This window comes from Rhizobium leguminosarum (genome assembly GCF_001679785.1).
In the GTDB taxonomy this organism is placed as follows: domain Bacteria; phylum Pseudomonadota; class Alphaproteobacteria; order Rhizobiales; family Rhizobiaceae; genus Rhizobium; species Rhizobium leguminosarum_R.
Genome location: NZ_CP016288.1, coordinates 1 through 113,861 on the forward strand (window position 1 = coordinate 1; position 113,861 = coordinate 113,861).

The 113,861-nt window shown below is 59.4% G+C and carries 102 protein-coding genes and 12 pseudogenes (1 of these 114 running past the window's edge); 66 read left to right on the forward strand and 48 right to left on the reverse strand.

The genetic code is table 11. The features are described 5' to 3' along the window. The first annotated feature begins 233 nt into the window (after window positions 1-233). The 6 genes from BA011_RS30390 (at window position 234) to BA011_RS30415 (ending at window position 5,085) form a co-directional block, all read left to right on the forward strand. Window positions 234-983 (forward strand): ABC transporter ATP-binding protein, encoded by a 750-nt coding sequence (locus BA011_RS30390; RefSeq protein ID WP_065283581.1) that lies wholly within the window; start codon window positions 234-236, stop codon window positions 981-983. Further along, the gene (locus BA011_RS30395) at window positions 976-1,680 is read left to right on the forward strand and encodes an ABC transporter ATP-binding protein (RefSeq protein ID WP_065283582.1); all 705 of its coding nucleotides are present in this window, start codon (window positions 976-978) and stop codon (window positions 1,678-1,680) included. The genes BA011_RS30390 and BA011_RS30395 overlap by 8 nt, the downstream gene beginning before the upstream one ends. Window positions 1,681-1,796: 116 nt before the next feature. Further along, window positions 1,797-2,681: a formyltetrahydrofolate deformylase gene (gene purU, locus BA011_RS30400; protein WP_065283583.1), complete on the forward strand. Its 885-nt coding sequence runs from the start codon at window positions 1,797-1,799 to the stop codon at window positions 2,679-2,681. 48 nt (window positions 2,682-2,729) lie between these two features. Next, on the forward strand, window positions 2,730-3,797 hold the full coding sequence (locus BA011_RS30405) for a maleylacetate reductase (RefSeq protein ID WP_065283584.1): 1,068 nt from the start codon (window positions 2,730-2,732) through the stop codon (window positions 3,795-3,797). A gap of 105 nt (window positions 3,798-3,902) precedes the next feature. Continuing rightward, window positions 3,903-4,742 (forward strand): dioxygenase, encoded by an 840-nt coding sequence (locus tag BA011_RS30410; protein WP_018516640.1) that lies wholly within the window; start codon window positions 3,903-3,905, stop codon window positions 4,740-4,742. A 10-nt stretch (window positions 4,743-4,752) separates the two neighbouring features. Further along, entirely contained in the window at window positions 4,753-5,085 is a 333-nt protein-coding gene (locus BA011_RS30415; RefSeq protein WP_237352769.1) for a hypothetical protein, read from the forward strand. Window positions 5,086-5,506: 421 nt separating this feature from the next. Here the strand turns inward: BA011_RS30415 and BA011_RS30420 are convergent, their stop codons facing one another. The 3 genes and pseudogenes from BA011_RS30420 to BA011_RS45420 form a co-directional block, all read right to left on the reverse strand. Further along, window positions 5,507-5,734, reverse strand: a complete 228-nt coding sequence (locus BA011_RS30420) for a hypothetical protein (protein ID WP_018481363.1) — start codon at window positions 5,732-5,734, stop codon at window positions 5,507-5,509. Between the two features lie 95 nt (window positions 5,735-5,829). Further along, window positions 5,830-6,051: a DUF982 domain-containing protein gene (locus tag BA011_RS46630; RefSeq protein WP_420493450.1), complete on the reverse strand. Its 222-nt coding sequence runs from the start codon at window positions 6,049-6,051 to the stop codon at window positions 5,830-5,832. Then, a pseudogene (locus BA011_RS45420) lies at window positions 6,009-6,113 on the reverse strand (Ku protein); the annotation flags it as partial. The pseudogene BA011_RS45420 and the gene BA011_RS46630, both read right to left, overlap by 43 nt. 179 nt (window positions 6,114-6,292) lie before the next feature. On the opposite strand from BA011_RS45420, the gene BA011_RS30425 reads away from it, so the two are divergent. The 3 genes and pseudogenes from BA011_RS30425 (at window position 6,293) to BA011_RS30435 (ending at window position 9,033) form a co-directional block, all read left to right on the forward strand. Beyond that, window positions 6,293-7,018: a hypothetical protein gene (locus tag BA011_RS30425; RefSeq protein ID WP_020572893.1), complete on the forward strand. Its 726-nt coding sequence runs from the start codon at window positions 6,293-6,295 to the stop codon at window positions 7,016-7,018. 44 nt (window positions 7,019-7,062) lie between these two features. Further along, entirely contained in the window at window positions 7,063-8,223 is a 1,161-nt protein-coding gene (locus BA011_RS30430; protein WP_186806604.1) for an XRE family transcriptional regulator, read from the forward strand. Window positions 8,224-8,284: 61 nt separating this feature from the next. After that, window positions 8,285-9,033, forward strand: a pseudogene (locus BA011_RS30435) (IS6 family transposase). 134 nt (window positions 9,034-9,167) lie between these two features. Here the strand turns inward: BA011_RS30435 and BA011_RS30440 are convergent. Further along, window positions 9,168-10,004 carry an enoyl-CoA hydratase/isomerase family protein gene (locus BA011_RS30440; RefSeq protein WP_065283586.1) on the reverse strand — a complete coding sequence of 279 codons (837 nt, stop codon included), beginning with the start codon at window positions 10,002-10,004 and terminating at the stop codon, window positions 9,168-9,170. A gap of 72 nt (window positions 10,005-10,076) precedes the next feature. Here BA011_RS30440 and BA011_RS42760 point away from each other — a divergent pair, with 72 nt between their 5' ends. From BA011_RS42760 to BA011_RS30455, 4 genes are all read left to right on the forward strand, one after another. Further along, window positions 10,077-10,694, forward strand: coding sequence for a hypothetical protein (locus BA011_RS42760; protein WP_151343662.1), 618 nt, complete (start codon window positions 10,077-10,079; stop codon window positions 10,692-10,694). Window positions 10,695-10,864: 170 nt separating this feature from the next. Continuing rightward, window positions 10,865-11,461, forward strand: a complete 597-nt coding sequence (locus BA011_RS30445; protein ID WP_065283587.1) for a TetR/AcrR family transcriptional regulator — start codon at window positions 10,865-10,867, stop codon at window positions 11,459-11,461. A gap of 980 nt (window positions 11,462-12,441) precedes the next feature. Continuing rightward, window positions 12,442-12,717, forward strand: a complete 276-nt coding sequence (locus tag BA011_RS30450; protein WP_065283588.1) for a hypothetical protein — start codon at window positions 12,442-12,444, stop codon at window positions 12,715-12,717. 10 nt (window positions 12,718-12,727) lie between these two features. Continuing rightward, complete coding sequence (locus BA011_RS30455; RefSeq protein WP_065283589.1) at window positions 12,728-13,426, forward strand: SDR family NAD(P)-dependent oxidoreductase; 699 nt, start codon at window positions 12,728-12,730, stop codon at window positions 13,424-13,426. 516 nt (window positions 13,427-13,942) lie between these two features. Here BA011_RS30455 and BA011_RS30465 read toward each other — a convergent pair. Then, window positions 13,943-15,160: an aminotransferase class V-fold PLP-dependent enzyme gene (locus tag BA011_RS30465; RefSeq protein ID WP_065283591.1), complete on the reverse strand. Its 1,218-nt coding sequence runs from the start codon at window positions 15,158-15,160 to the stop codon at window positions 13,943-13,945. Window positions 15,161-15,312: 152 nt separating this feature from the next. Continuing rightward, window positions 15,313-16,233, reverse strand: a complete 921-nt coding sequence (locus BA011_RS30470) for a LysR family transcriptional regulator (protein WP_065283592.1) — start codon at window positions 16,231-16,233, stop codon at window positions 15,313-15,315. A 182-nt stretch (window positions 16,234-16,415) separates the two neighbouring features. Here BA011_RS30470 and BA011_RS42765 point away from each other — a divergent pair, with 182 nt between their 5' ends. The 4 genes and pseudogenes from BA011_RS42765 to BA011_RS30490 all read left to right on the forward strand — a co-directional run. Beyond that, a complete protein-coding gene (locus BA011_RS42765; protein WP_151343663.1) occupies window positions 16,416-16,796 on the forward strand; it encodes a RidA family protein in 381 nt (126 codons plus the stop codon). Between the two features lie 62 nt (window positions 16,797-16,858). Then, window positions 16,859-17,878 carry a carbon-nitrogen hydrolase family protein gene (locus tag BA011_RS30480; RefSeq protein ID WP_065283594.1) on the forward strand — a complete coding sequence of 340 codons (1,020 nt, stop codon included), beginning with the start codon at window positions 16,859-16,861 and terminating at the stop codon, window positions 17,876-17,878. Window positions 17,879-17,882: 4 nt separating this feature from the next. After that, window positions 17,883-18,869: a molybdopterin-dependent oxidoreductase gene (locus BA011_RS30485; protein WP_065283595.1), complete on the forward strand. Its 987-nt coding sequence runs from the start codon at window positions 17,883-17,885 to the stop codon at window positions 18,867-18,869. A gap of 228 nt (window positions 18,870-19,097) precedes the next feature. Continuing rightward, window positions 19,098-19,854, forward strand: a pseudogene (locus BA011_RS30490) (transposase); the annotation flags it as partial. Window positions 19,855-20,109: 255 nt separating this feature from the next. On the opposite strand, the pseudogene BA011_RS30495 reads toward BA011_RS30490, so the two are convergent. Beyond that, window positions 20,110-20,492, reverse strand: a pseudogene (locus tag BA011_RS30495) (Glu/Leu/Phe/Val dehydrogenase dimerization domain-containing protein); the annotation flags it as partial. Between the two features lie 121 nt (window positions 20,493-20,613). Between BA011_RS30495 and BA011_RS30500 the strand changes: the two are divergent. Together BA011_RS30500 and tnpB (BA011_RS30505) are read left to right on the forward strand one after the other, a co-directional pair. After that, window positions 20,614-20,964, forward strand: a complete 351-nt coding sequence (locus tag BA011_RS30500) for a transposase (protein WP_186806605.1) — start codon at window positions 20,614-20,616, stop codon at window positions 20,962-20,964. Beyond that, window positions 20,961-21,197 carry an IS66 family insertion sequence element accessory protein TnpB gene (gene tnpB, locus BA011_RS30505; RefSeq protein WP_072642640.1) on the forward strand — a complete coding sequence of 79 codons (237 nt, stop codon included), beginning with the start codon at window positions 20,961-20,963 and terminating at the stop codon, window positions 21,195-21,197. Before BA011_RS30500 ends, tnpB (BA011_RS30505) begins: the two co-directional genes overlap by 4 nt. Here tnpB (BA011_RS30505) and BA011_RS30510 read toward each other — a convergent pair. From BA011_RS30510 to BA011_RS46635, 3 genes are all read right to left on the reverse strand, one after another. Beyond that, window positions 21,168-23,285: a recombinase family protein gene (locus BA011_RS30510; protein WP_065283598.1), complete on the reverse strand. Its 2,118-nt coding sequence runs from the start codon at window positions 23,283-23,285 to the stop codon at window positions 21,168-21,170. The genes tnpB (BA011_RS30505) and BA011_RS30510 overlap by 30 nt on opposite strands. A gap of 292 nt (window positions 23,286-23,577) precedes the next feature. Next, the gene (locus tag BA011_RS30515) at window positions 23,578-23,958 is read right to left on the reverse strand and encodes a helix-turn-helix domain-containing protein (RefSeq protein ID WP_237352770.1); all 381 of its coding nucleotides are present in this window, start codon (window positions 23,956-23,958) and stop codon (window positions 23,578-23,580) included. Window positions 23,959-24,217: 259 nt separating this feature from the next. Then, on the reverse strand, window positions 24,218-24,451 hold the full coding sequence (locus BA011_RS46635) for a DUF5372 family protein (RefSeq protein ID WP_167378988.1): 234 nt from the start codon (window positions 24,449-24,451) through the stop codon (window positions 24,218-24,220). Between the two features lie 80 nt (window positions 24,452-24,531). Between BA011_RS46635 and tnpB (BA011_RS46640) the strand changes: the two genes are divergently transcribed. The 5 genes and pseudogenes from tnpB (BA011_RS46640) to BA011_RS44550 form a co-directional block, all read left to right on the forward strand. Then, the gene (gene tnpB / locus BA011_RS46640; protein ID WP_159458871.1) at window positions 24,532-24,690 is read left to right on the forward strand and encodes an IS66 family insertion sequence element accessory protein TnpB; all 159 of its coding nucleotides are present in this window, start codon (window positions 24,532-24,534) and stop codon (window positions 24,688-24,690) included. A 73-nt stretch (window positions 24,691-24,763) separates the two neighbouring features. Beyond that, window positions 24,764-25,903 (forward strand): annotated as a pseudogene (gene tnpC / locus BA011_RS30520) (IS66 family transposase); the annotation flags it as partial. A 172-nt stretch (window positions 25,904-26,075) separates the two neighbouring features. Beyond that, on the forward strand, window positions 26,076-27,629 hold the full coding sequence (istA, locus tag BA011_RS30525) for an IS21 family transposase (RefSeq protein ID WP_065279982.1): 1,554 nt from the start codon (window positions 26,076-26,078) through the stop codon (window positions 27,627-27,629). Window positions 27,630-27,645: 16 nt separating this feature from the next. Continuing rightward, window positions 27,646-28,422: an IS21-like element helper ATPase IstB gene (istB, locus tag BA011_RS30530; protein ID WP_065279981.1), complete on the forward strand. Its 777-nt coding sequence runs from the start codon at window positions 27,646-27,648 to the stop codon at window positions 28,420-28,422. A gap of 106 nt (window positions 28,423-28,528) precedes the next feature. After that, a pseudogene (locus tag BA011_RS44550) lies at window positions 28,529-28,876 on the forward strand (IS66 family transposase); the annotation flags it as partial. Window positions 28,877-29,015: 139 nt separating this feature from the next. Here the strand turns inward: BA011_RS44550 and BA011_RS30535 are convergent. The 5 genes from BA011_RS30535 to BA011_RS30555 all read right to left on the reverse strand — a co-directional run bounded on the left by BA011_RS30535 (window position 29,016) and on the right by BA011_RS30555 (window position 33,522). Continuing rightward, entirely contained in the window at window positions 29,016-30,017 is a 1,002-nt protein-coding gene (locus BA011_RS30535; RefSeq protein WP_027664909.1) for a tyrosine-type recombinase/integrase, read from the reverse strand. Continuing rightward, window positions 30,014-30,937: a tyrosine-type recombinase/integrase gene (locus tag BA011_RS30540; protein WP_027664908.1), complete on the reverse strand. Its 924-nt coding sequence runs from the start codon at window positions 30,935-30,937 to the stop codon at window positions 30,014-30,016. Before BA011_RS30540 ends, BA011_RS30535 begins: the two co-directional genes overlap by 4 nt. Beyond that, on the reverse strand, window positions 30,934-31,194 hold the full coding sequence (locus BA011_RS42780) for a tyrosine-type recombinase/integrase (RefSeq protein WP_237352771.1): 261 nt from the start codon (window positions 31,192-31,194) through the stop codon (window positions 30,934-30,936). The genes BA011_RS30540 and BA011_RS42780 overlap by 4 nt, the downstream gene beginning before the upstream one ends. Before the next feature lie 142 nt (window positions 31,195-31,336). Then, complete coding sequence (locus BA011_RS30550; protein ID WP_065279141.1) at window positions 31,337-32,533, reverse strand: IS256 family transposase; 1,197 nt, start codon at window positions 32,531-32,533, stop codon at window positions 31,337-31,339. Window positions 32,534-32,625: 92 nt separating this feature from the next. Continuing rightward, entirely contained in the window at window positions 32,626-33,522 is an 897-nt protein-coding gene (locus BA011_RS30555) for a tyrosine-type recombinase/integrase (RefSeq protein ID WP_237352772.1), read from the reverse strand. A gap of 124 nt (window positions 33,523-33,646) precedes the next feature. Here BA011_RS30555 and BA011_RS42785 point away from each other — a divergent pair. Further along, a pseudogene (locus tag BA011_RS42785) lies at window positions 33,647-33,766 on the forward strand (transposase domain-containing protein); the annotation flags it as partial. Here the strand turns inward: BA011_RS42785 and BA011_RS44865 are convergent. Both BA011_RS44865 and BA011_RS30565 read right to left on the reverse strand, forming a co-directional pair. Continuing rightward, entirely contained in the window at window positions 33,754-33,972 is a 219-nt protein-coding gene (locus BA011_RS44865; protein WP_065283599.1) for a hypothetical protein, read from the reverse strand. The pseudogene BA011_RS42785 and the gene BA011_RS44865 sit on opposite strands and share 13 nt — an antisense overlap. Window positions 33,973-34,115: 143 nt before the next feature. Then, window positions 34,116-35,219, reverse strand: a complete 1,104-nt coding sequence (locus BA011_RS30565; RefSeq protein WP_065283600.1) for a saccharopine dehydrogenase family protein — start codon at window positions 35,217-35,219, stop codon at window positions 34,116-34,118. A 138-nt stretch (window positions 35,220-35,357) separates the two neighbouring features. Between BA011_RS30565 and BA011_RS30570 the strand changes: the two genes are divergently transcribed. Beyond that, window positions 35,358-35,789 carry an Lrp/AsnC family transcriptional regulator gene (locus tag BA011_RS30570; RefSeq protein WP_065283601.1) on the forward strand — a complete coding sequence of 144 codons (432 nt, stop codon included), beginning with the start codon at window positions 35,358-35,360 and terminating at the stop codon, window positions 35,787-35,789. Window positions 35,790-35,835: 46 nt separating this feature from the next. Here the strand turns inward: BA011_RS30570 and BA011_RS30575 are convergent, their stop codons facing one another. From BA011_RS30575 to BA011_RS30590, 4 genes are read right to left on the reverse strand one after another with little or no spacing between them, the layout of a single operon-like run. Beyond that, a complete protein-coding gene (locus tag BA011_RS30575) occupies window positions 35,836-38,877 on the reverse strand; it encodes an FAD-binding and (Fe-S)-binding domain-containing protein (RefSeq protein ID WP_065283602.1) in 3,042 nt (1,013 codons plus the stop codon). Continuing rightward, window positions 38,874-40,124, reverse strand: coding sequence for a pyridoxal phosphate-dependent aminotransferase (locus tag BA011_RS30580; RefSeq protein ID WP_065283603.1), 1,251 nt, complete (start codon window positions 40,122-40,124; stop codon window positions 38,874-38,876). The genes BA011_RS30575 and BA011_RS30580 overlap by 4 nt, the downstream gene beginning before the upstream one ends. A gap of 11 nt (window positions 40,125-40,135) precedes the next feature. Then, window positions 40,136-41,668: an aldehyde dehydrogenase family protein gene (locus BA011_RS30585; RefSeq protein WP_065283604.1), complete on the reverse strand. Its 1,533-nt coding sequence runs from the start codon at window positions 41,666-41,668 to the stop codon at window positions 40,136-40,138. Window positions 41,669-41,703: 35 nt separating this feature from the next. Then, the gene (locus BA011_RS30590; RefSeq protein ID WP_065283605.1) at window positions 41,704-43,095 is read right to left on the reverse strand and encodes a VOC family protein; all 1,392 of its coding nucleotides are present in this window, start codon (window positions 43,093-43,095) and stop codon (window positions 41,704-41,706) included. A gap of 105 nt (window positions 43,096-43,200) precedes the next feature. Here BA011_RS30590 and BA011_RS30595 point away from each other — a divergent pair, with 105 nt between their 5' ends. Continuing rightward, window positions 43,201-44,136 carry a LysR substrate-binding domain-containing protein gene (locus tag BA011_RS30595; RefSeq protein ID WP_065283606.1) on the forward strand — a complete coding sequence of 312 codons (936 nt, stop codon included), beginning with the start codon at window positions 43,201-43,203 and terminating at the stop codon, window positions 44,134-44,136. Window positions 44,137-44,381: 245 nt separating this feature from the next. On the opposite strand, the gene BA011_RS30600 is transcribed toward BA011_RS30595, so the two are convergent. The 4 genes and pseudogenes from BA011_RS30600 to BA011_RS30615 all read right to left on the reverse strand — a co-directional run. Beyond that, window positions 44,382-45,529, reverse strand: a protein-coding gene (locus BA011_RS30600) for an IS3 family transposase (RefSeq protein WP_130718853.1) whose coding sequence is annotated in 2 segments (ribosomal slippage) — window positions 44,382-45,280 and window positions 45,280-45,529 — 1,149 coding nt in all. Because the reading frame shifts where the segments join, the coding sequence is not laid out codon by codon here. Between the two features lie 169 nt (window positions 45,530-45,698). Then, the gene (locus tag BA011_RS44555) at window positions 45,699-45,884 is read right to left on the reverse strand and encodes a hypothetical protein (protein WP_155739812.1); all 186 of its coding nucleotides are present in this window, start codon (window positions 45,882-45,884) and stop codon (window positions 45,699-45,701) included. Next, entirely contained in the window at window positions 45,881-46,006 is a 126-nt protein-coding gene (locus tag BA011_RS46150; protein ID WP_257785322.1) for a hypothetical protein, read from the reverse strand. The genes BA011_RS44555 and BA011_RS46150 overlap by 4 nt, the downstream gene beginning before the upstream one ends. After that, a pseudogene (locus BA011_RS30615) lies at window positions 46,006-46,149 on the reverse strand (transposase domain-containing protein); the annotation flags it as partial. The pseudogene BA011_RS30615 and the gene BA011_RS46150, both read right to left, overlap by 1 nt. A gap of 124 nt (window positions 46,150-46,273) precedes the next feature. Between BA011_RS30615 and BA011_RS30620 the strand changes: the two are divergent. Both BA011_RS30620 and BA011_RS30625 read left to right on the forward strand, forming a co-directional pair. Further along, entirely contained in the window at window positions 46,274-47,284 is a 1,011-nt protein-coding gene (locus tag BA011_RS30620) for a tyrosine-type recombinase/integrase (protein ID WP_237352774.1), read from the forward strand. Further along, complete coding sequence (locus tag BA011_RS30625) at window positions 47,221-48,498, forward strand: zinc ribbon domain-containing protein (RefSeq protein WP_237352775.1); 1,278 nt, start codon at window positions 47,221-47,223, stop codon at window positions 48,496-48,498. The genes BA011_RS30620 and BA011_RS30625 overlap by 64 nt, the downstream gene beginning before the upstream one ends. Here the strand turns inward: BA011_RS30625 and tnpB (BA011_RS30630) are convergent. From tnpB (BA011_RS30630) to BA011_RS30655, 6 genes and pseudogenes are all read right to left on the reverse strand, one after another. Beyond that, window positions 48,469-48,714 (reverse strand): IS66 family insertion sequence element accessory protein TnpB, encoded by a 246-nt coding sequence (tnpB, locus tag BA011_RS30630; protein WP_151343664.1) that lies wholly within the window; start codon window positions 48,712-48,714, stop codon window positions 48,469-48,471. The two genes, BA011_RS30625 and tnpB (BA011_RS30630), sit on opposite strands and share 30 nt — an antisense overlap. Next, window positions 48,711-49,118, reverse strand: coding sequence for an IS66-like element accessory protein TnpA (tnpA, locus tag BA011_RS46645; RefSeq protein ID WP_065283608.1), 408 nt, complete (start codon window positions 49,116-49,118; stop codon window positions 48,711-48,713). Before tnpA ends, tnpB (BA011_RS30630) begins: the two co-directional genes overlap by 4 nt. Beyond that, window positions 49,087-49,826 (reverse strand): annotated as a pseudogene (locus BA011_RS45440) (extracellular solute-binding protein). The gene tnpA and the pseudogene BA011_RS45440 overlap by 32 nt, the downstream one beginning before the upstream one ends. Continuing rightward, window positions 49,811-50,191 carry a hypothetical protein gene (locus tag BA011_RS45450; RefSeq protein WP_065283610.1) on the reverse strand — a complete coding sequence of 127 codons (381 nt, stop codon included), beginning with the start codon at window positions 50,189-50,191 and terminating at the stop codon, window positions 49,811-49,813. The pseudogene BA011_RS45440 and the gene BA011_RS45450 overlap by 16 nt, the downstream one beginning before the upstream one ends. Before the next feature lie 216 nt (window positions 50,192-50,407). Next, window positions 50,408-50,950: a cupin domain-containing protein gene (locus tag BA011_RS30650; RefSeq protein ID WP_065283611.1), complete on the reverse strand. Its 543-nt coding sequence runs from the start codon at window positions 50,948-50,950 to the stop codon at window positions 50,408-50,410. Beyond that, a pseudogene (locus tag BA011_RS30655) lies at window positions 50,947-52,014 on the reverse strand (ISL3 family transposase); the annotation flags it as partial. The gene BA011_RS30650 and the pseudogene BA011_RS30655, both read right to left, overlap by 4 nt. A gap of 144 nt (window positions 52,015-52,158) precedes the next feature. On the opposite strand from BA011_RS30655, the gene BA011_RS30660 reads away from it, so the two are divergent. After that, a complete protein-coding gene (locus BA011_RS30660) occupies window positions 52,159-53,586 on the forward strand; it encodes an ISNCY family transposase (protein WP_065279332.1) in 1,428 nt (475 codons plus the stop codon). 376 nt (window positions 53,587-53,962) lie between these two features. Here BA011_RS30660 and BA011_RS30665 read toward each other — a convergent pair. The 6 genes and pseudogenes from BA011_RS30665 to BA011_RS30700 all read right to left on the reverse strand — a co-directional run bounded on the left by BA011_RS30665 (window position 53,963) and on the right by BA011_RS30700 (window position 62,920). Beyond that, a pseudogene (locus tag BA011_RS30665) lies at window positions 53,963-54,721 on the reverse strand (autotransporter domain-containing protein). 26 nt (window positions 54,722-54,747) lie between these two features. Next, window positions 54,748-55,937 (reverse strand): IS3 family transposase gene (locus BA011_RS30675; RefSeq protein ID WP_151343665.1). Its coding sequence is split into 2 segments (ribosomal slippage): window positions 54,748-55,688 and window positions 55,688-55,937, totalling 1,191 coding nucleotides; the frame shifts between segments, so codons are not numbered across the junction. A 42-nt stretch (window positions 55,938-55,979) separates the two neighbouring features. Next, the gene (locus tag BA011_RS30685; protein WP_151343666.1) at window positions 55,980-59,090 is read right to left on the reverse strand and encodes a hypothetical protein; all 3,111 of its coding nucleotides are present in this window, start codon (window positions 59,088-59,090) and stop codon (window positions 55,980-55,982) included. Window positions 59,091-59,218: 128 nt separating this feature from the next. Then, window positions 59,219-60,673, reverse strand: coding sequence for a DUF1254 domain-containing protein (locus BA011_RS30690; protein ID WP_151343667.1), 1,455 nt, complete (start codon window positions 60,671-60,673; stop codon window positions 59,219-59,221). Window positions 60,674-60,692: 19 nt separating this feature from the next. Continuing rightward, window positions 60,693-62,093, reverse strand: coding sequence for a DUF1254 domain-containing protein (locus BA011_RS30695; protein WP_065283616.1), 1,401 nt, complete (start codon window positions 62,091-62,093; stop codon window positions 60,693-60,695). Window positions 62,094-62,119: 26 nt separating this feature from the next. Next, window positions 62,120-62,920, reverse strand: coding sequence for a hypothetical protein (locus BA011_RS30700; protein ID WP_065283617.1), 801 nt, complete (start codon window positions 62,918-62,920; stop codon window positions 62,120-62,122). 202 nt (window positions 62,921-63,122) lie between these two features. On the opposite strand from BA011_RS30700, the gene BA011_RS30705 reads away from it, so the two are divergent. From BA011_RS30705 to BA011_RS30780, 16 genes are all read left to right on the forward strand, one after another. Continuing rightward, window positions 63,123-63,398, forward strand: coding sequence for a hypothetical protein (locus BA011_RS30705; protein ID WP_065283618.1), 276 nt, complete (start codon window positions 63,123-63,125; stop codon window positions 63,396-63,398). A gap of 107 nt (window positions 63,399-63,505) precedes the next feature. Further along, window positions 63,506-65,251 carry a hypothetical protein gene (locus tag BA011_RS30710; RefSeq protein ID WP_065283619.1) on the forward strand — a complete coding sequence of 582 codons (1,746 nt, stop codon included), beginning with the start codon at window positions 63,506-63,508 and terminating at the stop codon, window positions 65,249-65,251. Window positions 65,252-65,334: 83 nt separating this feature from the next. Further along, window positions 65,335-67,944 carry an SH3 domain-containing protein gene (locus BA011_RS30715; protein WP_065283620.1) on the forward strand — a complete coding sequence of 870 codons (2,610 nt, stop codon included), beginning with the start codon at window positions 65,335-65,337 and terminating at the stop codon, window positions 67,942-67,944. 32 nt (window positions 67,945-67,976) lie between these two features. Beyond that, the gene (locus BA011_RS30720) at window positions 67,977-68,957 is read left to right on the forward strand and encodes a SphA family protein (protein WP_065283621.1); all 981 of its coding nucleotides are present in this window, start codon (window positions 67,977-67,979) and stop codon (window positions 68,955-68,957) included. Next, window positions 68,958-70,190, forward strand: a complete 1,233-nt coding sequence (locus BA011_RS30725) for an alpha/beta hydrolase (RefSeq protein WP_065283622.1) — start codon at window positions 68,958-68,960, stop codon at window positions 70,188-70,190. A gap of 167 nt (window positions 70,191-70,357) precedes the next feature. Beyond that, complete coding sequence (locus BA011_RS30730; RefSeq protein WP_065283623.1) at window positions 70,358-72,001, forward strand: arylsulfatase; 1,644 nt, start codon at window positions 70,358-70,360, stop codon at window positions 71,999-72,001. A 58-nt stretch (window positions 72,002-72,059) separates the two neighbouring features. Further along, complete coding sequence (locus BA011_RS30735; protein ID WP_065283624.1) at window positions 72,060-73,037, forward strand: AAA family ATPase; 978 nt, start codon at window positions 72,060-72,062, stop codon at window positions 73,035-73,037. Then, complete coding sequence (locus BA011_RS30740) at window positions 73,034-73,969, forward strand: DUF58 domain-containing protein (protein ID WP_065283625.1); 936 nt, start codon at window positions 73,034-73,036, stop codon at window positions 73,967-73,969. Before BA011_RS30735 ends, BA011_RS30740 begins: the two co-directional genes overlap by 4 nt. After that, window positions 73,969-74,490, forward strand: a complete 522-nt coding sequence (locus tag BA011_RS30745; RefSeq protein ID WP_065283626.1) for a DUF4381 domain-containing protein — start codon at window positions 73,969-73,971, stop codon at window positions 74,488-74,490. Before BA011_RS30740 ends, BA011_RS30745 begins: the two co-directional genes overlap by 1 nt. Next, window positions 74,477-75,466 carry a vWA domain-containing protein gene (locus tag BA011_RS30750; protein WP_065283627.1) on the forward strand — a complete coding sequence of 330 codons (990 nt, stop codon included), beginning with the start codon at window positions 74,477-74,479 and terminating at the stop codon, window positions 75,464-75,466. The genes BA011_RS30745 and BA011_RS30750 overlap by 14 nt, the downstream gene beginning before the upstream one ends. Beyond that, window positions 75,463-77,016, forward strand: a complete 1,554-nt coding sequence (locus BA011_RS30755) for a VWA domain-containing protein (protein ID WP_065283628.1) — start codon at window positions 75,463-75,465, stop codon at window positions 77,014-77,016. The genes BA011_RS30750 and BA011_RS30755 overlap by 4 nt, the downstream gene beginning before the upstream one ends. Then, complete coding sequence (locus BA011_RS30760) at window positions 77,013-78,326, forward strand: BatD family protein (protein WP_065283629.1); 1,314 nt, start codon at window positions 77,013-77,015, stop codon at window positions 78,324-78,326. The genes BA011_RS30755 and BA011_RS30760 overlap by 4 nt, the downstream gene beginning before the upstream one ends. Before the next feature lie 64 nt (window positions 78,327-78,390). Further along, a complete protein-coding gene (locus BA011_RS30765; protein WP_065283630.1) occupies window positions 78,391-79,359 on the forward strand; it encodes a formylglycine-generating enzyme family protein in 969 nt (322 codons plus the stop codon). Continuing rightward, entirely contained in the window at window positions 79,356-80,369 is a 1,014-nt protein-coding gene (locus tag BA011_RS30770; RefSeq protein WP_065283631.1) for an HAD family hydrolase, read from the forward strand. Before BA011_RS30765 ends, BA011_RS30770 begins: the two co-directional genes overlap by 4 nt. 12 nt (window positions 80,370-80,381) lie before the next feature. After that, a complete protein-coding gene (locus BA011_RS30775) occupies window positions 80,382-82,298 on the forward strand; it encodes a mechanosensitive ion channel family protein (protein ID WP_065283742.1) in 1,917 nt (638 codons plus the stop codon). A gap of 1 nt (window position 82,299) precedes the next feature. Next, window positions 82,300-82,701 (forward strand): hypothetical protein, encoded by a 402-nt coding sequence (locus BA011_RS30780; protein ID WP_065283632.1) that lies wholly within the window; start codon window positions 82,300-82,302, stop codon window positions 82,699-82,701. Between the two features lie 81 nt (window positions 82,702-82,782). On the opposite strand, the gene BA011_RS30785 is transcribed toward BA011_RS30780, so the two are convergent. Beyond that, window positions 82,783-83,694 (reverse strand): LysR family transcriptional regulator, encoded by a 912-nt coding sequence (locus BA011_RS30785; RefSeq protein WP_065283633.1) that lies wholly within the window; start codon window positions 83,692-83,694, stop codon window positions 82,783-82,785. A gap of 242 nt (window positions 83,695-83,936) precedes the next feature. Between BA011_RS30785 and BA011_RS30790 the strand changes: the two genes are divergently transcribed. The 4 genes from BA011_RS30790 to BA011_RS30805 all read left to right on the forward strand — a co-directional run bounded on the left by BA011_RS30790 (window position 83,937) and on the right by BA011_RS30805 (window position 87,574). After that, the gene (locus BA011_RS30790; RefSeq protein ID WP_065283634.1) at window positions 83,937-84,602 is read left to right on the forward strand and encodes an ABC transporter permease; all 666 of its coding nucleotides are present in this window, start codon (window positions 83,937-83,939) and stop codon (window positions 84,600-84,602) included. Between the two features lie 4 nt (window positions 84,603-84,606). Next, window positions 84,607-85,398, forward strand: a complete 792-nt coding sequence (locus BA011_RS30795; RefSeq protein WP_065283635.1) for an ABC transporter permease — start codon at window positions 84,607-84,609, stop codon at window positions 85,396-85,398. Window positions 85,399-85,411: 13 nt separating this feature from the next. After that, window positions 85,412-86,257, forward strand: coding sequence for a transporter substrate-binding domain-containing protein (locus BA011_RS30800; protein WP_065283636.1), 846 nt, complete (start codon window positions 85,412-85,414; stop codon window positions 86,255-86,257). Window positions 86,258-86,338: 81 nt separating this feature from the next. Further along, window positions 86,339-87,574, forward strand: a complete 1,236-nt coding sequence (locus tag BA011_RS30805; protein ID WP_065283637.1) for a CapA family protein — start codon at window positions 86,339-86,341, stop codon at window positions 87,572-87,574. 85 nt (window positions 87,575-87,659) lie between these two features. Here the strand turns inward: BA011_RS30805 and BA011_RS30810 are convergent, their stop codons facing one another. From BA011_RS30810 to BA011_RS30825, 4 genes are all read right to left on the reverse strand, one after another. Next, window positions 87,660-88,148, reverse strand: a complete 489-nt coding sequence (locus BA011_RS30810) for a helix-turn-helix domain-containing protein (RefSeq protein WP_065283638.1) — start codon at window positions 88,146-88,148, stop codon at window positions 87,660-87,662. Between the two features lie 377 nt (window positions 88,149-88,525). After that, entirely contained in the window at window positions 88,526-89,932 is a 1,407-nt protein-coding gene (locus BA011_RS30815) for a hypothetical protein (RefSeq protein WP_065283639.1), read from the reverse strand. Between the two features lie 2 nt (window positions 89,933-89,934). Then, on the reverse strand, window positions 89,935-91,155 hold the full coding sequence (locus BA011_RS30820) for an MFS transporter (protein WP_065283640.1): 1,221 nt from the start codon (window positions 91,153-91,155) through the stop codon (window positions 89,935-89,937). Window positions 91,156-91,262: 107 nt separating this feature from the next. After that, complete coding sequence (locus BA011_RS30825) at window positions 91,263-92,114, reverse strand: helix-turn-helix domain-containing protein (RefSeq protein ID WP_237352780.1); 852 nt, start codon at window positions 92,112-92,114, stop codon at window positions 91,263-91,265. A 293-nt stretch (window positions 92,115-92,407) separates the two neighbouring features. Between BA011_RS30825 and BA011_RS30830 the strand changes: the two genes are divergently transcribed. Beyond that, complete coding sequence (locus BA011_RS30830) at window positions 92,408-93,421, forward strand: class I SAM-dependent methyltransferase (protein WP_065283641.1); 1,014 nt, start codon at window positions 92,408-92,410, stop codon at window positions 93,419-93,421. A 194-nt stretch (window positions 93,422-93,615) separates the two neighbouring features. Continuing rightward, window positions 93,616-94,149 carry a hypothetical protein gene (locus BA011_RS30835; RefSeq protein WP_151343669.1) on the forward strand — a complete coding sequence of 178 codons (534 nt, stop codon included), beginning with the start codon at window positions 93,616-93,618 and terminating at the stop codon, window positions 94,147-94,149. Between the two features lie 29 nt (window positions 94,150-94,178). On the opposite strand, the gene BA011_RS30840 is transcribed toward BA011_RS30835, so the two are convergent. The 5 genes from BA011_RS30840 to BA011_RS30860 form a co-directional block, all read right to left on the reverse strand. Next, window positions 94,179-96,053, reverse strand: coding sequence for a relaxase/mobilization nuclease domain-containing protein (locus tag BA011_RS30840; protein ID WP_237352781.1), 1,875 nt, complete (start codon window positions 96,051-96,053; stop codon window positions 94,179-94,181). 112 nt (window positions 96,054-96,165) lie between these two features. After that, the gene (locus BA011_RS30845) at window positions 96,166-96,558 is read right to left on the reverse strand and encodes a hypothetical protein (RefSeq protein WP_065283644.1); all 393 of its coding nucleotides are present in this window, start codon (window positions 96,556-96,558) and stop codon (window positions 96,166-96,168) included. 3 nt (window positions 96,559-96,561) lie between these two features. Beyond that, on the reverse strand, window positions 96,562-96,963 hold the full coding sequence (locus BA011_RS30850) for a hypothetical protein (protein ID WP_065283744.1): 402 nt from the start codon (window positions 96,961-96,963) through the stop codon (window positions 96,562-96,564). Between the two features lie 5 nt (window positions 96,964-96,968). Then, the gene (locus BA011_RS30855; RefSeq protein ID WP_065283645.1) at window positions 96,969-97,718 is read right to left on the reverse strand and encodes a ParA family protein; all 750 of its coding nucleotides are present in this window, start codon (window positions 97,716-97,718) and stop codon (window positions 96,969-96,971) included. A gap of 112 nt (window positions 97,719-97,830) precedes the next feature. Further along, window positions 97,831-98,229, reverse strand: coding sequence for a hypothetical protein (locus BA011_RS30860; RefSeq protein WP_065283646.1), 399 nt, complete (start codon window positions 98,227-98,229; stop codon window positions 97,831-97,833). A gap of 128 nt (window positions 98,230-98,357) precedes the next feature. On the opposite strand from BA011_RS30860, the gene BA011_RS30865 reads away from it, so the two are divergent. From BA011_RS30865 to BA011_RS30890, 6 genes are read left to right on the forward strand one after another with little or no spacing between them, the layout of a single operon-like run. Next, on the forward strand, window positions 98,358-99,038 hold the full coding sequence (locus tag BA011_RS30865; RefSeq protein WP_065283647.1) for a nuclease: 681 nt from the start codon (window positions 98,358-98,360) through the stop codon (window positions 99,036-99,038). Between the two features lie 17 nt (window positions 99,039-99,055). Next, the gene (locus tag BA011_RS30870) at window positions 99,056-99,688 is read left to right on the forward strand and encodes a thermonuclease family protein (RefSeq protein WP_065283745.1); all 633 of its coding nucleotides are present in this window, start codon (window positions 99,056-99,058) and stop codon (window positions 99,686-99,688) included. Further along, window positions 99,685-100,281, forward strand: a complete 597-nt coding sequence (locus BA011_RS30875; protein WP_065283648.1) for a thermonuclease family protein — start codon at window positions 99,685-99,687, stop codon at window positions 100,279-100,281. The genes BA011_RS30870 and BA011_RS30875 overlap by 4 nt, the downstream gene beginning before the upstream one ends. A gap of 25 nt (window positions 100,282-100,306) precedes the next feature. Further along, window positions 100,307-100,615, forward strand: a complete 309-nt coding sequence (locus BA011_RS30880; protein WP_065283649.1) for a hypothetical protein — start codon at window positions 100,307-100,309, stop codon at window positions 100,613-100,615. A gap of 7 nt (window positions 100,616-100,622) precedes the next feature. Next, window positions 100,623-100,994, forward strand: a complete 372-nt coding sequence (locus BA011_RS30885; RefSeq protein ID WP_065283650.1) for a hypothetical protein — start codon at window positions 100,623-100,625, stop codon at window positions 100,992-100,994. A gap of 19 nt (window positions 100,995-101,013) precedes the next feature. Then, window positions 101,014-101,559, forward strand: a complete 546-nt coding sequence (locus tag BA011_RS30890; RefSeq protein WP_065283651.1) for a hypothetical protein — start codon at window positions 101,014-101,016, stop codon at window positions 101,557-101,559. A 31-nt stretch (window positions 101,560-101,590) separates the two neighbouring features. On the opposite strand, the gene BA011_RS30895 is transcribed toward BA011_RS30890, so the two are convergent. After that, complete coding sequence (locus BA011_RS30895) at window positions 101,591-101,932, reverse strand: helix-turn-helix domain-containing protein (RefSeq protein WP_065283652.1); 342 nt, start codon at window positions 101,930-101,932, stop codon at window positions 101,591-101,593. 389 nt (window positions 101,933-102,321) lie between these two features. Here BA011_RS30895 and BA011_RS30900 point away from each other — a divergent pair, with 389 nt between their 5' ends. The 8 genes and pseudogenes from BA011_RS30900 to BA011_RS30935 all read left to right on the forward strand — a co-directional run. Beyond that, window positions 102,322-102,615 (forward strand): hypothetical protein, encoded by a 294-nt coding sequence (locus BA011_RS30900; protein ID WP_065283653.1) that lies wholly within the window; start codon window positions 102,322-102,324, stop codon window positions 102,613-102,615. Window positions 102,616-102,626: 11 nt separating this feature from the next. After that, window positions 102,627-104,015 carry a hypothetical protein gene (locus tag BA011_RS30905; RefSeq protein WP_065283654.1) on the forward strand — a complete coding sequence of 463 codons (1,389 nt, stop codon included), beginning with the start codon at window positions 102,627-102,629 and terminating at the stop codon, window positions 104,013-104,015. A 429-nt stretch (window positions 104,016-104,444) separates the two neighbouring features. Continuing rightward, window positions 104,445-105,643: pseudogene (locus BA011_RS30910) on the forward strand (MHYT domain-containing protein). 292 nt (window positions 105,644-105,935) lie between these two features. Next, window positions 105,936-106,502: an EAL domain-containing protein gene (locus BA011_RS30915; protein ID WP_065283655.1), complete on the forward strand. Its 567-nt coding sequence runs from the start codon at window positions 105,936-105,938 to the stop codon at window positions 106,500-106,502. Window positions 106,503-107,212: 710 nt separating this feature from the next. Next, on the forward strand, window positions 107,213-108,127 hold the full coding sequence (locus BA011_RS30920) for a helix-turn-helix domain-containing protein (protein WP_237352782.1): 915 nt from the start codon (window positions 107,213-107,215) through the stop codon (window positions 108,125-108,127). A 406-nt stretch (window positions 108,128-108,533) separates the two neighbouring features. Then, window positions 108,534-108,848 (forward strand): hypothetical protein, encoded by a 315-nt coding sequence (locus tag BA011_RS30925; protein ID WP_237352783.1) that lies wholly within the window; start codon window positions 108,534-108,536, stop codon window positions 108,846-108,848. Between the two features lie 175 nt (window positions 108,849-109,023). Continuing rightward, window positions 109,024-113,841, forward strand: a complete 4,818-nt coding sequence (locus tag BA011_RS30930; RefSeq protein ID WP_237352784.1) for a YadA-like family protein — start codon at window positions 109,024-109,026, stop codon at window positions 113,839-113,841. A gap of 7 nt (window positions 113,842-113,848) precedes the next feature. Further along, window positions 113,849-113,861, forward strand: the beginning of a protein-coding gene (locus BA011_RS30935; protein WP_065283657.1) for an invasion associated locus B family protein. Its footprint extends 563 nt past the window's final position; 13 of the gene's 576 nt are visible here — the first part of the coding sequence; its start codon is at window positions 113,849-113,851; its stop codon lies beyond the right edge, outside the window.

Sequence of the window (113,861 nt, forward strand, 5' to 3'; positions counted from 1 at the left end):
TTCTCCTTGTCTGCCGACGTTATGGTGATGCTGATCCTGGGAGGAGCCGGGCGGCTGTATGGCGCGCTGATCGGGACATTGCTCTTCATGGTGGTCCATCATGTCGCGGCAAGCATCGATCCCTTGAACTGGCTCTTCGTGATCGGCTTCATGCTTCTCATCGTGGTCTTCGTGCTCCCAAAGGGTCTTGTTGCTCTTCCAGGTCGCTTGGCGCGAGTGCTCAGGAGGACGTCATGAACGACGGGCTTTCCATTGTTGGACTTTCGAAAAATTTCGGAGGCCTGCAGGTCGCCCGGGACCTGACCCTCACGTTGCCGCGAGGCTCGCGCACCGCACTGATCGGGCCAAATGGTGCCGGCAAGACGACTTTCGCAAATCTCCTGACCGGTGTCCTGAAGCCGACATCGGGCAAGATCGTGCTGAACGGCCAGGATATAGGATCCCTGAGCGAATCGGCTCGGGTGAGGGCAGGCGTCGCGAAAACCTTCCAGATAACCAATCTGTTTCGCGACCTGACCGTTCGCGAAAATCTGCGGCTGCCCATACTGGAGCGGGAAGGCCGCACGCATCAGTTCTTTCGTCGGGCGGACGGGTGGAGCGATATCGAGGCTGAGATCACCCGGTTGATGCAGGATCTCAATATCCTGTCGCTGGCAGACAAGCCGGTGCGTGGACTGGCTTATGGGCAGCAGCGGCTGGTGGAATTGGCGCTGACGCTGGCGGTGAAGCCGAAGGTTCTCATTCTCGATGAGCCGGCGGCAGGGGTACCCTCTACCGAAAGCCACTTCATCGTGGAAGCTATCAAGCGGCTTCCGCAGGATCTGTCGGTTCTCATCATCGAGCATGACATGCAACTGGTGTTCGAGGTCGCAGACCGTATCATCGTGCTGGTGAATGGCGCGATCCTGATGGAGGGCACGCCCGACGAGGTTGTCGCCAACAAGCAGGTTCGCGAACTCTACCTGGGAGCGGGCCATGTCTGACATTCTCCTCGAACTGGATGGTGTCGTCGCCGGCTATGGCGATACCCATATAATCCGCAATGTTTCGATCCGCATTCCAAAGGGCGAGCGGCTGGCGATCGTTGGGAGAAACGGCGTCGGTAAAACCACCTTGCTCTCCACGATCATGGGCCAGACACGTCAACACGCCGGAAGCATCAAACTCAGGGGGGCGGCGATCGATACGCTCGCCTCGCATCGGAGGGCGAGACTGGGGATTGGCATCGTGCCGCAGACCCGCGACATTTTCGGATCGTTGACGGTCGAGGAGAACCTGGTTGCGGGACTTCGGAATGGATCGACTCTGGAAGAGGCTTACGATCTGTTTCCTCGGCTGAAGGAGCGTCGTTCCAACGGCGGGCGCCAGCTTTCCGGAGGCGAACAGCAAATGCTGTCGATTGCCCGTGCTCTTCTGGGAAAGCCGGAAATCATTTTGCTGGATGAGCCGCTGGAGGGGCTGGCACCGGTTATCTGCGAAATGCTGATGGACGTTTTCCACAAGCTGGCCGATCAGGGCCAGACGATCGTGCTGGTGGAGCAACATGTGGGTTTGGCGCTCAAGTTTGCAGAGCGCGTCATTGCGCTCGACCAAGGCAAGATCGTCTTTGAGGAAGAGGCGGCAAAACTGGCCGCCAATCGTACCGAACTCGACCGTTTCATCGGTCTTTCCGCCCAATAACCGGCGCGGACGGCAGACCAGGCACGATGGCCTTCCATGAGCTCAGCGGGCTGCAGCATTTGTCGGGAAAGCCGGATGAGCATCTATTGAAGAGCCCTAACAGATACGGGGATAGAATGAAGAACTATGTCTTGACGGTTTCCTGCCAAACCACACGTGGCGTTGTCGCGGCGATTTCCGGCTTCCTCGCGGCCAAGGGTTGCAACATCGTCGACAGCTCGCAGTTCGATGACCGGGACACTGGCAAGTTCTTCATGCGTGTCAGCTTCATCTCCGAAGAAGGCGTGTTGCGGCCCGATCTGTCGGAAGGTTTCATGCCGGTAGCGGACAAATTCGGCATGGAATGGGATATTTTCGATGCGCAGGAGCGCATGAAAGTGCTTCTTATGGTGTCGCGTTTCGGCCATTGTCTCAACGACCTGCTGAATCGCTGGGAGATCGGTGCTCTGCCGATCGACATCGTCGGCGTGGTGTCGAACCATTTCGATTACCAGAAGCTGGTGGTCAATCACGACATCCCCTTCCACCACATTCCGGTGACCAAGGCCAACAAGCCGGAGGCGGAGGCACGCATCATGGCGCTGGCCGAGAGCTCCGGCACCGAGTTGATCGTGCTCGCCCGTTACATGCAGATACTCTCCGACGAGATGTGCCAGAAAATGTCCGGGCGGATCATCAATATCCATCATTCCTTTCTGCCGAGCTTCAAGGGCGCCAATCCCTACAAGCAGGCCTATACGCGCGGCGTCAAGCTCATCGGCGCGACGGCCCATTACGTCACTGCCGATCTAGACGAAGGCCCGATCATCGAGCAGGACATCGTGCGCATCACGCATGCGCAGTCGGCGGAAGACTATGTCTCCCTGGGTCGTGACGTGGAGGCACAGGTGCTCGCCCGCGCTATCCATGCTCACATCCACCATCGGACCTTTATCAATGGAAATCGCACCGTCGTCTTCCCGCCGAGCCCGGGAAGCTATGCCTCCGAGCGCATGGGCTGACCCGGCAGCGACGACATTTGCACCGTTTGCATCCAGGAGGAGAAGACCATGCGCGAGCCGTTTATCTTCAAAGGCACTGTTCCTCGCATCGTGTTCGGTGTGGGGACGATCTCTCAGGTGGCCGAAGAATTGCGTGGCCTTGGCCGGCATAAGGCCCTTGTCCTGTCGACACCGTTCCAGGAAAGGGAGGCGCAGCGCCTTGCCGAACAGTTGGGATCCGCCTGTGCGGGGCTCTTCAGCGGTGCCATGATGCACACGCCCGTCGACGTGACGATCGAAGCGCTTCGCGTCTTCTCTGACAAGGGCGCGGACTGTGTCATTTCCTTGGGCGGTGGTTCGACGATCGGGTTGGGAAAGGCGATCGCCTACCGAACCGATGCGCCCCAGTTGGTCATCGCCACAACCTATGCCGGATCGGAAGTGACCCCGATCCTCGGGCAGACAGAAAACGGCATCAAGACCACTGTGCGTGATGCATCAATTCTACCGGAAACGGTGATTTACGACCCTGAGCTAACGTACGACCTTCCTATCAACATGACGGTGACGAGCGGCCTCAACGCCATGGCCCATGCCGTGGAAGGACTTTATGCGCAGGATCGCAACCCGGTTTCCTCAATGATGGCGATGGAGGGCATAGCCGCCTTGCACGAGGCACTGCCTGCCATCGTGGGTGATCCCCGAAATCCCGCGGCCCGCAACGATGCCCTCTACGGCTCCTGGCTCTGTGGCGTTGTTTTGGGTGCGGTCGGAATGGCACTGCATCACAAGATCTGCCACACGCTGGGCGGCAGCTTCGACCTGCCGCATTCGGAAACGCACGCTATCCTTCTTCCTCATACAGTGGCGTATACGGAGGCGGCGGTACCTCACCTGCTGGAAGCTGTTGCCGCTTTATTGGGGACGGATCGCGCGGCGCCTGGGCTTTACGATTTCGCGCTCGGCATAGGCGCCCCGACCAGGCTCCAAGATTTCGGACTGGCCGCCGAGGATCTGGACAAAGCCACAGATATTGCCATGCGAAACCCTTACTGGAACCCCAGGCCTCTGGAAGCTACGGCAATCCGAGAGATGCTTCAGATGGCATGGGAAGGGGCGAGGCCGGCTTCGTCGTGAACCCGGGGGCCAGAGTGATCCACATCAGGAACCAAGGTCCGCGCCTTTTTAGCAGGTAGGCTTCGGGATTAAGGCAAGCCAATTCTCACTCGCGAAGGAACAGGTATGACAAACTATTTCACCGAAGAAGCTTCCGTCGAGGCGGTAAACGGGCGCATGGCCTCCGACATCGATCCTCGCGTGAGGGAGGTCATGACCTTGCTTGTGAAGCATCTGCATGCCTTCATCAAGGAAGCGAAGGTTCCGCAACAGGAATGGGAAACCGCAATTCGGTTTCTCACGGAGACCGGCAAGATTTGTTCGCAAGAACGGCAGGAATTTATCCTGCTATCCGACACGCTAGGCGTATCCATGTTGGTGGATGCGATCAATAACCGCAGGCAACCGGGCGCAACGGAAAACACCGTGCTTGGACCGTTCCATGTCGCCGGGGCTCCCCGTGTTGCGATGGGCGATCGCATCACGCTTGACGGGAAGGGCGAGAGCTGTGTCTTCGAAGGCACTGTGGTCGATCTGGACGGACATCCGATCGAGGGTGCAATCATCGATGTTTGGTCAGACAATGCCGAAGGCTTTTACGATGTGCAGCAACCTGACATCCAGCCTAAATGGAACAACCGCGGAACCTTCGTGACCGGCTCCGACGGACGCTACAGCTTCGTCGGAATCAAGCCCGTCTCATACCCCATTCCCGCAGATGGGCCTGTGGGCCAGATGCTGAAGCATCTTGGCCGGCATCCCTATCGGCCTGCGCATATGCACTACATCGTCACGGCCGCCGGCTTCCAGAAACTGGTAACCCATACGTTCGTCGGCGACGATAACTATCTTTCATCCGACGCCGTCTTCGGTGTCAAAGCCAGTTTGATCGCGCCGTATGAGCGTGTGCTCAGCGGTGAAACCGTCTGGCGTTCGCCATTCGATTTTGTCCTTAACCCACAGTGAGGCGGCCGAGATGCCAAATATGAAGATTTACGTGGATCGATCACTGCCAGAGCAGTCTCATCTGAAAATTGAGGCCGCTCTGGTGCCGCTGAGCAAATTGTTATGCGAAAGGCTGGACGTCAACATCAACGCCTGCCAGTTTGCTGTCATTCCAGTCTACGCGATGGCAAACCTTCCGGCGGTGAACCTCGAGCTTTTCCTCCTGCCGAAAGCAGAACGGACGCGTCAGAAACTCATGGATCTTGCCAGGGAAATCCAGCAATTGGTCGGGGACGCTGCGATCACACAAGTTGCCGTTCGGATTTCCCAGCTCGATCCTGCGACGTTCATAGCCTTGAAGTGACTCGCCGGTCGGGGACCGTGCTTCGCAGGTTCGATTCCTGTCAAGGCGTGGGGTTCGAAGACGGTCGAGCAAGTTGGATGAGCGCTACTAGCCATGTGATAACCGGCCTCCGCGACCCTTCTGCGAGAAACTGGCGCCAAGGCGCTACGTGAATGCGGTCGTGAGCGCGTGTTGTTCCCGCGCAGATCAGGGTCTCAGGTCATTTAGTTGATCGCACCCTTCTGCGATGCGGACCGTGGAGGAGCGCCATAGGTGAGGTCGAAATCGCCTGGAGGGAGCAGGGCGGCCCCGTCGTCGAATGCCCCGCAAGTTCCGATGGGTTATGGTACCAAAATTCTCCATCGGGCAGTCTGTCGGTGTGAACGCCCGACAAAATGCGTGCCCCTGTCGAGAGCCTTCGTTCGCTTGCCCGATGAACGGTTCACTCGGCGGCTTGTCGGACAGGGTATTCTTCTGGGAGTTCCGCCGGAGCGATGATCTCGAAGTCCGCGGGCATGGCGTGCTGATCGGTTCCCAGGAGCGCCAGCGTCCAATAGTCAGAATCCTCCCCGAAGATAGTGGAGACCCGAACGATCGTTGGTCGTCCGTCGAAATACTTCGAGGACTTCGCCCAGTAAAATGCATGCGGAACCAAACTCGCTGCAACCATGACGCCTACTCCCGTGACCTGTGGACGGTAGCAGAAATCTCGGAAATGAGAATGCCTCAGCTTGTCCAGGTAGTGGATAATGATCACCGATCGACCTACCCGGCTTCCAGTTCGCGTCTTTGCACGGCGACCTTCCGCCGCGAAGACGCGGCACGGCTCCGACGCCGCCGTTCGTCGTCGGGCAGAACCTTCAAATGGGCGGCTCGAGCTGCAGACACGAAAGCTTGTCTCGCCCTAGTGGGCCTCAGTTCGCCTTGAAGCGACCGCAGACATGTGAGACGACACGATTTCCTGTTTTCTTGTTGAGCGTGTGGCATCGAACTTTTTCGCTCTCGCTTGTCGCCGGACTCATTGCCACGGGACATGTAACCAGCGACAGCTTGAGATAGCCCTTCCAGTAGGGGGCGCGGCATGGCTGGTCTCCTCAGCTCGCTTTACGCTGCACGGCCAGGATGCAGGTGGCATCCCTGTTGTCACCTTCAGTTTGAATTGCTAAGTGCAAAACAATATGTCAAAAATCCCCTTAATGCAAAACTCGATGATTCCCATGAGGGCCCAATGATCAGTGATGAGCGACGTTTCGAGTTTGAATCCGCGATCCGTCGGGACGTACCCCGCGACCTACTCGTCGAAATTGAACATCAATTTGGGATGGCCGCCCAACAGGCAGAGGCCGCGGTAAGCGGGTCACAGGCCGCAGTCACCCATGGGGTGGCGCTCTCAAGACGGCGCGCAAGCCGAGCAACCGGTCTCGTCCGGTTTCAAATTATCGATGAGATGTTCGAGCAGATGCTCAACCGCCATGGCGCAGAATTCGTCAAATCGGTTCCGATCGAACAAGGCCCTGATGAAATCAAAGACGCGCCAGTTTATCTGACCACCGGCCGTTTTGGTCATACAATGATCGGTTTTGCATCCCATCGTGAAGTGGATGATCTGCCGATCAAGAATGCGACCCGATCTGCTTTGTGCAATCAAAACCGCGGACTGTCATACGACCTGTTTCATCCGCCAGAGATGTTTACCGACCGAGAACGTTTTGTCGTCATTATGGTCCGTCGTGATGCCCACGCTCTTGGAAAGATAGCGTCAATTACAGTCTGCGTTGCAGACGCACGATCGCAATCGTTCTTGTTTCAGGCTGATATCAAGGACTTCCTGGCTGGTTACGGATCGCAAGCGCAACCGGCGGCCAAGGCCTTCTCCCTTAAACAGGTGAAGAAGTCATTCAAGGCCTCCAAAAAGGACGGCCCCGCGGATGAGAAGAAAGGCAATGAAAATTAGGAACGACCGTGCGTAGTGGAGTGCAAAGTTTTGTTGGCGCGAGATTGGCTGAAGCGAGGCAAGCGAGAGGAATAACTTCCCGCAAGGCGCTGGCCGATCTGATGCAGCGCGCTGCGAGCACAGTCATCCGTTGGGAAGAGGGTGAAACCGCGCCGGAACCCGCTGCCTTGACCGAATTGGCTTCGGTCCTTCGATTGCCAGAGGACTTCTTTTTGACTGCCCGCCGCGAAGGTAGTGGCCTGTCGTTTTTTCGCTCGTTTGCCGGTGCTTTGCGCGGCGATCGCTTGTCACAGCAAGTCAGGTTGGCATGGCTCGAGGATGTTACGGCGGTGGCTGAACATTACGCCCACCTTCCCGAGATAAATGTTCCCGATCTCCTGCAGGGGCGTAACTTTCGCAATCTCCGCGATGAGGACATCGAGGCGTACGCTCAAGCAGCAAGAGAGCATTGGGGCCTGGGCCTTCGCCCTATTCTCAACATGGTCGAGCTGCTGGAGCGAATTGGCGTCGTAGTCGCCAGCGAACCGATGGAAACCGATCAATTGGATGGGCTGAGCCGTTGGGGATCGGATGGTCGCCCATACGTACTGCTTGCCAGCGACAAGCAGTCTTTTTCCCGACGCCAATTCGATGCCGCTCATGAACTAGCCCACCTGGTGCTGCACCGAGCAGTGACCGAAGAGGAATTCGTCGAGAACTTCAAAGCCATTGAAGACCAGGCTCATCGTTTTGCGTCCGCGTTCTTGCTCCCGGCAAGCCAATTCAGTGTTGAAATCGACACCGCTGCTATCTGGGAACTGGAGCGCCTGAAGGCGCGTTGGAAAGTTTCGATCAAGGCACAAATTATGCGTCTGCAGCGGCTTCAGATTCTGGACAAAAGCTCTGCAACTCGTCTCTACAAAATCTACAGTGCGAAAGGCTACTCCAGGCGGGAGCCGTTTGACGATGTTTGGCCGATGCAGGAACCGACATTGCTCGCGGATGTGTTCAAGGCATTGGTCGATGCGGGGCAAGTCACCAAAGAGGATTTGCGCGAAGATCTACCGCTGTTTCCGCACGACGTTGAAAGTCTGACAGGTCTACCATCCGGATGGCTGAGCTTGCAGGCTGCGAGAATCGTGGAGCTTAAGCCCGTCGTGACGCCGCGTGACAACCTCGGTGGGGTTCGCGGAGAAGTAGTGCCGATCAAACGGAACGGTGACTGATAACCACATTTCGGTCCAGTTTGCATTTTCAGCCGCTTGTTAAATATAGGAAATCATGGCGATGTCACGTTGTCTGCGGCTTAACGATTGTGGGATAACGGGTTGGGGTGAACAGTCCGACCGTAAGCTACAAGAACCACCGCTTTCCACCGCAGATCATCGCCCGTGCGGTCTGGCTGTATTTTCGGTTCCCTTTGAGCCTAAGGATGGTCGAGGAGATGCTGCTGGAGCGCGGTATCGTCGTCTCCCATGAGACGATCCGGAGATGGGGTCGCAAATTCGGAACGGCTTATGCCAGGCAGTTGTGCAGAAAGAGGTCTTCGCGAAAGGATATCTGGCATCTGGACGAGTGGTGATTTCCATCGGCGGCCGCAAACATTGGCTCTGGCGTGCCGTTGACCAAGACGGTTACGTTCTCGACGAGATCGTTCAAGCCCGCCGCGATACCCAAGCCGCCAGGCGATTGCTGGTCAGGCTGCTGAAGAAGCAAAGCCTGACGCCGAAGCGGATCGTCACCGACAAATTGCGCTCATATGGTGCTGCAAGACGGGAGGTGATGCCCGCCGTCGAACATCGATCGCACAAGGGCCTGAACAATCGGGCCGAGAATTCTCACGTGCCGCTTCGAAAACGGGAGCGGATGATGCAGGGATTTCGATCCGTCGGCGGCTTGCAACGGTTCATATCGATCTTTTCGGCACTCCGAAATCTCTTCGTCCCCCGCACCAGAAAAACTCAGCCCTCGCCATCCACATCCATCGGATCCGCGCAATGGCGCAGTGGAAAGCCGTGACCGGCGCAACCGCCTGACGTCTCAGACAAGCGCCCTGTTCCGACCTTGATCAAACAACGTGACATCGCCGCTGAAACTCGTGCCTGACGCGATCTGAGTTCAGGCGAACGGCACCAGGGCGGCGGCCCCACCTAGGGGGCCGCTGCTGACGTCATCGGGCGCCGGTGCCGAGATTGCCGAGGTGATAACCCATGCGTGCCTCGAAGTCAGCACCCACTTCGTCGCGCTTTTGCGCTATGCGGGCTCCCCGCTCAGGGATCGTCGGCCAAGAGAACGCGTTGAGGAAAGCGCCCTGCGTCTCCACCAGGTCCTCAGCGGACGGCAGGGTTCTACGGTTGATCAGCCGCTTGGCCTCGGCGAGCGAAAGCTTGTCGAACGAGGCGATGCGCCGGGCGAAGTTGTCGACGAAGGCGTCGAGCTCATCATCGGGCAGTGCGCGGTTCACCCACCCGTAGTTCGCTGCCGTTGCTGCATCGAAATCGTCGCTGCCGAGGACGATTTCAAGCGCTCTGGCCCGTCCGACGAGGAGTGGCAGGCGCTCGGTTGCGCCGCCGCCCGGGAAGACGCCCGCTCCGACTTCGATCTGAGCGAAGATTGCTCGCTCCAGGCTGGCAAAGCGCATATCACATGCCAGAGCAATCTCAGAACCGCCGCCGCGCGTGCGACCCCGAATCGACGCGATCGTCACGACCGGGGAACTGGTCAACCGTGTCGTGGCATCGATGAACGTCGGCAGACCAGTCGGCCCCGGCGTCAGGGGGAAATCGGCGAAGCGGGAGACGTCGTAGTGATTGACGAAGAAGTCCGGGTCAGCACTATCGAACACGACCACCCGCAACGTGTCATCGGACTCGATGAGACCGACGATCTGCTGCAGCTCGATGAGGGTCTCCGGATCGCAAAAGTTCAGCGGCGGGTTGCTGAAGGTCACCCGCCAGTATCCCGGCGCCGCCTCGGTGATTGTGAATTGGGTCAGTGGAGCACTCATTCGAAAAATTCCTTCGTTCTAGGGGCACTGCGAGTGCCGGGTGCGCAGACCATCGGGTCGACAACAAAGAGGATGACAGGCATCATCTTGAATGTCAACGACGCAAGCAGTCGTGCCAAAGGGGAGCAGGATATGACGGCGCGAAACTGGACGATTGCGGCAACGACCGCGGTTTTGAGTTCACCAGTTTGCAAGCTGGTCCCTGGTCACGCGCCACTGCCACGCTTCGCGACCCCGATGTGCGATGCAAGGAAGCAGGCTTCGGTAGCGCGAGGATCCAGAAATGTTGTTAAGAAGCATTATTCATTCTTCGGTGTCGCCGATGCTGAGGCCACCGGGCACCCGCCACGGCTGGCCGGGGAAGCGGAGCCGGGTGGGGATGGCATGGGCAGATTTTCGAACGTCGCATCCTCCAATCCAGCCTCCCACAGAACCGGCAGTTTCGTTCATTGCGGGTTCGGTAGCGATCCGCTCCTGGCGACAACATGTCGTCGCAATCAAGGAGCGGGCCGAACGGTGCTCGGCCCGCCCGGCATCAGCCGTTTTGCCAGAGTGGATGAGCAGGTGCAGACGCTCTTCTCAAGCGAACTGTGGATGGTACTGGCCGCCCCGGAAGCACGAGGGACCGAAGCACCGTCACGATGGCCGCCCGCTTGGCTCCCGGACAATGCGGCCGGCTTCATCATTTGATTGCCGACGGCATCCGGGATGCGGGGCCAGTAGCATGGAGCTCTGGTTCCGCCCGCGTTATTGCTTATCTCATGGCGGAGGCTTGTGATGCAAAGCGAAGGCATCGTTGCTATACGCATACTCTACTACTATCTTGACCATGGATCGTCAGATTGAAAGGAGGGATTGTCTTGGGGCATTCACAGGCCGAAAAAGTACAAAATCGGGAGCGGATCCTGACCGAGGCCGCTGACCAGATCCGAGACGGCGGGCTTGAGTCGGTGAGCGTGGGAACGCTCATGAAAAGCGTGAATCTAACTCATGGCGGCTTTTATCGCCATTTCGCGTCACGTGCGGACCTGCTGGCCGAGGCTCTCAAGCGCGCTCTGTTTGACGGCGCGCGTCGGTCACCAAAGGGATCGGCGGGGATGCGCTCCTTCGCCAACGGCGTAAAAGACTATTTAAGTCGAAATCATCGCGACTCGCGCAGCAATGGGTGCGCAATTTCGGCGCTGGTTTCCGATGTAGGGCGTGCCGATGCCCAAGCCAAAGCGGTTATGGCCACGTATGTTGAGGACTATATTGCCAGCACCCGGCAGCAACTTGGCGATGACGACGATTCCAGGGCGATGTTGGCCGTAAGCGCGATGGTTGGGGCTCTGGCGCTGTCGAGGGTAATGACCGATCCGAGCCGTTCGGACATCCTGCTCCAAACTGTCCGTGATCATCTCGTGGCATTCAGCGACGCCAAGGAACTGGCGGGCGCAGGTCATCGGGACGAAGCGTGAGTATGGCACGGACCGGGAAGTTCAGGGCGGTCTTGCGCTCTCTTCCGCTACTTCGCAATCTGGCGGCCTTTTTACGTCCCATATCCATCAAATAATTGTTGTTTGCGTGAAAGCAGTTCGTTGCCTCGTTGAGGTTGGGGTGGTGCGATTTGATTTGACGGATTTCCGGTGTTTGGTCATCCAGCTGCTCCTTCCAACGAAAGTTTATGGCAAGGCGGGCGTTGACGATTGGCGAGTGCTGAACGCACCGGTTCCAGTGATCCTGTCGCACAGATGATCGGCATCATAGCCCTGTCGGCAATCGTAGCCTCAGCCTGTATGTCATCGGCGAGATCGTGAGCAAAGGCGATGTCGTTGCGCTGTCCGGGATATGGCTGCGTTCCATGGGTCGGTCCCGCAGTGCGACCGTGAGCACTCTGCCACAGGTTTTTGGCGACCATTTATGATGGCTCGAATCAAAGCGAATGAGCGAGTTGAAAGGCGCTTTATCAGTACGCCTGCCCGCGAACCGCTCGACGAATGACGATCTACGACGAGTTTGGGCTAGACAGGATGATGATCATCATGCAGATATGAATATCTGAACAGTTGTGACGTTGGCAGCTCTCGGTTTCATAGCCCGCTGCGCGGGCAACTTCGCCGCTCTTCATCGGTGCACCTGGGAGACACTCTATTGGCCTGGGGTTCGTATCTTTTCCATTTGCTCAATCATCCGGCTTTAGGCGGGACGTCGGGTCATTGTTGCGAAGCTCAGGTAGGAGCAGTCTCGGGCTGGAAACATGTTGCACCCTGGCGGATCGGTTCAAGGAGCCATAAATGAAAACGCTCGAGTTCTATTACGACTATCGCAGTCCCTTCCTGGCATTCTCTCAGGTCCGTATCGGATGTGCAGATCGCTTTTCATCCATTCGAGAGGACCGAATGAAACAGCAGGAAAGCGTGTCAATGAGCACGCCTGCGCACCCAAGGGCGCGCTCCGGATGACTGATCTTCAGCGATGGGCAGACCATGCCATCAGGCAGGCGCGCGTCACGCTCGTGGCGGGAAAAATGAATGCAATGACCGCGGCGGTAGAGGTAGCCGCCGAACTGGGTGCCGCAGGCCCCGATGCCGATGAACTCAAAAGGCGGATGGACGAGCCGACCGGCCTGCCCCTGCCGCAGGAGGCAACCGCGAAAGCGGCGTCGGGCGGCGTGTTTGTGGAGGACGAAATGTACTTCGGCAATGATCGTCTGCACTTAGTGCAGATCATCTGATGCGCGACGCATGAGTCCGCTAGTCGTCATCACCGGCGTTGGGCCAGGTACCGGCTCGGCAATGGCCCGGCGGTTCCACGACGGCGGCTATCAGGTCGCCATGCTCGCACGCACGGCCGAGCGCTTGAGGGTTCTTGAGAACGAGCTACCGAACGCTTTTGCAGTCCCCTGCGATGTGGCCGACCCTGCGGCGCTCGCAACCGCACTTGACACCATCGAGCAACGCGCAGGCGTACCCAGGGTGGTGATCCACAACGCCGTGGGCGGGGCCTTCGGCAACTTCCTCGACATCGAGCCGGAAATCCTTCAGCAAAACTTTCAGATCAATGTCATGGCGCTGCTTCACCTGGCCAGGTGGGTTGCACCGCGGATGGAGGCGGCAGGTGGCGGCTCTTTGCTCGTGACAGGCAACACCGCAGCCTATCGCGGCAAGGCCGGCTTTGCCGGCTTTGCGCCCAGCAAGGCGGCGCAACGCGTTCTGACAGAGTCGATCGCCCGCGAGATGGGGCCACGGGGCGTACACGTGTCCTTCATGATGATCGACGCCGTCATCGACGTACCGTCGGCACGCGCGCGCTTCGCGGATGAACCGGATGACTTTTTCATCCAGCCGTCTGACATCGCTGAAGAGGTCTGGCACGTCACCCACCAGCCGCGTTCTGCCTGGTCGTTCCTGACTGAGTTGCGGCCTTTCCGCGAGCCCTGGTGATTCGAGCGCTTTTGCTTCACGTATTTGAGCGACAGGGTGCCTGCAAGTGGGGAGATAACAAGTTTGCCGATGAACGGCGGCATTCCCCCCCGCCGTGCTGAGTTGAATCCAGGCAGAAATACGCCGCTTTTCTTTTGAACAGATTCGATGTTTCAGATACTGCAGAGGTCCGGCTTCGCGTCGGCGATCAGCGATGCCACAGTTCGAGGCGGACATCGATGCGATCGACATCTATCCGGCTGTCAGCACACCATCGCGACATCGAGAAACAAGCTCGAAGTCGCCGGATGAAGAGCCTTTGCTGCACCGGCACCTCAGGCGGCCCCGGCTTCATCGTGAACGTCTGTCGGTTTATCGAAAGACGTTCACGATGAAGCCTATAGCGCATGTGAACGGGGCAGAGCGTCTCTTCAAGCTACGAATATCGGTGCTGATGACTGTCTGGCGGCGGCTTGTGTTCTCGCCAAGCAGCCTCACAGGGTGCAGATCAGAATGCTGGCTTTGTATCTACATCAGCTATGGCGAACGGTAAACTGCAATGCCAGCAATTGCCTCGAGAAAAGCATCGATCTCTTCCTCGGTATTATAATAATGTGGCGACGCTCGCACTACGGGCGGAAGTTGTCGCGCGCAGGCGTCAACGGGCGTACTAGAGGGAGGTGAAACCGAGACGTTGATTCCTTTGCTGGTGAGATCGGCCATGACGGCTGACGAGTCCCGGCCCTCAACCGTGAATGAGATGATGGACGCAAGCCGCTCCCCGAGATCATGTACGGATACTCCACGCATCTCCCTCAGGCCTTCGCGAAGCTTTGTCGAAAGGTGTTTGCAACGCTCTTCGATGTTCTCGAGTCCAATATTGAGCGCGTAGTCCACTGCAGCTCGCAAACCGAGGCGAACCGAATAGTTCTTCTCCCAGGTTTCGAAGCGTCTCGCATCAGGTCGCAAGTCGTATCGATCAGGCGCCGTCCAGGGCGCGCCGTACAGATCGATCATCGCCGGCTCGATCCTTTCCAGGACTGATTTACGCATATACATGAAACCAGTTCCCCGCGGCGCACGGAGAAACTTCCTGCCAGTAGCAGTGAGGATGTCGCAGCCGAGCGCGTTGACATTGATCGGGATTTGACCGGCAGCCTGGCATGCGTCGAGTAGATAGAGAATGCCATTGTCCCGCGCAATTCGACCGATTGCTGCTGCTGGATTTATAAGCCCACCGTTCGTCGGGATCCACGTAACTGCAATCAACCGAACGCGATCATCAATCATTTTCGCAAGTGCGTCCGGATCGAGGACGCCAGAAGAGTCATTCGGAATGACTTCGATTGATACGCCGGTGCGCTTGGCAACCTGCAGAAAGGCGATGTAGTTGGCCGCAAATTCGGCACTTGCCGTCAGGATTCTGTCTCCAGGTCCAAAAGAAAGGGAATAAAAGGCGCGCTGCCAGGCGATGGTGGCATTTTCAGCGATCGCTATCTCCTCGCGAGTGCAGCTTACGAAACTGGCCAAGCTGTCATAGGTTCCCTCCAACAGCGAGTGGGCCTCCGCTGCAGCCTCGTAACCTCCGATTTCGCCCTCACGGCTGAAGTACCCGGTCACCGCATCAATCACCGGGCTCGGCATCAGCGCAGCCCCGGCATTATTCAGATGGTTTCTGTTTTTTGTGCCGGGGGTATCCGCACGCAGACGAGGAAGGTCCAAAATCTTGCGAGCACTGCGGGTGACTTCCAACATGGGGTTTCTTCCTTGATCGGACCGAGAATCACGTTGATGCAATTGGCATTGTCACGGAAGCCGATATTTTCGCAACACGCTGTGCAGAAATGCGCACCGTTGCACGCCTGCCAGGTCGGCTGTAGCGTTGCGAGCATCCGATTTGCAAAACCTCACGATGACCAGGGTGCGTTTCTGAGAAGTTGTTGTTCGTCGCGACGAACCAGCTCTTTCAGGAACTGCTTTACCGCTCTCACTCGCGGAAGATAAGCAAGGTCCTGATGTGCCGACATCCAGATCTCACGTTCGCCGCTCAACCCGTCGAGCACTGGAACGAGACCAAGGTTCAGACTGCGTGCGAATTCGGGAAGGGCCACTATTCCTGCGCCCGCAGACGCCGCAAACATCTGCGCCATCATGCTGTTTGAGCTGAACGCGATTTTTGGGGCGGGTATCAGTTCCTCCAGCCATAGAACGCTCTCGAGCTGGACCAGCTCCTCAATATAGCCGACGAATCTGTGGTGGCCAAGATCCGCCGGGCCAGAGGGAACGCCATTGCGCTCAAGATAGGCCTGCGAAGCGAACAAGCCAGTCTTGAAACGCCCAATCAGTTGACTGTCGAGAGAAGTTCCGTGGGGCTTGAAGAAGCTTAGGAACAAATCCGCTTCCCGGCGAGCGACCCGAACCGTTTGCGGCGATGTTACCAGCTCAAGGTCAAGATCAGGGTACCGGTTGCTGAGTTCAACAAGGCGCTTGGAGAGATAAAGCGTTGCGATACCTTCCATGGTGGCTAATCTGACTGTGCCGCGTATCTCGTCTCGATTGCTCACGTCGCTGCGAAGCGCATTCACACCATTCTCGATTTCCTCTGCTCGCCGCATTGTAACCAACCCGGCCGGTGTCAGCAAAAGTCCGTCGCTGGTCCGTTCGACGAGTGCACCGCCAACCGTATATTCCAGACGAGCAAGCCGACGTGATACGGTGGAGTGGCTCACATTCAGTTCCCGGGCCGCTCCGGTCACGCTCTTGCACCGGACGACGATGAGGAAGAGTTTGAGATCGTCCCAATCAAGATGATCAATTGCAGTCGCCATAGTATCCCCGTCTATTTTTGCACAGCGTAGTCCATCCATTTCGAATTGGCGCGCAAATTCGTTCCGTTAGTTTCGAACGGGCTGCAAAACTGAACAGGCAGCGTATAGTGAGGCAGGATACCTTGCGGACATGCTGATCGTCAGCAGGTTGGCTCCGCTTGAACCTGCCTTTGGAGGAACCCATGGCAAGACGAACTGTGAATGCTTCGAACGCTGCGGCAGTAGGACCGTACTCACACGCGACATGGGCCGGCGACCTGCTGTTCTGCTCCGGGCAAACACCGCTTGATCCGGGCACCGGCAGACTTGTCGACGGAAATGTTGCCGAGCAGACCCACCAGTGTTTCGATAATCTGTTTCAGGTTCTTGGGGCAGCAGGCCTGGGATCGGACGATGTCGTGTCCGTCAACGTTTATCTCACCGACATGAGTGACTTTGCTCATATGAATGAGATTTACCGCACATGTTTTTCATTGCCCTACCCGGCCCGTACCACAATCGGTTGCGCCAGCCTGCCGCTTGGAGCCCGTATTGAAATCGGTCTGGTGGCTAAGCGGTCGTGACGCGGTCTTTCGACCTTGTCGAACTGGCCTATCGCTAGAACTTCATGAGTAGAGGAATGTCTATGGGAAGCAAGAACTTCAAGGCCGCCGCTGCTCATATTGCCCCCGTTTACCTCGATCCGGTCGCGAGCACACAGAAAGCTTGTTCGGTAATCGCAGAGAGTGCGCGAAACGGCGCATCGCTCGTGGTATTTTCGGAAAGCTTTCTCCCAGGTTTCCCCGTCTGGGCAGCACTTTACGCACCCATTCAGTCGCACGAACATTTCAAGCGCTTCTTGAATGCTTCCGTATACGTGGATGGACCTGAAATCGAGCGTGTGCGGAAAGCTGCGTCCGACAACGGTATTTTCGTTTCAATCGGTTTCTCCGAGCGCAACCCGGCAAGTGTCGCAGGCCTGTGGAATAGCAATGTCCTGATTTCCGATACGGGTGAGATCCTGATCCACCATCGAAAGCTGGTGGCAACCTTCTTCGAGAAACTGGTTTGGGATCCCGGCGACGGTGCAGGTCTGGTCGTCGCAGATACAGGAATCGGCCGAATTGGCGGTCTCATTTGCGGAGAAAATACAAATCCACTCGCGCGCTACAGTCTGATGGCCCAGGCCGAACAGGTTCATATAAGCACCTATCCGCCGATCTGGCCCACGCGCGTTCCGACGGAGAGCGACAATTACGACAACCGGGCGGCCAACCGTATCCGGGCCTCAGCCCATTGTTTCGAGGCGAAGTGCTTCGGCATCGTTGTCGCCGGCCGGTTGGATGAAAGCGCGCGCAGATCCATTGCTCAGGATGATCCTGCGATCGCAGCGATAATGGATGCCAGTCCGCACGCCAGCAGCTTTTTCCTTGGACCGACTGGAGCGCCGATGGGGGATGAAATGGTCGATGAAGGTATCGGCTATGCCCATATCGATCTCGACGATTGTATTGAACCGAAACGATTTCACGATGTTGTTGGCGGTTACAACCGATTCGATATATTCGATGTCACTGTCAACCGGACACGCCGGAAACCGGTCCGGTTCCAGATAGGTCAGCAGGAATATGGTTCCCGCGTCGATGCACCGGCCCTGGAGGAGTAAGGCAATGAGGCGGATGGGTATGCATATGCTAAAGAAGGGTTTCTCCTTCCAGGGGCCGGCCGAAGGCGTTCATGCCTTGAAATCCTGGATTACACCGGAGGATGATCTTTTTCTGGTCACGCATATGGGGTTCCTGAATATCGACCCCGAGCATTGGCATCTCGATGTCGATGGCCTCGTGGGCAACCCCACGAGGCTGCGTCTCCCGGATCTTCAAGCCATGCCTCAGCGCGAGTACATGTCATTTCACGAATGCGCCGGAAGCCCTCTTACCCCGACAGTCGCCAAGCGCAGGATCGGAAATGTGATTTGGAAAGGCGTGCCGCTGTCGCTTGTTCTGGAACACGCGGAGATAAGCAAGCAGGCGTCTTTCATCTGGACTTCCGGCCTCGAGTGGGGCGAATATGCGGGGGTCGAAGAACCGTATCAAAAAGACCTGCCTATAGAGAAAGCCCTCGCAGAAGAGATTCTTCTTGCACTTGAGATCAACGGCCGGCCGCTCACTCCGGAACGTGGGGGTCCGGTTCGACTGGTTGTGCCGGGTTGGTACGGCACGAACTCGGTAAAGTGGATTGGTTCGATCACGGCCGCGAACCGGCGGGCGAGGGGCGCCTATACAACGCGATTCTATAACGATCCCGCGCCATCGGGGCTGAAGCCGGTCTGGGGCGTCGCCCCGGAGTCCGTTATCGTGTCGCCATCGCCCAACGATCTGCTGTTGGCTGACGTGCCAACGGAAATATCGGGCTGGGCCTGGGGAGATCGCGAGATATCAACCGTGGAAGTCAGCGTGGATGGAGGAGGTTCGTGGCAAACTGCGACCGTAGGTCCGCGCAAGGATAAAAGTTGGCAGCGGTTTGAGCTGCCATGGTTGCCCAAGTCGGGCCAGCATGTTTTGCTATGTCGGTGCACAAACGAACTTGGGGAGGGACAGCCGCCGTGTGACGCAAGAAATGCGGTGCATGCAGTTCAGGTCGTGGTTGGAAATTAGCCATACCGCCAGAGGGCCGCTGTGGAGCAATGTTAACCCGATTTGAAAGTCCCGTTCACGAGAACACGGCCTGGTCGAGAGCTTAGACTAGTGCCCGTCCATAAACGGTAAACCACTGAAATTATTGCGGGAAACGCGCCATCTCCGCGGGCAAGGCCCGGCGGTTTCAGGTATACTTTAGATCAAGCTACTGATTCTAAAGACAAACCGTAACCGCCGGAGCCGACAATCCGCCAAGAACGCACGGTCCAAGCCAGTGTATTCGATCTTTTCGCCGAACACGAGATCGGTCGTGAACTGAAGGCGATGTCGCAATGGCTGGATGAGCATGGCGATTTGGGCTGGTGACGCGGGACCTGCGCCGGCATGGTCTCAAGGAGACCGGCCGCGAGGGGCTGCCGGCCGAGGCAGTGCTGCGCTACGCGCTGCTCAAGCAGCATCGCCAGTTGAGTTATCAGGAGTTGGCCTTCCATCTCGAAGACTCCGCCTCGTTCCGGGCCTTTGCCCGGCTGCCGTGGGGTGGAACCCGAAGAAGTCGGTCTTGCACAAGACGATCAGCGCGATCCGGGCGCAAACCTTTGAAGAGATCAACCGGGTGCTGCTGGCGAGCGCCAAGCGGGAGACGCTGGAAAATGGCAAGGTCGTGCGTGTGGACAGCACCGTCACCGCTTCACTGATCCATGAGCCGAGTGACAGCAGCCTGTTGTGGGACGCCGTGCGGGTGATGGTGCGGCTGTTGCAGCAGGGCGATGCGTTGGGTAGCGCCATCCCATGGCACAACCATTGCCGCGCGGCGAAGAAGCGGGCTCGGGCGATCGAATATACCCGCGGTCGTCCCAAACGGATCAAGTACTACCGCGAACTGCTCAAGATCACGCGCACGACCTTGAGTTATCTGCAGCAGGCGAGTGAACAGTTGCCCCTGACGGCGGGCCCAGCCGGCGAACTGTGGCAGGCCCAACTCCGCCACTATAGGCCGCTGATCGGTGAGCGTCCGGTGAGCGGTTTTTGCTGATCGGGCGAATCAGGCGATGTTCTGGCATTAGAACCAGCATTAGTGCTGACATTAATACCAGATCAAAGAGCCCGGAGAAATAGATGGACGGCCGCGCATGAAGTTCGGCCGTGAAGTCCGCTGCCGTCGGCTGATCCGTCCCTCCTGTCAGCATGCCGCGCCCCCGAACTAAATCCCGATTGCCTCATAGGCGTCGGCGACCTGCCGGCTGGAAGCGACATAGGCTGCGGCCCGGCCCTTCGACAGCGGCTTGCCGGTGACGCAAGCGCGAGCATTGACGGCGTCGGTCGGATTGGCACGGCGGAATTCATCCATCATCCAGGCCATTTCCCGTTCGCCCGCGCCAATATCGGGGGCTGGAACGTTGACACCGAAGCAGATCAGGCCGCGTTTGTTCAGTTCCTGGGTAAAGCGGCGGGTGATGCGCTCAAGTTCCTGCGGCGACCACTCGCTCGGATCGATCTTCAGTGCGCCCTTGGAACCACCGAATGGCACGTCGACGGGCGAGCACTTGAGCGTCATCAATGCGGCAAGAGCCTCGACCTCCTCGGCGTCGCATTCGAGGCATAGCGGATGCCGCCTTTGACCGGTTCGCAGTGCTCATTGTGGGTAAGCGGCAAGGAGACCCCATCTGGCGCTGCTGATGCTGGGCAGGGTATTTCGGACATACGACTTCTCTGAATGTGAGGATCTATGTCTAGGCCTGCGGCTAGCCTTGGATTGATGCGGATGATCGAGGCGGTGCCCGATCGTCTTGACGGCTCGCCGCGACAGTTGCGGCGGTTCTGGTCTGACGAGTTCAAGGCCACAGCGGTCGAGCAAGCCTGTCAGCAGGGTGTGAACGTCTCGGCAATTGCGCGGCAAATCGGGATACTTCCGTCTCAGCTCTATCGCTGGCGCAGAGAATTCCTGGGAAGTGATGAGCCTGGGCAAGCCGCAGCGACAGTGGATCCGCAGAGCGTTGTATCCGACCCCGACCCCATCGTGGAGATCATGATTGGCAATATCGTCGTGCGGGTGGGCCGGCATGTCGACGAGGCGCATCTGCAGCGCGTGATCCGGGCGGTTCGCTCAGCATGATCCCCGCGGGTGTGAAGGTCTTCCTCGCCAGCCATCCCATCGACTTCCGCAAAGGGCCGGACAGTTTGCTGTCGCTGGTGCGCGATGCCGGCAGTGATCCGTTCAACGGCTCGCTTTATGTCTTCCGGGCGAAGCGCGCAGACCGGGTCAAGATAGTCTGGTGGGATGGGTCAGGGGTCTGCCTCTATTCCAACGATCAGCGTTCATACTACACCTCTTTCCTCGCCAGTTGATGTTCTTGGCTCAGTTTGCGTTTGTTGGCGCGCAGCAGTCCGATCTTGGAGTTGGTTCCAACGGCTGCATTGCTTTTGCGGCAAGTCTCCATCGGGGATTTCGTACAGGCTGTAGTGCCCGTTGTAGGCATGTCTGGCAATGAGGCCATACTTGGCCCATCTTGCGACGGTTTGCTCACTGATGTTGAGGTGCACTGCCGCTTCCTGTCTCGTCAGCATTCCTCGCTGCCGCAGCCGATCATATCGTGATTGCAGCTTATATTCGTGGATGAGATAGGCGACTTTGAGAGGTGTAAAGCGGGCATCATGGCAGCCGCGACGTGCTGTTCCACCTGGGCGATGACCCTGCTCGTTCAGGATCTCGGCGATCTCTGGATAAATGTAATCATCGAGAAGCTTATCGATCAGTTCAACGATATTGGGCTTTGTCTTGATCTGCTGAGCGGAGGACTGTGGGTTCATGGTGGTGAGCGTCTGGATTTTGCCACCCTTGAAGCGAACGTGAAGCTTGGTGGTTCCTTCCGCCGGCAGCTTTAAGAGCGTGACGTCCTCGATGATGTGGGCCAGCAGTCGCTTGCGTTCGCGACTTGGGGTATCTGGATCTTTCCAGAGTTCGTTGAAGTCGGCCGTCATCGCGACCAACCGCTCGTGGACAGCTTTATCGAGAATGAATTGATCGTGCTCTCGGCCACGTTCGCGTTCTTCGCGAGCATTGGCCAGTATGCGTAGCTTCTCGTTCCATTCACCTTCGAGCGTGTCGGCGACGAGGCGGTTATTGGGATCGACCAGCATGAAGCGGCGCTGGGCGAGATCGGCTTCCGTTTGGGCGCGTTCGATCGCGCGACAGCGCAGCCGGTCTGCTTCTTCATGGCGAGCTTGGATCTCCTTGCGGACGTCGAGTGCCAGTTCGACGGCCGCTGGCGTCATCTGCTCGGCAATCAGCATGCCGATGGCTTCATCGACGGGTGGCCCGGCAATCGACTGACACATGGGCTCCCCACGATAGATATGGTCACGATTACAAATGTACCAGGCTTCCTGCCGGCCACGCCGGGCCGCATAGCGAACCCTAAGATGGTTGCCGCATTGCCCACACACTGCCCGGCCTTGCAGTAGCGCCGGGCCCTCCCTTGGGATTGACGCTCGTGCCGCTTCAAATCCACGGCCGTTCGCCTTGAGAATCTTCAGGTTCTCCTGGTGTCGCTCCCAACTGATATAACCGGGGTGGGCATCGGGCATGCAGGCCGGCCAGTCATCAATGTCGCGCGCACGCAAAGTCTTCTTGCCGTCGATGGTACGTCGAAACTGTCGTCGGCCATAGGTATAGGCGCCAGCGTAGCGCGGATTGTTCAGGACACGCATCGCCGTCGACGCGGTCAGCGGCCGAAACAGCGTGTCGCCGTTGTGTAGGCGCGACGGAAACAATAGGCCTTCATTGCGAAAGACCTTGACGGTCTGGGAGGCGGACTCGAGGCGAGAGAACATCTCAAAGAAATGAATGATCGTTTCTCTGACTTGCATGTCTGGATCAAGCGTCACATGACCGAAATGGTCATAGACCAGCCCGGTCGGCAGCAGGCAACGAAACTCGCCGCGCCGCACCTTATTGAGAATGCCGCCGCGTAGCCGGGCCTTGATCACATGCAGTTCGGCCTCACTCATCGTTCCCTTAAGGCCGAGCAGGAGCCGGTCGTTGAAACTTGCCGGATCATAGACGCCGTCTTCGTCCAGGATCAGTGTATCGGCAAGGGCGCAAATCTCTAGCAATCGCTGCCAGTCGGCATTGTTACGCGCGAGACGAGAGACCTCCAGGCCCATGACGATCCCGGCATGCCCCATGCCGACGTCGCTGACCAGGCGCTGGAACCCTTCACGCCAGGCGGCCGATGCACCGGACTCTCCTTGATCGTTGTCGATGACGATAATCTGCTCGTCGCGCCATCCGAGGGCGACAGCACGCCCCCGAAGCGCATATTGCCGCCTGGCGCTCTCGACGTTCTCAACGACTTGCCGCATGGAAGACTGGCGGATGTACAGATAGGCGCCGCGTTCGAGGTGATGAGGCTGGACTTTGAGATGTACATTCATCGTGATCTCCGATCGTTGATGCTCATGGCGATTGTCGCAAGGACGTGAACGACGGTGCTGTGTCCGCGGTGCAGCGGCCAAGCAATTGACGACGGGTAATTCTGCTCTCGCGGGGTGATTGCTGTTGAGGCTAACGCCTGAGCCCATCCCCACATGCCCCGGCGCAAAAAGAGCAGCAGGCCGCTACGGGCCATGAGCGGCAACGCTGCGCCGAGAGCAGCCTTGCGCAATACCTCGTACTGGGACGCGATGGTTGACGGCTGGATCGGGCATGCCGCCGTCGCGGCAATGTCTACCTGCCGCTTTTTTTTAGAACCCGCTCGATCGATCTGGGATGAAGCTCGATATCGAGTTCCTGGCGGAGCAGCTTGGCAAGTTCCCGGGCGCGGACGGGTTCGCCTGGGGCGAGATGCGCCTGCAGAAATGCCACGACCTTGTCGTCGATCTTGTGGGGACCGCGGGGCCCCGGCTTCGTCGGCACCAGTCCGGCAATGCCGGCCATATTGAAGTTCACCTTGGCCTGGTAGTAGGTCGGCCTGGAAACGCCGTACTCGTCGGAGGCCTCCGTCACCGACAGTTTGTCGATGGAGACGCGACGCAGCATCTCGTATTTGACCTGCACGGCGTCGTGTGGATCGAAGAACTCGCTGCCCCGAAACTTTGGATCGCGCACCTTCTCGGGGTTGGGTTGAACGTGCCCTCTTCGATGAGGACATCCGTCTTTGTGCGCTTGCTGTCGTACTTCGCAGACATCAATGGCTCCGAGGGCGTGAAGCGACATTATCGTAAGTTTAATTATGACGCAATTTACCGCCTCGTCAAGGCAATCTCTATGGCTTATCACCGGCATTCCGTCATATATACAAGCGTAAATCCTCATGAATATCACCCTCTGCGGCATAATCTGTTTTACAGAAGCGGCATATTTATCTTTACATCCTGGCGCGTCGTCGCGTGCCCGACTTGCTTGAAAGGCGCTCCACCAGGGCGGTCAATTCCATTAAGTCGGCGACACGCAAGAGCGATCGTCCATTGCTCATGGCAACTTCAGGATCCGGGCTCACAAGATCAGTCCATTGCGGGGGAACCGACCAAACGGTGGCATCCTCGGTCTGCAGCAAAAGGCGTTCACCATGCCGATTGTAGCGCTTGCCGACACACGGCAACTGCCGTGGGAATAGAGGATGAAACGGATGCGTGACCCGTACTAACTGCGTATCTGCGTTGGTAGAGGCTGCATTCCTGTGTGAGGTACAAGCGGCTAGAGAAGGCGCAGTTCTGCTGGCCGCGGATCGGCCACAACCGGGTGCAGCTCAATCATGCTCAGCTTATGGCGCTCGTTGACGGCATGGACTGGAAACGGGTCCGCTCTGTGGCGGTGAAGCCGCCGGAGATTGTTGGGTAAATGCCTGCGGCGAAGTGAATCAACCGCCTGAAAGGGCAGGAAAACCGGAGCAAAATATGCTCTGGTAGGCCTCATGACGCCGCCCGATCTACAGCTCCCAGATGATGTAGAGACCCTGAAAGCCATGGTCCTTGCCATGGCCGAGAAGGTAGCGCGCACCGATGCTCTCGAGAGCGAGGTCGCAGATTTGAAGGCCAGAAACGCTGATGCCGATGAACGCATCGAGCGACTGACCCAGATCCTGAAAGCCTTCGATCGGGCCCGCTTCGGCCGGCGATCGGAAAAGCTCGGCTCTCCAAGCATCGATGATGAGCAGCAGGCTTTTGTCTTCGAGGAGATCGAGACCGGCATCGCTGCAATCCGAGCCCAGGTGAACAAGGGTGCCGCCCATCCCGATGGCAAACGTCCGCCCCGGCCGCGTAAGGGCTTCGCACCTCACCTGGAGCGGGTCGAAGTGGTGATCGAGCCGGCTGAACTGCCCGAACACGCCGGCAAGCAGAAGGTGCTGATCGGAGAAGACGTCTCTGAGCGATTGGACGTCGCGCCAGCGAAGTTCCGTGTCATCGTCACCCGGCGGCCAAAGTATGCCTTCAAAAACGAAGACGGCGTCATCCAGGCATCCGCACCCGCGCACATCATCGAGGGTGGCATTCCAACGGAAGCGCTTCTCGCTCAGATCGCGGTCTCGAAGTATGCCGATGGCCTTCCGCTCTATCGGCAGGAGGCAATCTATGCCCGCGACAAGGTCGATCTCGATCGCAAGCTGATGGCGCAATGGATGGGCAAGCTCGGCTTCGAGCTCGACATTCTGGCCGATTACATCCTCGCCGAGGTCAAGAAGGCCGAGCGTATCTTCGCTGATGAGACGACGTTGCCAACGCTCGCGCCGGGATCCGGATCGGCAAAGACGGCCTGGCTGTGGGCCTATGCCAGGGATGACAGACCCTTTGGCGGCAGTGGCCCGCCGATGGTCGCCTATCGCTTCGAAGATAGCCGCGCTGGCGATCGTGTCGCCCGGCATCTGAATGGCTATCGTGGCATCCTTCAGGTCGACGGGTATGGCGCCTACAACAAGCTTGCCCGATCTGACGGCGGCAATGACGGAGTGATATTGGCCGGCTGCTGGTCCCATAGCAGACGCAAGTTCTACGAGCTCCACACTTCGGACAGCTCCAAGATCGCCACCGAGACGGTGGAGTTGATGGCAAAGCTGCGTGTTTCACTAATTTCGGGACAGCGATTCCGGTAATTCGCGGACAGCGATTTCAGTAAATACGGGACAGCGATTCCGCTAATTCCGGGACAGTCTCGGACGTGGATTTAAGGTCGATTTTCGCAAGCGCCGTTCTGGCAGATTGCCTCCTCATCATCGGTTGAGAGGGGCCATGCCAAGACGGAAGCAAGCGAGACGAACGACAGTGAAAGACATTCGATCGATACTGCGACTGACGCACGAGCAGGGCCTTTCGGTTCGCGCCGTTTCGGAACGCCTGAAGATCAGCAAAACCTCTGTGGCGACGTATCTGTTGCGAGCGAGGGAGACCGGACTTTCGGTCTGGCCGTTGCCTGCGGGCCTGGACGATGATGCCGCGCTGGAGCGACATCTTTTCCGGCGCGTTGGCCGGCCGCCACAGGACTTGGTCGAGCCGGATTGGCGGTCCGTTTCCGCCGAGCTGAAGCGCAAGGGTGTAACGCTGACGCTGCTCTGGCAGGAATACAGGGCGAGCCATCCCGACGGCTACGGCTACACATGGTTTTGCGACCGTTTTGCCGTCTTCGAACGCCGCGCTCACGCGACGTTCCGCAACCGTCATGAGGCGGGCGCGGTGATGCAGACGGATTATGCCGGCCACACCATCCCCATCATCGACCCTTCGACCGGCGTCATCCATTCGGCACAAATCTTTGTGGCGATGCTTCCCGCCTCGTCGTTGACATTCGCCTGTGCCAGCTTCAGCCAGAAACTGCCGGACTGGATCGAGGGCCAGGAACGCGCGCTGAGCTTCTTCGGCGGCGTCACGAAGGCGATCGTGTGCGACAACCTGAAGGCAGGCGTCGCCAAGGCGCTGTGGTTCGAGCCGACGCTCAACGCCACCTTCGCTGCTATGGCCGAACATTACGATACGACCATCCTGCCGACCAGAAGCCGCAAGCCGCGTGACAAAGCCAAGGTCGAAGGTGCAGTGCTGATCGTCGAGCGCTGGATATTGGCTCGCCTCAGAAACCGACGCTTCTTCAGTCTGGCTGATCTGAATGCCGCGATCTCGGTTCTGCTTGACGACTTGAACAACCGCCCGATGCGCCACATCGGAAAGTCGCGCCGAGACCTGTTCGAGGAGGTAGAGAGAAAGGCGCTTGCGCCGCTGCCAGCAACGCCGTTCGACTATGCGGAATGGAAATCGGCGAAGGTCCATCCCGATTACCATGTCGAGGTCGACAAGACCTTCTACTCTGTGCCGCACCGCTTGATCGGCCGACAGGTTGATGTGCGTCTGACCCACCGGGTGGTCGAGGTATTTCTCGATCACAAGCGGATTGCCAGCCATATCAGGCGTTCTCAGCGATCCGGGCATGTGACGGTCAACGAGCATATGCCCAAATCCCACCAGCGTTATGCCAACACGACGCCGGCATCGCTTTTGAACCAGGCGGCAAGGATCGGGGTGAACACCGCCATTCTGGTCGAGCGGATGATGCGCGATCGTCCTCATCCCGAACAAGGATATCGCTCGGCCTTCGGCATTCTGTCCCTTGCCCGCCGTTACGAGACGGATCGCCTGGAAGCGGCGTGCGAGCGGGCGCTGGTCATCAACTCCATCACCTATTCCTCTGTCGCCGCCATTCTCAAATCCGGTCTCGATCGAACCAAACCCCAGACAGACCCGGCAAAACCCACCCCGCCGCACACCAACATCCGCGGCGGCTCCTATTACCAGTGAAGGAAAGGAAAGACCCATGCTGACACATCCAACCCTCGATCAGATGCAGGCCCTTGGCCTTGCCGGAATGGCAACGGCCTATCGCGAACTTGCCGCTCAGAACAACAGCAGCGATCTCAGCCGCGACGAGTGGCTCGGCCTGATGCTCGATCGGGAAACGGCTCTGCGATCCGACAAGCGCCTGACCAACCGGCTTGCAGCTTCAAAGCTCCGCTTTCCCGACGCCTGCATCGAGAACATCGACTTTGCCGCTCATCGTGGTCTCGACCGCCGCAACACTCTGTCGCTTGCGCAAGGGGCGTGGTTGAAGGCACATGAGAATATGATCATCACCGGCCAGACCGGCACGGGAAAAACCTGGCTCGCCTGCGCCTTCGGCCGTCAGGCTGCCCGGCTCGATCATTCCATCCTCTACCTGCGTATGCCGCGTCTGTTCGAAGATCTGGGCCTTGCCAGGCTTGACGGCCGCTTTCCACGCCTGGTCGACAAACTCGCCCGCGTCCAGTTGCTGATCCTCGACGACTGGGGAACGCACACGCTCACAGATCAACAACGCCTCGACCTGCTGGAAATCTTCGAGGAACGCTATCGCCGGAAATCAACGCTCATCACCGCGCAGCTTCCTGTCGCCCAGTGGCATGACATGATCGGAGAACCGACCATCGCAGACGCAATCCTCGATCGGATCATCCACAATGCGCACCGCATTGCCCTTGAAGGCGACAGCATGCGACGGCAAAAAACACCATCCCACTTGACCGGCGCTGAAAACGGCGAAATCAATCGCTCATGACTTCAACCAGGCAGGCGAAAATCGACCACACCATGCTGTCCCGGAATTAGTGAAACCACTGTCCGCGATTTAGTGAAACGACTGTCCCGTTCTTCCGAAATACGCAGCAAAGCTCTGGCAGGTCGAAGAAACGGCCCGCGGCCAAAGCCCTGACGCGCGTGTCGTAGCCCGTCAGCAGACATCGGCTGCCGTCGTCAATGAGCTCTTTGACCTTTGGCAGAAGACTCTGCCGCGGATCTCCGGCAAGTCGAAGCTCGCCGAGGCGATCCGCTATGCCACCTCGCGTCGCTCCATCTTCGAACACTTCCTCACCGACGGCCGCATCGAGCTCGACTCCAACATCGTTGAGCGCGCCATCAGGCCCCAGACAATTACGAGAAAGAACAGTCTCTTCGCTGGCAGCGACGGCGGCGGAAGGACCTGGGCGACAATCGCCACGCTCCTTCAGACCGCCTTATGCCGCGCGCGGCATAAGCAGGTTTATGCCGACCGTCGAACTATGCCGAGTGTCTCTTCTATTGTTTGCAGCAAACCGTGCGTTCCCGGCCCGTTCGGCGGTCGCTGTTGTTTGGCACTCGGCATAGTTCTCATGCTCAGAGGGCGTTCAGGAATTCCAGAAGCCGGTCGCTTGGTCGAAATCGCTCGGCCTTGGCGCGTTCGTACGGCTTCAGCTTTGCGAGTGCAGATTCCTTCAGTTCGAGATGTGCATGAAGATAGGTCAACGTCGTTTCCATCGCTTCGTGGCCCAACCACAGGGCAATTACGGAGCAGTCGACGCCCGCCTGCAGCAACTCCATGGCAGCAGAGTGCCGCAAGACATGGGGCGAGACCCGCTTTGAGCGAAGGGAGATGCAGTGCTCACGTGCTTTGGCGACATATTTGTTCAGCAGCGCCTGCACGCCGTCCGCGCTGAGCCTGCCACCGTGCATATTCGGAAAGAGAGCCGTTGCGCCCCGCTTCCCTGGCTCCCTGAGCCACCGCTGGAGGGCTTGCTGTGCAACCTTCGTGAGCGGCGTACTTCGCTCTTTGCGGCCCTTGCCGACGCATTGCACATGCGCACCGCGGCCGAGCACTACCGAGTCTCGGTCGAGGTCGATGATCTCCGAGACCCGCAGCCCCGTTTGCGCGGCCAGCAATAGCAGAGTGTAATCGCGGCGTCCCAGCCACGTGTTTCGATCCGTACAGTCCAGGATCGCTTCAATCTCGGGCCTGGTTAGGAACTGAAGCTGCCGCTTGTCGCATCGCTTGCTGGGGATCGCGAGCACACGCTGAATGTGGGCGCTGTGTGCCGGCTCCTCAAACGCCGCATATCGGAAGAAAGAGCGGATGGCTGTGAGGCGGAGATTCCGGGTCCGCACCGAGGCGGATCTCTGCGTCTCAAGATCCTCCAGGAATGCGCCGATGAAAGGAGCGTCCAAATCCCGCAGCGTCAACTGGGATGGGGATCTCCCAATGCGCGTCTGTGCGAAAGCAAACAGGAGCCTGAAGGTGTCGCGATAGGAGGCGATGGTATTGGAACTTACACCTCGATGCTTCATAAGCCGATCCGTAAACCACCGCTCGATTAGCACGGGCAGGTCGTTCGTGTGTCTCATGACCGGACCTCCCAACGCTTATCCAATCGCCGTACGGCATGGTTCATCAGTTCCGGCGTGGCCGACAGATACCAATAGGTGTCGCGAACATTGGCATGGCCGAGGAAGGTTGAGAGAACGGGCAGCTCGCGTTCCACATCTTCGCCGGCGCGATGCCAGTTGATCAGGGTCTGGACGGCGAAACGGTGACGAAGATCATGAATCCGTGGGCCATCTCGATTCCCCTCCTGTCGTAATCCGATTTGCCGGGATAGTCGCCAGAACACGCGATGCACGTATTGATGCAGCAATCTGCCGCCTTGTTCGGCGACGAAGAAATAGGGACTGCGCGGCGTACCAAGGTGTGCATCGCGTCGGGCGGCGTAGCCCGAAAGGACAGCAATTGTCGTGGCATGCAGCGGGACCAGCCGTGACTTGCCAAACTTTGTCTCTCGGATGGTGAGGACGCCCTGGTCGAGATCGACATCGGCCCGGAGCAGGCTGAGCGCTTCGGAATGGCGCAGTCCGGCCACTGCTATCAGCCCGAACAGGCAGTGATATGTCCAGCGCCGCAGAGCGTTGGCCGGCGGCAACGACAGTGCCGCCGCCAAAAGTGTCTGAATCTCGATCTCGCTATAGATGTAGGGCTTTGTCCGCCGTGCCGGTGCTACAGCGTCGCTTGGTAGCACTTCTGTCAAAGGATCGAAATAACTGAGGTGCTGTGCAAAGCAGCGCACATCAGACAGGCGGATGGACCAGCTTGGCTGCCGGCCCATCGAGGTGACCCACTCCATTGCCAGATCATTCGTGATGGTCTCGGCGCCGCGGGATTCCATGAAAGCGACGAACTCCGACAATCGTTTTGCCGGACCGTCATATTTGTATCCCAGCCCTTGGCGCATGCCGATGTAGCGCTCAAACGCGGTGCCAAGCCGGCTCATTGGACACCTCCCGGCCAGGGTAGGCTCAGTTCACGCAGCTTATCAATATCGAGCTTGGCATAGATTCTTGTACTGTCGATGCTTCGATGGCGGAGCAGTTGGCCGATCTCAGCAAAGCTGGCGCCCGATCGCAAAAGGTCAGTCGCAAGGCTGTGGCGGAAAAGATGGGCGCCGTGATGCGCATAGCCTTCAATGTCGGCCTGTTCGAGTGCTTGCTTAGCGATCCACGTGATGGCGCTGCCAGATGTAAAACCCACGTGCGGGGCGAGTGTTCGTAGGAAAAGTCGTCGACATGCCGAGGCTGGACGCCCATGTCGGATATAAGCGACGAGTGCTGTTCCGACGTCGTGACGCGGTTATGTGCGTCAAGTTCAGCAAAAAGGGCGGTCATGAGACTGGTCATGCGGCATTGCGGAGAGCGAGTTTCTTATGCTCTCTGAGATCGTCCATGTTGATGTATCGATTGGCCTCCATCCAGTTTTCGTGGGTTTCGACGGCAAGGGCCCTGACCAGGCGCAGGCAGCTTTCGGTGTTGGGAAAGATGCGCACGACGTAGGTTCTACGACGGATTTCCTCGTTGAGGCGCTCGAGCATGTTGGTGCTCTTGAGATGCTTGTGGTGAGTGCGCGGTAGCCGGAAGAAAGTGAGCGTCTGCTCGATGGCTTCCTCGACCCAGCCGGTCAGCCGTGGATATTTTCCCGACCATTTGCCAAGCCAGGCGGAAAGATCGGTTTTCGCCTCGGCGAGATCGCGCCGGTCGTAGATCCATCGCAGTTCCTGCAGGCAATCGTCGCCGTGCTTGCGTGGCAGATGGTCGAGCGCATTGCGCAGGAAGTGCACATAGCAGCGCTGCCAGGCGGCTTCCGGAATGACTTCGCCGATCGCCGCGACGAGGCCGGCATGATCGTCGGAGACGACGAACTCGACACCCTTGAGGCCGCGGGCTTTCAATCCCAACAGGAAGTCCTTCCAGGCCGAGCGGCTCTCGCGGCCGGCCATCTCGACGGACAGGATTTGCCGCCGGCCGTCCCAGTCGATGCCGACGGCGATCAGCACCGCCTGGCTCCTGACGACGCCGCCCTCTCTGACCTTCTCATAACGGGCATCGAGGATGAGATAGGGAAAGGGCTCTTGAAGCGGGCGGCAGGCAAAGGCCTTTAGGCTTTCATCGAGCCGCTTGTTGATCGCCGAGATCGATGAGGCCGAGAACGCATGCCCGCACAGTTCTTCGGTGATCGCCTTGACCTTGCGCGTCGACACCCCCTGCACATACATCTCGGCCAGCGTGGCGACCAGCGCCCGCTCCGAGCGCTGGTAGCGTTCGAACAGCTCGGTGGAGAAGTGTCCCGAGCGGTCCTGCGGCACCCTGAGTTCCAACTTGCCCACCCGCGTTATCAGCGTGCGGCCGTAATGGCCGGAGCGGTAGCCGAGCCGCTCGGGCGTGCGTTCGCCTTTCGCGGCTCCCAAAGCCTCGTCCATCTCGGCTTCAAGGACCTCCTGCATCACCGCGCGCAGCACCTCGTGCAGCCCATCGGGGTTCGAAAGCAGAATGTCTTTGACGGTAGCAACAGCAGTCTTATCTTCTGTCTTGGTCATGGTGGCGTTCCTTCCAGGGAATCAGGTGACGTTGAACATCACCAGCCTGCCATGACCGCCCCTCTCAGTGAATTTGCAGAACCTTCCGCACACTACCCGTGACGCAGCGGCATAGTCGCTTGGCGTCGTCCCTTTCCGTGTACGAGGATCGTGCCCGACTGCCAGTCGATATCGTCAAGATTGAGGTTGGAAACTTCGCTGGCGCGCAAACCGAGCTTGGCGAGGATCATCAGAACCGCGTAGTCCCGACGACCCATTGCCGTCGTCCGATCACAGGCATCGAGAACCTTCTGGACTTTCTCGGGCGGGAGAAATGTTGGAAGGCCGGCAAGTCGCCAGCGGCGGATGGACGGCACACAGCCAGCGAGCGGCATCGAGATGAAACCCTTCAGATGCAAATAGCGCAGGAAGGCACGCACAACCCCGCACATGGCTTTGCCACTGTCGGCGGAACCATCGAGCGCATGTCGCTCGACATAACCGATCACGGTCTGCGGGGTGAGCGCTGCAAACCCGTCTACGCCTAAAGGGCACACCTCCCGGAGAAATCGAAGCGACAGAAGCTTGTGGCTCCCCATAGTCGCGGCGGCGAGCCCTCTCTCAGTCGAGAGATATTGCCCGAATACATCGACGATCTTCTCGTGCTCACTGCGCAGAATCGGAAGTGCGGCTGGTATTAAGCCTTTCTCCCGTAACGCCAAAAGCAAGCGGCGGAGTGCCGATCGATCGCCCGAGTCGGGCTTCCAGTGCTTGAAACGATGCTCAAGAAAGCGGTCGACGTGAACCTCGCTTAAATCCTGCGGAGCATGTCCATTGCCAACATGCCAGTCCATCAGATCCCGAAACAGGCTCAGCGAGCGCCACGTGCAATGCCGACCCAAACCTTCGTTCGACATTTTGGCGGCGTAAACGCCCGCAAACTCCCGATACGGACCATAGACCAGCTTCCGGTATAGGGCGCTGCGATTCAAATAGTCAGTTGCGTTCATGTGTCCTCTCCTTCGCGTCAACTGCGACGGAGAGACCCTAAACTATGCCGACTAGCTGCCCGCTATGATGCCGGAAACGTTGGCAAAAAGTTGATTAATCGGCATAGTTCGACGGTCGGCATAAACGGCGAAGATGAACAACGTCGATCCACAGGCCTGGCTCACCCAGACCCTCGAGCGCATAGCCAACGGCTGGCCCAGCAGCGATCTCGATGCACTCATGCCGTGGAACTACACAGGCTGAACGGCCTCGGCTTGCCGCTTACCATTGTGGACCGATCGCCAGCCGATGAAGCTGTACATTTGACCACGCAGGCGCACGCCGAAGCGAACCGTGTAGGTCGAGTTGCATTGGATGATCCGTTCAGCCAGTCCCTCCCCCAGATTGAGGAAGGACATGGCATGACGGAAGTTCTGGTCGACACTTTCAAGGAAGCTGGCGGAATTCATCGGACAATGCTCGTTTGGGTCTTCTGTTGTTGTGAACGACTGGCGGGTTGCCAACCCCACCCTGCGAGGGGTGAGCCGCAGCCCGCGTTCAGAGCGACACGCCCGACACCATCAACGTCGGGCGCCTGAAGTCATGACAAGGACTAGACCGCCTTCTTCAGACGCATGGCCTCAGGATCGTAAACCTGGCCAAAGCGATTGTTCAGGAAATCTGCGAGCGCGACTTCCTCCTGCCGAACGAAGCCCTTCTGAGGCAGTTTTCCATCGGCGAGGAGGTCGAGAACCGTCGTGATGCCGGCGGCAGTCGTAATTTGAATCGCGCTCATCGTTTTGCCCGCGACGACACTCGAATAAACCTTGTTGGCGTAGGTTTCCTGCATGTAGCGACCCTCTTTCCAGCCACACACGGTGACGAAGATCACGACCACGTCCTGCATCGTGGCCGGCAGAGCGTTTTCGAACAGGTCCTTGAGCACGTCCCGGCGGTTCTTGAGATTGAAGTCGTTCAGCAGCGCCTTGATTATTGCCTGATGGCCTGGGTAGCGGATCGTGCGGTAGTTCATCGTCCGAACGCGGCCCTCCAGCGTCTTGGCCAGCGTGCCGAGACCACCAGATGTGTTAAATGCCTCGTAGGTAACACCATCCAGCGAGAATTCTTCGCGCTCTTCCATGGCCGGCACTGTAATGAACTTGCCCTCAACAATCGCCTCACATGGCTCGATGTATTCGTTGATTAGACCATCCGTGCTCCAGGTCAGATTGTAGTTCAGAGCGTTCGACGGATATTGCGGCAAGGCTCCAACGCGCATGCGCACGCTATCCAGCGTGTCAAAGCGCTTGGCAAGGTCGTTGGCAACAATCGAAATAAAGCCGGGCGCGAGGCCACACTGGGGAATGAAAGCAACATCTGCACCTTCGGAGAGCTCCTCGACCTTCTTGGTCGTTGCGACATCTTCCGTCAGGTCAAGGTAATGCACCGAGGCTTCCAGTGCAGCCTCGGCGACTTTGCCGGTCAGGTTGAAAGGCGCCGCGGACAGAACGGCGAACTTCCCGCGAAGCATCACTACAAGTGCCCCGATGTCGGTGATATCAACGACTTTTCCGGAAATCGCGGGATGCTTGTCGAGCTTGTTGATCTGCGCCTGATCCCGATCGGTTACGACGACATTGTAATCGCCTGTTTCTGCCAGCATCAATGCGATGGCGCCACCGATCTTACCTGCGCCAATGACCACTACATCCTTCATTACAGTCCCCTTCACTTCAGGATTTGAATGTTGATAGTTTGCCTAGATCAGACGCCATATCATAGGGTCACATTGCTATTTTTGTCGGCTTGTTTTAAGCACTTCGCCGTATTGGATAGTCTGAATGCAGAGGTTCCGATGAATGTAACGGAAAAAGACCGTGAACTGCTCGACTTGCTTGGCGAAAATGCGCGCGCGCCCGTGGCAAGCCTTGCCAAAAAGCTCGGTTTGTCGAGAACGACCGTTCAGTCCAGACTTGATCGCCTGGAGCGTGAAGGGGTCATTGCCGGATATAACGTGAGACTGTCCGATGAATATCAATCAGGTCTTGCGAAAGCGCATGTCATGATCACGCTCGCGCCAAAAGTCTTATCACAGGTTTGCGTTTCGCTGCAGGCAATCCATGGTGTGAAATCACTGCATTCGGTGAGCGGCACATTCGATCTAATTGCGGTTCTCGAAGCTCCGTCGATTTCGGAACTTGATCAACTCGTCGACGGGATCGGAATGATCGATGGCGTTGAGCGAACGCTTTCCTCGATCATCATGTCCACCCGGCTAAGCCGCTAAATACATCCAGCTAGATGCGCCTCGCCGCTGATTGCGACGCCAGTATCTATACTTTGAAATTGACAAGGCGTTCTATGACTTGAAGGGGATGCTCAAGGCCAACAGCCTCAAGGATCTTGACCTGCGACCGGCAGGAATATCCAGTGACCATGACAACGTCCTCTTTTTGTCGGCCTGCGATCGGAGACTTCCAACTCATTTCATAGAGCGCTTCCGATAATCTTTTGTTGCGCGTCTCGTGCCCAAACGTGCCCGCCATCCCGCAACACCCCGTCTCGGCAACTGCGAGTTCAATACCGAATTGCGCGAATACCGCCTTCCACTGCCCGATGGCAGCAGGCGCGTTGGTTCTTTCCGTGCAATGAGGCATGAGCGTGTAACGTATACCTTCGATGGCTTTGGCCGGAGGTTGCTCTGCTAGAACATTTGCAAGCCACTCTTGCGGCAGGGCGACATCGGCCCCCAGGGGCTTGCCGGGCACCGCGCTATATTCGCTGCGGAAGGCAAGCGTCATTGAAGGATCAATGCCAACTAATGTTACGCCAAGGTCAGTAAGCCCTTTCAGGTAGGCGGACGTTTCTCTTGCCGCCTTTTCAAAGCGGGCGAGATAGCCATGCACATGCAGCGCTTTCCCGTTGATGTGCGGGGCGGCAAGCAAAGGCTCATAGCCCAGCTTGCGGGCAAGGCTGATCGCCGCCAGTGCGACATCCGGATCGAAATAGGAAGTGAAGACATCCGGCACGAAGACGACTGTCCGGGACAGTTTTGCATTGGAGAATCGTGTCAGGTCCTCGGCATGCGCAATGGCCACTCCCAGCCGTCTGGCTTCCTTGCGCAGCGAAACTGCGGGCAAATGTGGAAGTGCCGTCAGCCCAGCCAGACGCGTCAGAGCCTTGCCAGGCACAGTGCCTGCGACGAGGTTATATAGCGGCCGCACACGCGCCATCATCGGCAGCATTGTTTCGATGGATGCAACGAGCGGGTCCTTGAGGGGCCGCAGATAGCGGCCATGGTAGATCTCCAAAAACTTGGCCCGGAAAGAGGGGACACTCACCTTAATAGGACATTGCCCGGCGCAGGCTTTGCAGGCGAGGCAACTGTCCATCGCCGCCTTGACCTCATGCGAGAAATCGCCCGCGTTTACCGGGGAAAATGAATTGACGATACGGCGTGGCAGTTGCCACAGCCTGCCGGCCTTGCGCAAACCCTCTGCTTCTCTCCGTGGATCAATATTTTTCTCGGCCAGCATTCGCAGCCATTCGCGCATGAGTGATGCTCGTCCTTTGGGCGATTGACGCCGATCCCGTGTCGCCTTGTAGGAAGGGCACATAGGACTGGTTTCATCAAAATCGAAACAGGCACCATTGCCATTGCAATAGGCGGCGTTGTCGAACGCGGCGCGGATTTCGTGCCCGATAATCCTGTCGAAACCGCCGCGGAGCGGCACCTCATCGATCTTCAGCAAAGGTCTTCCGTTGATGCTGGTGATCTTGCCTGGATTGAGCCGGTTTTGCGGATCGAAGCCGCGCTTGATGTCCTGCAGGCAAGGGTAAAGGTCTCCGAAGAATTCCGGCACATATTCCGAACGCACGCCCTTGCCATGCTCGCCCCATAACACGCCGCCATATTTGCGGGTGAGCGCCACCACCTCATCACTAATTTGGCGAACCAGGGCTGTGTGATCCGGTCGAACCAGATCAAGAGCCGGGCGGACATGCAGCACTCCAGCATCGACATGGCCGAACATGCCGTAGGACACGCCTGCCCTATCGAGAAGATCGCGAAACTCGCGGATATAGGCGGCCAAATGCTCAGGCGGCACGGCGGTGTCCTCGACGAACGGCACCGGCCGAATCGATCCTTCGACATTGCCGAGCAGGCCCACCGCGCGTTTGCGCATGGTCCAGATCGCCTCGGCATCGGCATGGCCGCGCGCCACCGTGAATCCCAACCGGTTTGCACCGGGCCGCGCCTCGAGCGTGGTAGCGACCTCCGCGATCTTTTGCTCAAGTTCGTCGGGGCCGCCAGCCAAGATTTCGACGATGTTGATGCCGTTTGCCGCCCGCTCCCCGTCGGAGGGAAAGAAACGGCCGATCGCGTTCCACACAATATCGCCCTTGGCAAGATCGAGAACTTTCTCGTCAACCGTTTCGATCGAGGCGACGCCGAGGGAAACCAGGTTGCGGGCATCTTCCAGCGCAGCATTGAAATCGCTATAACGGACGTTGATGAGGGCCACCTCGGCAGGAAGCGGCATGAGATTGAGTTCGGCCTCAGCAATCAGGGCGAGGGTTCCCTCCGACCCGCACAGCACGGCGTTGAGATCAAAAACCCCGTCCTGTCGTCGCACATGCGCCAGATCGTAGCCGGTCATGTACCGGTTGAGATTTGGGAAGACCTCGGCGACCCGCTCCTGCGTTTCCCACGTGATGCGCTCCACGATCCGATGCACTTCACCGATGCGGTCATCGCGCGCGCATATCTCCGTAAGCTCCGCGTTTTCGAGCGGGCGCGACCAGAAATCCGAGCCGTCCGTCAGCACGACCCGCAGACCCAGAACATGGTTCGACGTCTTGCCATAGAGGCAGGAGCCCTGCCCGCAGGCATCGGTGGAAATCATACCGCCGATCGTCGCCCGGTTCGAGGTGGAAAGCTCCGGCGCGAAGAATAATCCATGCGGCTTCAGCGCCCTGTTGAGTTGGTCCTTGACGACGCCCGCCTCAACGCAAGCCGTACGTCGCATCGGGTCGATTTCGAGAATACGGTTCATGTGCCGTGAACAATCGACGACTACGCCATCGGTCAGTGCTTGGCCGTTGGTGCCTGTGCCACCACCACGCGGGGCGATGACGATGGTAAGGAAAGCTGGCTCCGAAAGGGTGCGGGCGATGATTTGCATGTCTTCCGCATCGCGGGGAAAGACAATCGCCTGCGGCTCCACCTGATAGATGGAGTTATCCGTAGCATAGACCGTGCGGGAGGCCGCCCGCGTTTCAATATCGCCGCGAAAGCCCGCCTCGATCAGACGCTCGGAGAAGCTGACAGGAGCGTCAGCGATGGAAGCTGGGCGATCGAGGCATGGGATCATGGCGGGAGAATTGATCCTTTCAGAGCCGCACAAGCCCGTTCGATGCGGTTCAGCGCTTCGACCAGTTCCTCCTCCGATGTCGCATAGGAAATGCGGAAGAAGGGGGAAAGACCGAAAGCAGAACCGGGCACCACAGCTACCTGTGCGTCTTCCAGGAGGTAATCAGTAAAGTCAGCATCAGTGGCGATGGTCTTTCCATTCGGGGCGACCTTGTTCAGTGTACCGGCGCAGCTCGAAAAGGTATAGAAAGCCCCCTCGGGTGTGCGGCATTCCAGACCCGGAATGGCATTGAGTCGACCGACCACCAGATCGCGACGTCGCTTGAAACTTGCCTGGCGGTCCTTCAGGAACTCTTGTGGACCGTTGAGCGCGGCAATAGCAGCTGCCTGACTGATCGAGCACGGGCAGGACGTGGCTTGGCTTTGGATGACCGCCATGGCCTTGATCAGCGCCTTGGGGCCACCGGCATAGCCGATACGCCAGCCGGTCATCGCGTAAGCTTTGGACACACCATTTATCGTGAGCGCTCGCTCTTTGAGCCGCGGTTCGAGTGCCACCGGTGTAACGAACTCAAATCCGTCATAGACGATATGCTCATACATATCGTCCACCATCAGCCAGATATGCGGATGACGTAGTAGTACATCGATCAGGGGCTGGTAATCCGCCGCACTGTAGGCCGCGCCGGACGGATTGGACGGCGAGTTCAACAGCACCCAGCGGGTCCTTGGCGTAATCGCTTTCTCAAGTTGTTCGGCCTGAAGACGAAACCCGGCCGCCGCATGGCACGGCACCAGAACAGATGTACCGCCGCAGACTTCCACAATATCGGAATAGGAGGTCCAGTAGGGCGTGGGTATGATAACCTCGTCGCCCGGATCTATGGTCGCCATGAAGGCGTTGAATAGGATCTGCTTGGCGCCGGCGCCGGCGGTCACTTCGTCGATGGTGTAGTCAATGCCGTTTTCCCGCTTAAACTTCGCGCAGGCCGCCTGCTTGAGAGCAGGCGAACCATCAAGCGCGGTATATTTGGTCTCACCTGCGTCGATGGCCGCCTTCGCAGCCTGCTTGATATGGTCCGGTGTGTCGAAATTCGGCTCGCCCGCGCCGAGAATGATGACGGGGAAGCCCTCTCGCTTCATCGCTGCGGCTTTGGCGCCAATTTGCAGGATTTTCGAAACGCCGACAGAGGCGATCCGCGCGGCGGGTCGGAAGCCCGCCTCACCAATGTCTACTGAGATCATCATGGCGTAGAGCTCTATTCAATAATGAAGGAGACACCCTGCGCTAGCGGCGAGGCTTTCGAATAGTTGATCGTGTTGGTGGCGCGGCGCATATAGGTCTTCCACGCGTCGGAACCGGACTCACGGCCCCCGCCGGTTTCTTTTTCACCGCCGAATGCCCCGCCAATTTCAGCGCCGGAGGTGCCGATATTCACATTTGCGATGCCGCAATCTGAACCATCCGCCGCCAGGAAACGCTCGGCTTCGCGCATGTCCAGCGTGAAGATCGACGAGGAGAGACCGGCACCTACTGCATTGTGGTCGGCCAGAACAGTATCGAAGTCGCTATACTTTAGGACATAAAGAATTGGTGCAAAAGTCTCTTCCAGCACCGGACCTTCATGCGCGGGCATTTCCACCAGGGCCGGCTTCACATAATAGGCGTCCGCGCTACCGGCGTCGAACCGCTCGCCGCCATGTACCGCACCACCATGGGCCTTGGCTTTGGCGATTGCTCTTTGCATCGCTTCAAAAGCCAGTTTGTCGATCAACGGACCGACCAAGGCGCTTCCGTCAAGCGGGTTGCCGACGGAAACGCTGGAATAGGCCGTCTTCAAGCGCGGTACGAGCTGGTCATAGACGCTTTCATGAACGAAGAGGCGGCGCAGCGTGGTGCAGCGCTGGCCGGCCGTGCCCATTGCGCCGAAGGCAATGGCACGCAGTGCCATGTCGAGATCCGCGGAGGGACAAACGATACCACCATTGTTGCCGCCCAGTTCGAGAATGGCCCGGGCGAAACGCTTGGCAAGACGCGGACCGACCTCGCGGCCCATCCGGGTAGAACCAGTTGCCGAGACCAGCGGCACTTTCGGGTGATCGATCAAGACTTCGCCTGCGGTGCGATCGCCGATGAGCACTTGCGCAAGATTAGCTGGTGCATCGCCGAAGCGCTTCAGGGCGCGCTCGAGGATGGCCTGCGCGGCAAGCGCGGTCAGGGGTGTTTTTTCGGAAGGTTTCCAGACGACGCTGTTGCCGCAAACCAGCGCCAGAGCCGCGTTCCAGGCCCAGACGGCAGCGGGGAAGTTGAAGGCGGAGATGATCCCTATGACACCGAGCGGATGCCAGGTTTCCATCATCCGGTGACCGGGGCGCTCCGTGGCGATGGTCAGACCATACAACTGACGAGACAGGCCTACCGCGAAATCGCAGATATCGATCATTTCCTGTACTTCGCCCAGGCCTTCGGAGGGGATCTTGCCTGCCTCGATGGACACGAGACGGCCCAGATCGGCCTTGGCAGCGCGCAGTTCCTCACCAAACAGTCGTACCAGTTCCCCACGCTTCGGCGCAGGCACCAGACGCCATGCGCGGAATGCAACATCTGCGCGATCGACGATCTGAACTGCTTCAGTTGCAGACACTGTTTTCAGACTACCGGTCAGCTCGCCTGTGACGGGAGAGAAGGAGCTAAGGTTCCCGTCGGTGTAAGCGGCTTTATCCACATCGAGGCGGTTCAGAATGGACGCAGCTTCCGCCTTGAGGGAGAGATTTACAGGAACATTGTTCATCTATGGAAACTCCGGAAAAAGGTTGGTTCGGCCGGTCACTCGGCGGCAGAACGCTTCTGAATCGCATTAAGGCAGGCTTCGATCGCCGCCTTTTCGATGCCTTCGTAGTGATCGAATTCGTTCAAAACTTTTGCTCCGAGGCCAGCTGCGAATCGCACCTGGTTCGGGCTCGCTTCGAATTCCTGCTGAGCACCGTCGCCCAGATTTGACTGGAAGATTCCGGCCGCACTGACGGGCAGAAAGTCTTCATAGACGATGGGATCGAAGCGGATAAAGCCTTCGGCGATCAACGTATCGAGATCGACCGACGCCGACGCCGCACGCCCAGCCTTTTCGGTCACTGCATAAGTGAAGTAACCGAGACCCTTGGAGCGGATTGACGCCCAATCATCCGGAAAAGCCTTGAACGTATCGGCAAGTGCGGCCGCATAAGCTGCGGCATTGGAGCCATCGGCGGCCGGACGTACGATCTTGCGAGTGTCGTTCAGCAGCTTGTCGTAAAGGGCGCGGCCATTCGGAGTCAATGCGACGCCGCGCTGCTCGATCTCGCCGAAGCGGGCCGTATGGGTGGCAGCCTGCCAGCCCCCCTTGCCATCCTGGAAAGAAACTTGCTCTTCCAGAGCCTTGAACGACGTCTGGCGCAGAAGGATCGGGCATTTGCGTGTGGGCGGACCTTCGATCACAGCCTTGGGCGCAATGCCATATTCCGGCATAAGCGCTTGCACCTTGTCGATGTCCAGGGTGCGGGGCGTCAGGTGGTTGATGTGCGGCCCCTTGAACGAAACGACATCCGCTAACAATCGGTGGGCGTCGTGCAGGCGATGGTACATGGAAAGCTCTACATTGGCCTTTTCGTGCCAGCGGAAGGTCTCCAGTACTTCCGATACGAAACGGGCTGCATCTTCCTCTCCGAACCCGCTTTCCCTCTCCGCCTTTTCCGTCAGGGAAACAGCACCATGCGTGAAGATCTGGCGCTCGGCAAGAACGGCCTGCGCCTCTCGCCGCAGGTCTTCGTCCGCGATCAGGTCGAGGCGCAGGAGCGAGGTAAATACGCGGAAGGGATTGCGCTTCAGCGCCTCTTCCCCAACCGGCCGGAAAGCCGTTGAGTGAACTGGAACGGCCGCCATCGACAGGTCGTAGTAGCCAACCGGATACATTCCCATTACTGCGAAGATGCGGCGCATCATCGCAAGCTCGGCTGCGGTGCCGAGTCGGATGGCCCCGTGCCGCTCCTCGGAAATGCGTTGCAAATTGTCGGTCGCTTCGAGACGGGATTTCAGCTCCCGATCGCTGGCCAGCGCCTGTTGGTTCACGCGAGCCACCAACTCTATAAGCGTGCCATATGCCGGAACTTCTTCTCGATACATTGCGGACATCGCACTCGAAAACGAGGCCCGGATGTCGCTTGCGGAAACCTTCTCGTCCATGGTGGAAATTCCTGTGCTTAGTGCTTATCATTCACTATCCTCACCCTAACCCGGATTTTCGCAGACGTGTTGTGAGGGTTTCTGTTAAGTTAATGAGAGAATGGAATGCATATGCGTAGAGCCCTGATCCCAGATATTGTTAATCTACAGGCATTCGAAAGCGCTGCGCGTCATGAAAACTTTTCCAGGGCTGCCGAAGAACTCAATCTCACCCAAGGCGCCATCAGCAGGCAGATAGCTGAACTCGAGCAGCAAACCGGACTGAGACTATTCGAGCGCATCAAACGTCGTGTCGTGCTTTCCGACGCAGGGCAGAAGCTGCTGCCGGAAGTCAGGCAATTGCTCCTACAGTCGGAGCGCCTGATGATTGGAGCGGTAGCAGCCGGAACCATGGGTTCCTCGCTGCGGATTGCCACGCTGCCGACTTTTGGGGCCAAGTGGCTTGTTCCCAAGCTTGGAAGGTTCATTGCCGATCATTGTGACGTTGCGATATCTATTGAGTCACGCTCGAGCCCGTTCGGTTTCGCCGAGGAGAATTTCGATCTGGCAATTCATTTCGGGCAGCCCACATGGGCAGGTGCAACCGCCACGTTCTTGTGTCACGAGACCGTTTTGCCTGTTGCAAGCCCGGCGGCCCTTCAAGAGGAACCTCGTGCGGCGGCGAACGATCCTTTTTGCAGTGCGCAATTGTTGCATTTGACGACAAGACCAAAACTCTGGTCTGACTGGTCCGCACATCACGCCATATCGCTTCCGCGCGCGTATCAGGGGCCGAGGTTTGATCAATTCTCGATGATCATTTCGGCCGCGATTGCGGGTCTTGGAGTTGCGCTCCTCCCTACATATTTAGTTGAAGATGAGCTTGCCTCCGGCGCGCTGGCCCCGTTTGTCCCCCAATCAATGCAAACGGAGAATGCGTACTGGATCGTTCGCCCCGAGCAGAAGCGCACGATGGGGCTCGCAGTGGAGTTTCAGGAATGGCTTCTTCGAGAAATCAATAGATCAAACTCTATCGCCACTCTGGGGCCAAATATTTCATGAGTCCCGAACAAGATGCTGCCGCGAGCAAAGCCGCTATCTCGTTAAGGGCTTTCCCTGCTAACGAGAAGTCGCAGCCGAAAAATGCAATGACGCAGAGGTTCGTTTGAACTTGGCACCTGGCGTCGACACCTCCTACGAGAAGGTGTCGACGAATTTTCAAAACAACCTTGCCTCAATCCGCCAAGGGGTGCCAGGTACTCTCATTGGGAAAGAATTGGCCTGCTGCCGGTTTATCGGACACGAGGTTAAGCTAATCCCACCTTTGTTTCAAAGTCATTGGGGCTGAGATAGCCCAGTGTCGAGTGGCGACGCTTCGGGTTGTAGAAGCGCTCGATGTAATCGAACACATCGGCTCTGGCGTCATTCCTCGTGCGATAAACCTTCCGTGCCGTTCTCTCCGTTTTCAGTGAGGAGAAGAAGCTCTCCATTGCAGCGTTGTCCCAGACATTTCCAGAGCGGCTCATCGAGCAGGTGATGCCGTGATCTCCCATGAGGCGCTGGAACTGCTCGCTGGTATATTGGCTGCCCTGGTCGGAGTGATGCAGCAGAGCATCTGGTTTTCCTCGACGCCATATCGCCATGATCAGCGCATCTGTGACGAGTTGGGCTGTCATGTTGGCATTCATCGACCAGCCGACGACACGGCGTGAGAACAGGTCGATGACGGCTGCGACATACAGCCAGCCTTCCGCGGTCCAGATATAGGTGAAGTCAGCCACCCATTTCTGGTTCGGACGGTCTGCCACGAACTGGCGGTCCAGCACGTTAGGCATGATGACGGCACGGTCACCGGCATCCTTTGGCAAGCCACGCCGCCTCGGTCTTGCCCTGAGCGCATTCAAGCGCATCAGCCGCTCAATACGATGGAGGCCACAGGATAACCCTTCCTCCAGCACATCGTGCCAGACCCGTCGGGCACCATAGGTGCGGTCGCTGGACTGGAAACTCTGCTTGATCCTTTCCAGCAGGACCTCGTCATGGCGTGCATGTTCGCTCGGAGAACGATTGAACCAGGCGTGGAAACCTGAACGAGAAACTCCCAGCGCTTCACAGAGCCATGCCACCGGCCAGATCGAGCGGTGCTTTGCAACGAACGCGAACTTCATATCGCGTCCCTGGCAAAGTAGGCTGCGGCCTTTTTTAGGATATCGCGCTCTGCCTTCAGCTTTGCGACTTCACGACGGAGCCGCTCGATCTCAAGCTGCTCCGGCTTCATTTGCCCTTTTCCAGGAAAGGATTGGCTGGGATCGTCGCCGTATTCCCGAACCCATTTGCGCAACACATTCTCGTGGACATCAAGATCACGGGCAGCCTGCGCAACGGCAACCCCACGCTCCCTGACCAGCTTCACCGCCTCAAGCTTGTACTCGCGGCTGAATATTCGTCTTTGCATTCATGCTCTCCGGTTTCAGGAGGAACACCTTAACCTCGTGTCCATGAAACCGGCAGCAGGCCAAATTGACACGCAACGCTCAAGCGCTAGCTCATAGTTAGTGCGTCCGTCAGCTTGTGTCTGACCCCACCATTCATAGTTTGTATGCATCCGGCGAGGGCCGCAGCGCTTATGATTTCGGCTGATCTGCCATGATGCGTTCGATCTTTTCCGGGTCACATTGCTCGTCGACGAGGAATTGCCGGACACCGCCCTCGCAGGTGCGGATATCTGCGATGAATTCCTTCAAGCTCTCGACGCCCCGTTCGGTGAAGGTCGTGATGCCCTCTTCGCTTCCGTCATAGGCATGGATCATCTGGTCATCTCGCCATAATCGATGTTGTCCGAATTGCTGGCGACTTGCTGGATGAGTTCGAGGTTCTCGCCGATCAGCGAGGCGACGTATCCGATCGTGTAGACGTGCGTCGGGCGTGCCATCAGGCAGCGACCTGCCGGAAGTGGCCTGCGGCGGCCCAGTTCCAGGGCAAGAGTTCCGGTAGCCTTGAGACAGGAATGCCGGGCATGCGGGCGAGGACATCCGCCAACCAGGCCTGCGGATCGATGTCGTTCATCTTGGCGGTTTATGCCGACCGGCGAACTATGCCGATTAATCAACGTTTTGCCAACGTTTCCGGCACCATAGCGGTCGCCTAGTCGGCATAGCTTAGGGTCTCTCCGTCGCAATTGACGCGAAGGAGAGGACACATGAACGCAACTGACTATTTGAATCGCAGCGCCCTATACCGGAAGCTGGTCTATGGTCCGCATCGGGAATTTGCGGGCGTTTACGCCGCCAAAATGTCGAACGAAGGTTTGGGTCGGCAATGCACGTGGCGCTCGCTGAGCCTGTTTCGGGATCTGATGGACTGGCATGTTGGCAATGGACATGCTCCGCAGGATTTGAGCGAGGTTCACGTCGACCGCTTTCTTGAGCATCGTTTCAAACACTGGAAGCCCGACTCGGGCGATCGATCGGCGCTCCGCCGCTTGCTTTTGGCGTTACGGGAGAAAGGCTTAATACCAGCCGCGCTTCCGATTCAGCGCAGTGAGCACGAGAAGATCGTCGATGTATTCGGGCAATATCTCTCGACTGAGAGAGGGCTCGCCGCCGCGACAGTGGGGAGCCACAAGCTTCTGTCGCTTCGATTTCTCCGGGAGGTGTGTCCTTTCGGCGCAGACGGGTTTGCAGCGCTCACCCCGGAGATCGTTATCGGTTATGTCGAGCGACATGCGCTCGACGGTTCCGCCGACAGTGGCAAAGCCATGTGCGGGGTTGTGCGTGCCTTCCTGCGCTATTTGCATCTGAAGGGCTTAATCTCGACGGCGCTGGCCGACTGTTTGCCGTCCATCCGCCGCTGGCGACTTGCCGGCCTTCCAACATTCCTGCCGCCGGAGAAGGTGCAAAAGGTTCTCGATGCCTGCGATCGGACGACGGCAATGGGTCGTCGGGACTATGCGGTTCTGATGATCCTCGCCAAGCTCGGTTTGCGCGCCAGCGAAGTTGCCACCCTCAATCTTGACGATATCGACTGGCAGGCGGGCACGATCCTCGTACACGGAAAGGGACGGCGGCAAGCGACTATGGCCGACGACAGTTTCGACGCACCATCGACGGCAAGAAGACTGTGCTTCCGCGCGGCAATGATGACTGGTTGGCCTGCATTCCCGATGCTCATCCCGGCTATATCAGCTGGGAGCGACATCAGGAGAACCTGAAGATTCTCAAGGCGAACGGCCGTGGATTTGAAGCGGCACGAGCGTCAATCCCAAGGGAAGGCCCAGCGCTGCTGCAAGGCCGGGCCGTATGTGGGCAATGCGGCAGCCATCTTAGGGTTCGCTATGCGGCCCGGCGTGGTCAGCAGGAAGCCTGGTACATCTGCAATCGTGCCCGTATCTATCGTGGGGAGCCCATGTGTCAGTCGATCGCCGGGCCTCCCGTCGATGAAGCCATCGGCATGCTGATTGCTGAGCAAATGACGCCGGCGGCCGTCGAACTGGCGCTCGAAGTCCGCAAGGAGATCCAAGCCCGTCATGAAGAAGCAGACCGGCTGCGCTGTCGCGCGATCGAACGCGCCCAAACGGAAGCCGATCTCGCCCAGCGCCGCTTCATGCTCGTCGATCCTAACAACCGCCTCGTCGCCGACACGCTCGAAGGTGAATGGAACGAGAAGCTTCGCATACTGGCCAATGCCCGCGAAGAGCGCGCACGTGGCCGAGAACACGATCAATTCATCCTCGATAAAGCTGTCCACGAGCGGCTGGTCGCAATGACGGCGGACTTCAACAAGCTCTGGAAAGATCCGGATACCCCAAGCCGCGAACGCAAGCGATTGCTGGCCCACATCATTGCGGATGTCACTCTCTTAAAGCTGCCGGCGGAAGGAACCACCAAGCTTCACGTTCGCTTCAAGGGCGGCAAAATCCAGACGCTCACCACCATGAACCCAAAATCCTCCGCCCAGCAGATCAAGACAAAGCCCAGTATCGTTGAATTGGTCGATAAGCTTCTCGATGATTACATTTATCCCGAGATCGCCGATATTCTAAACGACCAAGGCCATCGCCCCGGTGGAACGGCACGTCGCGGCTGCCATAACGCCCGCTTTACACCTCTTAAAGTCGCCTATCTCATCCACGAATATAAGCTGCGATCCCGATATGATCGACTGCGACAGCGGGGAATGCTGACAAGACAGGAAGCGGCAGTGCACCTCAAGATCAGCGAGCAAACCGTCGCCAGATGGGCCAAGTATGGGCTCATCACCAGACATGCCTACAACGGGCACTACAGCCTGTACGAAATCCCCAATGGAGACCTGCCGCAAAAGCAATGCAGCCGATGGAATCCACTCGAAGATCGCGCTGCTGCGCACCGACAAATGCAAGCCGAGCCAAGAACATCAACTGGCGCGGAAGGAGGTGTAGTATGAACGCCGATCGTTCAAATAGAGCGACATGCCAATCCCGTCATGCCACAGGACCTTGATCAGATCGCCCCTACGACCTCGGAAGCAGAAGACCTCACCGCCATGAGGATCGCGGCCAAGGCCTTGCTGAACCTTCAGCGCCAGGCTGTTCATGCCGCAACGCATGTCCGTCACCCCGCCCGCGATCCATACCTTCACCCCGGCCGGAAAGGCGATCATGACGCATCCAGGACCGGCAATAGGCGGGCAAGGATGGTCGGATCAAGCGAAGCCGGGATCGTCAGGCGACGACCGTTCGGCAGGCCGATCTCGATCGTCTTGTTGTCTTCAGATCGTAGCGGTGCGGTCATCTCGGAAGATGCCGGCGGCGGCGGCGAAATCGCAAGCGGCACGAAACTTGTTGACACGGAAACGCTCAGAAGACCGCTTCGATATTCCCGACGCCAACGGGTCAACAATGACCGCGACAGTCCATATCGCCGCGCCGTCACTGAGCCCTGCCGAAAGCCCTGCAAGCTCTCCTCGACGATCCGAACCTTCTCTTCGTCCGACCAATCCCGTCGGCGACCAAGATCATCGGCGGACAAAACTTCAATGGGGGAAATCACTGTAGCGCATGACATAAGGCATGGACTTAAAGCCAATCAGCAAATCAGGGCAGACGGCCTTCGGCGGACGGATACCATAGTTTTGCGGGATTTCTTTGCCTTTCCGCTCGGGCGCGCCCGGAAGGGCTTCAACCAGATCCTTTGACAGTAGGGCGAATGCGTCGCTATTTATTGGACCGTATGGAATTTCTGTGGAGAATGCCGCCTGGGGCTTCGCTTGGGAAATATAGGCCAGGAATTTAAAAGCATTCTCCTTGTTGGGTGCATCTTTCAGCACCACCCAGTAATCATATTGCAGTAAGGCTTGTTCCCAAGATAGGGCGAGTGGCGCTCCCTGCTTTTTTGCACTTATGATCCTACCATTGTAGGAAGCCGCCATATCGACCTCACCGCTCACAAGGCTTTGAGGCGCGTCCGCGCCAGCGACCCACGGCCAACATTCGGTTTCATTTTTGTGATCTTCGCAAATGCGCGCTCCACGTCGAGAGGATAAAGCGCTTGAGGCGAAACACCGTCACCCAAGAGTGCTGTTTCTAACAGCCCCCCGTTTAACAGACTTTCACATTTCGGAAGGCCTCGTTTACCTGGATATGCATCAACGTTATAGAAATCTACCCAATTCCTTGGAGCATTCTCTTCAGAGAAGACCTTAGTGTTATAGGCTACGTTCAACGAGAATATAACAGCGCCGACCCCATACTTGGACTTTAGATAATCGGGCATACATTCAGTGTATCTTTCCCGAAGAGGCTGTAGTCAATTTCTTCAGCTGCGGATTTATTGACCCAGGTAGGTAACGAACCTCCATTTATCTCAGTTATGTCTGCGGCCGGTTGACCCAGTTTAACTGAAGCCAACATTTTGCCGTCGTCTTGCGGCACGACGACAACTTTGATCCCCGTGTCACGAGTGAACGGCTCAAAGAAGGCTTTGCGCTGAGCAGTCTCCCAAGCGCCACCTCCAGATGTAACAACGACCTCTCCAGTTCCTTTTAGGTTTTCAGGCACAGTTTGTGCCCAGGCGGATGTTGCCACTATTGACCAGCCCAGCGCGGTACTGATAGCGATGGCAAGTACTGATGTATTCATGCTTTCTTCCTCCTTGACTAAGGCTCCCACTCAAGCAGTGTAAGGGTACGCGCCTGTTTGGCAGAGCCGGACGCCTTAAGCGTACGTAGCTTCAGCCTTGAACCGTCATTCCCCCTGAGTTCTGGACTGCCCAATAGGAAATCACGTTTCAAGCATTTGGGAAGCAGCTCTGACCGCTCTGGTTATTATTCTCACCATCTGTTTGGAGGTCCGAGACTAGTAAGCGGGCGGCGTGATCGCGCTGAGGATTTCGCTCTGTCGGTCATCGACGTTGCGAAAGCGGTGAGGCAGCCGGCTATCGAAATAGTATCCGTCACCCGGTTGCAGCACTCGTTTCTGGTCTCCAACCGTGACCTCCACCTTCCCCGATAGCACCATGCCAGCCTCCTGCGCGGCGTGTGAAAACTCCTCGCCTGTGTCAGCGCCGGGCGCATAGCGCTCGTGCAACATCAGCAACTGTCGGTTTGGATGATCCAGTCCGATGACCCTATATGAAATTGTATCGACCTTTCCAATCTCGGCCAGGTCAACAGACGCGTAGAACGGAGAGTATGGAAGGGTCGACTGCAAATCGGAGAAGAAGCCAGGCATTGTTGTGCCCAAGGCTTCGAGCACCGCGCTGAGCGTATCAATCGAGGGGCTCATCCGATCTCGTTCAATAAGGGAAATTGTTGAATGAGATATCCCTGAACGGGCAGCCAGTTGTGTTTCGGCGTGCAAATTTGGCTCTGACGCAGTTTTGATGGTGATGGATTTTATCCCGCGCCGATGACGCGGGCCTGGAGGAGGTCAATCTTTCCGCGGCCATACATCTGGCGTTTCACAAGTTTGAGCTTGGTGATCTGCCCCTCCGTCTGGCCGTTCGACCATGGTGAAGTGATCGCGGCGCTGACGGCCGCACGGTCTTTGACGATGCCGTTAGCGAAGGAGGCTATCAAACCTGTTCTGGCTCTCTCCAACCATGGATCGAGATCAGCGATGGATTTCTTGCGGATCATCGTCTGGAAGGCGGCGATCGCTTCCCGCACCTCAACGAGCAGCGGCACGCCGCCTTCAATCGCAGCAACCGTCACGGTCTCGGATTTGGAGAGATCGTCGCGACCGATGGTCATAAGACGCGCGATGGTCTTGGCCGACGGCGCTCGGTTCAAGTTGCCGTCATCGACCTTTTCCGCTTTTCGGCGGCGTGTGGCCCATTCGGTGACAACGCGAAGGCAGCCGCGGAACCCTTGGCTCTTGAGTTTCCGCCACAGCTCTGTCCCATTCCGATGTCCGGCCGCCCATTGAGCGTCAAGCCACGGCAGATGGAGTTCGAGCGAGTTCTCGCGGACGCGGAAAATATCCGACCGTTGACCACGCAACACGCATCGGACCAGGCCGCGACTGTACCCGGTCTGGCGCACGATCTCCTTGATTGCGGCCCCCGACTTGGCCAGATCGAGAATGGCGGCGTTGGTGTCTTCGCGGCGAAGATATCCCTCGTACTGGATGCGCTCGGCGGCAGTCAGCAGTTCGGGATTGATCGTGGCGGCTCCGATCGCGGTTCGGATCTGGCGCATGGATTTGCGCACCGCATCGAGGAATGCCCGGCTGGCATTCTCCATCAAGTGCCAGCGGTCAGCGACCTGGGTCGCCTGTGGCAATGCCTTGGCTGCAGCCGTCGCGTAACCACCGCCGCGGTCGCGGGCGATGATGCTGATCTGAGGTTGGTCCGAGAGCCAGGCCTGGGCCGTAGACGGCTCTCGATCTGGCAAGAGAGCAATGGTTTTGCGCCGTTCCAGATCGCAGATGATGGTCCCATAGCGTTGGTTACGTCGCCAAGCCCTGTAGCGGCTATTTAGTAATGCGACAGTTGGGCCAGTTAGAGATGCGACAGTCTCGCCTCTCTACGCACTGGTCAATGCCAACGTCGGGAGCAAGGATGACGATCTTCAGCCTGGTCGAGACCATGAGCGGTCGGAGTCGTCATGTCCTTTATGATCACCATGTCGCAGAAAGAATTGCATCGCCTCGAAGTTATCCAGAAGATTCGTGACGAGCGCCTGAGCGTCGTCCAGGCCGCCGAACTGCTCGACCTCAGTCGAAGTCAGGTCCATCGGCTGCTGCAGGCTTATGACCGGAATGGTCCAGCCGGCCTTGTTTCCAAGAAGCGATCACAGCCGAGCAACCGGCGCCACAGCGAGGAGTTTCGCAATGCGGCGCTGGATCTGATCCGGGAGCGCTATCTGGATTTCGGTCCGACGCTGGCGCGCGAGAAGCTGATGGAACTGCATCAGATCTCGGTCGCCAAGGAGACGCTGCGGCAATGGATGACCGAGGCCGGCATCTGGATCTCGCGGCGTGAGCGTAAGCAGCGGGTTTTCCAGCCGCGCGGCCGGCGCGACTGTTTCGGCGAACTCGTGCAGATCGATGGATCGCATCACTGGTGGTTTGAGAACCGTGGTCCCAAATGCGCCCTGCTTGTCTATATCGATGACGCCACCGGCAAGTTGCTGCATCTGCGGTTCGCTGGGTCAGAGAACACGTTCGACTACCTGCATGCGACAAAGGCTTATCTGCAGCAATGGGGTAAACCTCTGGCCTTCTACAGCGACAAGCATGGTGTCTTTCGTTCGACCCATGCGTCGGAGAAAGACCGCACGAGCGGCCTGACGCAGTTTGGTCGTGCGCTTTATGAGCTGAACATCGACATCATCTGCGCCAATACTCCGCAGGCAAAGGGCCGTGTGGAACGCGCCAACCAGACGCTGCAGGACCGGCTGGTCAAGGAGATGCGGCTTCGCGGCATCGATACGATCGAGGCGGCCAACGGCTATGCATCAGAATTCATTGCGGATTTCAATTCCCGTTTTGGCAAACCGCCACGCAATCCGAAGGACATGCACCGGCCGCTTGCCGCGCATGAGAATCTCGATGGCGCCATGTGCCGCAAGGAAGTCCGCACACTGTCGCAGTCCCTGACGCTCCGTTACGACAAGGTCTTGTTCATTCTCGATCCGACGGAGCGGGCCAGAGGGCTGGCGGGAAAGAAGGTCGTTGTCTGCGACTACCCGGACGGCCGCCTCGAGATCATGCACGAGAGCTTCACCCTGCCCTACAGAACCTTCGATACATTGCGGTCGGTCCACCGGGCAGAGGTTGTCGAGAACAAGCGTCTCGACGACATGCTTTCCGTCGTCGCCGAGCTGCAGGCTGGGCGGGAACAGCAGCGCAGTAAGAGCGGCCCTCGCCGCACCGGCCAGACGGATCATATGTTCGGTATTCCCGATGGCAGCCAGGGCAATGGTTATCAGAAGCGTGGCCGCAAGCCTGGCCGGCGGACGGACTTCATGAATGATCCGGAGGTCATCGCAAAAAGGCAGAAGGCGCTGGCGCGCATGGAGGCCGCGGAATGATCGCCTGCACTCATAGTCTCAAAGCTAAAGCCGAAGGGTGTTCCTCACCCGCCCCCGCTCCTCCCTTGCAACCCGGTCCAGCCGGTCGGATCGGCGGCTAATCCGAAGCGCAAGTGTCGCGTTTCTAACCGGCTGACAGCGTCGCGCATCTAATCAGCTTTGACAGTTATAACATAACAGTCCATACTCATGCTTGTCCCCCGATGATGACACGCTACTAGAACCGGCCAAACAGCACGTCTTCTGGCCAATGCAGCAACCAGGTCTGGCCATCGCGGATTTTGGGAAGAAGTTTTTCGGTGTCACGTCGTCGGAGAGTCGTCCGACGCGTTCAGCGTTTTTCCATATATGATAATCGCAGAGGCACGATCTCTCATTACCAATTGACCCTCAATCCCAACTTACCATTCCAGGCGTAGTTGTCTCCATCGAAGGACGTGCTGAAGTTGATGTTCCCATACAAGGACGTGTTGCTCGACACCTGTCGGGTCGCCCCGAGGCCGAGCTCGATCCATGTCTCGTCGAGGTTCGACGAGAACGGTACGAACCCATCGGCCGAAGAGACTTCGGTCCGGGCTTTCGCCGTGAACTCATGCCAGACATTAACCCTGCCCCAGACCGTCGCCAGCCGGGCAGGCTCCGTAGCAGACGCCTCCTCCGCCTCCCATGTCCGGGCAACGCGAGCACCGATCCGGCCGGCGAGGGAGTTCAGGTTGTCGTAGCGGATCTCGGCGGCTCCGTCGTTGAAGTCGTCCATCCGGATCGTCTGCCATATGATCTGCGCCTGCGGTTCGAGCTGCCAGCCGTCGCCAAGGTCAAATGGATATCCGCCTTCGAGGGACGCCGCGAAACCGAAGCCGTCGATGCTCTGGTCGGGGAAGCCGATTTCGGTCGGTCGGTTGGAATGCGTCGTCACGTCGTACCAGGTTCCCTAGAGCACGCCATCTAGATACCAGCCGTTCTCGCCGAACCGCGTCCAGTAGCCGCCGACCGAGAAGGCGCCGAAGTCGTTGCCGCCCGCGTCGCGCGTCGTCGTCAGCAGGTTCTGCGTGACGTCCATTTTGCCATGGCCGTACGCCAGATACATGCCGGCGTGGTCGGTGATCCCGTCTTCCTCGTCACGGTAGAAATCCATGCCGCCCTTGACCTTGCCCCCAAGTTTTATCCAGTTTTGAGTTCGCTCCAGCGGTTTTGGGTTGCTGTATTCGGGGCGGTAGCGGCGGGTTGCTGTGCGGAGCCATTCCGGCTGCGCAGCACCGCATCACGTCGCGGGTTGATTGTCTGAGCGAACTCGGCAGGTGTCATCCAGCCGAGTCCAGAGTGCGGTCGATGATCGTTGTAATCGCTGCGCCAGTTTGAAAGCGCTGATCGAGCATGGGTCAGTGACGAGAAGAGAGTTTCATTCAGGAATTCGTCTCGCAGCCGCCCATTGAAGCTTTCGATGAAGGCGTTCTGGATCGGTTTGCCCGGTGCGATGTAGTGCCATTCCACCTTGGTCCGATCCGTCCATTGCAGGATCGCGTTGCTGGTGAACTCGCTGCCATTGTCGCTGACGATCATCTTCGGCTTGCCTCGTCCCTCGATGATCCGGTCCAGCTCACGGGCAACCCGCAGGCCGGAAAGGGACGTATCGGCGACGAGGCCCAGGCATTCCCTGGTGCAATCGTCGACGACCGTAAGCATCCGGAACCTGCGTCCATCGGTGAGTTGATCCGACACGAAGTCCAGTGACCAGCGATCATTGGCGGCAAGCGGGATCAGCATCGGTGCTCGTGTGCCTATCGCTCGCTTCCGCCCGCCGCGCTTGCGCACGGTGAGCTTCTCCTCCCGATAGAGCCGGAATAGCTTTTTGTGGTTCACAAGGTGTCCCTCGCGCCTGAGCAGCACATGAAGGCGTCGATAGCCAAAGCGGCGGCGTTCATTCGCCAACGCCTTCATGCGCTCGCGAAGGCCATGATCGTCGCCGCGGCTGGTTTCGTAACGGATCGTCATTCGGCAAAACCCGATGGCTTTACACGCCCGCCGTTCGCTCATCTCGTGGTGATCCATCAGATGAGCGACAGCTTTCCGCCTTGCTGCGGGCGTCACCACTTCTTTCCCAAAATGTCTTTCAAAGCCGCATTGTCGAGCATCGCATCTGCCAGGAGCCGTTTCAGCTTCGTGTTCTCGTCTTCCAGCGTCTTCAGCCGCTTGGCTTCGGATACGTCCATGCCGCCGAATTTGGCCCTCCATTTATAGATGCTGGCATCGCTGACGCCGTGCTTGCGGCAAAGCTCCGAGACCGGCGTGCCAGCCTCGTGCTCCTTCAGAATGCCGATGATCTGTTCGTCTGTGAAACGATTGCGCTTCATTCCCTGGTCCTCTCAATGGGCCAGAGCTTACTTCAAAATGGATTATTTCAACGGGGCAAGGTCACCCTGCATGGCACCAAACCTGTAGTCGAACTCCGGCGCGCCGTCGTAGACGCCGCGAGCATCTCCGTCGCGATGGCCCCAGTGGCCGATGCCTCGCAGCCAGAAGCCGTTGAAGTTCTCGTCCTCGCCGATATCCGTGCGTCCCTTGAGCTGCTCCTCCTCGCCGACGCGCTCGTGCAGCGTGTCGATGATGTGCCTGCCGTAGATCGCCGCCATCGATGGAACTGCGGCGTAGAGCGAGACTTCCGGGCGATAGATCGGGGTAGGATCCGGTGGACCGACAAGCTCGGAACGCAGGTACCAGTCCTCCGGCCCGGATCCGTCGACGCTGCTTCGGAAGAGCAGGTAGTCGTATGGTCCCGCGACTGCCGGCGCGGCGAGATGGAACGCCGCCGGATCGGTCACGCCGCCGTTGATCGCGTCGACGACGAGGATGCCGTTGCCGGTCGTCAATGCTCCGCCGCCGGTCGCGTTGGAGATGATGAGGCCACTGGTTCCGGTGGCCGACCCACCGTCGACGACGAGGCGGTCCGACGGAGAACCGTCCGTGTCGAGATAGGTGTTCAATCCGATGTTGCCGTCCTCGCCGACATAGTTGACAACCGTCAGAGTCATGTAGCTCGCGAGCAGAGAAGGATCGCCGGCCGGGGCGGAGAATTGGATCAGACTGGGGTCGTTCAGCAGCGTCGTGAGGTTGGAGCTGCCAGTCATGTTCCAGAGGCTATTGTCCTCCAGAACAAGATTCGAGACGCTTCCCGGCGCCGTGAAGGCGGCGCCGGTCACCACGGAGCGAGACAGCGTCACGTTGGCAAGACCGGGAACGACCGGCAGGGCCGCGGGGGGAGTGAACACGGGCGAGGTTTCCAGTCCTTCCGGGTCCGTCACGCCTCCGAGGCCCGCGTCAGGCGCGGCCAGGGGCTGGAAGTCGGCGATCGTCCCGACGCTTAGCCACTGCCCGCTCGACGAGACCACGGAGCCGGTCAGCGAGACGACCCCCTCCCCGCCCACCGCGATCGCCGGGCCGTCGACGTTGCCCAGCCGGCTCGCGTCGAACCGCGCCTCAGAGACAAGGCCGGCCGCGCCGGCGACATATAGCGCGTAGGAGTCACTCCCTCTCGCCTCCACCGAGGTTCTCAGCCCGTTCACCAGCCCGCCGCCCTCGGCGAGAGCCCCGTGCGACGCCGTACCCTCGGTAGTCACAGTGGTGTCGATAAGGTTGACCTCGCTGCCGTTGTCTCTCGAGTGCAGCCCAGACGAGCGGTCGCCCTCTGTCAGTATGACCGTGTTGCGAGCGTCAATGCTTGCCGACATGATCGAGCGGAGACCGGAAGCGAGGTCTCCATGGGTGGTGAGGAGCGAGTCGTCGAGCAATATGGCCGAGTCGGCAGGAAGAAAGTGCTCGACCGCCATCGCCCCGTGCGCTCCCGTTCCAAAGGTCTCGCCGACGATGCCTGCTGGAAACTGTGGCCCCGACTGCTCGACCGTGGAATAGAGGCCGATGCTCGTCGCTCCAAGGGTCGTGATCGAGTTGCCGTTCAACAAGATGGTTCCGCCATCGTCGGCGACCACGCCCATGGCGGTCAGGCCTTCAGTTCGCACAGAAGTTCCGTTGGCTCTCACGATCCCGCCTGGATTGCGGGCTGCAATGCCGTGTGGATAGGCGCTCAGACGCACGGAGTCTCCGGTCGTAACGATCGAACCGCCGTTGAGGGTTATGTCGCCCCCAAGGTCGGCAAGGACACCCATCGCGTTGTCCGGCCCGGCAGTCGAGAAGGTCACGTTGTTGGCGACGACCGTGGCGTTTCCAGCCGCAAGCGCGGGAGCGTCCCGCCCCGTCGTCGTCGAGGATCCTCCCGTCATCGTCGCCGTTCCGCCATCTCCGATACGAAGACCATATCCAATCGCACCACTACTCCTGACATTGCTGTCCGTCAGGTCGATGGAAGACCCTGCTCCCTGGACATTGACCGCTGTCGAGTTCGCTGAAAACAGGCTGCTGTTGGAAAACGACGCCCCTCCGCCGTCGAACACGAAGGCAGCGTTCGCGCGGGTTCCGGAGACCGATATGGCCGTGCCGGACACCGTGGCCGTCGAACCCGCGTCCTGGACGGAGAGGCCATTGCCTCGCTGCCCCGTGGTGTCGACCGTGCTGTTTGTCAGAAGAAGGCTCCCGCCCGACAGGACTCGGGTGGCCGACGAAGGGTCGCTGTCGGCCTGCGAATTGCTGCTGGTGCTGATGGTCGCGCCTGTAAGTGCGACGACGCCACCGTTTTCGGCGCGGGCGGCGCTTGCAAACAGGCCGGAGGTGCCGAGCGTCACGCTGGTACCGTCGATCCGGCTGCCCGATCCAGTCGCGATGAGAGCATGGCTGCCGGTGACGGGCGTCGTAGTTAGATCCTGCACGCCCGTTGTCGTTACCTGCGTGCCTCCGCCGATCACGACATGTCCACCGTCCGCCGCCTGGACGCCAAATGAGCCACGAGAGGCGGTCGAGACCGTGCCGCCCGTGAGCGTAACGGTGCTTCCTGACCCCGTCGCGGTGACGGCATGGTTCGCGATGCCGTTGACTGCGCCCCTCGTCGAAATGGCGGAGTTGGTGAAGCTCGCCATGCCGCCGTTCTGCGCGAGCACGGCAAGATTGTCGCTGACCGTCGTCGCCCCGGTTCCGAGCGTGATCGTCAGGCCGGTGGCGCTGATGTTGCTTCCGAAACCGTCGGAAATCACGCCTCTTTGGCCCGTCCCTGCCTGAGACGTGATGATGGTACTGCCGCTCAACTCGACGGCAGCTCCGGACAGCGCCTGCGCGCCGACGAAAGTTCTCGGCACGACACCGGGACCGAGCTGCACGGTGATTCCCTGGGCTGTGATGGCCGCGCCGGCATTTCTAGCGTCCAGCCCCGGCACGGCGGCCTGCGATACCACGATGTTGGAACCTGCGGTGACGGTGCAGGAGGTTCCGTCGACAAATACTGGTCCGGCCGCGCAGGTCTGCGCAACAGCGCTGTAGGCGTCGAGCATCAGCCCCGCGAACATTATCGCCAGTGCGGCGTGGAGCCCGACTGACGCCGACAACCATCGGTGAATTCGCATCGCTGCTTCCCCTCCTATGATTCGCGCGAAGCTTGCCAATCAGCACGCAGGGAGGGAAGCATGTAACAGTAACAACTCAGGCTACATCGAGCAACGCAAACGCGAGCCGCGTTCTGCACGATTGTCGCTCATCCTTTCCTCTCGATGTCGGGCAGCGCCCAGCTCTTGTCGAAGAACTTCTCCGTTGGCCCGTACCATCGAAAGTAGGCAAACCATCCTCGACCGGGGATCGTCCTGACCCAGTTGACGTCATCCTTTGGCGGCTGTGGGCCGAAATGGACGTCGACCGAGCCGTCGACGTTCTCCTTCAGCTTGTCCTGACTGGACACGCCAGCTTTCATCGTCTGGGTCTTGATCATCGAGCGGGTCATGACATCGTATACGGTAACAGCCCAGAATTCCTTGGCGGGGACGTCGGCCGGAACGTGCAGGGTGTAGTTCCTGCCGCCCTCCAGCCAGGCGCCTGTTTTGTCTTTTGCCGCGCTCATGTATTGCGAGCCGGCACCGGGGATCATCTTGATCATGCCTTCGGCGATAGTGATCGCCTCGAACGTATAGTCGGTGCGTTCGTCGAGCTGGGTGTATCCGGGCGCCTCCTGGGATGGATCGAGGGTCAGCACCCATTCCCAATGCGTTCCCGGATAGGATGAGGCGTTTTCCAGCCGCGGAGCCATGCTGAGCGTCTGAGCCATCAGAAAGCCCACGTCCGCCGCTTCCGTCAGGATCTTCTTCTGCCGGTCGTCCGGCTTGAAGGCCTTCCCCTTCTCGATGCCAAGCGGCTTCAACATCGCGTGAAAGAAGCGATCTCGTTCCTCGACCGGTTCTTTGTCGAGAGCATCGGAAAGGAGCTGCCAATAGCCGAAGCCTTTCGGGGCGATCGAATTCAGTGGTCGGTTGCCGGCCCGAACCACACGCGTTTCAGGAGGACGCTCGGCCTTAGACAGGGGGTAGACCTTGATCCGAGCGAGCGTGTCCACCGCCGACTTGACGTCTCCGTCCTTCACGAAGGCGCGGCCGATGAACATCGTCTGGTTCGTCTTCGACTTTGCGGCGAGATAGCCGTCCGGAACGGGGCCGTCGTAACCCGGCGGCAGCAGCAGGAACTTGCCGCCCTTACCCCTGTCGGGACCGAACGGACCGACCTCGACGACCGGCCGTTGCCAGAAGTCGTCAATCACGCCGTAAACGCCGACGGGGGAGTCGATGACGACGGGTCCGTCCCGCTCAAGATCGGTGAAGACGGCCGCGTAGATAGTTGTGTTGTTGCCCGTAAGGGCGCTGACGACTGGGGTCGTGTATCCATCAACGAGCCCGACGTCGTCGTAGTCGACGCCCCAGTCGCTTCTGTTCGCTGACCTTAGCGCCTCCATGGCAACGAGCGGCGTCGCCCATATGTAGGCCTGCGTGGCACGCTGGAAGTCGAGCTCGTCATAGAGCTTGCCCACGGACTTCGTGCTCGGATACCCTCCTTGCAGTTCGACAGGTCCGATATGCGTCTTGACCGGCCCGGTTAGAACGTCCTTGGCAGAGGCCGTTGTGCCTATGACCAGCGCGGCGGCGGCTGCGACAACGAAGCTTCTCATGTTGGTCCTCCTTGCGCTTCTAGCGCACCCGCTCGAGATCCGGGAGCACCCAGCTCTTGTCGAACAATGCCTTGGTCGGCGCGTAAAGACGGAACATGACTTCGAACTTCCGCTCGGGATCGGTCGGGATCCAGTTCGCCTCCTCCCCTCTCGGGACCTTCGGACCGAGGAAGACGTCGACGGAGCCGTCCTTGTTCTTCTTGAGATCGGCGATCTGCGACGAACGGCTGGCGCGGTCCATGTTGCGAATGAGCGCATGGGTCTCGCGGTCGTAAGCGGTCAGCGACCAGTATTGCTGAACGGGCACGTCGGCTGGCACGCTCAGGCGATAGGTTTGCGACCCATCGAAGTCATGACCGGCCTTGTCCTTGATGGAGATCAGGTAGAATTGCCCGGTTCCCAGCCGTTTCAGGCCGACGAAGGCGTAGCTATAGGCGACGCCGCGCAGATCGACCGGATAGGCTTCGGGTTTGTCATATCCGGCCTGGGCGCTCTTCACGAGTTCGGGGTTGGCCGCGAAGTTCCATCGGCTGTTGTCGTAGAAGGGGACCAGCCCACTATCGTACTTCTCCGCGAGCCACTCCTTGCCCTCCTTCACGCCTGCTTCGAGCTGTTTCGCAACCGCCGGCGGCGGGGAGAATGTCTTGCCCTTCTCGATGCCGAGCGACCGGAGTTGGTCGATGATCGCCCGGTCGCGCGATAGCCACGGTTCGTACTGCACCACCCGGTCGAGCGACTTGAAGAAACTTTCGTCGTATTTGATGGTGGAATCGAAGACGACGTCCTTGGCGTCGGTGAAGACCGTCTCGGGCGGGTTGCCGGCCTCCGACAGTGGATAGACCTTCAGTCGCTTGGCGTATTCGACGGACTTGGCAATGTCGGCGTCGCTATGGCTGGCAAGGTTCGATCGCAGAAGCGCGTATCCGCCGAAGGTGTCGGACTGGAGCGGGATGTACCCATCCGGGACCTTGTCCTTGTACCCCGGCGGAAGCACAAGATATTTGCCGCCCTTGCCCTGATCGGCGCCCGATGGCCCGGCGTCCTCGAGGGCCATCTGCCAGACGTTGACGATGTTGCCGTTGATCGAGCCCCCCTCGGCCGGCGGAACCTCGATCACGACGGGACCCACGCTCTTGGTGTCGGTGAATGCCATCAGATAGATCGCGTCGGGATTGGGCGTCAGGGTCTGGTTGTGCCAGTCGAGCGGCCGCGACCAGTAGAGGATCTGGTTCACCTTGCCCTTCGTCTTGGTCAGCATCTCCTGGAGCATCAGGTCGTAGTTGACCGCCGGGATGCCCCAGATGACGGCCTCGACGGCGCGCCGCTCGACCGTGCGGGACGCCAGCTCCTCAGAAGTGAGCGCTGCCGCGGTGGTTGTCGCGGCCGAGAGAATAAGAAGCGCGAAGATCGTTTTACGCATGGGATGCTCCTGAATTGCGTCGGACGTCACCGTCTGACCGGAAACTGGAAGTTGACGCCGGCGAAGATCTGCCAGCGAGGCGCACCCGGTCCGTCGTGCCAGACCGTATACTGAGGCTCGACGAAGGCGTTCATCGTCACGCCCTTATCGAGTTGGAACACCTTGCCGACGCCTGCGCCCACCGGGATGTAGGAATTGCCGCTCTCGAGATTGAAGTTCCACGTCGCCGACGAACGCAGATACCAGCCGTCCGACAGGTTGATGTTGAGGATCGGCTGGAAGATCAAAAGGCTCACATCCTCCCGGTCGTCCACGCCCGCAAAGGACGCCTGATAGGTCGCAAGGGCTCCGAGGAGTCCCCAGCTTTGAGGCGCGACGACGACGCCCGCCGCTCCGATCTGCCATTTGCCGCTTCCAAGGGACTCGTCCGTGGCAGTCGGCACGACGAGCAGCGGGCCGCCGCCGAGGGTGACGTCTCCACGCTTCGGCAGGATGAAGAGATCCATCAGCGTGAGGTCGCCGAGCCCGGTGACATATCCGCTTGGAACGTCGGGGGACGTCGCGATCGGGAGTGTAAAGCGAAGAAGCTGCGGCAGGCCGAACATGTCCGACGGGATGAGACCGCGCAGCAGGAACTGGTTCGACTCGGGCTCTCCCGGCGTGTCGATGAAGCTCGGAATATAATAGTCCTGAAGGTTGATGGTGATCTTCGGCGTGAGCGGGTTGTTGGCCTCGTTGACGGCGTCGTGCGCCTCCTGGGCTAGCACCGGAGGGGCGACGAAGAGAGCTACAAGCACCGAAGAAGCGTTGGAAACGAATGTGCGCATGGAGCCTCCGGATGGATCGTGGCCACTGCAGCACGAAACCTTCTTGCGGCCCAGTCCGTAACTGTAACAACGCGGCCGCCGGCAATAGGAGCGGATCATTGTTACAGTAACAATCTCGCTTTTTTCGATTGACTGAAGCGAGAATGGAGGACAGCCCGCCCCTCCCGCACGGCTCCCGTCGATAAAGGAAAGCCTGCAAGAAATGGACACTGTTCGCGACGCAGCACATCGAGGACTGTTGAAGCTGATGCTGCGGCTCCCGGCAGTGCGCGGGCAGCTCCAAATCCTATGGCGGACAGACACCTCGCTTGAAGCACTGTGCGAAGCCTACGAGGCTGCGACCACCACCTTCGAGCGTCTGGCGCGAAAGTCGAGCGCAGGAGAGGATGGTCTCGTTGAAGAGTACCGCAACGTGTGCCTCGAGCTCGAAAAGGACGTCCAGACCCGCTGTCTCGCACCCGCGGCGCGAATCAGATGAGCCGAACGGCAAGTATTCGTTGACCATGCAAGTGAACGAGATTGCAACTTTTGGTGACATCGCCCATATTCACCCCTGCTTATGGATCGACGGGCGTGAGGTGCGGGATGGCAGCGAACGGCGTGAGCAGCGGGGCACGCTTGGTCTCCGAAGACAGGGCGCGTGCTGAAACGGAGCGGCTGTTGGCCGATCCAAGGCTCCATGTATCCGACAGGCATCGGGCCTTCCTGCGTTACATCACAGACGCCCTATTCGAGGGGCGCAGCGACACGGTCAAGGCTTACTCAGTCGCGATCGACGTATTCAACCGGCCGGCGTCCTTCGACCCCTCATCCGACCCGATCGTCCGCATCGAGGCGACAAGGCTGCGTGAAACCCTCCAGAAATACTATGAGGATCTTGGCGAGGAACCGGGCGCGAGGCTCGACATACCTCGCGGTCGCTATGTTCCGGTCTTCGTTGAACGCGACCATCCGCCCTGCCCGCTGGAGGAATCGGAAAGCGCCGACGAGAATGCTTCGTCCGCGGAGCCTACTCCGGATGCCATCGTACCGCCGGCCGCAAAACCTCCGGCGGTCTCCGCAAACCGGTGGCGCTACGTGGCGACGGGTTTGATGGGGCTCTGCGTGGTCTGCCTGGGCGCGTACGGCGTCGTCAACAGCCTGGTTCCTGTCGCCATCGACACCCAGAAGCCCTTCGTCGCGCTGTCGATAAACGTCTCGCAAAACGACAAGGCGGCCGGCGAAGCGGTCATGGAAGACCTCGCCGTGTCGCTCGCACGTTTCGGCACCGTACGTCTGAAATCCGGTGCCTCCGGCTCGAGAGTGCCTCGCGATGCGATGGAGCAGAGTCTCTACGAGATCAACATGCGTTACGCCGAGAATGAAAGTTTGGTCTCACTGTGGTGGCAGGTTTCCGATGCCGCCAGCGGCGAGGCCGTCTGGACCGACGAGGAGCGGCGTACCGTCGCGGCCGGAATGCGCGAGGAGGCCATGCGCGACCTGGTCTTTTCAGTATCCCGAAGGCTTGCAAGACCCGCCGGCATCATCAACGCGATCGAGCTTAGGCGCAACCTCCCGGCGTCCACGATCGGCAACGTGTGCGTCCTTAGAGGCGAATTTGCAGTCGAGCAACGCGACGCCGCCGGCCTGAAGGCGGCCCGCTCCTGCCTGGCGGCCACGATCGCTGCCGATCCCACGGATGCGGACGCGATGGCCACACTTGCGCGCGTTTATGTCTGGATCGGCCGCGCGACCGGCGACGACAGCTATTTCGGCCGTGGCCTGGAACTGGCCAACCGGGCAGCGACCCTCTCGCCTTCCTCGCCAAGAGCCGCACTGGCGCAATTGGGCGTGCAGTATCAGCTCGGACAGAACGAGATCTCGATAGCGGCCGGCCGCCGTGGCGTCGCTCTAAACCCTGAAAACGCCGACCTGCTCGCCAAGCTCTCGATGGTGGTGTTCCTTACAGGACACTGGGAAGAGGGCGTGCAGCTTGCCAGACAGGCGGCGGAGATCGCCGGCCAGCCGATACGCGATGCAAGCTTCGTCATGATACTCGACGAATATCGCCAGGAACGTTACGCGCAAGCCGTGTTCCTCGCACGGCAGGTTCCGGCACCGGACGCGCCGACGACGGTTTTGAAGCTGGCCGCGATCGCTCGCCTCGGCGACCGGCCAGTGACGGAGCAGGAGATAGCCGCAGCCCGGTTGCAGCATCCCGATCTCGAGCGGACGGTCGCTGCGATGTTCTCCGGAGCGCGCTACGACAGCAATCTCAGAAACGCGTTGCGCGCAGGCATTCTGGAAGCCGGCCTGAAAATGCCGGAACTCGCCAGCAACGGTGCGATGTAACAGTAACATCCTTGTCCGAAAGGCTCCGATGGCATTCCTTCGACCGGTCCGCAGATCGCGGGCGATGACGTCGAAGGGCCGCCATGATGCGCAAGCTGCTTGTCTTCTCAGTCGCTTCCACCTTTCTCGCAGGCAACGTGCTGGCCGATCCCGCGGTCATGACCGCGGCCGTCAATCTGCGTTCGGGACCGGGCACGGGGTTTGAGGCGGTCGGAAACGTTCCGGAAGGCGCGCAGGTCGACCTCAAGGAATGCGACGGGAGCGGCGCATGGTGCGCGGTTGACTTCGGTGGCAAAAGCGGGTTCGTCAGCGGGCGCTATCTCAGCCAGGCTTCAGCCGAAACCCCGACGTGGCCGAAGACGTTCACGGCGGATAGCGGAGCGGTGCTGACCCTGTTCCAGCCGCAGGTGATCGACTGGCCGAACTTTACAAAGCTCGACGCGCTGATCGCCGCGGAACTGAAGCTTTCGAAGGACTCGCAGCCGGTCTACGGCGTGATCGGCGTCACGGCGAAGACGGTTGCCGACGACGAGACCGACAATATCGTGCTGACGGACGTCCAGACGACCGCGGTATACTTCTCGACGCTCGACAAGGAGCAGCTTTCGAAACTCGCGCTCGGCGTCGGCAGGATCATGCCGACCGATCCGATCACGGTCTCGCAGGACCGCCTTACGGCGAGCCTCGCCGATTACAAGCGGTTGAACGATGTCTCCGGGCTCAAGGCGGATCCGCCGCCGATCTTCACGAGCGAAACCGCCGCCATCCTCGTGCAGACCGACGGCAAGGAGGTGGTTTCTCCGGTCAAGGGCGTGCAGGGCCTCTCCTTCGTCGTCAACACCAACTGGGACATCTTCCAGACCGATGCCGACAAGGCCTTCTACCTCAGGAGCGAGAAAAATTGGCTGAAGGCGACGAGCCTCGACGGCGAATGGACGGAAGCAGATGTGCTGCCGCCCGAGATATCCAGCCTGCCCGACGACGACGCCTGGAAGGACGTGAAGGCGGCCCTGCCCGCGGTGAAATTCGGCGAAAGCGGTGTCCCCAGGGTCTTCTATTCGGACGTGCCGGCCGAGCTCCTCGTGTTCGAAGGAAAGCCTGCACTGCAGAAGGTGCCGGGCACCGGACTGGAATGGGCCTCGAACACGACCAGCGACGTCTTCTACCGCCCGTTCGACAGCACATGGTACGTGCTGCTTTCCGGCCGCTGGTTCTCGGCGGCGTCGCTCGACGGGCCCTGGACATTTGCGACGCCGAACCTGCCTGCCGACTTCCAGAACATTCCGCAGGACGCGTCCTACTACGCGGTTCGGGCGTCGGTTCCGGGAACCTCGGAAAGCGCGGAGGCACGCCTGAAGGCGAGCATTCCGCAGATGGCCCGCGTCGCGACCGACGGAACCGTCAAGGTCGACGTCGCCTACAGCGGCGATCCGAAATTCGAGACGATCGACGGCACCAGTCTCTCCTACGCGGTCAACTCGAACGAACAGGTGATCAAGGTCGGCGAAAAATACTTCGTGCTGAAGGACGGGGTCTGGTTCGTCGGCGACACGCCGACCGGGCCGTTCGAAGTGGCGAAAGCCGTTCCGGACGAGGTCTACGAGATCCCGGCCTCCTCTCCCGTCTACAACGTGACCTATGTCAGGGTCTACGATACGGAACCCGACGCCGTCTGGTACGGCTATACCGCGGGCTACCTCGGGGCCTACCTCGCATGGGACGCCCTCGTCTGGGGAACCGGATGGGCCTACCGTCCCTGGTGGGACTTCGGTTGGGCTGGCGGCTACTGGCCGTACTATCCTCGCCCGGTCACCTACGGGGTCGGCGCCTTCTACAATCCTGCCTTCGGCACCTTCGGCCGCTATGGCTACGCTTACGGTCCCTATCGTGGCATCGCCGGCGGGGCGGCGTATAATCCGCGCACGGGAACCTATGTCCGCGGTGGCGCGATCTCCGGTCCGGCCGGTTCGCGTGGCTTCGTCACCGCGTTCAATCCGAGGACGGGCAACGCCTTCGCGGCCCGCGGCGGCACCAACGTCTATGGCTCGTGGGGCACGGCGGCCGTAAAGCATGGCGGCGAGTTCGCCCGTATCAGCGGCGGGTCCACGGGCAACGCCGCGGGTCTGCACTGGCATAATTCCTCGGGCGACCGCGGTTTCATCGCCGGCGGCAAGGGCGGCGACATCTACGCCGGGCGCGATGGCAACGTCTACCGCCGCGAGAACGGCGAATGGCAGAAGCACACGCCCGACGGCTGGGATCCAGTAAGCCGTCCAGCTACCGAAAGCCTGAAGAACGTCGGCGAGCAGTTTGCTTCCAAGCATCCGGAAACCGCCGACCGCATCCGCCAGAACGCTCCCGAGCGCGCGCAGAACATCCAGAACCGGGTGGAGAACAATCCCGCAGCCAAGGACCGTGTCCAGAACCGGGTAGAGACGCGCCAGAACGCCGCTCCTCGGCGGCAGGTTCGGGAACGCGCCCCCGACAATCTCGGCGTCGACCGCGTCGCTCGGCATGTCGGCAACCAGCGAGACCTGTCGCGCAGCTACGGACGCCGCGACATCGGACAGTTCGGAGGCGGCCGGCAGTTCGGCGGCGGCGGCCGTGAATTTAATGGCTCCCGCGGCGGCGCCTTCCACGGCGGAGGTGGGGGCTTCCACGGCGGTGGCGGCGGACACTTCCGCAGACGTTGAGCCTCGTAGAATCTTGGAGATTGAGAACTTCGATGACCTCTGAATTTGGCAGACGCCTGGCATTAGTAGCAGCCACGACGTTGCTTCCTTCGCTTGCACTAGCGGCCGAGGGCGGCGCGGGCTTCTATCTGCTTGGCGCGAAGCTTCCCGCAAGTGCGATCACGCCGCCTCCCGGCGTGTTCTTCTCGAACGACATCTACATGTACACGGGCGATCTCGGGGGCGGACGGGCGCTGCCATCAGGTGGCCGACTGGCGGTCGGCGTCGAAGGCTCGGCCGTCATCGAGGTGCCTACCGTGCTCTGGATCCTTCCGGAGGATGTTGCCGGTGGCCACCTCGGACTGTCGCTCACCGTCCCTGTCGGCTGGAAGAACACAGACGCCGATGTGACATTGGCGGGACCGCGAGGTGGGACAGCATCCGGATCGATCTCCGATCCGGTCTTCACCGTCGGCGATCCGGTCCTTGGCGCCCTGCTGGGCTGGGAAGCCGGCAACTTCCATTGGCAGACCAGCCTCCTGGTCAACGTTCCGGTCGGCGATTATCAGGACGGCGAGATATCGAACATAGCCTTCCACCACTGGGGCGCCGACGTATCGGCCGGCGTGACCTGGCTGGACCCGACGATCGGCCTCGACCTGTCGGCGGTGGTCGGCATGACGTTCAATGCCGAAAACCCTGCCACCGACTACCGCACGGGCAACGAGTTCCATGTCGAATGGGCCGCCGTCCAGCACTTCAACGAGCAGTTCGACGCCGGTCTCGTTGGGTACTACTACGACCAGGTGACCGGCGATAGCGGCGCCGGCGCGTCCAGCGACTTCAAGGGGCGCGTCGCGGCCATCGGCGCGACGATCGGCTGGACGTTCAAAGCGGGCGAAGTGCCGATATCGACCCGCATCAAGTATTTCCACGAATTCGCCGCAGAAAACCGCGCCGAGGGAGACGCCGTCTACCTCACGATCTCGATGCCGCTGTCGATCACCAAGCCCACCAACATAGTGGCGCAATAGATGAAGCTCCTGCGGCTGACACGTCTTTCCGTCTTGATGGGCTTCCTCCCGGCGCTGGCCGGCTGCGGACACCCGAGCGGCGTCATGCAGCCGGTGGCGCTGGCGGCAGGAAAGAGCACGACGCAGGTCGACATGCTGGTGGCGACGACCAGGCAGCCTTCGGGCGATCCCGCGACGCTGTTCAACGGCGAGCGCAGCCCGAAGCCCTCCATGACCGACGTCGCGGTCTCCATTCCATCGAAGCGCGAACCGGGCACCGTCCAGTGGCCGCAGCGGCTGCCGCCCAATCCCGCCACGGACTTTGCCGTCACGCGGGTGAAGCAGATCGACACCATTCCGGAAGGCCGAGCATGGTTCCGCCAGCATATCCAGGGCGGGCATGCGCTGGTTTTCATCCACGGGTTCAACAACACATACGAGGACTCGGTCTTCCGCCTCGCCCAGATCGTCCACGACAGCGGCATGCAGGCGACGCCGATCCTCTTCACCTGGCCGTCACGCGCGCAACTCACCGGATACGAGTACGACAAGGAGAGCACGAACTATTCGCGCACGGCGCTCGAGCAGTCCCTGCGGGTCCTCGCCGCCGATCCTGATGTGAAGGACATCACCATCCTGGCGCATTCCATGGGCACGTGGCTGGCGATGGAATCGTTGCGGCAGATGGGCATCCGCGACGGCCACGTCAACGCCAAGATCCACAACGTCATCCTCGCCTCCCCTGACATAGATATCCAGGTGTTCGCAAAGCAATACGTCGAAATGGGCGAGCCCAAGCCGAAGTTCACGATCTTCGTCTCGCAGGACGACCGGGCGCTCGCGGCATCTAGCTTCATCACCGGCAATGTGTCGCGGCTAGGCGCGATCGATCCATCGAAGGAACCATATCGCTCGCGGCTGGAGAAGGCGGGGATCACCGCGATCGACCTCACGAAGGTGAAGACCGGCGACAGTCTCCATCATGGCAAGTTCGCCGAAAGTCCCGGCATCGTCCAGCTCATCGGCCAGCGTCTGATGACCGGACAAACGCTGACGGATTCCAACATTTCTCTCGGACAGGGCGTCGCCGCCGTCGTGGGCGGGACAGCGCGTACTGTCGGCACCGTCGCGGGCGCTGCTGTCGCGGCACCGCTGACGATCGTCGAACAGCCAATGAGGAAAAGGCAGCCGACCGGAACCGAAGTGGAAGACGACCTCGAAAGCGATCGGAAGCCGACGCCTTTGACCCAGTAGGCGCGCATCCTGGACGGATTGTTACCCCAGGCTGCCCGCCATGTAACTGTTACAAGCTTACCCCCTCGCCACGCGTGACGCAGTATCGCGGCGCATAGGAACCCGACGAAAACTACGCATCCCGCCTGATAAGCCCAGACGCATTCGCAAGTAGAAAGGACCTTGTGATGAGCACGCCCATCCATCGAAGACTTCTTGCAGCCACGGCCGCGGTCGCGATGACCATGACCTCGGCTGTCATCGTCGCGCCCGCTTTCGCACAACAGGACGCGCCGGCCCCTGCCACCGCACCGACCGCCGATGCATCCAGGCCGAACATTCTTGTCATCTTCGGCGACGACGTCGGGCAGACAAATATCAGCGCCTATTCCTTCGGCGTCGTCGGATACAGGACGCCGAACATCGACAGCATCGCCAAGGCCGGCATGATGTTCACCGACTACTATGCCGAGAACAGTTGCACGGCGGGCCGCTCGACCTTCATCACCGGCCAGACATGCCTGCGCACCGGTCTCTGCAAGGTTGGCGCACCCGGTGCTCCAGTTGGACTGCAAGCCAGCGACATCACGATCGCCCAGGCGCTCAAGCCTCTTGGCTATGCGACCGGCCAGTTCGGCAAAAACCACCTTGGCGACCGCGATGAGTACCTGCCGACCAAGCACGGCTTCGACGAATTCTTCGGCAACCTTTACCATCTGAACGCCGAGGAGGAGCCGGAAGCGCCCTATTGGCCCAAGGATGACCAGGAGTTCCTGAAGGCCTATAACCCGCGTGGCGTCATCAAGGCTTCCGCCGACGGCAAGGTCGAGGACACCGGCCCTCTGACGACGAAGCGCATGGAAACCATCGATGACGAGACGACCGCAGCCGCGATCGACTTCATGGGTCGGCAGGCAAAAGAGAACAAGCCATTCTTCACGTGGATGAACACGACCCGCATGCATCTCTTTACGCATGTGAGGGAATCCATGCGCGGCCAGAGCGGCATGCAAGGCAACGAGTATGCCGACGGCATGGTCGAGCACGACGGAGACGTCGGCAAGCTGCTGAAGGCGCTCGATGATCTCGGCATCACCGACAATACGATCGTCGTCTACAGCACCGACAACGGACCGAACCAGTTCTCGTGGCCCGACGCAGCGACGACGCCGTTCCGCAGCGAAAAGGATACCAACTGGGAAGGCGCCTTCCGTGTTCCCGCGATGGTCAAATGGCCGGGACACATCCAGCCTGGTCAGGTCTCCAATCAGATAGTTTCGGGGCTCGACTGGTTCCCGACGCTGCTCGCGGCCGCTGGCGATCCCGATGTGAAGAACCGGCTTCTTCAGGGCTGGACGCCCGAAGGCGGTACGACGAGCTTCAAGAACCACCTGGACGGCTACAACCAGCTCGATTACCTCACGGGCAAGTCGGACAAGAGCGCTCGGCATGACTTCTACTATTTTGACGACGACGGTGGGCTGGTGGCAACCCGCTACGACGATTGGAAGGTCGTGTTCAAGGAGCAGCCGGCAGAAGGCGGCTTTGCTGTATGGCAGACACCATTTATCACATGGCGGCTTCCGAAGTTGTTCAACCTGCGGATGGATCCCTATGAGCGGGCCGACAAGGTCTCCGATCAATATAACGACTGGCTGGTCCGCAACGATTATCTGCTGGTGAAAGGTCAGTTGCAGGGCGCTGCCTTCCTCGAGACCTTCGTCAAGTATCCGCCCAGCCAGCGGGTCGCCAGCTTCAATATCGAAGGCGTCCGCGCAGAGGTGGACAAGGCGATTGACCAATCCTTCAAGGATCGCGGTATCGAGAAATAAGCAATGCACCAAGGCGCGCAGGCGGTCTGCGCGCCTCTCCTTTCTCACCGAGGCTCCCATGACGGTTCGCGACGACATCCTCGATCTCGGCACGCGTATCGGCCGCTCGATCATCGGTCAGGAGACCATGGTCGAACGGCTCCTGCTCGGGCTGCTCGCCAATGGCCATCTGCTGGTCGAGGGACTTCCTGGTCTCGCAAAAACCAGAGCAATCAAGAGCCTGGCCAAGAACCTTGATTCAGAGCTTTCACGCGTTCAATTCACCCCCGACCTTCTCCCGGCCGACATTACCGGCTCCGAGATCTACTTCAGCGACGGCGGCAAGGGCGAATTCAAGTTCCAGCAGGGACCGATCTTCGCCAACCTCATTCTGGCGGACGAGATCAACCGCGCGCCGGCCAAGGTGCAGTCCGCGCTGCTCGAGGCCATGGAGGAACGCCAGGTCACCGTTGGTGGCAAGAGCTATCCGCTGCCGCCGCTCTTCATGGTGATGGCGACGCAAAACCCCATCGAGCAGGAAGGCACCTACCCCCTCCCCGAGGCGCAGCTCGACCGCTTCCTGATGCATGTCGAGGTCGGCTATCCCGACGAGACATCGGAGGCAGCCATCATGCGGCTCAACCGCGACGAGGAAAACCAGGCGCATGGCGGCACAAAGCCGCCGTTGCCGGAAAAGCTAAACCCACAGGTTGTATTCGACGCCCGGAAGGAGATCGGCGCTATCACCGTTTCCGAAGCCGTCGAGAAGTACATGGTGGCGCTCGTCTTCGCCACGCGTTATCCCGATCGCTACGACAAGGATCTCGCGAGGTTGCTGCAGGTGGGTGCCAGCCCTCGCGGTGTGATCGGCCTCGACAAGGTTTCGCGATCCTATGCCTGGCTGAAGGGGCGCGATTATGTCACCCCTGATGACGTCAAGGCGATCGTCCACGACGTCTTTCGCCACCGGCTGATCCTGTCCTACGAGGCACACGCATCGAACACCACGCCGGACAAGGTGATCGACCGCATCGTCGAACTGGTGGCGGTCTCATGAGCGATGCGGGCGTCTATGTTTCGACGGACGAACTGGTCGCGCTCGAAGCGAGAGCCCGGGATCTGAGCTTCGTCCAGAAGGCGCGCAGCCACCAGCAGCTTGCAGGCCGCATGCAGTCGGCGATGCGCGGCCGGGGACTGATCTTCGAAGAACTCCGCGACTATCTGCCCGGCGACGACATCCGCTCCATCGACTGGCGCGTCACGGCGCGAACCAACAGACCGGTGGTCCGGATCTACTCCGAGGAAAAGGAGCGGCCCGCGCTGATCATCGTCGACCAGCGGATCAATATGTTCTTCGGCAGCAGGCGATCGATGAAATCGGTCACGGCAGCCGAAGCCGCGATGCTCTGCGCCTGGCGCATACTGGGTTCCGGCGACAGGGTCGGCGGCTTCGTCTTTGGCGAAAGCGGGACCAGCGAGGTGAAGCCGCATCGCAGTCGCAACGCCGTGATCGCCTTCGCGGGCCGGATCGCCGAAAAGAACAAGGAACTGAGGGCCGATGCGGCATCGGCGGCGTCCGGACAGCTCGACGCCGTGCTCGAAACCGTCTCGAACATCGCGCATCACGACCATCTCGTGGTGGTGATCTCCGATTTCGACGGGCATACGGCGCGGACCCGAGACCTTCTCCTGCGCCTTTCCTCCCGCAACGACGTCGTCTGCATTCTCGTCTACGATCCCTTCCTGCTGGAGCTGCCGAAGTCCGGAGACATCGTCGTCAGCGGCGGCGGCACGCAGGCGGAGCTGGCGCTTCGAACGGCAAGCGTTCGGACCTCGATCGACGCCTTTGCGCGCAACCGCGGACGGGAACTGCGGGCATGGCAGCACGAACTCGGACTGGCGATGCTGCCGGTCTCTGCCGCCGAGGAGACTGCGCCTCAGCTTCGGCGACTTCTCGAGCAGTCCGCCTGGCGACAACGGAGGCGTTGATGGGACCGGCAGCAAAGCTTGATCCGATGACGGAGATGGCCCTGCATTCGCTCCGCGACATCGCGACGCCCGAACCGGTGTCATGGATGCCGCAAACATGGGGGTGGGGCGTTCTCGCAGGCGCCCTGCTTGTGATGTTGGCCCTGACCGGGATCCGGTGGATCTTGCGTTATCGTGCAAACGCATACCGGCGCGAAGCCTTGGCCCTCCTGAAGGTCGTCGACGAGCAGCTTCGAAACCCTGCGACCCGGCGCGATGGCATTCGAGACCTTGGCGAAGTCTTAAAGCGAACGGCGCTGGCGGCGTGGCCCCGTAGTGAAGTTGCCTCGCTTTCGGCCAAAGCCTGGGCCCGCTTCCTTGAACAGCATGATGTCGACGGTGCCGGGCATGCTCTCGAGCGGCTGCTGGACGACTTCGAATACCACGGTGCGGAGGTCGTCGCCAACCTTCCGTCGAACGTCTGCAGCGACCTGGTGGCCGCCGCCCGCAACTGGATCGAACGTCACAATGTACCAGCTTGATCTCCCCTGGCTATTGTTGACGCTCCCTGCTCCGCTGCTTGTCTGGTGGCTTCTTCCCGCCCACCGTGCGACGTCCGCCTCGATCAGGCTGCCCTTCTTCTCACAGGTCGCCGAGGCGGCCGGCGTTCGTCCGACCGATAGATCGGTGATTGCGCGCAGGACGTGGCCGCAGCTCTTCTGCGAAGGACTCGCATGGTGTCTCGTCGTGCTGGCGCTCGCCCATCCGCAGTTCGTCGAACCTCCGATCGAGAAGGTCGAGCCGCAGCGTGACATCCTGCTGGCGCTAGATCTGTCGCAATCGATGGACACAATAGATTTTCCGGACGCCGACGGGAAGCCGCTCGCCCGTGTCGAAGCCGTCAAGCATGTCGTCGCGGACTTCGTGGGCAGGCGGCCGGGCGACCGGATCGGCCTCGTCGCCTTCGGAGACGCGCCCTATCCATTAGCACCCTTCACCATGGATCACGCGCTGGTCCAGACGATGATCGCAGACGCCGTGCCGGGGATGGCGGGACCGCGCACATCACTCGGAGACGCGCTCGGGCTTGCCATCAGGATGTTCGAGAAGACGACCGTGCCGGAGAAGGTGCTCATCGTTCTGACGGACGGAAACGATACCGCGAGCCGGATGCCGCCCCTGAAGGCGGCCGAGATCGCGAAGTCGAAGGGCGTGATCGTCCACACGGTGGGCATCGGAGGCCCTGCCGCAACGGGCGAGGACAAGCTGGACACCGCGACATTGCAGAAGATCGCGGCCCGCACCGGCGGCAGATACTTCTTTGGGGGCGACCAGGCGCAGCTCGCGGCGATCTACGACGCGCTCGACCAGATCACGCCGGAAGACCAGAAGAACCGATCCTGGCGGCCGCGAGCAGAGCTGTTCCAATGGCCCTTGCTCGCCGCCGTGCTGGTGCTCTCCGGATACCACGTGCTGGCTGGCGCGGTCGGGGTCATCCGTCGGAGAGCCGCCGCATGATCACGGACTTCCACTTCATCCGGCCATGGCTTCTCGTCCTCCTGCCACTGCCGGTCCTGATCCTCTGGCTGGCCTCCCGCTCGGGCGACGTCCGGTCGCAATGGAGGGGCATGATCGCGCCGCATCTGCTCGACAGCCTTATAGTCGACGGGTCGGCAGGCTCGAGGATCCGGCCGTCGTGGGTCCTCGCGGGTATCCTCGTCGCCGGGATTGTCGGCGCGGCGGGCCCGACGTGGCAGCGCGAGCCGCCGCCCTTCGTCGAGGACGCTGCGCCTCTCGTCATCGCCCTCGATCTGTCGCAGACGATGGACGCCATCGACGTGACCCCGTCGCGGATCGAGCGCGCCAAGCTCAAGATCAAGGACGTGATCGATACAAGGCAAGGTGCCCGGACTGCGATCGTCGCCTATGCGGGCACCGCCCATCTCGTCCTGCCGCCGACAGAGGACGCCGCCTTGCTCGAAAGCTACTCCGACGCCCTCGCGACGAGGCTGATGCCGAAACCTGGAAAGGACACGGCAGCCGCCCTGGCGCTCGCCGAAAGCCTCCTCGAAAAGGAAGGGGCGACGGGCACGATCCTGCTTCTGACCGACGGGGTCGAAGACGCGGCTTCGAAGGCGATCGAATCCAATGTGAACGGCATCGTCATCCTCGGCGTCGGCACGTCGGCCGGCGGCCCGGTCAAGACGCCCGACGGAGGATTCGCGTCGGACCCTTCCGGATCACGCCTGTTATCGAAGCTCGACGTAGCCAAGCTGGAGGAAATCGGAAAGGAGACCGGAGCCGACGTCGCGACGGTGACCAATGACGATACGGACGTGCGGTGGATAGCGGAGCGGGTGCGCTCGAACTTCGCACAAAGGCAGGCCAAGGAAGGCGACCGCTGGCGCGACCTGGGCTGGTGGCTGGTCGTGCCCTTGTCGATCGCCATGGCCTTCTCCTTCCGCAGCGGATGGGTGGTTCGAACCGGCGTCCTGCTGCTGGCGGTCCATCTGTACTCGCCAGGCAGCGCGCACGCCGACGGGCTGGTGGACATGTGGCTGACCAACGACCAGCAGGGCCGGATCGCATTCGAACGAGGCGAGTTCGACGCCGCTGCTGGGCACTTCGTCGACCCGATGTGGAAAGGCGTCGCCCTTTATCGAGCCGGCAAATTCCAGGGGGCGGTGGACGCACTCGCTTCCGTCGACACCGCCCAAAGCTCGTATGACCAGGGCAACGCCCTTCTTCATCTCGGACAGTATGACGAGGCTGTCGCCGCCTACGGCAAGGCGCTTGAGAAGCGGAAGGACTGGCCGGAGGCGATTGCGAACCTCGCGATCGCGCAGCAGCTCCTCAAAGCCCAGAAGGAGAAGCAGGAAGAGCAGCCGGAGCAGCCGAGCGAGGCGCCCGACAGCGTCCAGTTCGACGACAAGGGAAAGCAGGGCAAGGAGGGAATGATCAACATCGCCGAGCAGACCTCCGAGATGTGGATGAAGAACATCAACGTCAGCCCGGCCGACTTGATTGCGCGCAAGTTCTCCATCGAGGCCGGGAGGAAGTCGCAATGAGATTGCTCGCCGTCTTGATCGGCCTTCTCGCATGCGGACCGGGCTTCGCCGCCGAACCGTTCGGGCGTGCGTCGATCGAGGGCGCCGAAGAAATAGTTCCCGGCCAGCAGGTTCATGTCGTCGTCGACGTGTTCGCGCCGGACTTTTTTACGTCGCCACCGCAGTTTCCGCTGTTCGACGTGCCGGACGCTCTCGTCACGTTGTCGAACGACCGCGCCCAGAACTTGGTGCAGACCATCGACGGCGTGCAGTATTCGGGCATCCGTAGAGGCTACGCGGTCGTTCCGGAAAGGGCGGGTTCCTTCCCGCTCCCAGTGATCGAGATCGATCTCGGCTTCTCGTCCGATGGCAATTCGACAAAGGCGATTGTGAAGGTCGCCCTTCCCTCCTTCGACGTCGGCGCTTTCTCCCACCAGGCCGCCATGCCATTCGCCGCGCGCGGCCTGACGATGACGGAGTCCTTCGACAGGGACCCGGCGAGCCTGAAGGTAGGCGACGCTCTGGTGAGGACGGTCGTCGTCTTTGCCGAGGACACACAGGCGATGCTGATACCTCCGGTCGCGTTCGGAACGACTGCGGGGGTGGCGCGGTACGAAAAGCCGGCGGTACTTGCAGACGGCGTCGAGCAGCAGGGGATCGGCCGCAGCGTCGAAACTGGGAGCACGCGGAGCGAGACGGTCGTCTATACCGCCTCCGACACGGGACGCTTTCCACTTCCGGCGATCTCCTATCCGTGGTTCGACGTGGACGAGCACGTCATGTCAGCCGCGACCCTCCCCGCCACCGACGTCGTCGTCGCGCCGGCTGCAGTTGCCGAACGCATCCAGCCTGAGCTTCAACGCGAGAATGCGCCTGCGAGCCGCGTGTGGAAAGGCTGGCTTTTGGTCATCTTGCTGTGCGCCATCGATTTGGCGGTCGCCGCTTTCGCCTGGTGGCGGTTACCGGCAATCCGCACCTGGGCGACACGCGTGCGCCAGCGGCGCAGGAATTCTCCGCGGCGTCGGCTTAGTCGGATACGAACGATCATTCGAGTAGGTGACGAGCTCGCGGTCTATCGAGGGCTTCAGGACTGGAGCGGTACTCTGGGATATCGAACGGTTTCTGAGTGGGTGGAAGCACAGGCCTGTCCGCGTCTCTCGGCTCAAGTCGCCATCCTCGAACGTCGGCTCTTCAGGTCCCGCGACATGCAGTTGGACCGGGCGGCGCTAGCGTCGGCGATAACCTTGCCGGTGGCCGATGGTCGGCCACCGAAACGCGCCTTGCCCGACCTCAATCCGACGGCGGAAAACCCATTGTTACGCCCATTGTAACGGTAACAAGCTTCCCTCGCCGCGCGCGGGAGCTAAGCTCGGCCCATCAGTTCTGGAGGCAGCGATGGCTTTGGCATTCGACGACACGACGGAATCCCGGCGCGACGGCTTGATCTGGATTCCCGGCCGCACATTCACGATGGGATCGAACGACCACTATCCAGAGGAGGCCCCGGCCAATCCCGTCAATGTCGATGGTTTCTGGATTTCGGAGACGCCGGTCACCAACAGGCAGTTCAAGCAATTCGTCGAGACGACGGGATATGTCACCGTCGCAGAGAAAGTTCCCGATCCAAAGGACTATCCCGGTGCGAAGCCCGAGATGCTGAGGGCGGGGTCGCTGGTGTTCACGCAGCCGAAAGCCGTGAACGGCGCCGACATCTCCCAGTGGTGGACATTCAAGTTCGGTGCGAACTGGCGCCGACCCCTCGGCGGTCTCAGCGATCTGCGCGGCAAGCTCGATCATCCGGTCGTGCACGTCGCCTACGCGGACGCCGCTGCCTATGCGCACTGGGCGGGGCTCGATTTGCCGACGGAAGCCGAATGGGAGCTTGCCGGCCGCGGAGGGCAGGATGATGCGGAATATGCATGGGGCGACGAGTTCGCGCCGGGCGGTGTCCCGATGGCAAACACCTGGAGTGGCACGTTCCCTACCCACTCGATGAAGCCGAAAGGCCAAGAACGCACCTCGCCCGTGCGTTCGTTCCCGCCGAACGGCTTCGGCCTCTACGACATGATCGGCAACGTCTGGGAATGGACCAGCGACTACTGGTCGACCCGGCATCCTGAACCGGCGAATCACTCGTGCTGCATTCCGAGCAACCCACGCGGGCGTGACGCCGAGGCAAGCTACGATCCGCACCAGCCTGAAATCCGAATAGCGCGGCGGGTGCTGAAGGGCGGCTCCCATCTCTGCGCTCCAAACTACTGCAGACGCTACCGTCCTGCCGCCCGCCACGCCGAGCCCGAGGATACTTCCACCAGCCATGTCGGCTTCCGTTGCGTCAGGCGCACCGAAGGAGAAGCGAAATGAGAAGGCGTTTCCAGGCTTCCGATACCGTGCTTGCATCACTTTTCGTCGCCGCCCTTCTGCTCGTCAGTGGCGTCGTCGGAACGGCCGTGGCGCAGGAGGTCCTGCCGTCCTGGAACGGCACCGCGGCAAAGACCAGGATTATGGACTTCGTCAAGGCAACGACAGCCGAGGGTGGCGAGGGATACGTCGCGCCCGAAGACCGGATCGCGGTCTTCGACAATGACGGCACCCTCTGGTCGGAGCAACCCATCTACTTCCAGTTTGCTTTTATGCTCGACCGTGTGAAGACGCTCGCACCTGATCACCCTGAATGGCAGGCCAAGGAGCCGTTCAAGTCGGTGCTGGCAGGCGATCCGATGGGCGTGATGAAAGGCGGCGAGAAACGGATCATGGATCTCGCGATGACGACGCATGCCGGGATGACGACGGACCAGTTCTCGAAGATCGTCACCGACTGGTTTGCGAGCTCTAAGCACCCGAAAACCGCAAAGCCCTACGACGAGATGACCTTCGTGCCGATGCGCGATCTCCTCGACTACCTCAGGGCCAACGGCTTCAAGACCTACATCGTCTCCGGTGGCGGCGTCGAGTTCATGCGGCCGATGACCGAGAAGATGTACGGCATCCCGCCGGAACAGGTAGTCGGCAGCACCATCACGACGGAATATGCCACCGTCGGCGACGAGCCCGTGCTCAACAGGCTACCGAAGATCGACTTCGTCGACGATGGCGCTGGCAAGCCTTCCGGCATCAACAAATTCATCGGGCGCAAGCCGATCTTCGTGGCCGGGAATTCTGACGGCGACTATGAGATGTTGCGATGGGTCACCGCCAAGGGTCCGAGCTTTGCGATGATCGTCCATCACACGGATGCGGAACGGGAGGTCGCCTACGATCGAAAGAGCGAAATCGGCAAGCTCGACAAGGCGCTCGACGAAGCGGAGCGCCGCAACTGGCTGGTTGTCGATATGAAGGCGGACTGGAAGAAGGTCTTCTCATTCGAGAAATAGAAAGACATGCGCATGAAATGGATCGGCGGACTCCTCCTGTTCGTGTTGATGTCTGTCGTCGCCATTGCCCAGGAAGTGCCGCGGCCGCAGAAGGTCGACGACCTCGTGCGGCTATTGCAGGATCCCGAGGTTCGGGCATGGCTGGAGAAAGCGCCCGGCCCGACGCTCGCGGCTGCCCAGCAAGCGGACGCCGGGCTAGCCACATGGGAGGCTGCCACCCGGCGCCGGATCGATGGCGTCGTTCAGGCAATACCAAGGATTCCCGCCGAGGTGATGGCCGCCGCTGTTCGCACGCGAGAAGATGCGCTGTCCCATGGTCGGCTGCCTGTCTTCGTCGCATTTCTTGGGCTGACGGCGGTCGGACTTTTCGCCGAACGTCTTTTTGCGCGATCAAGACGGCGCTCGGAAGGGCTGCAGGAGCGCCTGCTGGCAATCGGCGTCTTTGCGGTGGCGATGGCCGCCGTCTACTTCGCCTTCGATTGGCCCGCACTCCCACGCATCGTGCTCCTCGTCTCGCTGCTGGCTCTCTCGGCATATCGGGCGATCTCGGCGCTGCTCGACACGGCCGCGCTGACAGTTCCCGTTCGCAGGCGGACGAAGATCTTCGCGGGTGCCGCGATCGTCGGAGTCGCAGCGGCAAGCCTCGGCCGGCCTTTGTCGGTCGACCCCTCGGTGACGGCGGCGATCTCGTTCTGCTTCTCGATCGTTCTTCTCGCCTTGGCCGTCGAGGGCGTCGTCTCCTCGTCCGAGAGGCCCTTTCGGATGCGCATCGCGCTCTGCCTTGCCTTCGTGATCATCTGGGCGCTCTGGTGCGTCGGTCTCCGCGGCCTGTTCTGGCTGGGCGTCTACGCGATGGCGCTGCCCTCGGCGCTTCGGTTCGCCGGTCAGACGGCAGCCGACACCATTCCCTCGGAACCCAACAGCACCAAGCGAGTCCTGCTTGTCCGCGGCAGCCGGGCCGTCGTTGTGGCCGGCGCCGTCGCATGGGTGGCGATCGTGTGGAGGGTCGATCCCAACTCGCTTGTTCACAGCGATCCTGCCGTGGCCTCGGTGGCCTACGGACTTCTGAAGAGCGTCGTCGTCCTGCTGCTCGCCGACCTCGCATGGCATCTGGCGAAGTCGTGGATCGACCGGCGCCTCTCGGTACAGGCCGAAGCTGGAAACGATCCGTCACAGGCTGCCCGGCGGGGGCGGCTTCGCACCCTGCTGCCGATCTTCCGGAACGTGCTGGCGGTCATGGTGGCGGTTATCGCCGGGCTGATCGTGCTCGCGGAGCTCGGTGTCGAGATCGGGCCGCTGATCGCGGGTGCGGGCATCTTCGGGGTGGCGCTGGGCTTCGGATCGCAAACGCTGGTGAAGGACGTCATCAGCGGGGTCTTCTATATGCTCGACGACGCGTTCCGTGTCGGCGAATACATCCAGGCGAAGAGTTACAAAGGGACCGTCGAGGGATTCAGCCTCCGGTCGGTGCGGCTGCGTCATCACCGCGGCCCGGTGTTCACCGTTCCGTTCGGCGAGCTCGGCGCCGTCGAGAACATGAGCCGCGACTGGGTCATCGACAAATTCCGGGTCAATGTCAGCTACGATACCGACATAGAGAAGGCGCGCAAGCTCGCGAAGAAGATCGGCGCCGAGCTGCAGGCCGATCCGGAACTCGGGCCGATGTTTATCCAGCCGCTGAAGATGAAGGGTGTCGAGGAGTTCGGCGATTACGGCATCGTTCTCAGCTTTGCGATGACGACAGTGCCCGGAATGCAAACCTATATCCGGCGCAAGGCCTACGCGAAAATTCGCGAGGCTTTCCAGGCGAACGGCATCGAGTTTGCGACGCCGTCGGTGCAGGTCGGTGGCGACGACAGGGACGGCGCTGCCGCTGCTGCGGCCGCGATCCGCACGCAGCAGGCCAAGGTGGTGGCGGCGGAGGGGTAGAATGGCCAGCGACGACGATCGCCTGCGGATCATGCATGGCGGGCCGTTCTACGAGCTGATGACCCGGCTTGGCATGCGCAAGCGCGGGTGGCGGGCATTCGTCTTCGCAGGCCTGTGCTGGACGATCCCCGTGCTGCTTCTGCTGGCAACCCGCGGCGGTCACGGGGCCGGCCTCTTCCTTCACGACTGGGGAGCGTGGGCAAAGTTCCTGATCGCGCCCGTCCTGCTGACGCTGGCGGAGAAGCCCATCGGCTTCGCCCTCGACGAGTGCGTTTCCATGCTCTTTCGGATTCCGCTCGTGTCGCCGCAGTCCATGCCAGACACCCGGAAGGCGCTGCGTGACGCAGGCGCTCTTGGTCAATTCTGGTGCGTGAATCCGGATATATTGTCTACAAATCAATAACTTACAGCCGCGATGGCCGGATCTACCGGCGTTACCTCAACATGCCGTAACCTTACTGACCTGCCGCTCGATCGAGGTCGTTTAAGCAGCCTGATCTGCCGCTGCTGCGGCTAGCTCTTCCACGGCAAATCTAACACTATCACTCAGCTTTCGACCTTTTTGCCAGACAACGACGTAGTGATATACCGCTCCGGGCTGAAATGGCCGAAATTCGACGCCGAAGTCAGCATATTCCTTCGCAATAATCTCATTCGTAATCGAGACGCCGATCCCTGCCATGACGTAGCCAATGTCGTGGCCATTGGCGTCATATTCAACCGCGATCTCGGGCGCCGCTCCCATATATCGAAGGGCATTGACGCTCATTTGGTGAGACGCAAACTGTGGGTCGATGTCGATGATAGGCTCACCGGCAAGATCTTCGGCAGTGACGACTCGCTGTGCCGCAAATCGATGATCTCTCGGAAAGAGACACACGTTGGTGGCCGAGCCGATCGGCATCCAATCAAGGATGCGTTCATCAATAGGCAATCTGGAGATGCCAAGATCCGAGCGCCCGTTTAACACATGATCTGCAATCTGCTGATAAGTGCCTGTTTTCACCTGAACAGCGTAGGAGCGGCTTTTCTCCCGGATCCTTTTGACGACCCGCGGCAATGTTGCAAATGAGAAAGCACTTGGCGCCGCGATGCCGATCAGACGCGTATCGTTGCTCCGCAGGAAGTCGATTGACGGTCCGATTCGATCAAGCCCGGCAAAAGCCGCATCGATGGTTCGCAGAAATTCCCACGCCTTGGCGGTCGGGATCAGTCTGTTGTTTTCCCGGCGGAAGAGCGCGAAGCCGATCGCCTCCTCCAATTGTTTGATGTTTTGACTGACGGCCGGCTGCGTTATTCGCAACACCTGTGCTGCCAGCCTTTCCGAGCCCGCGCGCATGACCTCCCGCAAGATTTGAAGCTGGCGAATCTTCACTCCGGAGCCAGTGATATCCATGGCCAAAGATCCCTTGGCGTAAGCAAGGGACGTAGGTCATAAGCCCTGCTTATCGAAACTTCTTGCATCTTATAAATTGACGGCGGCAAGTCAAAGTATATTTTTGGATAAATGTCGCGTAAACCATTGGTTGAACAAGTATATATTGTCTCACTTTGGTTAAACCTCGCGTATTTTTCAGACTTGTCGCAACTCAATTTGCAATGAACTGGCGTTTTTCGCGCATCTCAGGAGGAATACAATTGTACGGCTTCCTAGACCAATTTATCTTGGGCTTGAAGAACACGCTTTTCGTCTTCTTCTTGAGCTGCGCGCTTGGGACCATATTAGGACTGCTTATCGCAATTCTTCGCAACTCACGCCGAAAGCCCATCTCAGCGTCCATGCAGGCTTACACGGGCGTCATCCGAGGTGTTCCGGAACTTCTCATCATCCTTCTCATGTATTTCGGTGGGACCGCCCTCTTGAGCGCGGTTGTTGGCCGCTACATCGAGATCAATGCATTCGCGGCCGGTGTCACGGCATTGACAGTTGTGTTCAGTGGATACGCGGCGGAGATTTTTCGTGGAGCGATCAACGCGGTTGCGCCGGGCCAACGAGAGGCCGCGATGGCGCTCGGGCTTTCGCGCTGGCAGGTGTGGCTTCTGATCATCATTCCCCAGATGATCCCGATCGCTTTGCCAGCCTTCTGCAACCTTTGTATCTCCTTGATAAAGGATACATCTCTGATCTCCGTCGTCGGGCTGACGGACGTCATGCGCGTGGCCTATATAGGGGCAGGCTCGTTGCGCGCTCCCCTTCCCTTCTATCTCGCAGCGTCTGCGATCTATCTAACCCTCACAACCCTCTCCCTGCTTTCGTTCCGGCTGATCGAAAGTCGGTACTCGCTCCCCCTGGTAAAAGGTTGAAGCGATGAATACCGCTATCGTACTGGAAGCGCTTCTCACCCTTCCCCGCGGCCTCATTCTCACGCTGGCTCTGACAATCGCGTCGCTTGCCGCAGGCTTTGCGGTCTCAATCCCGCTCGCCTTCCTGCGGGCATCGTCCAATCCGTGGGCTTCCGCACCGGTGCTGGCGTATACCTACGCCTTCCGCGGCACGCCGCTGCTGGTACAGCTTTTCCTGATTTATTACGGGATCGGCCAGCTGTCCCTCGTCCGCCAGAGCTTTCTCTGGTCGGTGATGCGAGAACCGTTCTGGTGCGCATTTATTGCCTTCACCTTGAACAGCACCGCTCATACCACGGAAGTCCTGCGCGGCGGAATCCAGGCGGTCCCGCGTGGACAGGTGGAAGCGGCAAAAGCGTTGGGGTTATCCGGCTTCCATACGGCGCGCTTGATCGTGTTCCCGCTGACGATCCGCATCGCTCTTCCGGCCTATGTAAACGAAGTGATCGGAATGCTGAAAGCAAGTTCCCTTGCCAGCACCATCACGCTCCTTGAGATAACCGGTCTCTCGCGCCAGCTGGTGTCCGAGACATTTGCGCCATACGAGGTCTTTATTGTCGCGGGAGCTCTCTACCTGCTGCTTACCGTCCTGATCACGCAAGCGTTCCAAATCCTGGAGACGCACTGGACGCGAGCGAGCACGTCCACCGCCGACGCGACCAGTATGTCGAAGCGGGCGCCAAAGCCGTCACTCGCCCCACGAGAACTCGACGCCGAACTCCATCACCGAACCGCCCCCAGTCAAACTCAACAATGAAAGGACTAGCGTCGTGAAACGAACAATCCTGCTTGCCCTATGTGCTCTCGTCTTCTGCGCCAACAACTTGGGAGCAGTGGACAGGAAGACGTTGACGATCGCCTCTGAAGGTGCTTCGCCGCCCTGGAACGCAATCAATTCGGAAGGCGCCCTGGCCGGCTTTGACATTGACGTTGGCCGCGATCTCTGCCGGCGCATCAATGTCGAGTGCACTTTCGTGCCTCAGGACTGGGACGGAATCATACCGGCGCTCACCGTTGGAAAGTTCGACGCCATCATGTCCGGCATGGCGATAACCGAAAAACGAAAGAAATCGATCGCCTTCACTCAACCCTATGCCGGAGGCTTCAACCAGCTTGTTGTACGCAAGGATCTGAATCTTCCGCACACCGACACATCAGCTAAGCTCAATCTTACGACCATCGACGCTGAAAAGCAGGCAGTCCTCGATCAGCTAAGGGCGGCGCTCACCGGCAAAACCTTGGGCGTACTGCGATCATCGAATTCGGAAGCGGTACTCAATGAATTGTTCGGCAAAGTAGCGACGATCAGAAGCTACGACTCTCAGGACAATATGCATCTCGATCTCGTGGCTGAGCGCATCGACGGCGGTCTTGCCGACTATTTCACCTGGAAGGCATTTCTCGATAGCAAGGATGGCGGGATCGCGATGCTGTACGGCCCACAGCTCTCCGGAGGTCTGTGGGGACCCGGCGTCGGCGTCGGGCTACGGCAAGACGATCGCGAGCTGATCGCCGCGTTTGACAGTGCCATTGATGCCGCCATGCGAGACGGAACGTTGAAGCGGCTGAGCGAACAATGGTTCGAAATCGACGTTTCGCCACAAGTCTCGAACTAGAGGCCTGCTCCGCGACACGCTTTCTCCCCGAATTCACGGTGCGTGTGTAATCGACAATCTCTAGAACCAAAGGCAGACTTTATGTCCGCACCCTTCTCCATTGTTGTTACCGGCCAATCCCTCATTCGCCATGATCTCAGAGCGGTAAGCGACCCGCGGCTCACTGAAATCGCCCAGATTTTGAAGGCCAGCGATGTTGCCTTTACCAATCTCGAAACGACTATCCACGGTCGTCATGGTGGCTGGCCGCTCAAGGGCTCCTATTTCGGCGCCGCGGCGCCGGGGGTCTTGCCAGCTTTGAAGGAGTTGGGCTTCAATAGCCTGGCTTTGGCAAACAACCATGCTTTTGATCTTGGCCCGCCGGGCATCCTTTCAACGATGGAGGAAGTTGCTGCACAAAACTTTCTTCATGCCGGCATTGGCGTCGACAGGCATCACGCCGCCAAGGCTCAGAGAAAGATATTCGGGACCAGAAGCGTCGCCCTGATTGCAATGGATGCTGGCCCGGGGCCGTCCTTCATGTATGCCGAGGATGCGAGCGACGGCCGGATGGCAAGACCCGGCGTCAACAGGCTGAACGTCTCTAGGGTATTCGACTTGGAGGTAGACGCATTCAACATGCTTCGCTCCATTCAGGAACGGTTTCTAAGTTCGGCGCTGGAGCGCGCAAATTATGCGCAGCCGGAGGATCCGCCTGATCTAAACGGCCAAGACGAAATTGACTTCTATGGAACGGTGTTTCGCAGATCCAATGATACCGTTCGCCGCATCGTAGTGGATAGGCACAGCGCCTCGGCTCAGCTTTCTGCTATCGCGGAAGAAGCAGCCCGTGACGCATTCGTCATCGTCTACCTGCATCATCATCATTGGGAGCCCAGTTGGCAGCAAGTCCCGTCCTGGGTCCGGGAGTTCGCGCATGATTGCGTGAACGCGGGCGCGGGGCTGTTTGTGAGCCATGGCGCTCCTGTCCTTCAAGCAATTGAGATATATCGAAATACGCCGATTTTCTACGGCCTTGGGAACTTCCTCTTTCATACCGAAAAGGAGGAGCGCGAATGGAGCCCACCGGAGGTGTGGAAGAGCGTAATTGCAACCTGCAATTTCGGATCGGGCGGACGGTTGGAAGATATTAGCTTACGCCCGATTGTGATCGGTGGAACTGAGGCATTGTCGAATTCTGCAGGAGACCGCCTCCCCTTCCCTGTGCTCGTCGATGGCAGGATGGCGGCAGACATTCTTGAAGATCTTGCCGACCGCAGTGCCGGCTTTAACACTGTGCTGTCTCTGGAGAATGGCATCGGCCGGATCGCTCTATAGATGCGAACCGAAACGCGCGGTGGGGCCGGTTCTGGTCAAGTTTCAACAACTGGCGGGTCTGCGGCCGCCAATTTTCGTTGCTTTCCTAGCGATCGACGTCCGCCTGTTCTTCCATCTCTTCGTCGACAATCGAGCTGATGAGTGCAACCACACGACTGCGCACACGCGGCGGCAGCAACCGAATGTCCTCAATCAGTCGACGTCCTTCCGCGGTGGAAATATAAGCAATCCTCTCGTCGATCTCGGTTGTGAGTTGCTGGTCCTGAGAAGCTTCGGGATCTGGAAGGCCTTCAAAAAACTTTGAAACAGGTATCCTCAGGCAATTGGCAAGCTCATAGAGCATCGAGGCGCTGACGCGGTTCTTGCCGCTTTCATATTTCTGAACCTGCTGCAAACTGACGCCGATGCCGGCGCCCAGATCGCCGAGCGATACATTCGACTGCATCCGGCGAATACGGATCTGCTGCCCAACATGCAAGTCGACCGGATGCACCGACCCGCGTCCAATATTCGACTGCGCGGCTTTTGCTCGCCTCGACGATCGGATTTGGGCAGCTGCTATATGGCGATTCATGTCGACACCCCGTGTGGAGAGTTTCATGCGGTGCGCCCCCGCTGAAAACTCGCTCAACCCACTGATCGGGGAGTTGGAAACCGTACACGACGGTCCTGTGGCCTTTAGTTCCGAGGAACCTGGACATACGCCACAGGCTCCTCGACCTAAGGTCAAGGAGTGTGATGCCGTTACGGCCGGCACCAACCGCGTGTAGGGGTTTCCACACCCCAGGGCAGCGCGTACTGCCTCGCCAAAAAAGATAGTTGAATTTGGCCCGGCGCGCAATCGAATTCGTTACAAGATTCAATGGCTTCACCCCAAGAGCGCGCGTTCGTTCTCAGAGCGGAAAACTCGAATTCGCCGGTGAAGTCATGAAAAAAGCTATTGGAGTGCGATCACGGAAATGGCCATTGCAGGCAATGTCTGCTCACCCTCCCGGAGGAATATGCCGCCATCAGTTCTGCCCATAGGGGATCCTGCGTGAAGCTAGATAGAGGTCCGGAGGCGTCGACGATGCTCTTCTGCCCAAATCGATCGAGAAGTGTTGAAATGCCACCCTGGCCAAGTGCATTCAGTATTGAAAACGGTTCGTGTGGCGAGGAAATGACCCGGTGACCCCATGCGCCCGGCCGTTCGTCCTCTGATAGCGCGTTGAGCAGCTGGGCGTCATGAGCGTTGCTCCTCAAAGCTTCGGAGAACGCCCAGCGCATCAAAGGATAATAGATCGCATGTCGACTTCCACCCAAAGCGCGCACGCCAGGCAGGATCGATGTCACGATAAACATCAGCAGAAGGTTCGGCACAATCCGGCCAGTCTTGAGGGCCTCAAAAAGACTTGCCGGTGAAAATTCAACGCGGATATCATCCGCCCCCTTCGAGCGGAGAACGGCACCCTCGAGACAAAGCGGAAAAAGCCGCCCTTCGACGCAGCCCCAAAAGAAGTGCGTCGAGTTCTTCAGCCAACCCCGCCAAGCCGTATCGGCGAGCTGATCGATGCATAGAAGGAGCCGCCCGGCAAATGCACTGTCTTCGATCAGCCGGGTTCGCAGCCAAGACTGGTCGTCGGAAAGATGGTCTGCGACCAGATCGGCCACATCGCTGTCGTCAAGCTGAAGAAAGTCGATCCGGCTGTCGAAATAGCACTTCCAAAGGCAAAGATTTGCGGCCTTGATCGCTTCCGCCGCGGACGGAAATTCGCCTGTTGGCAAAATTTCGCGAAGGCGGGAAATTGCTTCCACGTCAGGTCCGGGTCTGTCAACATTTTGAAGTTGGAAGCTATAGCAGCTGTTTCTACCAAGAATGCTGTAGGGGATCATCTTACTACGCGACAGGCCAAAAACATTGATCGCATCGCCGTCAATTTGAAGCCAGGCTGGACCCTTGCGGCCCCGTTCGACGAACTTCACCGTCGTGCAAGCATACGAGATATAGCAAGTCCTGCCATGAGCGCAGAGTCCCATCAGGGAGAACAAATGGGTATAGAATGCGTCCGGCTCGATCAACAGGTGGAGGTGGGGACCGGTCTGCAGCACAGGTGCGGCTTCCATTTCCCTTTGAAACCTCAATACCGCTTCAGCCGAAAAATCTTGACGCTGCGCAACGGTTCCGACCCACGACCGCAATTGCGACATGGCCTGGCTTCGCGCGGCGCACTCGGATTGGTCAGAGTCAACGGAAAAAACCGCTTTGGCGTAATCGTTCAGCGGTGCCTGCCCAAACTGACGGACCCACGGGAATAGCTCAAAAATGAGAGCCAAGACCTCTCCTTTGGATACTAATTCCGTGTTGATTGATGTCTCCATCCTCAGACAAGCCGGCTTTCCAGCGGCTCTCCCCCATCCATTCTGAAATAAAGGAAGAGTGCGACGGCGACCATCAACGTCCCGAACAACCCGAAAATCTGCGAGGGTAGAAACGCGTCTCCGATGACGGCAATGATGCCATACGCCACGAGCCCAATTGCAACACAGATGGTGTGGATTTGGCTTCGTACCCGCCCTAGCAAGCCGATCGGAACAGTCGATTGAACCCGTACATCGATAAGAACCCGCGCCATATTGTAGCTCAGACCCAGGACCATCATTTGAACGAGTGCGACCGGAAAGCTTTGGAGAACTAAGAAAACGGAAAGAATGATGCCAGCGAGCGCCAAATGGACAAGGACGGTCCCACGCCGCGGAAGCGCGCTTCCGGAAAGAAACATTGCACAGCCCGCAATCGAGCCCAAGGCCCAACCGGCCTCGATGTATCCGAACTGCAGCGCTGACCCCTCGAGTTCATGGATCACGTATGCGGAGCCGAGTACGCTGACCAGCATGCCCATTGCATAGATCAACGCGTATATGACGGCGACAATCTTCAGCGGGTGCAGGGTGAAGGTCGTCGGCCAGAGATCGAGCCGACGTATGCTGGCTCTCTTCGAGCCGCGCTGAGAAAAAGAAAGCGGCTGTTGGCCGAGCATAGCCAGCAGCCCCAACAGCGACAGGCTGAAAAACGCGCCTGGCAGGAGAGGCGTTAGATCTCTCTCGATGACGGTGAGGGTGAACCCGGTCACGATCGCGGCGATCAAATTGCCCGCCTGCATTGCGATATAGGAGACCGAATTGAATGAACTAAGATTTTCGGGGCGCTCGATAGATGGGATTATAGCCTGCAGCGCTGTCGAATAAGTTCTGTCGATGATCGCAAAGACGGTCCACGATAAGTAGAGAACAATGAGCGGGTCGCCGAACAAGAAGGCAAGTCCGGTCGACAACATCAGGACCAACCTGGACAGATCGCAACTGATACAGACGAGACGGCGGTCAAATCGGTCGACCAGCGCACCGCCGACATTGCTCGTCAGCAATTCGGCGGCACTGCCGAGCGCCAGAAGGACGGCAAGAGCGCTCGCGCTGTTGCTGACATCGGTGGCGATCCAAGCCGCCATCACGAAGTAGGCATTGCGGCCAGCTGCGGAAGCCACAACGCAGAACAGATAGATGCCGCGAGCGGCATACCGCCGAATCAGGCCGCCAACCAACATGCCCACTTCATCCACACTCCCTCCTGGCAGGTTCGTGATGACACGCTATTCCTCGCGATCGTCGGCGGCTTCCATGAATTTGATATTTTTTCTCGTTCAGAACCGGCCTATCCCCTCCACAGCGCCCGATATTCGGCGGGTGAAAACCCGGTCTCGCGGCGAAACCTGGTCGAGAGGTGACTACCGCTGGAGTAGCCACAGGCGATCGCCACCTCTGTCACGGTCATCGTCGTCGCGCGGAGAAGGTCGCTCGCGCGTTCGAGGCGGCGCTGGTTATAAAAACCATACGGCGCCGAGCCTTGCGACTGCTTGAAAGCGCGCGAAAAATGCTCGTAGGTCACCCCCGCTTCTTGAGCGAGTGCGCGCACGCTCGGAGGTCGATCGATATGGGTGTCGATCCGCTCGATTACCCTCTTGAGAACCGCGGGAGATAGCCCTCCTCGAGACACCCTGCCGGATGTGCGGGAGCGGCGTTGCAGAAGTCCAAAAATGGCCGCTAGATGCCCTTCAACGATCAAATCCCTTATGGAATCGTCGTGTGAAAGTTCGCCCGCAATTTGTCGCGCCAGGCATTGGATCGGCAGATCTCTAAAACCGAGTTCTGGACGCAAGGTGCCGATGCCGGTCAGCCTCGTAGACAGGTTGGCGAAAAACTCGCGCGCTACCGTTATCATAAGATAGCAGCCCTCGGCATCCCCTTCGTCCCAACCACTCCAACGACAGCCAGGCGGAATGTAAACGAGCGACCCGTCTGAACGCGGAGTGAACTCAACTTTGCGCCCATCGAGGTAGTTTTCCCCGGATTTCGCGGCACCGCGGATGTTGAGGAAGAGCAGATGCTCATTCGCGACAACGTCGATAACCTGCCGTCCCAGGCCGCGCCGGCGAACAACATCGGCGCGGGCATTACTCCAAAGGCCTTGCTTGTGAAGGATGATCTCCCCTTCTGACTTCTTCATTCTTTCAGGTTGTATTGCTGGAACGATCCCCACTCGGATTGCTGCTCCCTTAAAAGATCGGCGTAGCAGCAATCGTATTCTCACCCGAAGTTGCTTACCAAACTTCTTTTAACCTGAGGTCGAATTTTATGTCAATTTCGTGAAAACCGATCAAAATCGTGGATGCGAAAACCTGATGATCCCGCTCATCTTACCGCCGAGCATCATCGCATAACGATCCAATGTGCACGATGCCCGATTCCTCCTGGAGGACGGGAAACCGCGATGGTGCGAGAGAAAGGCAGGTCTTTCGCATGCATGAATTTGACGACTTCATAGAGGAGTGCGACCGTGCACCTCGCCTCAACGAGCTTTCGGAATTTTTTTCGACAACCGCATCCGGTCAGGCCGGAATGCCTATCCGTCCTCCTCAGCTCGAACGCCGCTTCTTTCCGTTGGACTTGACGTCTAAGCGCTTTTCAGCTCTTCATCCGCTGCGCCAAGGCCCGTTCGATAAGCACTACCTCAGCAGCATCCCCTACCGCTTCGAAGAGGAGTGCCGAATGGGCAGTGCGATCCTCAGATATGCGCGCGCCAGAAAGGGGAAGCTGAATCTCTACACGTTAGGTACAGCCGAAGGGACGATGGCCCGTTTGATTGGCGAACTCGGCAAAGGCAGGGTCGAAACCCTATCGTGCAGCCCAAACATCGAGAACCTAAGAAGCTTCTATGCCTATGGGGTTCCTCCCCATGCGATGTTTTTCCACGGACCATTTCATCATCTGACATCTGAAAAGATCCGAGAAGACGGCGAGCTTCGCAAGTTTGGCGGCGGCTTCGATATCATTGTCGAGGACACCACCTTCCAGATGTATTCGCCAAATCGCTTCGACCAAATTCGTTTTGTATCGCAGCATCTCAAAGCCAACGGTCTGTTCATATTCGTCGAGAAGTTCAAGCACGAAGACGACGAGGAATATCGGCGGCGGGAACGGCAGAAGGACCATGGTTTCAAGGCACGGTTTTTCAGCGCGCCCGATATTCGCGCGAAGGAAGAGACGGTTCTGACGCAAATGGATCGAAACGAAGTCAGCCTTCCGGAGATGAGCGAGACACTGCGCCGGTTTTTCGAACACTCGTTCGTCACCTGGAACAGCGGGAATTTTTACACGCTCGTCTCCAGCAACAGTCCAGAAAATCTCGACCTCTTCCTATCGAAGCTGCACCCGGCCGCCATACCGGCAGAATACGTTTATGATGACCTTCCTTATCGGCTTTACCCGGAATCGGAGGCAAGACGGCTGTCGGGGCGATCTTGGACTCTGTAGTGATCGCTCTCAGACGCGATCCAATCGACTGCTGTACGACCTTGAGAGGCAAAGCTACTTTTAGCTTTGATTGCCAACTTATGAATACTAATGGGCACGTCCATTGCATATTTCGGAAAATCGGCTCCACGAGCTTTGTGATGTTCGAGAGAGATTGCCTCCTCCTGAGACGAATCCATCCCTCGAGGGATCTTATGCTGGGGGATATCAACGACGACTTCGTTGAAACGTTAAAACAGTTGCGAGAACGCAGGGTCCGCTTTGGGTTCATCTCGGATCAAAGGGGAATGGATGCCGGCTCCCATGGGAAATCCGAGTTTGTGGCTCTGACGAGGGTGCTCGACGAGCTGCTGAGCGTTCGAGGGGCTTTGCCCGATTTCTGGATAGCATCGGGCGAGCTCCCGCAACGCCGCGGAACCGAATTTCAATATCGCAATGATCAGGAGCAGGCGCCTAGCGTCGACTTGATCTTGCGAGCGATGAATTGGTACGGCGCTGACAAGGACAAGGCCGTTATCGTCGGACGCTCCGAAGCAGCTATTCTCGCCGCAAGCAACGCGAATGTCGCGAGCATTAAATATTCTCGCAGGAGAAGCAATCGAACCTGTACGATCGCCGTGGGAGCGAAAATCCACGAATGTGTTTCTCCATGTGAAGTCTCGGATCTTCGGGAGCTTGGCGCTGCAATCGAACAGAGATTGCGGTTGGGTCGTCGCTGGACAGCCTAAGTGCCGGGGCAAGCTAACGACCGGATGGCTCAGCGGGTGCGGTCCCTGTCTTTTTCCTGAGGCGGGCGAAGCTTGATCGATTTTGGTATGTCGCGACCCCGCTGCTGGGGTTTCGGGCGCTCCCGATTCGAACGATCCGTTTCGGGACCGTCATGCTCGGCATTGGAGCGGCCGATGCGCAATGCGTCAAGAGAGCGGTTGTTCGAACTCTTGTTGATCACCCCCTGCTCCGCAACATGATCGCGACCGGCAACCGACTTGGTTTCCAGGCTGTCCGAACTGCGCTTATCCCTGCCAGACTCCGTTCGGTCTCGGTTCTTGGCAACGCGTGAATCGAGCTGCAGCCCGACGACCTTGCCGATGATCTTGGTTGCCTGCTCGAAGATCAGCCGATCAGACGGATTGGCAATCTTGGCGGCAACGCTGAGCGCGGTGTTCGCCAGCGTTTCCTTGGCTGCCTTGGCCTGGGTGGCAGTGATGGGGGTGGACCGTAGCATGTGCTCTTTGCCTTTCTCTCGTGTGGGATCACGGCCTTCGCGGACCGCTGTTTCAAGCCTTCCGTATTCGCGTCGAAGCCCGATGGACAGATCCTGGCTGAGTTCTCGCGCGGTGCTCGGTGCACCGCGGTCCTTCGCAATTCCTTCCAGCATCCGAATGACGTGCCCGACGGAATGCCGGCTCTGTTCGAGCCGCGTCTTGGCCTCCTCACGCTTCGGCGCCGTCGGAGTGTCGCGGAGCTTGGACATTACCTTTTCGCCGACGTTTGATGGTGCCATTGCTCCCATCCGGTGAAACATCTCCCATTCCCATCGTTTGACCGGCGGCGGCCCCGCCCGTTCGATGCGCTTCTGCCGATCAATCGGAATGCCGCGCTCACGTGCCTTGTCGGCGAAACGAATCCGCCATTCGCTGAAGTCGCGGATATTTGGGTTGAGCATCTTTCCGCTCGCGTTGCGCAGCGCAACGAGGACATGCAGGTGCGGATGCTTTCCGAGGTCGTTGCGATTATGGACGGCATAGGCATAGCGGTGGCCTGCAAACTGTTCCCTCAGAAAATCGCGTCCTGCGAGAATGAACCGGTCGCGATCGACATTGGCCGGTCCCGATAGCAACAGGTGCATAAAATCCCGCGGCTGGCGGGTCTGCATCAGAGCGCCGACGACGTTGCCCTCGGCCGTCAGTTCCTTATGGTCCTTGGTGGTGACTTCGCGCCGTTCCCCACCAAGCTCGTAACGGCCGCTCTTGCCAGGCCGGTCTCTAAGGTGAGTTTTCGTCGACAGCGTTACCTCCGCGCCGGCCCGTTGCATGGCATGCAGGGTGGCTGTCAGGCCTTTTGGTCCAGAGGAGAATTCGGCCGGGTAGCGCGAAACTGGAGTGATCCCGGCGCCGCGCAAAGCCCTGTCCAGCCGCTCGTCGATCGCATGGACATTATCGATTTCCGCGAGGATACGGTTGGCGCTGCTTCGATCCGACCTGTCCTTCTTCTCATGGGCAATCACCAATGCAAAATGGAGACGGGTTCCACCCTTCACACCCTCGCTGAGGCTGAAGGCATAGGTTCGATTGGTGTCGCCCGGCCGACGAAACCCATCGTCCGCTAGCGAACCGACAGCGCGCGCGATGTCTTTGCGGTCGCCCTTTTCAAGCTCGTAAGTCAGACGGAGAACGTCCTGGCTACCTTTCCGGTTGCTAAACTCCCTCTCCCAGGACCGGACGGCGGCACTGAGATCGGTGACCTCGCGACCGTCCTGGTCGCGCGCTCTCTCTTCCTTGCTTTGATAGGCGAGGACGTTGCGGGCCGAACTCGCGCCGGCACCATAAGACAAGACCTTGACGACGACCGCATTGTTGCCGGCCGCGCGGCTTAACGCCGAGGCAGCGCCCGGATGTTTGATTGAGGGCAAGCCAGATTTCGTAAAGGTCGGCCGCTTCGCTGATCCGCCGCCACCGCCCCCGCGCCGCCGCAACTCGTCTTCGATAAGATCGAAGTAGCTCGGCAGCCGACGACCTTCCGGTCTAGACGCGGAGCGACTTCTGGACAGGTCGTTCATCGTGGTTCCTGATCAGGTCGGCGATAAAGGTGGAGGGCCGGATAAAGGCAGCGTCGCGGATGGCATCAAGAGCGCGCATGACTTCTTCGAGCTGATGCGCGATCGCTTTGGTACTTTCGGCATGCACACTCTCCTCAGAGAGGAACTCCTCGTTCCGAAAAGCAAGTTCGCGCAGAAACTGGTGCATGTTCGCCAGCTGCCGGTCGTGCTCCTCGAGCATCGCCGGAATGTGCATGATCTCCCTGGTGACAATGAGCTTGGCGACAATGTTGACGGAGACATCGAGCCTGCGGGCAAGGGCGTCGAGATTGCTTAAGATCTGAGCAGGCAGCCGGAACATGATGGCCGGGTCGCGCATCGACTACAGCCCCCTCGCCTTCAGAGCCTCGACAATCAGCCGGTGCGTCGCCGATGAAAGCTGCTCGTGGCGCTCCAACGAAACCCGGAAAATCTTCGTCAGCACGTCGTCATCGAGATATAGCGAGATGCGCTTCCGTTTCGTGGTGTCCCCTGCCGCTGTGGTTCCCTTGGCGGCCAATCGCCCACGTCGTCGATTGTTGTCGGGAGTGTGGACGTCCGGTGACCTGACGTCGGGCGTGACGCTCTCACTCTGCTCTTCAAGAGCCTCATCGGGCATCAGCGTTTCAAGGTCGATATTAGTCGGCATATAGGAGGTGGCGGTCTCTACCACGTCCTTCGCCTGATCCTCTCTCGAGCGGGCAAGGGCTAGAATGTTGCCGGTTGGTGTTCTTTCGCCTGCCATCGCGTTCAAGCTGCCTCCGCCTGCAGAAGACTGATAAACTCGTTGTTGATCTTCTTCACGAGATCGATCGCATCGAGCACACTCTCGGAGGCCCGACGCTTGGCTGATGGCGTCAGCGACGGGTTGTTCTCGATGGTGGCAAGTTTGGAATAGAGCGAACCGAAGCCGGCTCCGACATCGCTGAAATGGTTGCTCTTGCGGATAACCGTCTCCACCAGGGGAATCCTGCCGCTCGTAAGGATCGCATGGACTTCCGGAAGCGACCGATTGTGTTTGAGAGCGATCATGTCGACGTAATTCCAGATCGCCGCGTAAGGGATCGGTCCTTGGGGCCGTTTTTTGGATATCTCCTTCAAAATGGTCGCGACCTTGATCGCTGACGTGGCGGCGGTCGGTTCCGGAATAATCGGGATGAGGACGGCGTCGCACTCCTGATAGACCTCGATTGCGCGTTGATGGACGTAGCCGCCAACGTCATAGATGCGAATATCCGCCTCGGGCGCGTCAGCCATGCGGTCCCGAAACCGATCCCCGGGAGCCACTCGCAGATGCAGCAACGTGCCGTCGGTCGGAAGCAGGCCGCGCTTCATGGAGACATTGAACCAGCGCGTCGACGACTCCTGCTCGTCGCAATCGATGAGCAGGGTTCTGTGTCCCTGTTGCGCAAACTCCGCTGCGAGATTGACATTCAAGGTCGATTTGCCCGCACCTCCTTTGAACGTCGAGATAGCAAGCGAAAGTGGTTTGACTGCCATGGATCCTCTCACCCCTTCGGCTCAAAAGTTACTGTCACGGCGGGAAGCTCAGGCATTGGACAGACGGACGACAAGTGCGTTCCAAGATCCCCAAAACCTAACCGCATGCCCTTCAGGCCCGAAGTCTGGACCGTAGCGCGTCCTGCCGTCGCCTGGCGACCAGGTCATCATTCAACCCGGTGATCTCGCGCTCACGAGCCGCATCCGCCACGGGATCCCTCGCGGGCCAAAATCGCAGGATGGCCGAGAAAAGAAGCGTGAAGAAAGCAATTGTGGCAGCTTTGAACAAGGAAGACCGAGTATAAAGATCGGCCGCCCATTGCCATAACGCCTTCGTCCATTCGGGCGGCAGAAAGGCATACGAAAATACCAGCGAAATACCGTATGCAACGAAGAACGCGACGAGAAAGCAGCCGGCCGATGCGACCAATAAGTTCGCGATCAACATCAGGAACCATGCCATCCGGAACGGGAAGACAACCACCCTGAACGCCTTTCTTGCCGCCGACATTACCCTTCTCCATCTGCACGTTTCCGGTGTTCAACAACACATACTGCAATCCTCGAGCATTTTCCAGACTTGCACTGCAGTATAATTTCGTGCATGCTCGAAATAGTCAACTTGCGACGGATGCGAGCATGAACAATGGCGCATGGCGGTTCGACCGCCTCCTCTTTTGCAGCCTTCTCAATGCCCTGATCGCCCTGCCCTTTGCCGCGCGGGCCGACACGGCTGCGGACTTTGTCAGCTATTATCAAAACGCCTATGCTGAGGGCCGTGACCTGATCCCCGGACCGCAAATTCCGCTGGACACGTCATCGATTGCGTCCCGACTTGATCTGCAAAGCGTTAGCCCAAAGGCCGCGCTGAGCGGCAGCGCGTTTCTCAGCGCCGACGGTGCCGTCATTAAACTGGCTGGCGTCCAGGGCTGCCTCTCAACCGAGCCAATGGAATTTGCCGGAATGCCGACGACCTGTGCCATGATTTCGCTTGCGGGCATGACTGCAACGCTCGATGAGGCAAAGGCAGGCGCTGGCGACGCATTTCCTTGCCACGTTTTCGCGCAAAACCCAGGCAGACCAGCGGTGCGTTTTGCTGAATGCTTTTTCGTCGAGAATGGCGCGGTTCGATCGCTCTCCGAGGCGCTCATCCGCAAAGGCTTCGTGTTCGCTGCCCGTGACCGCGCCGGCCGACCCGTCTTCCCGGAATATTTGCAAGCCGAGGAAGTCGCACGCGGTGAACAAATCGGCATCTGGGCAAGCGATCAGTTCGCGCATCCCAATGGGGAACGCACCCCGGTCAATTCGACGACCAATTGATGCGGATCGGGCTTCTCATGTTCATTTCGACGATCACAGCTTCCGGCGTCGATGCTGCCACGACGATCATGCCGATGCTCCCCCACGGCGATGTCATGCCCGAATCGCATTTCTCGGCCCCGGTCGTTCCTGTCCAGGCATCGCAAACGGACCTTCCCCCGGCCGCTGACGCCGGTGGCGCCCAACCCGAATTCGTTCCGTTCCCCACGCAGGCGCAGTTCGAAACCGGCGACACCTGGATCTCCGGTGGTCGACGCTATCGGCTCTATGGCCTGCAGGCCTGTCTTCGAGGCACCAATGTCACCGTCTCCGCCGGTGTTATCAGGGACTGTGGAGAGCTCGATCTGATCATGGCGCAGGCGTTGATCCGAGACACGAGGCCCGTCTGCGCGACCATCAAAAATCTCGACCAGAACAACGCGGTCGTCGCATGCCAAACGACGACAGGCCGGCATCGGTACGACTTGGCAACCTATATGATTGCCCAAGGTTGGGGATTTGCAGCCGTCGACAGCGCGGGGCAACTGATCGTTCCAGGTTACCGGGTCGCGGAGGAAAGTGCACGTTCGGCGCGCGCAGGACTTTGGGCCTATTCGGACCTGCCGCATCCGGTCTCAATTCTCCAACAACAGGCGGGAGCACAGCGATGAAAGTTGTGGCTGGCTCGATGTTATGGCTCGCAATGGCCCCGACGGCATTGTTTGCGCAAAGTCATCCATCCGATGTGCCGCGTCAGATCTACGGCAAGGTGCAGGTCGTTGATGCGACCACGTTTGAATTCGTCAAGAGCCGACAGATCGTCCGCCTGGCTGGGTATGAAGCCCCTCGCCTTGAGCAGACCGTAACGAGCGATGGCGTGGAGTGGCCCGCCGGTCAGGTCTCACGCGCGTGGATGATCCTCCGGACACTTGGCCAAAACGTCAACTGCGCGCCGGTTGACCGCGATACCAACGAAGTGCTGATTGCCCATTGCTTTGTCGGCGAGACGAATCTGGCAGCGACGGCAATTGCCGAAGGTATCGGCTATGCCTTCAATTACCGCAACGAACCCCAGGTCCCTGCCTATTTCGACATTGAGCGGAAAGCCAGGGGGCTAGGATATGGCGTCTGGTCGTCACCGGACCTGCTTCCTCCTTGGCTTTATACCGCATCGAAGGCGACCGCAGAGAAGCAGGACGGCCAGTCACCAGAAGCCGACACAGGCCTGCCTCTGCCGTTGCCTGTTACCCAAACGGCGCGCTGAACACAAAGAGGTGCAAGGAGTTTGAATGAATCGTATCTTTGGTTCCCTTAGTATTGCAGCGTTCCTGCTCGTCGTCGCTCCGGTCGCGAGCGGCGCGCAAGATGGCGCCACGCCTAATCCGACCGAACAGCGCGATCCGAACTTTTGCGGTGCCGGAGGCGCCGGCTGCGATCCGGCCGACGTGCAGCAATGGAAAGCGATCGGCAACAGGCTTGCCGATCTGTCATCGGCAGACCTTAGCCAATACGCCTACGCCTGCGCCAAACACGCGGACTGGAGACAAGATTGCGAGACCGATCCGGTTGCAGTCCTCAAGCGACTGGGCATCGAGTGAGTTTCCGATGGCTAAGCATCCCGATACCGCGGTAGTTGCTGCCGCCATCGCCCTCCTTACTGGAACAGCGGGAGGATACGCGGTCAATGAGCTGGCGCGACCTGGTCATATCGCCGAGCTGGAACAAGAGATCGCTCGCCTGAAGGAGGCGGCGCAACAATCATCGCCGGTCGACGCTCCCAACAACGAAGAGGCAAGCGCTGCGATCGCGAAGTCGGGCCGGTCGATAAGGATTTCGGAGTGCAGGCCTCGCGCGGCAATACCCGGCGTCACCTGTACTGGCATCATCACAACAACGTCAGGCTCCTTTGCCGGCTCGGCGCAGCCGGGCGTGCTTTCCTTTGCGAGGATCGACGGCACCTGGGCGCAAATCCAATAGTCGATATCGGAGGCGAACTATGAGACCGTTCCTGATTATGGTCGCGGCATTGACAGGGACAGCCCTTGGCTTCCCGGCCAGCGGCGCAAAAGCCGACGACGCCTCCTGGGGATGTCAGGTTCTGTTGTGTGCGGCATCGCAAAATCCGTCCTGGCACGGTGTTCCCTACTGTGTTCCACCTATGACAAAGCTCATCGCCGCAATGAAGCAACCGGGTTTTTCTTGGCCGATTTGCCATGAGGCCAAGGCCGGCAAGCCAGGACGAGAGAACTACGAGGATTGCCCCGCCGGAACGACCGTCGGCTATAGCCCGCAGGGCGATAATGGCTGGCGAGGCGAGCCCGACCAGTGCATCAAAACAGTCGATGTCTGCCGATCACCGATCGATCGCAATGCCAATATGAGGCAGTCAGGTATGACGATAGGGCGCAGTTTCGGCAACGGCCGCGATGGTTGTATCCAGCAAGTTGCCACGCCGCGGCCGCGGCGAGCCGATCCGTATTTCTTCGACATCCCGAATGACCAGGGCGTGAAGGAAAGGTTCTGGTTTAACCTCAATCACTAGCCCAGGCCGATCGTGCACTGTGACAGGAAAATCAGGACGTGGTCTCGGGAGCTTTTTTCTTCCCTCGGCGCGCTTTCAAAGCTTCTATCCGAGAGAGATCCTCTTCGGTGACCCTGAGCAAATCCTCGATAATGACATTCCACTCGCGCTGCATCTTGTCGAGGGTCGACAGCTTGACGTCACGCATGGCGCGGGTCACTTGCGACATATAGGCTTCCGATACACCGAGTTGCTCGGCCAGATCCTTGTTCGACAAGCCCCTCTCGGTCTTCAATCGCCGCAGGCCAATGGCGAGCCTTTCTTGAAACGACAGCGCCTTCAATATCGAAACGTCCGCTGGGTTGCCGGACTGATCGTCTTTCACACGAGACATGCAACGCCTTCCTTGGCGGAAGATGTGCTTAATGCGGCTCGAGCAAACGTATCATCCCGGCGACAGAGGGTGCTGCCGCAGCTGCTGGTCCGGGACTTGTTCGAAATTCTACTGCGCATCCAATGCCTGACGCCGGCTAGAGACCATTATGACGAAGCGTAAACCCTTTGTTGCCTATCTCTTGCATCCAAGCGTTCACGACTTCGTTACACGTCTTACACTGCGACGATCACGCCCTGCAAGAGGATGGCGGAGCCCGGTAGTTGGTGCCGTATTCAATCGGCACAAATCCTCATGGACAGGCCCTCCATAGATTTCGTCCCTTGCCGCAACTCACTCAGCACTTATACTGAAGTTATATTTTTGAGTTTGAATTCGAAGGAGGCTCGATGACGTCGCTCAAAAAGCGCGGCTACCGATTTGACTTGCGGCGGCTATCTTTGGCCACCCTGGTTCTCGGATGTGTTTTCCTCCTTGCCCACATCGCAATCCGAGACAGCCTCACGCTGGGCTACGCGATGATGATCCCGGTCTATGCGTTCCTTTCGGCTGTGCTCGAAGGTTCGCGCCTCGACAAAGGCGGCCGTTGGAACATCCAAGCTTGGGGAGAGACGATCCTCGCTATCGCCGGGGCGATGGCAGTGGGATATCTCGGATATCGGCTCTGGCTCCTCGGCTATTGAAGGGATCTGGCATGCGGATCGTCGTTCGCAACAGTTCAGCCCATCCACTTACCGACCTGTCCGGCCGAGAGACAACCGCGTTGCGTGCATGGTATGGCAACGCTGCATCCAACGAGGATGAGGCAATTGCGCTTTCGGTTATCAAGCGCGCTAAAGTGATGGACGGCTGGATTGAATGCGATTGCCTCGCGGCCGGCTTGCAGCCATTGCTCGCACCGATCCAGCAGGAGCGTACATTTACGCTGCGACGACTGACCTCGAAGGACGCGGATCCCGACCGGCATGAAGAGCGGCCAAACCATGCGCAGACGTGCCCGTTCCATGTAGACAAGGACGCCGCTCCCGCCCTTTTCGATCGTCGCTATCAGATCCGCCCGCTGCCAAAATCGGGGCGCAGCTACGTCGACGCCCTTCCGGCCATTCCCAACCGCCTTGCTGATATCTCGGACGATGATCCCACCCGATCGAGGGAACGAAACGACCGTCCTTCCAGACTTGGCGGCATCCTGTGGCGGATGCTGGACAGGGCGGGTACAAACGTCACACCCCCACTGCAGGACCATCCCGAACTTGCGCTGGGAGGTCAGCTATCGAGGATACGTTCCGCCGCGAGGGAGTTCAGGGTGCTGCGGACTTGGACACTGAACGCACTAATGTCGACATGGGCCGCGGATTATTGGGACCCGGCCAGCCGGTGGCAGCGTTTGCTCGTAACCTCCCGCCCGGACTGGCCGGAAAGTCTTCGGCGAACCGGCTTTATGTTGCTGTTTGCAAAAAGCGTATCGGCGCAGGCGATCATGCCGGCGTCGTCCTCGCGAACGATCGAGGTGCTCGGCAAGGTCCGCCAGCCATTGCGGGGCGATCCCGCGCTGAGGGGTCCGTTCCTGACTTTGCTGAACGTCGATTTTCAGGAGGATGACGAAGGACCGGTGCGAGCGGTCCAGGCCTACGCCCAGCCGGTCTATAACGGCGATACGCTCTTCCCGGTGGAATCGGGATTCGAAAGAGACGTTTCGCATCTGCTGTTCTGGCTACAGCAAGCTCTCTTCGACGCAGCGCCGGATCTTCGCATCAAGATCACCAAGCCGCTGTTCGCATTGGACACTCCGATTGGTCCGTGCAGGCCGGACTTCATATTGGAGGCGTCGTATCGAGGATCCCGGCCGGTGAACCTCATTATCGAAGCCTTTGGGATGGAGACCGAGGAATATCGGCAAGCGAAGGAAAAGACACTGCCTCGCATGAAGTATATCGGGCCGATCTTTGGCATTTTTCCCAAGGACCTCGCGGAGGCGCAGGCTGCAAATACCGCCAGGCGGCTACGAGACTGGGTGATCGATCAAGTTCGTCGGGCCGGAAACAACACATCGCCAACAGCCGACGACGACAGCCTGACCTGAAGATCATTGTGATCGCCATTTTCCATCACGTTTGGCCTTCACCGGACAGCGCTCAGCTCGACTCTCGCGGCATCGAGGAGCGCCTGTTGGATAATCACCAGTACCTCGGGTGGGCAAATTCCGACCATGCGCGACACGAAGTCGTCAGCCAGTCTGTGATCGTTGGCGCGAGCCTCCCCGGCGCCCACCCTCAAGATGTGCGGACACCGATTTGAGTGGAGGCGGCTATGTATGGCGACGTTGGTTCTCGCATGCGTATCCTTGAATGCCGCATTTAATTCAGAGACAGTTGCACCGGCGCCAGCCGCACCTGGGTTCGGTCGCTACAAGCCACCGTTGCTTATGTTACGCCGACAATTTGAACGTTGCAAATAAAGCGGATGACCTTAAAGTGATTCAAGGGAAGACGTCGCACCGTCAGGCGGGAGAATGTTTGCAGGGCACGACCCCCTCCTGGTCGCGCTTTCGGTGGTGATCGCCATCCTGGGGGATATACAGGATTCGGGCTTACGGCCCGTGTGCGGGGCACCGGTAGTGCCGACCGCAGGCTGTTGCTTGCCTGCGCGGCCTTCTTCCTTGCAGTCGGTGTCTGGACCATGCATTTCGTCGCCATGTTGGCAGCGCCAATCCCGCCGGATGCCACCTATCTTGTCCTGCCAACCGTCGTATCCTTTCTTATCTGTGCCCTTGTTATGGGGGTTTCGCTATTTTTCGTCTCCGTCGGCGAGCCTTCAAATGCGCGGGTGCTCCTCTCGGCATTGCTGCTCGGCTTGGGGATCGCATTGATGCACTATGTCGGCATCCATGGTCTTGCTGGCACCTTCCATATCGAGCATCAGCATGCATTAGTTGTGGCGTCCGTGGTGATCGCCGTGGGCGCGGCCTACGGCGGCCTGCGTATTTTTCTCGCCCGGCATGGCGGCATGCGGCTCGCGCTGAGTGCCACGGCATTCGGAGTGGCGGTCTCCGGCATGCATTTTACCGCCATGTACGGCATGCACTTCGTGCCGGGAAGCCCCGCCCACCACGCGACGACCGGACTGGCTGTCTCCCGCGAGGCTCTAGCCCTGATAGTATCGCCTTTGTGTTTTCTGATTATCTTCGGCTTTTTGCTGCTCCTACTACCCGAACCGTGGGCCCGCGCGCTGAATTCAGCGCCCGCCAGCCAGCCCGATACCATTGATGGCGAGGCGTCGCCGCTTGACCGGAACAGCTTGGATTCCGCCGACACTCAAGCAGAATTAACGCAGCGCCCGGGGGAGCGGCCCAGCATCGCCGTAATGACGCGGGTGCCTGTCGAGGGGCCCGACGGGACCCGTTTCGTCGAGGCCGCACGGATCCGCAGCGTGAGAGCAAACGCCCACTATACGCTGGTTCACGATGGCAACCGAGAACGGATGTGCCCATGGGCGATCTCGCAAGCCGAGGCCCGACTCGATCCTGCCATTTTCATGCGCGTCCACCGTAGCCACATCGTTTCCATTCCCCTCGTCTCATTGATCCGCAAGGAAGGCAATGGTGCTGTCGTAGAGGTAGACGGGGAGGTGCCGCATCTGGTTCCAGTGAGCCGCGTCAAAATTGCCGAACTGAGGGCACGCCTAGGGTTGGCTAAGCGCGACGACTCCTAGCTACGGCACAAAGCTTACGCAGTTCGTGATGGGTGGACCTCATTTCGTGCGATTCCCAGCGCTTCGTGCTCTGGTTATCATGGCCATCTTGCCAGCCTTGGCTTGTCAATAACAAACTTGCCGTCGCTATCTCCCTGAGAGGGTTGATCCCCAAGGTTCCCCACCGAAAAAGATATGTAGGTAGAATGTGAGCCGTAATTATTCACGGGCCGCCCGCTGGGGCAGCGGTGGCGCGAAACGTTTCGTCATGAGAAGCAATCTCGCAACGCATCCTTCGTGCCGGGAGGACTGCATGCTGGATCTCGATTTGCTCGATGAGCGACACGTGTCCATTGTCAAGGAAGCGATTACCGAACATCGTATCGGCTTCATCGTCCAGAGCATACATGCTAACGACGATCCGGCCCGGCTTCTATACGGTGAGTGCTTGCCTTACCTTATTGACAAAGAGGGGATAGAACACGCAGACGTTGTGTTTGTTCCCGCACTGGAGGCTTTGGGAGAAGCGCCCGTCCTGGACCGGCATATGCTCAAGCTTGTCCTGGATGCGCTAGAACCCAATTCTCTGTCGGTCCTAGGATATAGTTTCTCAAGTCACAACGTTTCCGATCCTGGGAGTTGGGCTCATATTCGCGACCAGATCGCCGCTCGACCTGAATTGTCGTCGCGGCTTGTACTAAAGTTTACCGGAATTCCGGCCTCTGCCGATGTCGCGCTGGCGATTAATTCGCTTTCAGAGGCGAGAGACTTAGGGTGCCGGATTGCGATCGACCACCGGTCGTGGACCGGAATCACCTGCGCGTTGACTCGCAAACATTGGCATTCGACAATATGCGAGAATGGATACATCGTAATGTGACAGAGGTATCTTGAGGTAGCCTGCAGCGCACCAGAGTTGTCCGTAAAGGACCGATGTCTTAATTCGAAGACTTACACGCATATCCTTTTAGAAGTCGACGAACTGGCGCGGCGATTGCCATGGGCGCCCTGAGCAACTGGCCTCTCTCGCCGCCCTTTTGCAAATCGTTCGATGGAGAGCGATCTATTTGGTTGGATAGCCAGATTCGATATGTTATAACATTATGGACCGAGAGTGAAGTGCGCCTTGCGACATGATCCCAAGTTCGGGTTTGCTCGAACACCCTGCAAGTCGCCGATCGGCAGAACTCGACAACATCTTTGTCAATGGTGGAGACGGGTACGAAGAACGTCAAAGTAATTGAACATGACGGCCTCTTTGGACGTGACACACTCCGCCGGTGTCGAAGGGCGCCTTTACCCGCGGACTCGCGTGGCAAATCGGCAACAACTGTTATAACGTCACATTGTACAGGACTTTTCTTAAAGAAACCGGAATTTTCCAAAATACACTCCATCACCAGATATGCCCATTCATATGACAGTCGACGTCATTATAACTGGACGTGGCGCTTCGACCGCTAACAGGCAGTGCGGCTCGACAAACCTACGGATCTCCAACAGGGACCTCGACGCCGCAGGCAGACCATTGACGCCTGTGCGCCGGAGCAACGGTTTCGACCGATCAACAATATTGAGGTTAGTCCTGGGATGCCGGGAAGAATTGAAGTTCCAGAACACCGCTCTCCGACCGAGTGGCCGAAAGCAGGCGCGCACATCTTTCATGAAATTCCGGAAAGCAAGGGGCTGCGTCTCATAACGGACAAAGGCGCGGCGGCTCATGTTGTTCGGCCACCGGGATCGCATACGCTCAAGGCCCGGGAACATTTGGCGACGGTGATGCTCGCACCTTCGCCTGGAATAAGGGTGTCTTTCGGCGATGATCACGTTGCGCACGAATACGACGGCGACGCCGGGATGGTATCGGTCACTCCTGCAAACACAGTACGCAACGTGACATGGTCTTCCACCTGCGAGAAGGTAATCGTTACCGTGCCGCCCCAGCGCTTTCTGGAGCTGGCGGCGCATGAGTTCGGCGCGGGTCATACGGTACTCCAACCGCCGCCACTCGGCGCCATAGACCTTCAGGCGCTGCATCTCGCGGAGATGTTGAAGGCGGAACTGGTACGCGAAGTTCCAAACAAGATCTACATCGAATCGCTAATCGCCATCTTTGGCGTGCACATCGTCCGAAATTATACAGGCTTGGACAAATTGCCGTCGGGCCGAAAGAGAGGCAGCGGCCTGTCGAACCGCAGTGCCGTGCGAGTTCGCGAGCTGTTGGAGTCAAGGTTTTCCAGCAAGATCACAGTGGCCGAGCTTGCGGCGGTCTCAGGCCTTTCTCCCCGCCATTTCATCCAGGCCTTTACGACGACCTTCGGCGAGCCTCCGCACAAATATGTTCTTCGACTGCGCCTCAATTTTGCTGAAAAACTCCTCGTCGAAAACGTACTATCGATCGCCGAAATCGCCCATCTGAGCGGATTTTCAGATCAGAGCCATCTGACCGTGACAATGTCGAAACATAGAAACAGGACCCCCAGACAGGTAAGGCAGCAACGATGATCTACTGTCGCTGCAATGCCTTGATCTCGTGGGAATTGGGTCTCATTTTTTTAGCGAGAAGCATCAAAGCGACGAGAGGAGTTTGGCCACACGCAAACATACTTACCTGATCTCTCCTGATCGTTTCATTTTTACCAAGGATCAACGCTGGTAGACACAGGTTTTTGTCGAGACGAGAGTGTCTGTTCTGAGCTTTTACGACGGAATGGCCGTACTTACTTCAAGGCGAATTCAGACCGGATCTTTCTAAAAAGAAACCGGAGTTTCGCAAAATACGTGTGCCACCGACTGTGGCTATCCTTGCGACAACACAATCATTCGGTGCGCTGTGGGGCTTTCTGGCAATCAGTCAATACGGTGTATTGGGTCATCCGGGGACATTTCGTTCCCGGAAACTCAAGTCTTTGTGCCAAGGGTAGAAGGGGCCTGGACTGCTCTGCAGCGCCAATATGGCGGTCAGATAAGCGACGCGGAGATCGACTATTTCTTTGCTTGTTTCGTGCTGGGGCTCACCACACCGGCTTTTACCGACCGGGATCCATCCCTCCATTTCGACGTCTGCCGCGCCCTTGTGTTGATCAAGCTGCCGCCGGACCGGGCTGACGCTGCGCTGTATTCCGTGCCTGCTCCTACTCAGGCAGGGGTGGAGAGCGTTTCCGAGTTGATCGAGAGCAAAGGGGTGGCGATGGGGCACGCCGTGCAAGACGAGTGGTACGATTAAGAAATTTTTTCAACGGCCAAGGCGAGCTCCGCGGCATCGGCGCGCCCGAGTAGCAACGAGGGAAATGTACGGTGACTGAATGCATGAAGGGGCATACACAGCGCATATTCCGGTTCGGTGTCCCCAAAACCGTATCGCCGGTGAAAGCGGCGACCGGTCTAGGCGGCGGCGGCTGATGGCGATCCTTCGCCTGGTCCACCGTGTTCTTGGCTTTCGGCGCAAGGGTCCGGGGCTTGGAACATTGGGCGCCGGCGGCAGCTTTGGTTCAGTCCTTACAGGTAGCCTGGCGCTCATCGTGATCGGCCTCGCGACGCCCGCCCACGCACAATATGCCGCCGGCGGCGGTTCGGCGACAGCCGGCGAATCGATAGCGGTAGGAAATGGCTCGAGCGCTACCAATGCCTGGGCCATAGCGATCGGCTTTCAGTCCGTTTCGTCTGCACAATACTCGGTGGCTCTCGGCCGGACTGCGTCGGCGACAGGCCCAGGTGGCGCCGTGGCGATCGGCAGCGGCACGATCTCAAACAACGTCAATACGGTCGCGCTCGGTGTCAACGCCAGCGCCACCGCGGCAGGTGCCAACGCCTTCGGCACCTTCTCCACCGCCTCGGGCGGGAACTCCACCGCCGTCGGCACCAGCACGACGGCCAGCGGCGGCTCTTCTTTCGCCGGTGGTTGGGGATCCATCGCCAGCGGAGCGCGTTCCACAGCATTGGGATTCCAAGCAAACTCCTCCGGGGTGGACTCGTTTGCCCAAGGTAATAACGCAGCCGCCAGCCAGCAGAACGCCATTGCCATCGGTTTCCAGGCGAATGCAACCGCGATAAACTCCCTCTATCTCGGCGCGCGCACGGGTGCTGGAACGGGCGCCCTTGGCCAGGGCGCCATCGCCATCGGCACGGACGTCACGGCTCAGACCAACGCGGTTGCGATAGGGGGCACGGCGAGCGCTTCCGCCTTGCAGAGCGTCGCGCTGGGCTATGCGGCCGCCGCAACGAGCAATGCAACGACCGCCGTCGGGACTGGTGCTCGGGCGCAGGGTCAGAGTTCGCTCGCGCTGGGCACGCAGGCTGTTGCGGTCGGCGACAGCACGGTTATGGTCGGACAAGGCGCCGGCGCCGGTTCAACCGCCGGCAATTCCAGTTCGGTCGCCATGGGCGTTGCGGCCGGCACGCTGGTGAGCGGCGCACAGAACACCGCCATCGGCAGCGGCATTCCCAGCGTCATGAGGGGCGCCGGCTCGGGCGTCACGGGCGCACGCAACCTCGCCATGGGAACCGGCGACGGCACCGCCACTTACGACGGCACGCTTTCGGCTTCGGCAGGCAACCTGGTGACGGGCAACGACAATATTGCGATCGGCACCAATGCCGGCATCGGCGTAGCCGCCAATGCAACGACATCGATCGGCTTCCATGCCATGGCAACCGCCGACAATACTGTTGCTGTCGGCCCCCAGGCCAATGCCAGCGGGACCAACTCGGCAGCGCTCGGCAACGTCGCGGTCGCTTCGGGCAACTTTGCGCTTGCCTTGGGTAATTCGGCTGTGTCGAGCGGGGTCGGCGCCGTCGCAGCGGGGTCGGGAGCCCAGGCTACCGCCGTCTCCACCACGGCGCTCGGCAACAACGCCAGGGCGACCGGCGCGAACGCAGCCGCGCTCGGACTGGGCGCTACCGCCAGCGGAATCAACAGTGCCGCTCTCGGCCGGGGCGCCCAAGCCAGCGCCCAGAACTCCGTCTCTGTCGGCGCTGGGACGAGGGCATCCGGGATAAACTCCGTCTATCTCGGATCGAGCACTTTTGCGACAAGCGCCAGTGGAGAGAGCGCCATCGGCATCGGCACGGACGTAACAGCGTCTGCGAACGATGCCCTTGCGATCGGACGCGAAAGCGGGGCGACCGCGACCAATGCCATCGCGATCGGTCTCCAGTCCGCCGCGGACTCCGCCGACGCCGTCGCCATCGGCACTGGCGCGTACGCGACCGGCGGCAAGGCCGTTGCGATCGGCGCAGGCAACACCGCTTACGGCGACGGCGCGGTCGCCATCGGTGATCCGAGCTATGCGAGCGGCACCGGCGCCTTCACCGGAGGTGCGAACAACATCGCCAATGCCGACGGCGCGGCGAGCGCCACCGCTGCCAATGCCGCCAACGGCGCGGTAGCGATCGGTAACGCCAACGTCGCCATCGGCCAAGGTTCCGTTGCGATCGGCAATACCAGCCGTGCGGGCGCTGCCGGTGCGGTCGCCTTCGGTGACGCTGCCGTCGCCAACAATGCTGACGATGTCGCCTTGGGTTCGGGCTCGGTCACCGACGCTGCGGTCGGCACGGCCAGCACCGTGATTGGCGGGACGACCTATAACTTCGCCGGTACTTCCCCGACGAGTACCGTCAGCGTTGGCGCAGCGGGTGCCGAACGCACCATCACCAATGTCGCGGCGGGCCGGATCAACGGCGGCTCCACTGATGCCATCAACGGCTCGCAGCTTTTTGCGACCAATCAGCAGGTCACCCAGAACACCACCGACATCGCCAATCTCGACGATACGATCACCGACATCAACGACGGCGCCGGCATCAAATATTTCCACGCCAATTCGACGCTGCCGGATTCGCAGGCGCTGGGGATCGACGCGGTCGCCATTGGCCCCAACGCAGTCGCGAACAATGCCGGGGACGTGGCGATCGGCCTGAACTCGGCATCCGGAACGACCACGACCGTCGGCGGTACGACTATCGGCGGCACGGCCTACACCTTCGCCGGCACGACACCGGCAGGAGCTTTCTCGGTCGGTTCGGCGGGCGCCGAGCGCCAGATCCAGAACGTCGCGGCCGGCCAGCTCTCGGGCAGCTCGACCGACGCGATCAACGGCTCGCAGCTCTTCGCGACCAACCAGCAGGTCACGCAGAACACCAACGACATCGCTAATCTCGGCGACACTATCGGTGATATCGGTACTACGATTAACAATATCGCCGGCGACACGTCAGCACCCTTCACGGACGCAAATGGTGACGGCATCCGGTATGTGCGCACCAATGACCGGACGCTTGCGGTCAGCGATTCCTCCGCTCAAGGCATCGGCTCCACCGCGGTCGGATATGACGCCACCGCCATTGCGGACAACTCTCTCGCCCTGGGCCGGGACAGCCAAGCGACGATCGACGGCGGGGTAGCGCTTGGCTCCGGATCGATTTCCGATCGGGCCCTGGCGCCTGCGACCGGCCAGATCAGTGCCGGCCCGACGAACTTCATCGAATATAACACCACCGACAAGACGCTCCTGGGGGCGGTATCGGTTGGCACCAATACCTCATACCGGCAGATCACCAATGTCGCGGACGGCACGAGTGCCCAGGACGCGGTCACCATTCGCCAGCTCCAAGGCGCCATCGCCTCGGTCGCAGTGACGCCGAGCCAGTATTTCCATGCCAATTCGACGGCCGGCGATTCGCTGGCTGTCGGGGCCGAATCGATTGCTGTCGGTCCTACGACCGTCGTCAACGGTGACAACGGCATCGGCATCGGCAATGGCGCGATCGTCGATCAGCTAGCACCGGGCGGCACGGCCATCGGTCAGAACGCACATGTCATGTTGGCCGACGGTGTTGCGCTCGGCACGAATTCGACGGCGGCAGGCGTTCAGTCCGTTGCGCTCGGTGCGGGCGCAACGAGCAACCACATCAACAGTCTCGCGCTTGGTGCGCAATCGATCACCACGGTGGGCGCGCAGACGAACTACGCCGGCTTTGGCCTTGCCGCCTTGCAGAACTCGGCCGGCGAGGTGTCCTTCGGCTCGTCCGGGGCCGAACGCAAGCTGACCAATGTCGCAGCCGGTTCGGCTGATACCGATGCCGTTAACGTCAGCCAGCTCAAGGGCCTCGGCACCAACATCACCAATCTGATCGGCGGAGGCACGACGATCAACCCGGACGGCACGGTCACCGGCCCGACCTACAACATCCAAGGTGGCAGCTATACGACCGTCTATGATGGCTTCACGGCCGTCGACAATGCCCTCACCAACATCGCCAATGGCGGCGGTATCAAATACTTCCATTCCAATTCGACGCTGGCCGACTCCATTGCCTCAGGGACTGACAGCGTCTCGATCGGTCCTGAAAGCGTGGCGAGCGGGACCAACAGCCTGGCTGCCGGGCACGGGTCGACGGCGACCGGTACGGGCGCGGTCGCGCTCGGCCAGGGCGCGCAGGCGAACAACGCAAACGATGTCGCTCTCGGTTCGGGTTCCGTAACGGAAGCTGCCGTGGGTACGTCGGGGACCACGATTCGGGGCACGCGGTACGACTTTGCGGGAACCGCGCCGGTCGGGACGGTCAGCGTCGGCGCAGATGGCGCGGAAAGAACGGTGACAAACGTTGCGGCCGGGCGCATTTCCGCCGACAGCACCGACGCCATTAATGGTTCCCAGCTCCACGCGACCAATACGGCAATCGAGGATTTACAGGGCGGCATTGGCAATATCAACGATAGTGCGGTCTTCTATGACCTCAACCCGGACGGCAGCAAGAAAAACAGCATCACCCTCCAGGGCGGCGACGTAAATGCACCGGTCGTCATCTCGAATGTCGGCAGAGGTGTCAGGGACACTGATGCGGTCAATGTCGCTCAATTGAATCAGAGCTCTGCCGATGCCAGGTCCTACACGGACAACCGTGCGAATTATGCCATTGATACCGCCAATGACTATACCGACCAAAAGTTCGGCCAGCTTAACCGGGAGATGGGCGGCATCCGTTCAGAGGCCAGGGCGGCGGCGGCAATTGGACTTGCCGCGGCATCACTTCGTTATGACGATCGCCCAGGCAAGCTGAGCGTGGCGATGGGCGGTGGCTTCTGGCGCAGTGAGGGCGCACTTGCCTTCGGTGCCGGTTACACCAGCGAAGACGGCCGCGTTCGCGCCAATCTTTCCGGTACGGTCGCCGATGGGGATGTTGGTGTGGGCGCCGGTCTCAGCTTCACTCTAAACTGAGGTCTGCATGTTCAGGAGAG

Excerpts from the sequence above, each read along its gene's own strand:
- BA011_RS30390 (WP_065283581.1), top strand. The coding sequence starts at position 234 with ATGAACGACGGGCTTTCCATTGTTGGACTTTCGAAAAATTTCGGAGGC.
- BA011_RS30395 (WP_065283582.1), top strand. The coding sequence starts at position 976 with ATGTCTGACATTCTCCTCGAACTGGATGGTGTCGTCGCCGGCTATGGC.
- purU (WP_065283583.1), top strand. The coding sequence starts at position 1,797 with ATGAAGAACTATGTCTTGACGGTTTCCTGCCAAACCACACGTGGCGTT.
- BA011_RS30405 (WP_065283584.1), top strand. The coding sequence starts at position 2,730 with ATGCGCGAGCCGTTTATCTTCAAAGGCACTGTTCCTCGCATCGTGTTC.
- BA011_RS30410 (WP_018516640.1), top strand. The coding sequence starts at position 3,903 with ATGACAAACTATTTCACCGAAGAAGCTTCCGTCGAGGCGGTAAACGGG.
- BA011_RS30415 (WP_237352769.1), top strand. The coding sequence starts at position 4,753 with ATGCCAAATATGAAGATTTACGTGGATCGATCACTGCCAGAGCAGTCT.
- BA011_RS30420 (WP_018481363.1), bottom strand. The coding sequence starts at position 5,734 with ATGGTTGCAGCGAGTTTGGTTCCGCATGCATTTTACTGGGCGAAGTCC.
- BA011_RS46630 (WP_420493450.1), bottom strand. The coding sequence starts at position 6,051 with ATGCCACACGCTCAACAAGAAAACAGGAAATCGTGTCGTCTCACATGT.
- BA011_RS30425 (WP_020572893.1), top strand. The coding sequence starts at position 6,293 with ATGATCAGTGATGAGCGACGTTTCGAGTTTGAATCCGCGATCCGTCGG.
- BA011_RS30440 (WP_065283586.1), bottom strand. The coding sequence starts at position 10,004 with ATGAGTGCTCCACTGACCCAATTCACAATCACCGAGGCGGCGCCGGGA.
- BA011_RS42760 (WP_151343662.1), top strand. The coding sequence starts at position 10,077 with ATGACAGGCATCATCTTGAATGTCAACGACGCAAGCAGTCGTGCCAAA.
- BA011_RS30450 (WP_065283588.1), top strand. The coding sequence starts at position 12,442 with ATGACTGATCTTCAGCGATGGGCAGACCATGCCATCAGGCAGGCGCGC.
- BA011_RS30455 (WP_065283589.1), top strand. The coding sequence starts at position 12,728 with ATGAGTCCGCTAGTCGTCATCACCGGCGTTGGGCCAGGTACCGGCTCG.
- BA011_RS30465 (WP_065283591.1), bottom strand. The coding sequence starts at position 15,160 with ATGTTGGAAGTCACCCGCAGTGCTCGCAAGATTTTGGACCTTCCTCGT.
- BA011_RS30470 (WP_065283592.1), bottom strand. The coding sequence starts at position 16,233 with ATGGCGACTGCAATTGATCATCTTGATTGGGACGATCTCAAACTCTTC.
- BA011_RS42765 (WP_151343663.1), top strand. The coding sequence starts at position 16,416 with ATGGCAAGACGAACTGTGAATGCTTCGAACGCTGCGGCAGTAGGACCG.
- BA011_RS30480 (WP_065283594.1), top strand. The coding sequence starts at position 16,859 with ATGGGAAGCAAGAACTTCAAGGCCGCCGCTGCTCATATTGCCCCCGTT.
- BA011_RS30485 (WP_065283595.1), top strand. The coding sequence starts at position 17,883 with ATGAGGCGGATGGGTATGCATATGCTAAAGAAGGGTTTCTCCTTCCAG.
- BA011_RS30500 (WP_186806605.1), top strand. The coding sequence starts at position 20,614 with ATGATCGAGGCGGTGCCCGATCGTCTTGACGGCTCGCCGCGACAGTTG.
- tnpB (WP_072642640.1), top strand. The coding sequence starts at position 20,961 with ATGATCCCCGCGGGTGTGAAGGTCTTCCTCGCCAGCCATCCCATCGAC.
- BA011_RS30510 (WP_065283598.1), bottom strand. The coding sequence starts at position 23,285 with ATGAATGTACATCTCAAAGTCCAGCCTCATCACCTCGAACGCGGCGCC.
- istA (WP_065279982.1), top strand. The coding sequence starts at position 26,076 with ATGCCAAGACGGAAGCAAGCGAGACGAACGACAGTGAAAGACATTCGA.
- istB (WP_065279981.1), top strand. The coding sequence starts at position 27,646 with ATGCTGACACATCCAACCCTCGATCAGATGCAGGCCCTTGGCCTTGCC.
- BA011_RS30535 (WP_027664909.1), bottom strand. The coding sequence starts at position 30,017 with ATGAGACACACGAACGACCTGCCCGTGCTAATCGAGCGGTGGTTTACG.
- BA011_RS30540 (WP_027664908.1), bottom strand. The coding sequence starts at position 30,937 with ATGAGCCGGCTTGGCACCGCGTTTGAGCGCTACATCGGCATGCGCCAA.
- BA011_RS30550 (WP_065279141.1), bottom strand. The coding sequence starts at position 32,533 with ATGACCAAGACAGAAGATAAGACTGCTGTTGCTACCGTCAAAGACATT.
- BA011_RS30555 (WP_237352772.1), bottom strand. The coding sequence starts at position 33,522 with ATGAACGCAACTGACTATTTGAATCGCAGCGCCCTATACCGGAAGCTG.
- BA011_RS44865 (WP_065283599.1), bottom strand. The coding sequence starts at position 33,972 with ATGAATTCCGCCAGCTTCCTTGAAAGTGTCGACCAGAACTTCCGTCAT.
- BA011_RS30565 (WP_065283600.1), bottom strand. The coding sequence starts at position 35,219 with ATGAAGGATGTAGTGGTCATTGGCGCAGGTAAGATCGGTGGCGCCATC.
- BA011_RS30570 (WP_065283601.1), top strand. The coding sequence starts at position 35,358 with ATGAATGTAACGGAAAAAGACCGTGAACTGCTCGACTTGCTTGGCGAA.
- BA011_RS30575 (WP_065283602.1), bottom strand. The coding sequence starts at position 38,877 with ATGATCCCATGCCTCGATCGCCCAGCTTCCATCGCTGACGCTCCTGTC.
- BA011_RS30580 (WP_065283603.1), bottom strand. The coding sequence starts at position 40,124 with ATGATGATCTCAGTAGACATTGGTGAGGCGGGCTTCCGACCCGCCGCG.
- BA011_RS30585 (WP_065283604.1), bottom strand. The coding sequence starts at position 41,668 with ATGAACAATGTTCCTGTAAATCTCTCCCTCAAGGCGGAAGCTGCGTCC.
- BA011_RS30590 (WP_065283605.1), bottom strand. The coding sequence starts at position 43,095 with ATGGACGAGAAGGTTTCCGCAAGCGACATCCGGGCCTCGTTTTCGAGT.
- BA011_RS30595 (WP_065283606.1), top strand. The coding sequence starts at position 43,201 with ATGCATATGCGTAGAGCCCTGATCCCAGATATTGTTAATCTACAGGCA.
- BA011_RS44555 (WP_155739812.1), bottom strand. The coding sequence starts at position 45,884 with ATGATCCATGCCTATGACGGAAGCGAAGAGGGCATCACGACCTTCACC.
- BA011_RS46150 (WP_257785322.1), bottom strand. The coding sequence starts at position 46,006 with ATGGCACGCCCGACGCACGTCTACACGATCGGATACGTCGCCTCGCTG.
- BA011_RS30620 (WP_237352774.1), top strand. The coding sequence starts at position 46,274 with ATGAACGCAACTGACTATTTGAATCGCAGCGCCCTATACCGGAAGCTG.
- tnpB (WP_151343664.1), bottom strand. The coding sequence starts at position 48,714 with ATGATCGCCTTTCCGGCCGGGGTGAAGGTATGGATCGCGGGCGGGGTG.
- tnpA (WP_065283608.1), bottom strand. The coding sequence starts at position 49,118 with ATGTCATGCGCTACAGTGATTTCCCCCATTGAAGTTTTGTCCGCCGAT.
- BA011_RS45450 (WP_065283610.1), bottom strand. The coding sequence starts at position 50,191 with ATGAATACATCAGTACTTGCCATCGCTATCAGTACCGCGCTGGGCTGG.
- BA011_RS30660 (WP_065279332.1), top strand. The coding sequence starts at position 52,159 with ATGTCCTTTATGATCACCATGTCGCAGAAAGAATTGCATCGCCTCGAA.
- BA011_RS30685 (WP_151343666.1), bottom strand. The coding sequence starts at position 59,090 with ATGCGAATTCACCGATGGTTGTCGGCGTCAGTCGGGCTCCACGCCGCA.
- BA011_RS30690 (WP_151343667.1), bottom strand. The coding sequence starts at position 60,673 with ATGAGAAGCTTCGTTGTCGCAGCCGCCGCCGCGCTGGTCATAGGCACA.
- BA011_RS30695 (WP_065283616.1), bottom strand. The coding sequence starts at position 62,093 with ATGCGTAAAACGATCTTCGCGCTTCTTATTCTCTCGGCCGCGACAACC.
- BA011_RS30700 (WP_065283617.1), bottom strand. The coding sequence starts at position 62,920 with ATGCGCACATTCGTTTCCAACGCTTCTTCGGTGCTTGTAGCTCTCTTC.
- BA011_RS30705 (WP_065283618.1), top strand. The coding sequence starts at position 63,123 with ATGGACACTGTTCGCGACGCAGCACATCGAGGACTGTTGAAGCTGATG.
- BA011_RS30710 (WP_065283619.1), top strand. The coding sequence starts at position 63,506 with ATGGCAGCGAACGGCGTGAGCAGCGGGGCACGCTTGGTCTCCGAAGAC.
- BA011_RS30715 (WP_065283620.1), top strand. The coding sequence starts at position 65,335 with ATGATGCGCAAGCTGCTTGTCTTCTCAGTCGCTTCCACCTTTCTCGCA.
- BA011_RS30720 (WP_065283621.1), top strand. The coding sequence starts at position 67,977 with ATGACCTCTGAATTTGGCAGACGCCTGGCATTAGTAGCAGCCACGACG.
- BA011_RS30725 (WP_065283622.1), top strand. The coding sequence starts at position 68,958 with ATGAAGCTCCTGCGGCTGACACGTCTTTCCGTCTTGATGGGCTTCCTC.
- BA011_RS30730 (WP_065283623.1), top strand. The coding sequence starts at position 70,358 with ATGAGCACGCCCATCCATCGAAGACTTCTTGCAGCCACGGCCGCGGTC.
- BA011_RS30735 (WP_065283624.1), top strand. The coding sequence starts at position 72,060 with ATGACGGTTCGCGACGACATCCTCGATCTCGGCACGCGTATCGGCCGC.
- BA011_RS30740 (WP_065283625.1), top strand. The coding sequence starts at position 73,034 with ATGAGCGATGCGGGCGTCTATGTTTCGACGGACGAACTGGTCGCGCTC.
- BA011_RS30745 (WP_065283626.1), top strand. The coding sequence starts at position 73,969 with ATGGGACCGGCAGCAAAGCTTGATCCGATGACGGAGATGGCCCTGCAT.
- BA011_RS30750 (WP_065283627.1), top strand. The coding sequence starts at position 74,477 with ATGTACCAGCTTGATCTCCCCTGGCTATTGTTGACGCTCCCTGCTCCG.
- BA011_RS30755 (WP_065283628.1), top strand. The coding sequence starts at position 75,463 with ATGATCACGGACTTCCACTTCATCCGGCCATGGCTTCTCGTCCTCCTG.
- BA011_RS30760 (WP_065283629.1), top strand. The coding sequence starts at position 77,013 with ATGAGATTGCTCGCCGTCTTGATCGGCCTTCTCGCATGCGGACCGGGC.
- BA011_RS30765 (WP_065283630.1), top strand. The coding sequence starts at position 78,391 with ATGGCTTTGGCATTCGACGACACGACGGAATCCCGGCGCGACGGCTTG.
- BA011_RS30770 (WP_065283631.1), top strand. The coding sequence starts at position 79,356 with ATGAGAAGGCGTTTCCAGGCTTCCGATACCGTGCTTGCATCACTTTTC.
- BA011_RS30775 (WP_065283742.1), top strand. The coding sequence starts at position 80,382 with ATGAAATGGATCGGCGGACTCCTCCTGTTCGTGTTGATGTCTGTCGTC.
- BA011_RS30780 (WP_065283632.1), top strand. The coding sequence starts at position 82,300 with ATGGCCAGCGACGACGATCGCCTGCGGATCATGCATGGCGGGCCGTTC.
- BA011_RS30785 (WP_065283633.1), bottom strand. The coding sequence starts at position 83,694 with ATGGATATCACTGGCTCCGGAGTGAAGATTCGCCAGCTTCAAATCTTG.
- BA011_RS30795 (WP_065283635.1), top strand. The coding sequence starts at position 84,607 with ATGAATACCGCTATCGTACTGGAAGCGCTTCTCACCCTTCCCCGCGGC.
- BA011_RS30805 (WP_065283637.1), top strand. The coding sequence starts at position 86,339 with ATGTCCGCACCCTTCTCCATTGTTGTTACCGGCCAATCCCTCATTCGC.
- BA011_RS30810 (WP_065283638.1), bottom strand. The coding sequence starts at position 88,148 with ATGAATCGCCATATAGCAGCTGCCCAAATCCGATCGTCGAGGCGAGCA.
- BA011_RS30815 (WP_065283639.1), bottom strand. The coding sequence starts at position 89,932 with ATGGAGACATCAATCAACACGGAATTAGTATCCAAAGGAGAGGTCTTG.
- BA011_RS30820 (WP_065283640.1), bottom strand. The coding sequence starts at position 91,155 with ATGTTGGTTGGCGGCCTGATTCGGCGGTATGCCGCTCGCGGCATCTAT.
- BA011_RS30825 (WP_237352780.1), bottom strand. The coding sequence starts at position 92,114 with ATGAAGAAGTCAGAAGGGGAGATCATCCTTCACAAGCAAGGCCTTTGG.
- BA011_RS30830 (WP_065283641.1), top strand. The coding sequence starts at position 92,408 with ATGCATGAATTTGACGACTTCATAGAGGAGTGCGACCGTGCACCTCGC.
- BA011_RS30835 (WP_151343669.1), top strand. The coding sequence starts at position 93,616 with ATGCTGGGGGATATCAACGACGACTTCGTTGAAACGTTAAAACAGTTG.
- BA011_RS30845 (WP_065283644.1), bottom strand. The coding sequence starts at position 96,558 with ATGCGCGACCCGGCCATCATGTTCCGGCTGCCTGCTCAGATCTTAAGC.
- BA011_RS30850 (WP_065283744.1), bottom strand. The coding sequence starts at position 96,963 with ATGGCAGGCGAAAGAACACCAACCGGCAACATTCTAGCCCTTGCCCGC.
- BA011_RS30855 (WP_065283645.1), bottom strand. The coding sequence starts at position 97,718 with ATGGCAGTCAAACCACTTTCGCTTGCTATCTCGACGTTCAAAGGAGGT.
- BA011_RS30860 (WP_065283646.1), bottom strand. The coding sequence starts at position 98,229 with ATGTCGGCGGCAAGAAAGGCGTTCAGGGTGGTTGTCTTCCCGTTCCGG.
- BA011_RS30865 (WP_065283647.1), top strand. The coding sequence starts at position 98,358 with ATGAACAATGGCGCATGGCGGTTCGACCGCCTCCTCTTTTGCAGCCTT.
- BA011_RS30870 (WP_065283745.1), top strand. The coding sequence starts at position 99,056 with ATGTTCATTTCGACGATCACAGCTTCCGGCGTCGATGCTGCCACGACG.
- BA011_RS30875 (WP_065283648.1), top strand. The coding sequence starts at position 99,685 with ATGAAAGTTGTGGCTGGCTCGATGTTATGGCTCGCAATGGCCCCGACG.
- BA011_RS30880 (WP_065283649.1), top strand. The coding sequence starts at position 100,307 with ATGAATCGTATCTTTGGTTCCCTTAGTATTGCAGCGTTCCTGCTCGTC.
- BA011_RS30885 (WP_065283650.1), top strand. The coding sequence starts at position 100,623 with ATGGCTAAGCATCCCGATACCGCGGTAGTTGCTGCCGCCATCGCCCTC.
- BA011_RS30890 (WP_065283651.1), top strand. The coding sequence starts at position 101,014 with ATGAGACCGTTCCTGATTATGGTCGCGGCATTGACAGGGACAGCCCTT.
- BA011_RS30895 (WP_065283652.1), bottom strand. The coding sequence starts at position 101,932 with ATGTCTCGTGTGAAAGACGATCAGTCCGGCAACCCAGCGGACGTTTCG.
- BA011_RS30900 (WP_065283653.1), top strand. The coding sequence starts at position 102,322 with ATGACGTCGCTCAAAAAGCGCGGCTACCGATTTGACTTGCGGCGGCTA.
- BA011_RS30905 (WP_065283654.1), top strand. The coding sequence starts at position 102,627 with ATGCGGATCGTCGTTCGCAACAGTTCAGCCCATCCACTTACCGACCTG.
- BA011_RS30915 (WP_065283655.1), top strand. The coding sequence starts at position 105,936 with ATGCTGGATCTCGATTTGCTCGATGAGCGACACGTGTCCATTGTCAAG.
- BA011_RS30920 (WP_237352782.1), top strand. The coding sequence starts at position 107,213 with ATGCCGGGAAGAATTGAAGTTCCAGAACACCGCTCTCCGACCGAGTGG.
- BA011_RS30930 (WP_237352784.1), top strand. The coding sequence starts at position 109,024 with ATGGCGATCCTTCGCCTGGTCCACCGTGTTCTTGGCTTTCGGCGCAAG.